Annotated in this window: 109 protein-coding genes, 1 tRNA gene, 2 rRNA genes, 1 other RNA gene, 1 pseudogene, 1 CRISPR repeat array and 1 riboswitch (2 of these 116 running past the window's edge); of the genes and pseudogenes, 27 read left to right on the top strand and 87 right to left on the bottom strand. The window is 43.4% G+C overall.

Going from position 1 to position 115,343, the window contains the following annotated elements:
- Positions 1-527: the 3' portion of an MBL fold metallo-hydrolase gene (locus tag AC5SXE_RS11120; protein WP_323721178.1), read on the top strand. The gene continues 352 nt to the left of window position 1, outside the view; only the last 527 of its 879 coding nucleotides appear in the window; its start codon lies beyond the left edge, outside the window; its stop codon occupies positions 525-527.
- Between the two features lie 165 nt (positions 528-692).
- Here the strand turns inward: AC5SXE_RS11120 and AC5SXE_RS11115 are convergent, their stop codons facing one another.
- The 16 genes and pseudogenes from AC5SXE_RS11115 to cas6 all read right to left on the bottom strand — a co-directional run bounded on the left by AC5SXE_RS11115 (position 693) and on the right by cas6 (position 23,224).
- The gene (locus AC5SXE_RS11115; protein ID WP_323721177.1) at positions 693-1,892 is read right to left on the bottom strand and encodes a DUF3798 domain-containing protein; all 1,200 of its coding nucleotides are present in this window, start codon (positions 1,890-1,892) and stop codon (positions 693-695) included.
- A 122-nt stretch (positions 1,893-2,014) separates the two neighbouring features.
- The gene (locus AC5SXE_RS11110; protein WP_323721176.1) at positions 2,015-3,247 is read right to left on the bottom strand and encodes a cysteine desulfurase-like protein; all 1,233 of its coding nucleotides are present in this window, start codon (positions 3,245-3,247) and stop codon (positions 2,015-2,017) included.
- Positions 3,248-3,273: 26 nt separating this feature from the next.
- On the bottom strand, positions 3,274-4,380 hold the full coding sequence (locus AC5SXE_RS11105; RefSeq protein ID WP_323721175.1) for a M24 family metallopeptidase: 1,107 nt from the start codon (positions 4,378-4,380) through the stop codon (positions 3,274-3,276).
- 308 nt (positions 4,381-4,688) lie between these two features.
- Positions 4,689-5,924: a sodium/glutamate symporter gene (gltS, locus tag AC5SXE_RS11100; protein WP_310846127.1), complete on the bottom strand. Its 1,236-nt coding sequence runs from the start codon at positions 5,922-5,924 to the stop codon at positions 4,689-4,691.
- A gap of 199 nt (positions 5,925-6,123) precedes the next feature.
- Positions 6,124-6,258, bottom strand: a pseudogene (locus AC5SXE_RS11095) (transposase); the annotation flags it as partial.
- Positions 6,259-6,493: 235 nt separating this feature from the next.
- Complete coding sequence (locus AC5SXE_RS11090) at positions 6,494-6,703, bottom strand: transposase (protein ID WP_416358716.1); 210 nt, start codon at positions 6,701-6,703, stop codon at positions 6,494-6,496.
- Positions 6,654-6,914 (bottom strand): transposase, encoded by a 261-nt coding sequence (locus AC5SXE_RS11085; protein WP_416358715.1) that lies wholly within the window; start codon positions 6,912-6,914, stop codon positions 6,654-6,656. The genes AC5SXE_RS11090 and AC5SXE_RS11085 overlap by 50 nt, the downstream gene beginning before the upstream one ends.
- Positions 6,915-7,083: 169 nt before the next feature.
- A CRISPR array of direct repeats spans positions 7,084-14,647; the repeat unit is 30 nt; unit sequence GTTTCCATCCCTTATAGGAAGTTCAATAAC.
- 169 nt (positions 14,648-14,816) lie between these two features.
- Positions 14,817-15,107, bottom strand: coding sequence for a CRISPR-associated endonuclease Cas2 (cas2, locus tag AC5SXE_RS11080; protein WP_310846119.1), 291 nt, complete (start codon positions 15,105-15,107; stop codon positions 14,817-14,819).
- A 4-nt stretch (positions 15,108-15,111) separates the two neighbouring features.
- Positions 15,112-16,110, bottom strand: a complete 999-nt coding sequence (cas1b, locus tag AC5SXE_RS11075) for a type I-B CRISPR-associated endonuclease Cas1b (protein ID WP_310846116.1) — start codon at positions 16,108-16,110, stop codon at positions 15,112-15,114.
- A gap of 7 nt (positions 16,111-16,117) precedes the next feature.
- Positions 16,118-16,639 carry a CRISPR-associated protein Cas4 gene (cas4, locus tag AC5SXE_RS11070; RefSeq protein ID WP_310846114.1) on the bottom strand — a complete coding sequence of 174 codons (522 nt, stop codon included), beginning with the start codon at positions 16,637-16,639 and terminating at the stop codon, positions 16,118-16,120.
- Positions 16,614-18,905: a CRISPR-associated helicase Cas3' gene (gene cas3, locus AC5SXE_RS11065; RefSeq protein WP_310846112.1), complete on the bottom strand. Its 2,292-nt coding sequence runs from the start codon at positions 18,903-18,905 to the stop codon at positions 16,614-16,616. Before cas3 ends, cas4 (AC5SXE_RS11070) begins: the two co-directional genes overlap by 26 nt.
- Positions 18,856-19,566, bottom strand: coding sequence for a type I-B CRISPR-associated protein Cas5b (gene cas5b / locus AC5SXE_RS11060; protein ID WP_310846109.1), 711 nt, complete (start codon positions 19,564-19,566; stop codon positions 18,856-18,858). Before cas5b ends, cas3 begins: the two co-directional genes overlap by 50 nt.
- Before the next feature lie 6 nt (positions 19,567-19,572).
- The gene (gene cas7b / locus AC5SXE_RS11055) at positions 19,573-20,481 is read right to left on the bottom strand and encodes a type I-B CRISPR-associated protein Cas7/Csh2 (protein ID WP_310846106.1); all 909 of its coding nucleotides are present in this window, start codon (positions 20,479-20,481) and stop codon (positions 19,573-19,575) included.
- On the bottom strand, positions 20,471-20,929 hold the full coding sequence (locus tag AC5SXE_RS11050) for a TM1802 family CRISPR-associated protein (protein ID WP_310846103.1): 459 nt from the start codon (positions 20,927-20,929) through the stop codon (positions 20,471-20,473). The genes cas7b and AC5SXE_RS11050 overlap by 11 nt, the downstream gene beginning before the upstream one ends.
- An 8-nt stretch (positions 20,930-20,937) precedes the next feature.
- On the bottom strand, positions 20,938-22,446 hold the full coding sequence (locus tag AC5SXE_RS11045; RefSeq protein ID WP_310846101.1) for a TM1802 family CRISPR-associated protein: 1,509 nt from the start codon (positions 22,444-22,446) through the stop codon (positions 20,938-20,940).
- A gap of 4 nt (positions 22,447-22,450) precedes the next feature.
- Positions 22,451-23,224 carry a CRISPR-associated endoribonuclease Cas6 gene (gene cas6 / locus AC5SXE_RS11040; RefSeq protein WP_310846098.1) on the bottom strand — a complete coding sequence of 258 codons (774 nt, stop codon included), beginning with the start codon at positions 23,222-23,224 and terminating at the stop codon, positions 22,451-22,453.
- 829 nt (positions 23,225-24,053) lie between these two features.
- On the opposite strand from cas6, the gene AC5SXE_RS11035 reads away from it, so the two are divergent.
- Complete coding sequence (locus AC5SXE_RS11035) at positions 24,054-24,245, top strand: rhodanese-like domain-containing protein (protein ID WP_303882857.1); 192 nt, start codon at positions 24,054-24,056, stop codon at positions 24,243-24,245.
- A gap of 151 nt (positions 24,246-24,396) precedes the next feature.
- Positions 24,397-24,540 carry a hypothetical protein gene (locus tag AC5SXE_RS11030; RefSeq protein WP_323721174.1) on the top strand — a complete coding sequence of 48 codons (144 nt, stop codon included), beginning with the start codon at positions 24,397-24,399 and terminating at the stop codon, positions 24,538-24,540.
- A 128-nt stretch (positions 24,541-24,668) separates the two neighbouring features.
- Here the strand turns inward: AC5SXE_RS11030 and guaA are convergent, their stop codons facing one another.
- Together guaA and AC5SXE_RS11020 are read right to left on the bottom strand one after the other, a co-directional pair.
- Entirely contained in the window at positions 24,669-26,213 is a 1,545-nt protein-coding gene (gene guaA / locus AC5SXE_RS11025) for a glutamine-hydrolyzing GMP synthase (protein WP_323721173.1), read from the bottom strand.
- A 30-nt stretch (positions 26,214-26,243) separates the two neighbouring features.
- Complete coding sequence (locus AC5SXE_RS11020) at positions 26,244-27,635, bottom strand: DegQ family serine endoprotease (protein WP_323721172.1); 1,392 nt, start codon at positions 27,633-27,635, stop codon at positions 26,244-26,246.
- Positions 27,636-27,992: 357 nt separating this feature from the next.
- On the opposite strand from AC5SXE_RS11020, the gene AC5SXE_RS11015 reads away from it, so the two are divergent.
- The 3 genes from AC5SXE_RS11015 (at position 27,993) to AC5SXE_RS11005 (ending at position 31,558) form a co-directional block, all read left to right on the top strand.
- Positions 27,993-29,102: a DUF362 domain-containing protein gene (locus AC5SXE_RS11015; RefSeq protein ID WP_310847724.1), complete on the top strand. Its 1,110-nt coding sequence runs from the start codon at positions 27,993-27,995 to the stop codon at positions 29,100-29,102.
- A gap of 13 nt (positions 29,103-29,115) precedes the next feature.
- A complete protein-coding gene (locus AC5SXE_RS11010) occupies positions 29,116-30,483 on the top strand; it encodes a tryptophanase (RefSeq protein WP_493917369.1) in 1,368 nt (455 codons plus the stop codon).
- Between the two features lie 208 nt (positions 30,484-30,691).
- Entirely contained in the window at positions 30,692-31,558 is an 867-nt protein-coding gene (locus tag AC5SXE_RS11005) for a MurR/RpiR family transcriptional regulator (RefSeq protein ID WP_310847728.1), read from the top strand.
- An 82-nt stretch (positions 31,559-31,640) separates the two neighbouring features.
- Here the strand turns inward: AC5SXE_RS11005 and AC5SXE_RS11000 are convergent, their stop codons facing one another.
- The 6 genes from AC5SXE_RS11000 to AC5SXE_RS10975 all read right to left on the bottom strand — a co-directional run bounded on the left by AC5SXE_RS11000 (position 31,641) and on the right by AC5SXE_RS10975 (position 37,161).
- A complete protein-coding gene (locus AC5SXE_RS11000) occupies positions 31,641-32,324 on the bottom strand; it encodes a metal-dependent hydrolase (protein WP_303881576.1) in 684 nt (227 codons plus the stop codon).
- Between the two features lie 101 nt (positions 32,325-32,425).
- Positions 32,426-33,382 carry a glycosyltransferase family 9 protein gene (locus tag AC5SXE_RS10995; protein WP_303881575.1) on the bottom strand — a complete coding sequence of 319 codons (957 nt, stop codon included), beginning with the start codon at positions 33,380-33,382 and terminating at the stop codon, positions 32,426-32,428.
- Positions 33,370-33,654, bottom strand: a complete 285-nt coding sequence (locus tag AC5SXE_RS10990; RefSeq protein ID WP_303881574.1) for a hypothetical protein — start codon at positions 33,652-33,654, stop codon at positions 33,370-33,372. Before AC5SXE_RS10990 ends, AC5SXE_RS10995 begins: the two co-directional genes overlap by 13 nt.
- Positions 33,651-35,453 carry an aspartate--tRNA ligase gene (gene aspS, locus AC5SXE_RS10985; protein WP_323721170.1) on the bottom strand — a complete coding sequence of 601 codons (1,803 nt, stop codon included), beginning with the start codon at positions 35,451-35,453 and terminating at the stop codon, positions 33,651-33,653. The genes AC5SXE_RS10990 and aspS overlap by 4 nt, the downstream gene beginning before the upstream one ends.
- Before the next feature lie 19 nt (positions 35,454-35,472).
- Positions 35,473-36,741, bottom strand: coding sequence for a histidine--tRNA ligase (hisS, locus tag AC5SXE_RS10980; protein WP_303881571.1), 1,269 nt, complete (start codon positions 36,739-36,741; stop codon positions 35,473-35,475).
- A 159-nt stretch (positions 36,742-36,900) separates the two neighbouring features.
- On the bottom strand, positions 36,901-37,161 hold the full coding sequence (locus AC5SXE_RS10975) for a stage V sporulation protein S (protein WP_009200339.1): 261 nt from the start codon (positions 37,159-37,161) through the stop codon (positions 36,901-36,903).
- 503 nt (positions 37,162-37,664) lie between these two features.
- On the opposite strand from AC5SXE_RS10975, the gene AC5SXE_RS10970 reads away from it, so the two are divergent.
- From AC5SXE_RS10970 to AC5SXE_RS10960, 3 genes are all read left to right on the top strand, one after another.
- Complete coding sequence (locus AC5SXE_RS10970) at positions 37,665-38,366, top strand: DUF1538 domain-containing protein (protein WP_303881565.1); 702 nt, start codon at positions 37,665-37,667, stop codon at positions 38,364-38,366.
- Between the two features lie 30 nt (positions 38,367-38,396).
- Positions 38,397-38,720: a P-II family nitrogen regulator gene (locus AC5SXE_RS10965; protein ID WP_303881563.1), complete on the top strand. Its 324-nt coding sequence runs from the start codon at positions 38,397-38,399 to the stop codon at positions 38,718-38,720.
- 521 nt (positions 38,721-39,241) lie between these two features.
- Positions 39,242-39,520: a F0F1 ATP synthase subunit gamma gene (locus tag AC5SXE_RS10960; protein ID WP_303881561.1), complete on the top strand. Its 279-nt coding sequence runs from the start codon at positions 39,242-39,244 to the stop codon at positions 39,518-39,520.
- Between the two features lie 141 nt (positions 39,521-39,661).
- Here the strand turns inward: AC5SXE_RS10960 and AC5SXE_RS10955 are convergent, their stop codons facing one another.
- Complete coding sequence (locus AC5SXE_RS10955; protein ID WP_303881560.1) at positions 39,662-39,865, bottom strand: cold-shock protein; 204 nt, start codon at positions 39,863-39,865, stop codon at positions 39,662-39,664.
- A 184-nt stretch (positions 39,866-40,049) separates the two neighbouring features.
- Positions 40,050-40,388 carry a tRNA-binding protein gene (locus tag AC5SXE_RS10950; protein ID WP_310847743.1) on the bottom strand — a complete coding sequence of 113 codons (339 nt, stop codon included), beginning with the start codon at positions 40,386-40,388 and terminating at the stop codon, positions 40,050-40,052.
- Positions 40,389-40,601: 213 nt separating this feature from the next.
- Here AC5SXE_RS10950 and AC5SXE_RS10945 point away from each other — a divergent pair, with 213 nt between their 5' ends.
- Complete coding sequence (locus AC5SXE_RS10945) at positions 40,602-40,781, top strand: EmrE protein (RefSeq protein WP_303883955.1); 180 nt, start codon at positions 40,602-40,604, stop codon at positions 40,779-40,781.
- Position 40,782: 1 nt separating this feature from the next.
- Here AC5SXE_RS10945 and hisD read toward each other — a convergent pair whose 3' ends face one another.
- Positions 40,783-42,036 carry a histidinol dehydrogenase gene (hisD, locus tag AC5SXE_RS10940; protein ID WP_323721169.1) on the bottom strand — a complete coding sequence of 418 codons (1,254 nt, stop codon included), beginning with the start codon at positions 42,034-42,036 and terminating at the stop codon, positions 40,783-40,785.
- A 38-nt stretch (positions 42,037-42,074) separates the two neighbouring features.
- A complete protein-coding gene (locus tag AC5SXE_RS10935) occupies positions 42,075-42,764 on the bottom strand; it encodes a hypothetical protein (protein WP_303883952.1) in 690 nt (229 codons plus the stop codon).
- Between the two features lie 115 nt (positions 42,765-42,879).
- Between AC5SXE_RS10935 and AC5SXE_RS10930 the strand changes: the two genes are divergently transcribed.
- The 4 genes from AC5SXE_RS10930 (at position 42,880) to AC5SXE_RS10915 (ending at position 47,947) form a co-directional block, all read left to right on the top strand.
- Positions 42,880-44,061 carry a M20 metallopeptidase family protein gene (locus AC5SXE_RS10930; protein WP_323721168.1) on the top strand — a complete coding sequence of 394 codons (1,182 nt, stop codon included), beginning with the start codon at positions 42,880-42,882 and terminating at the stop codon, positions 44,059-44,061.
- A gap of 116 nt (positions 44,062-44,177) precedes the next feature.
- On the top strand, positions 44,178-45,191 hold the full coding sequence (locus tag AC5SXE_RS10925) for an ABC transporter substrate-binding protein (protein WP_303882848.1): 1,014 nt from the start codon (positions 44,178-44,180) through the stop codon (positions 45,189-45,191).
- Entirely contained in the window at positions 45,175-46,857 is a 1,683-nt protein-coding gene (locus tag AC5SXE_RS10920; RefSeq protein WP_323721167.1) for an ABC transporter permease, read from the top strand. The genes AC5SXE_RS10925 and AC5SXE_RS10920 overlap by 17 nt, the downstream gene beginning before the upstream one ends.
- A gap of 7 nt (positions 46,858-46,864) precedes the next feature.
- Positions 46,865-47,947: an ABC transporter ATP-binding protein gene (locus tag AC5SXE_RS10915; RefSeq protein WP_310849259.1), complete on the top strand. Its 1,083-nt coding sequence runs from the start codon at positions 46,865-46,867 to the stop codon at positions 47,945-47,947.
- Positions 47,948-48,104: 157 nt separating this feature from the next.
- Here the strand turns inward: AC5SXE_RS10915 and AC5SXE_RS10910 are convergent, their stop codons facing one another.
- From AC5SXE_RS10910 to AC5SXE_RS10885, 6 genes are read right to left on the bottom strand one after another with little or no spacing between them, the layout of a single operon-like run.
- On the bottom strand, positions 48,105-49,331 hold the full coding sequence (locus tag AC5SXE_RS10910) for a M48 family metallopeptidase (RefSeq protein ID WP_310849261.1): 1,227 nt from the start codon (positions 49,329-49,331) through the stop codon (positions 48,105-48,107).
- A gap of 24 nt (positions 49,332-49,355) precedes the next feature.
- Positions 49,356-49,988, bottom strand: a complete 633-nt coding sequence (gene thiE / locus AC5SXE_RS10905) for a thiamine phosphate synthase (RefSeq protein ID WP_303882269.1) — start codon at positions 49,986-49,988, stop codon at positions 49,356-49,358.
- A 12-nt stretch (positions 49,989-50,000) separates the two neighbouring features.
- Entirely contained in the window at positions 50,001-50,816 is an 816-nt protein-coding gene (thiM, locus tag AC5SXE_RS10900; RefSeq protein WP_303882268.1) for a hydroxyethylthiazole kinase, read from the bottom strand.
- A 40-nt stretch (positions 50,817-50,856) separates the two neighbouring features.
- On the bottom strand, positions 50,857-51,681 hold the full coding sequence (thiD, locus tag AC5SXE_RS10895; RefSeq protein WP_303882267.1) for a bifunctional hydroxymethylpyrimidine kinase/phosphomethylpyrimidine kinase: 825 nt from the start codon (positions 51,679-51,681) through the stop codon (positions 50,857-50,859).
- A 17-nt stretch (positions 51,682-51,698) separates the two neighbouring features.
- Positions 51,699-52,793, bottom strand: coding sequence for a redox-regulated ATPase YchF (gene ychF / locus AC5SXE_RS10890; RefSeq protein ID WP_303882265.1), 1,095 nt, complete (start codon positions 52,791-52,793; stop codon positions 51,699-51,701).
- Between the two features lie 34 nt (positions 52,794-52,827).
- Entirely contained in the window at positions 52,828-53,277 is a 450-nt protein-coding gene (locus AC5SXE_RS10885) for a bis(5'-nucleosyl)-tetraphosphatase (RefSeq protein WP_303882263.1), read from the bottom strand.
- A gap of 226 nt (positions 53,278-53,503) precedes the next feature.
- Between AC5SXE_RS10885 and AC5SXE_RS10880 the strand changes: the two genes are divergently transcribed.
- The 3 genes from AC5SXE_RS10880 (at position 53,504) to AC5SXE_RS10870 (ending at position 57,394) form a co-directional block, all read left to right on the top strand.
- The gene (locus AC5SXE_RS10880) at positions 53,504-55,003 is read left to right on the top strand and encodes a DUF4139 domain-containing protein (RefSeq protein WP_303882262.1); all 1,500 of its coding nucleotides are present in this window, start codon (positions 53,504-53,506) and stop codon (positions 55,001-55,003) included.
- A gap of 151 nt (positions 55,004-55,154) precedes the next feature.
- On the top strand, positions 55,155-55,427 hold the full coding sequence (locus tag AC5SXE_RS10875) for a FeoA family protein (RefSeq protein WP_303882260.1): 273 nt from the start codon (positions 55,155-55,157) through the stop codon (positions 55,425-55,427).
- A gap of 149 nt (positions 55,428-55,576) precedes the next feature.
- Complete coding sequence (locus AC5SXE_RS10870; protein ID WP_332636591.1) at positions 55,577-57,394, top strand: ferrous iron transporter B; 1,818 nt, start codon at positions 55,577-55,579, stop codon at positions 57,392-57,394.
- Positions 57,395-57,478: 84 nt separating this feature from the next.
- On the opposite strand, the gene AC5SXE_RS10865 is transcribed toward AC5SXE_RS10870, so the two are convergent.
- The 13 genes from AC5SXE_RS10865 to AC5SXE_RS10805 all read right to left on the bottom strand — a co-directional run bounded on the left by AC5SXE_RS10865 (position 57,479) and on the right by AC5SXE_RS10805 (position 67,994).
- Entirely contained in the window at positions 57,479-58,261 is a 783-nt protein-coding gene (locus AC5SXE_RS10865) for an ABC transporter ATP-binding protein (protein ID WP_303882258.1), read from the bottom strand.
- Positions 58,262-58,280: 19 nt separating this feature from the next.
- Positions 58,281-59,273, bottom strand: a complete 993-nt coding sequence (locus tag AC5SXE_RS10860; protein WP_303882257.1) for a FecCD family ABC transporter permease — start codon at positions 59,271-59,273, stop codon at positions 58,281-58,283.
- A gap of 36 nt (positions 59,274-59,309) precedes the next feature.
- A complete protein-coding gene (locus AC5SXE_RS10855; RefSeq protein ID WP_303882256.1) occupies positions 59,310-60,158 on the bottom strand; it encodes a LacI family DNA-binding transcriptional regulator in 849 nt (282 codons plus the stop codon).
- A 174-nt stretch (positions 60,159-60,332) separates the two neighbouring features.
- Entirely contained in the window at positions 60,333-60,500 is a 168-nt protein-coding gene (locus AC5SXE_RS10850; protein WP_303882255.1) for a hypothetical protein, read from the bottom strand.
- 53 nt (positions 60,501-60,553) lie between these two features.
- Complete coding sequence (locus tag AC5SXE_RS10845; protein WP_303882253.1) at positions 60,554-61,240, bottom strand: L,D-transpeptidase; 687 nt, start codon at positions 61,238-61,240, stop codon at positions 60,554-60,556.
- Positions 61,241-61,281: 41 nt separating this feature from the next.
- On the bottom strand, positions 61,282-62,928 hold the full coding sequence (locus AC5SXE_RS10840; RefSeq protein WP_303882251.1) for a nucleoside kinase: 1,647 nt from the start codon (positions 62,926-62,928) through the stop codon (positions 61,282-61,284).
- A 36-nt stretch (positions 62,929-62,964) separates the two neighbouring features.
- On the bottom strand, positions 62,965-63,549 hold the full coding sequence (locus tag AC5SXE_RS10835; protein ID WP_493917368.1) for a TOBE domain-containing protein: 585 nt from the start codon (positions 63,547-63,549) through the stop codon (positions 62,965-62,967).
- Complete coding sequence (locus AC5SXE_RS10830; RefSeq protein WP_493917399.1) at positions 63,459-63,977, bottom strand: ATP-binding cassette domain-containing protein; 519 nt, start codon at positions 63,975-63,977, stop codon at positions 63,459-63,461. The genes AC5SXE_RS10835 and AC5SXE_RS10830 overlap by 91 nt, the downstream gene beginning before the upstream one ends.
- A 5-nt stretch (positions 63,978-63,982) precedes the next feature.
- A complete protein-coding gene (locus AC5SXE_RS10825; protein ID WP_303882249.1) occupies positions 63,983-64,681 on the bottom strand; it encodes an ABC transporter permease in 699 nt (232 codons plus the stop codon).
- 147 nt (positions 64,682-64,828) lie between these two features.
- Complete coding sequence (locus AC5SXE_RS10820) at positions 64,829-65,686, bottom strand: ABC transporter substrate-binding protein (RefSeq protein ID WP_323721165.1); 858 nt, start codon at positions 65,684-65,686, stop codon at positions 64,829-64,831.
- 76 nt (positions 65,687-65,762) lie between these two features.
- Positions 65,763-65,882, bottom strand: a riboswitch (molybdenum cofactor riboswitch).
- A 247-nt stretch (positions 65,883-66,129) separates the two neighbouring features.
- Complete coding sequence (locus AC5SXE_RS10815) at positions 66,130-67,284, bottom strand: aminotransferase (RefSeq protein ID WP_303882247.1); 1,155 nt, start codon at positions 67,282-67,284, stop codon at positions 66,130-66,132.
- Positions 67,285-67,305: 21 nt separating this feature from the next.
- Positions 67,306-67,767: a CRISPR-associated protein Cas4 gene (cas4, locus tag AC5SXE_RS10810; protein ID WP_303882246.1), complete on the bottom strand. Its 462-nt coding sequence runs from the start codon at positions 67,765-67,767 to the stop codon at positions 67,306-67,308.
- Positions 67,743-67,994, bottom strand: coding sequence for a PD-(D/E)XK nuclease family protein (locus AC5SXE_RS10805; protein WP_323721164.1), 252 nt, complete (start codon positions 67,992-67,994; stop codon positions 67,743-67,745). Before AC5SXE_RS10805 ends, cas4 (AC5SXE_RS10810) begins: the two co-directional genes overlap by 25 nt.
- 65 nt (positions 67,995-68,059) lie before the next feature.
- Here AC5SXE_RS10805 and AC5SXE_RS10800 point away from each other — a divergent pair, with 65 nt between their 5' ends.
- From AC5SXE_RS10800 to AC5SXE_RS10790, 3 genes are all read left to right on the top strand, one after another.
- On the top strand, positions 68,060-68,476 hold the full coding sequence (locus AC5SXE_RS10800; protein WP_303882245.1) for a PaaI family thioesterase: 417 nt from the start codon (positions 68,060-68,062) through the stop codon (positions 68,474-68,476).
- A 193-nt stretch (positions 68,477-68,669) separates the two neighbouring features.
- A complete protein-coding gene (locus tag AC5SXE_RS10795; protein WP_303882243.1) occupies positions 68,670-69,353 on the top strand; it encodes a GntR family transcriptional regulator in 684 nt (227 codons plus the stop codon).
- 130 nt (positions 69,354-69,483) lie between these two features.
- Positions 69,484-70,140, top strand: coding sequence for a YdcF family protein (locus tag AC5SXE_RS10790; protein WP_323721163.1), 657 nt, complete (start codon positions 69,484-69,486; stop codon positions 70,138-70,140).
- A gap of 39 nt (positions 70,141-70,179) precedes the next feature.
- Here the strand turns inward: AC5SXE_RS10790 and AC5SXE_RS10785 are convergent, their stop codons facing one another.
- From AC5SXE_RS10785 to AC5SXE_RS10710, 16 genes are all read right to left on the bottom strand, one after another.
- Positions 70,180-71,406, bottom strand: coding sequence for a replication-associated recombination protein A (locus AC5SXE_RS10785; protein WP_303882276.1), 1,227 nt, complete (start codon positions 71,404-71,406; stop codon positions 70,180-70,182).
- Positions 71,407-71,537: 131 nt separating this feature from the next.
- The gene (locus tag AC5SXE_RS10780) at positions 71,538-72,509 is read right to left on the bottom strand and encodes an HAD family hydrolase (protein WP_303882239.1); all 972 of its coding nucleotides are present in this window, start codon (positions 72,507-72,509) and stop codon (positions 71,538-71,540) included.
- Between the two features lie 39 nt (positions 72,510-72,548).
- A non-coding RNA gene (gene ssrS / locus AC5SXE_RS10775) (6S RNA) lies at positions 72,549-72,726 on the bottom strand.
- A gap of 26 nt (positions 72,727-72,752) precedes the next feature.
- A complete protein-coding gene (locus tag AC5SXE_RS10770; protein ID WP_303882238.1) occupies positions 72,753-73,208 on the bottom strand; it encodes a hydrogenase maturation protease in 456 nt (151 codons plus the stop codon).
- A gap of 6 nt (positions 73,209-73,214) precedes the next feature.
- Positions 73,215-74,642 (bottom strand): Ni/Fe hydrogenase subunit alpha, encoded by a 1,428-nt coding sequence (locus tag AC5SXE_RS10765; protein ID WP_303882237.1) that lies wholly within the window; start codon positions 74,640-74,642, stop codon positions 73,215-73,217.
- 20 nt (positions 74,643-74,662) lie between these two features.
- Entirely contained in the window at positions 74,663-75,202 is a 540-nt protein-coding gene (locus AC5SXE_RS10760) for an NADH-quinone oxidoreductase subunit B family protein (RefSeq protein ID WP_303882236.1), read from the bottom strand.
- Positions 75,203-75,226: 24 nt separating this feature from the next.
- Positions 75,227-77,305, bottom strand: a complete 2,079-nt coding sequence (locus AC5SXE_RS10755; RefSeq protein WP_303882234.1) for a molybdopterin-dependent oxidoreductase — start codon at positions 77,303-77,305, stop codon at positions 75,227-75,229.
- A 21-nt stretch (positions 77,306-77,326) separates the two neighbouring features.
- Positions 77,327-79,120 carry an NADH-quinone oxidoreductase subunit NuoF gene (gene nuoF / locus AC5SXE_RS10750; protein WP_303882232.1) on the bottom strand — a complete coding sequence of 598 codons (1,794 nt, stop codon included), beginning with the start codon at positions 79,118-79,120 and terminating at the stop codon, positions 77,327-77,329.
- Positions 79,121-79,132: 12 nt separating this feature from the next.
- The gene (locus AC5SXE_RS10745) at positions 79,133-79,504 is read right to left on the bottom strand and encodes a (2Fe-2S) ferredoxin domain-containing protein (RefSeq protein ID WP_303882231.1); all 372 of its coding nucleotides are present in this window, start codon (positions 79,502-79,504) and stop codon (positions 79,133-79,135) included.
- On the bottom strand, positions 79,491-80,069 hold the full coding sequence (locus AC5SXE_RS10740) for an ATP-binding protein (protein WP_303882230.1): 579 nt from the start codon (positions 80,067-80,069) through the stop codon (positions 79,491-79,493). Before AC5SXE_RS10740 ends, AC5SXE_RS10745 begins: the two co-directional genes overlap by 14 nt.
- A 6-nt stretch (positions 80,070-80,075) precedes the next feature.
- Positions 80,076-80,552, bottom strand: coding sequence for an NADH-quinone oxidoreductase subunit NuoE (gene nuoE / locus AC5SXE_RS10735; RefSeq protein ID WP_303882274.1), 477 nt, complete (start codon positions 80,550-80,552; stop codon positions 80,076-80,078).
- 89 nt (positions 80,553-80,641) lie between these two features.
- On the bottom strand, positions 80,642-81,364 hold the full coding sequence (locus AC5SXE_RS10730) for a PHP domain-containing protein (protein ID WP_303882228.1): 723 nt from the start codon (positions 81,362-81,364) through the stop codon (positions 80,642-80,644).
- A 31-nt stretch (positions 81,365-81,395) separates the two neighbouring features.
- Positions 81,396-81,731: a serine kinase gene (locus tag AC5SXE_RS10725; protein WP_303882226.1), complete on the bottom strand. Its 336-nt coding sequence runs from the start codon at positions 81,729-81,731 to the stop codon at positions 81,396-81,398.
- On the bottom strand, positions 81,731-83,002 hold the full coding sequence (locus AC5SXE_RS10720) for a [Fe-Fe] hydrogenase large subunit C-terminal domain-containing protein (protein ID WP_433913053.1): 1,272 nt from the start codon (positions 83,000-83,002) through the stop codon (positions 81,731-81,733). Before AC5SXE_RS10720 ends, AC5SXE_RS10725 begins: the two co-directional genes overlap by 1 nt.
- Before the next feature lie 50 nt (positions 83,003-83,052).
- Entirely contained in the window at positions 83,053-83,487 is a 435-nt protein-coding gene (locus AC5SXE_RS10715) for an ATP-binding protein (RefSeq protein ID WP_303882223.1), read from the bottom strand.
- A gap of 1 nt (position 83,488) precedes the next feature.
- Positions 83,489-83,854: a transcriptional regulator gene (locus AC5SXE_RS10710; RefSeq protein ID WP_303882273.1), complete on the bottom strand. Its 366-nt coding sequence runs from the start codon at positions 83,852-83,854 to the stop codon at positions 83,489-83,491.
- A gap of 197 nt (positions 83,855-84,051) precedes the next feature.
- On the opposite strand from AC5SXE_RS10710, the gene glgP reads away from it, so the two are divergent.
- The 4 genes from glgP (at position 84,052) to AC5SXE_RS10690 (ending at position 89,756) form a co-directional block, all read left to right on the top strand.
- Complete coding sequence (gene glgP / locus AC5SXE_RS10705) at positions 84,052-85,812, top strand: alpha-glucan family phosphorylase (RefSeq protein WP_303882222.1); 1,761 nt, start codon at positions 84,052-84,054, stop codon at positions 85,810-85,812.
- A gap of 44 nt (positions 85,813-85,856) precedes the next feature.
- Positions 85,857-87,353 carry a glycogen synthase GlgA gene (gene glgA / locus AC5SXE_RS10700; protein WP_310847797.1) on the top strand — a complete coding sequence of 499 codons (1,497 nt, stop codon included), beginning with the start codon at positions 85,857-85,859 and terminating at the stop codon, positions 87,351-87,353.
- A 173-nt stretch (positions 87,354-87,526) separates the two neighbouring features.
- Positions 87,527-88,801 carry a glucose-1-phosphate adenylyltransferase gene (gene glgC / locus AC5SXE_RS10695; protein WP_303882220.1) on the top strand — a complete coding sequence of 425 codons (1,275 nt, stop codon included), beginning with the start codon at positions 87,527-87,529 and terminating at the stop codon, positions 88,799-88,801.
- A gap of 49 nt (positions 88,802-88,850) precedes the next feature.
- On the top strand, positions 88,851-89,756 hold the full coding sequence (locus tag AC5SXE_RS10690) for a tetratricopeptide repeat protein (protein ID WP_310847799.1): 906 nt from the start codon (positions 88,851-88,853) through the stop codon (positions 89,754-89,756).
- A 242-nt stretch (positions 89,757-89,998) separates the two neighbouring features.
- Here the strand turns inward: AC5SXE_RS10690 and AC5SXE_RS10685 are convergent, their stop codons facing one another.
- Positions 89,999-90,727 carry a 2-phosphosulfolactate phosphatase gene (locus AC5SXE_RS10685; protein ID WP_310847801.1) on the bottom strand — a complete coding sequence of 243 codons (729 nt, stop codon included), beginning with the start codon at positions 90,725-90,727 and terminating at the stop codon, positions 89,999-90,001.
- 89 nt (positions 90,728-90,816) lie between these two features.
- On the opposite strand from AC5SXE_RS10685, the gene ptsP reads away from it, so the two are divergent.
- Together ptsP and AC5SXE_RS10675 are read left to right on the top strand one after the other, a co-directional pair.
- Complete coding sequence (ptsP, locus tag AC5SXE_RS10680) at positions 90,817-92,535, top strand: phosphoenolpyruvate--protein phosphotransferase (RefSeq protein WP_493917367.1); 1,719 nt, start codon at positions 90,817-90,819, stop codon at positions 92,533-92,535.
- Positions 92,532-93,407, top strand: coding sequence for an alpha/beta hydrolase (locus tag AC5SXE_RS10675; RefSeq protein WP_303882214.1), 876 nt, complete (start codon positions 92,532-92,534; stop codon positions 93,405-93,407). The genes ptsP and AC5SXE_RS10675 overlap by 4 nt, the downstream gene beginning before the upstream one ends.
- On the opposite strand, the gene AC5SXE_RS10670 is transcribed toward AC5SXE_RS10675, so the two are convergent.
- The 17 genes from AC5SXE_RS10670 to ltaE all read right to left on the bottom strand — a co-directional run bounded on the left by AC5SXE_RS10670 (position 93,336) and on the right by ltaE (position 110,483).
- Positions 93,336-94,115 carry a prepilin peptidase gene (locus AC5SXE_RS10670; protein WP_310847806.1) on the bottom strand — a complete coding sequence of 260 codons (780 nt, stop codon included), beginning with the start codon at positions 94,113-94,115 and terminating at the stop codon, positions 93,336-93,338. The two genes, AC5SXE_RS10675 and AC5SXE_RS10670, sit on opposite strands and share 72 nt — an antisense overlap.
- Positions 94,116-94,224: 109 nt before the next feature.
- Positions 94,225-95,322: an outer membrane protein assembly factor BamB family protein gene (locus AC5SXE_RS10665; protein ID WP_303882210.1), complete on the bottom strand. Its 1,098-nt coding sequence runs from the start codon at positions 95,320-95,322 to the stop codon at positions 94,225-94,227.
- Positions 95,323-95,508: 186 nt separating this feature from the next.
- A tRNA-Thr gene (locus AC5SXE_RS10660) sits at positions 95,509-95,584 on the bottom strand.
- 47 nt (positions 95,585-95,631) lie between these two features.
- Positions 95,632-95,928, bottom strand: coding sequence for a PG0541 family transporter-associated protein (locus AC5SXE_RS10655; protein ID WP_303882209.1), 297 nt, complete (start codon positions 95,926-95,928; stop codon positions 95,632-95,634).
- Positions 95,925-99,029, bottom strand: coding sequence for an efflux RND transporter permease subunit (locus AC5SXE_RS10650; RefSeq protein WP_332635515.1), 3,105 nt, complete (start codon positions 99,027-99,029; stop codon positions 95,925-95,927). Before AC5SXE_RS10650 ends, AC5SXE_RS10655 begins: the two co-directional genes overlap by 4 nt.
- Positions 99,026-100,177, bottom strand: a complete 1,152-nt coding sequence (locus tag AC5SXE_RS10645) for an efflux RND transporter periplasmic adaptor subunit (RefSeq protein WP_493917366.1) — start codon at positions 100,175-100,177, stop codon at positions 99,026-99,028. The genes AC5SXE_RS10650 and AC5SXE_RS10645 overlap by 4 nt, the downstream gene beginning before the upstream one ends.
- Positions 100,174-101,541, bottom strand: a complete 1,368-nt coding sequence (locus AC5SXE_RS10640) for a TolC family protein (protein WP_323721150.1) — start codon at positions 101,539-101,541, stop codon at positions 100,174-100,176. The genes AC5SXE_RS10645 and AC5SXE_RS10640 overlap by 4 nt, the downstream gene beginning before the upstream one ends.
- A gap of 5 nt (positions 101,542-101,546) precedes the next feature.
- Positions 101,547-102,107, bottom strand: a complete 561-nt coding sequence (locus AC5SXE_RS10635) for a TetR/AcrR family transcriptional regulator (RefSeq protein ID WP_323721149.1) — start codon at positions 102,105-102,107, stop codon at positions 101,547-101,549.
- A gap of 365 nt (positions 102,108-102,472) precedes the next feature.
- A complete protein-coding gene (gene rpsI, locus AC5SXE_RS10630; RefSeq protein WP_323721148.1) occupies positions 102,473-102,868 on the bottom strand; it encodes a 30S ribosomal protein S9 in 396 nt (131 codons plus the stop codon).
- A 188-nt stretch (positions 102,869-103,056) separates the two neighbouring features.
- The gene (rplM, locus tag AC5SXE_RS10625) at positions 103,057-103,494 is read right to left on the bottom strand and encodes a 50S ribosomal protein L13 (protein ID WP_303882201.1); all 438 of its coding nucleotides are present in this window, start codon (positions 103,492-103,494) and stop codon (positions 103,057-103,059) included.
- A 208-nt stretch (positions 103,495-103,702) separates the two neighbouring features.
- Positions 103,703-104,737, bottom strand: a complete 1,035-nt coding sequence (locus tag AC5SXE_RS10620) for a nicotinate phosphoribosyltransferase (protein WP_323721147.1) — start codon at positions 104,735-104,737, stop codon at positions 103,703-103,705.
- A 6-nt stretch (positions 104,738-104,743) separates the two neighbouring features.
- Positions 104,744-104,977, bottom strand: coding sequence for a preprotein translocase subunit SecG (secG, locus tag AC5SXE_RS10615; RefSeq protein WP_303882199.1), 234 nt, complete (start codon positions 104,975-104,977; stop codon positions 104,744-104,746).
- 191 nt (positions 104,978-105,168) lie between these two features.
- Positions 105,169-105,768: an RdgB/HAM1 family non-canonical purine NTP pyrophosphatase gene (rdgB, locus tag AC5SXE_RS10610; protein WP_323721146.1), complete on the bottom strand. Its 600-nt coding sequence runs from the start codon at positions 105,766-105,768 to the stop codon at positions 105,169-105,171.
- A gap of 83 nt (positions 105,769-105,851) precedes the next feature.
- Positions 105,852-106,487, bottom strand: a complete 636-nt coding sequence (locus tag AC5SXE_RS10605; protein WP_323721145.1) for a GerMN domain-containing protein — start codon at positions 106,485-106,487, stop codon at positions 105,852-105,854.
- 21 nt (positions 106,488-106,508) lie between these two features.
- Positions 106,509-108,080 (bottom strand): N-acetylmuramoyl-L-alanine amidase family protein, encoded by a 1,572-nt coding sequence (locus tag AC5SXE_RS10600; RefSeq protein WP_323721144.1) that lies wholly within the window; start codon positions 108,078-108,080, stop codon positions 106,509-106,511.
- A 13-nt stretch (positions 108,081-108,093) separates the two neighbouring features.
- A complete protein-coding gene (locus AC5SXE_RS10595) occupies positions 108,094-109,470 on the bottom strand; it encodes a TldD/PmbA family protein (protein WP_323721143.1) in 1,377 nt (458 codons plus the stop codon).
- Complete coding sequence (ltaE, locus tag AC5SXE_RS10590; protein ID WP_323721142.1) at positions 109,455-110,483, bottom strand: low-specificity L-threonine aldolase; 1,029 nt, start codon at positions 110,481-110,483, stop codon at positions 109,455-109,457. The genes AC5SXE_RS10595 and ltaE overlap by 16 nt, the downstream gene beginning before the upstream one ends.
- 209 nt (positions 110,484-110,692) lie before the next feature.
- Between ltaE and fdhD the strand changes: the two genes are divergently transcribed.
- A complete protein-coding gene (fdhD, locus tag AC5SXE_RS10585; RefSeq protein ID WP_493917365.1) occupies positions 110,693-111,412 on the top strand; it encodes a formate dehydrogenase accessory sulfurtransferase FdhD in 720 nt (239 codons plus the stop codon).
- Here the strand turns inward: fdhD and AC5SXE_RS10580 are convergent.
- The 6 genes from AC5SXE_RS10580 to AC5SXE_RS10555 form a co-directional block, all read right to left on the bottom strand.
- Positions 111,335-112,225, bottom strand: a complete 891-nt coding sequence (locus tag AC5SXE_RS10580; protein ID WP_310847833.1) for a PHP domain-containing protein — start codon at positions 112,223-112,225, stop codon at positions 111,335-111,337. The two genes, fdhD and AC5SXE_RS10580, sit on opposite strands and share 78 nt — an antisense overlap.
- Before the next feature lie 6 nt (positions 112,226-112,231).
- Entirely contained in the window at positions 112,232-112,732 is a 501-nt protein-coding gene (locus tag AC5SXE_RS10575) for a chemotaxis protein CheW (protein ID WP_310847836.1), read from the bottom strand.
- Between the two features lie 17 nt (positions 112,733-112,749).
- On the bottom strand, positions 112,750-113,304 hold the full coding sequence (gene yfcE / locus AC5SXE_RS10570; protein WP_310847838.1) for a phosphodiesterase: 555 nt from the start codon (positions 113,302-113,304) through the stop codon (positions 112,750-112,752).
- A gap of 8 nt (positions 113,305-113,312) precedes the next feature.
- Positions 113,313-114,329 (bottom strand): homoserine dehydrogenase, encoded by a 1,017-nt coding sequence (locus AC5SXE_RS10565; protein ID WP_493917364.1) that lies wholly within the window; start codon positions 114,327-114,329, stop codon positions 113,313-113,315.
- A 150-nt stretch (positions 114,330-114,479) separates the two neighbouring features.
- Positions 114,480-114,595, bottom strand: a 5S ribosomal RNA gene (gene rrf, locus AC5SXE_RS10560).
- A gap of 53 nt (positions 114,596-114,648) precedes the next feature.
- Positions 114,649-115,343, bottom strand: a 23S ribosomal RNA gene (locus AC5SXE_RS10555); it runs 2,304 nt beyond the window's last position.

Genomic DNA, 115,343 nt, shown 5'->3' with positions numbered 1-115,343 from the left:
ATATTGGAGTCCCGCAAGGAAACGGGCCTTTGGAAATCGAATCGGCGGGAGGAAAGTTACTGCTATCGAAAGATCCTGTCCAATTACGCGAGGGCGTCATCGTTTTAGGCGAAATCCCCAGAAAAACGGATTTCGAAGAGCCCAGCATTAACGCAATTACCATCGAAGAAGGCCGTGTGAAAAAAGACATGCTTTTCGATGACACCGCTCTTGCAGTAAACGTCGAAGGACACGGCATCGTCATTGTGACGGGCTGTTCCCATTCCGGCATAGTAAACATCGCCCTTCGAGCCAAGGACATCTTCCCGGGCATCCCAATAGAAGGCATATTAGGAGGTTTTCACTTAAAAGACGTCGATTCCGAACACATCGAAAAAACCGTATCGCAGCTTGCTTCCTTAAAACCCAGCTGGATAGCGGCAGGACATTGCACGGGGTTTGATGCGATGGTAGCTTTCAAAAACTATTTCGGCGACGATTTTACCCCTCTTCACGTAGGCAAAACAGTGACCATACCAAAATCGTAAAATATGCCGAGTTGCTCGCGACAAAAGCCCTTTTGGGACTTATGACATGCCAGTTATGCCCAGAAATGTAACCCTTTGGGTATTTTTGTAATCTAATAAAAAGAGGGGAAAATTTCCCCTCTTTTTATTACACTTATCGGATTAATTTATCTGTTAGATAATTTTCTATTTTATTGAAAGGTATTTCTGCGGGACCTCAAGTTCGGTCATGCCAAGATATCCTTTTCCAAAGACGTACGTGTCCTGATAAACCATGATGTAATTTGCCCTCTCAATTCCAGTGCCAATGTCTATGTAGCGACTCCCATTGAGTTTTATGCCGGGAGTAATTCCCTTACTGGCAGCAATGAGATCCTCGATGGTTAATTTCGCGTTTCCTTCGACTAGCCTCTTTGCTAACTCACCTAAACTCGCCGTAATAACATAAGCATGGGAGTAAACCCACGTGCCCAGTCGTCCGCTGGCGCCTTTCTCAACGATGACCTCTTCTATCTTTTTAACCATCGCCGGGAAATCGCCCTTCTCAGCCGTCAGGTCCAGGCCCAACGCTCCGGGATATCCCATAAGAGGAGAAGGATAATCGGCCTCCACGAAATATCCCCCATAATTTACTACCTGCCTTATCAAAGGCTCTGTATGTGCATCGTTGGTGCAGAAAAATGCCGTGTCCTTCCCGTACTTTTCAAGCCATGCAGGTACTTTCTCCAGTATGAACTGCTGGGCACCGGCCACTCCCACGTCGCTTACGGGATCAGGAGCCGTCTCAAAATGAAACTTCAAGCCTATATCGTTGCATGTCGCTTCCATGATATTACGCCTTCTGGACAGCAGCTCGTAGCTCATGTGTCTTGGAAAGGAGATGTGAACAAAGTTCTTGGCGCCCATCTTCTGAGCAGCAACGGGAATCAGATAACCTCTATATATATCGTTCGCGTTTACCGTCAAATCGGCTATTGATCCTATAACGCCGGGGTCTTCTTGAGAATTACCGGCCAAGCATATAATGTCCGGCCTTTTTTCCTTAATCCTCCTGTAAGCCTCTGTGGTTCCAGGTACTGCAGTGCTGGCAATGATCGCTTTCATCATTGGGTCGTCAGAAAGACCGACTAGCTGGCTGATCGTGGTCTCCATTTCCTGCATGAAGTTATCGGGGTAGGTGACGTGTTTTATCATACCTCCGTGGGCTTCATCGCCATATATCTCCATTAGCTTCTCGGCTCCGCGCAGCTCGTCTTCTTGTTGGGAAACAGTGCCAGTCATGATACCAATGTGAAAGGGTGCTGCCGCTTCGGCCAAACCACACCCGCATAAAGCAACCAATGCAACTGCTGCAAGTATTGCAGCAAGGCTTCTAAGCTTGCTCATAAGATCTTCCTCCTTTACAAATTATAAAACATTATATTAGCTCCATAGACAATTATCGCACCAGATAAGGTTAGGGTCAATTTTTTAAGTGATTATAAAGGCATATTAGTATGCTTTTAAGATCACCTTGCGCTTAATTTTTGAAGTGCTTTTATTAGTCGATCGATTTCCTCCTTTGTATTGTAAAGAGAAATGCCGATCCTGGTTACGCCGCCCTGCTCGAGCAATCCCAATACTTCTATCGGCCTTATGGCATAAAAATGGCCATCCCAGGCAAGTATTCCCTCTTCGTTCAAGCTTTTGCACACTTCTATTGGATTTAAACCTTCAAACGTAAATGATATGGTGGGAGCGCGATGCCTCTCATCAAAGGAAGGACCGTAAATTGTAACGCCGGGGATATCTCCCAAACATTTATAGGCATAAAGAGCTAATTCGTGCTCATAAGAAGAGATCCTTTCCATGGCGGAAACTATTTTTTCTCTTAAAGTATCGCCTTCTCCATAGGTAGAAATATACTCAACTGTTGCTTTTACTCCAGCTATACCCTCGTGATTTAATGTGCCCGTCTCAATGCGATAAGGAGCACTGTGATCTTGCGTGCAGACCCTTTCGCAATCAAGCTGCTCAAGCAATCCTTCTTTAGCGTACAAAATCCCGACATGCGGCCCGTAAAACTTATAAGCAGAACAAAGCAGAAAATCCACGCCCAAGGACTTGACATCTATGGGAAAGTGGGGAACGAAGTGTACAGCATCGACCAAAAGATATGCTCCAACTTTATAAGTCCAACGCCTTACCGTGGATACGTCATTGACCGTACCTAGGGCATTAGAGGAAAAACCCATTGCAACGAGGCGCGTGTTTTCCGTTATTTTCTTACGAAAATCGTCCATGTCAAGCGTGCCGTTCGGAAGCAGTTTCACTTCACGTACCACAACCCCACGCTCTCTTAGCCTTAACCAGGGGCCACGATTTGCCTCATGATCCAATTGAGTGATAAGAACCTCGTCACCGGGATGCAAGGACTCCTCTAAAGCCCTGCTCAAGGCGTAGTTCAGCGTCGTCATGTTCTGGCCAAAAGAAATTGTATCGCCATTTTCGGTTCCCAAAAAGGCTGCAACGGTTTCTCTGGCTTCTGCAATTAATTCGTCCGATTCAATAGAAGTGACGAAATAGCCTTGTGCGTTAGCGTTGCAATTTGTAAAATAATCCGTGACGGCATCAATTACAGCCTGAGGTACTTGCGTTCCCCCAGGACCGTCAAGATAGGCCAAAGTGTGGCCGTTGTAAGTGCGAGCAAGGGAAGGAAAATCTTTTCTGCGCGATTCAAACAGTTGAGATAGTTTATCCATTAATTTAGCCTCCTATCGTTAATTTCTTAATCCATTACTACAAATAATTCCATAGGGATATCTGCCGTAAGCCTTTGAGCCCCGCTATCCGTCACAAGATAATCGTCTTCAACCCTCATGCCGCCATAACCTTCTATGTAAATTCCAGGCTCGACAGTTACGACATCACCCTCTTCAAGCACATCAGCTGATTTAGATGACAACCTTGGTATTTCGTGCACCTCGAGGCCGATGCCATGCCCCAAGCTGTGGGTAAAATACTTGTCCAGACCTCTATCGGCTAGAACTTGCCTAGCCGTCATATCTACCTCCCTGGCAGCAACTCCAGGTTTTATCTTTGAAGCAGCTTTAATATGAGCCATGCACAATATGCTATGGATTTCTATGGCCTTTCTCGACGGAGCACCCATATAGATATTTCTCGTTATATCGGAAACGTAACCTTCATATCTGGCGCCGAAATCAATTGTTGCCCACTCACCCTTTTGCCATTCCTTAGAAGTAGCCCTGCCATGAGGAAGGGCAGATCTTACACCCGAAGCAACAATGAAATCTGCACTACCCCAGCCACCCTCGGCCCCCAAAATCTTCATCTCATATTCTAGTTTAGCTGCCACTTCCGCCTCCTTAATGCCAGGCTTTAGATCATTTAAAACATTTAAGAAAGCCTTGCTCGCTTGCTCTGAAGCTATCTTAATCAGATCAACCTCTTCTTTTGACTTTTTGCGCCTGCAGGAAGCCAAAATATCCGACACGTCGACCAAGGCAAAACCGAGTCCGGATAATTTCAGATACAGATAACTTGGCAGGGTCTTTGTGTTAATACCTACCGTTTTAGCGCCTAAATCCCTCAACATGGACTCTACGAGAAAAATATCTTCTTTGTCACCTTTATCTATTACAGAAAAAGGGGATTGCCCCCTTGCCTGTAAAATGTACCTACTATCAGTTATCAAGAATTTTTCATTTTGACCGAAGACAAAAATGCCGCTTGTGCCCCTAAAACCAGAAAAATAATAAAGATCTTCCCATCCGATTCCCTCGACGTTAAAAAGCACTACGGCGTCAACTCCGTTTTTCCGCAGGCTCTTTTCCACCCGGTTGTGCCTCTCAAGAATCAACTTGCGATCCATTGCATATCTTTGCTCCTTTTCAAACCAGATTTATTGACATGGTTTCACGTGAAAAATACCATGGTTTCAGCCTATCAAGCGATGTTCACATGGAGACAAAACAAAGAACTAAGCTTAGAGATTGGCTTGTTTTATTTTCCGTCCATTTATGACAATTTGACCAAATTAAAAAGTTCAGCGCCAAATCATAAGATGTTCCAACACTCATAAACGATAACATAAAACTGGGTTAACCTAACCAAAAATTCCTCTGATCATGTGATCAGTACAAGTACATAAGGGTAGGAAAAAGAAGGTAAACATTGTAATTATCGAGCAAAATAATTAATGAACCACACAATGCTAGGGATCCCAACAAGGTCGATCAACACCGCTCCGCATAAAGGTACGATGAGGAAAGCTTTGTAAGACATGACCTTGTAGTGTTCACAAACAGCTCCCATGTTGGCAACGGCGTTAGGTGTTGCACCAAGTCCATGTCCTACTAAACCGGCACACATAACCGCTGCATCGTAGTCCTTGCCCAACAATCGAAAAAGCAGAAAAGCTGCTAACAGCAAAAGCGCTATTGTCTGTAACACAAGGATCACAACTAAAGGAATTGCAAGATCGTAAAGTTCCCATATGCGCAAACTCATCATTGCCATGGTCAGAAATATTCCCAAAGATACGTCGGATATTAGGTCTATCGCCTTGCTGCGAAGTTTTACTATGGGCATGTGATCGTTTATGTTACGAAACACCACGGCGACGAACATCGCTGCCACGTAACCTGGAAGGCTAAAGTCGTACCATTCCTTAATTTTAGTTGTAATTAAACTTCCCAAAGACATCATTACAAGGACTAACGCTAACATTTTTAGGAAGTCATAGCTGGTAAATGTTGTGTCTTCTTCTCGATCTTCCATCAAATGCTCAGTATACATAGCATCTTCGCTGGCTTCAATGGTTATATTATGACGCTCTATCAGCCATCGAGCTACAGGACCACCTAAAAGACCTCCAGCTATTAGCCCATAAGTTGCCGAGGCAATGGCAACTACTTGCGCTCCCGCAACACCAAGTTCTTCCGCAACCGGCCCAAAGGCAGCCGCAGCACCGTGACCTCCCTCCAGCGAAACAGCTCCTGCCATGACACCCAAAACAGGATGTATCCCTAGTAATCTTGCCAAAGTTGCGCCAAAGACATTCTGGAATAGCGCAATACCCCAACAGAAAAATAAGTAAATTATGAGCGCTTTCCCGCCACGCTTCAGCAAGCCGAAGCTGCCTCCGATGCCTACAGTTGTAAAAAAGGCAATCATCAAAGGAGTTTGAAGAGCGGTGTTAAATTTTACGGCGCTCCCCCCTTGGTGATGTAATGTTAAAACTAAAAGAGACATCAAAACTCCACCAATGACGGGAGCTGGTATGCAAAAAGTTTCCAAGAAATCTATGCGCCTGCGCAGCCCATATCCAACCAACAGCAATACCGCCGCTAATGCTGTAGTCCAAATACCGTCGAGATTAATCGTAAAAATACCATCAACTATATCCCAAAACATTCGCACAAACCTCCTCTAAGATAGCTGAAGTACCTCCAGCAATGGTTGGAGTTTACCCTCTGATTAAATTTAGGGTTAAACTCCAGTCATCACTAAAGCTACTTTACCTATCTCACAATGTTGTTTCTGTTTCTGTCCCTGTTCCTGTTTTTTCCATTCCAGATATTCATCCATCTCGAAGTACTTCTTGCCTCATTTACCATGCCTCGTCCTGTTCCATCAACAACGCTCTTACCCGCCTTAGCACCGATTCACGGTTAGGAAATATCCGGATCACTCGCTCCCATCGCCTTATCTCCTGATTTAATCTTTCCTGTCCGTTCGTTGTTCGAAGCCTCTTCCTCCAGGATGTTCATAGCCCTAGGGGCTTTCGTTGAAAACACTTCAAGCGTCAAATTCAGAATATGTCGTGCTGTAGATATGTCAGGTGCTTCAAAGATCGCCCTCAAGGTATGACTTTAGGTCTTTCTGCATGTTCTTGGGATATGAGTTAAACAACCTGGTGAAGTGAGTCTGACACCTCTGCCAAGTCGATCCTTGAAAATGCCTCTCTACGATGTTGACCAACCTTACAAGTTATCCGATACCACCATATTGACCCCTTTAAGCCCTCTTGCCTTTAAGTCCTTGAAAAAGTTGGACCAGCTTTCCTCAGTCTCGCTATTTCCTAACTCCATCTCCAAGATCTCCCTATATCCTTCCTGGTTAACGCCTGTAGCTAAAGGCGCACTAAAGGACCTTACCTTGCTCCCCTTCTTTTGTCTTGATGACAATGCCATCCCTTATCTGAGGTACTCTTAATGTCAAGGTCTTAACTTCGGTGGTTAGATGCCTTTCTTTGTATCCGTTTCGCATTCCCCTCTTTTTTCCGTGCGTTCGTAAGGCTTTGCATCGATCTGTTTTAGTTCGCTGTTGTTCCAGAAGTTGATTTGTAAATTGTTCTACGACTTTCTTCAAGCTTTCGTCGTTGCCGGAAAATAGAGACGTCAATCCTCCTCATTAAAGGTAATATAATATTGGGTCATCGTTGACCCTTTCGATAGTTTAGGTTTGTGACAACTTTATTCTATCAGAGGGCGATGACACCTTTCTAATTACTTTAGAAAGGTGTCATCCTAAATTCTACAGATAATATCATACGTGACTCGAATTTTAAAGTGTTTCCAACCCTTATAGGAAGTTCAATAACTACCAATCCAACACTCTGTTAATGTCCTCAATACTAGTTTCCATCCCTTATAGGAAGTTCAATAACAAGTTTGAAAACGGCAATACTTTGTTATATTCATTCTTGTTTCCATCCCTTATAGGAAGTTCAATAACGTTAACTGGTTCTGGACCTGCATCGTGGAGGCATAAGTTTCCATCCCTTATAGGAAGTTCAATAACGAGTGAAGTTGTATGCTTTCCTATTCACCTTGAGTGGTTTCCATCCCTTATAGGAAGTTCAATAACGATGACACTTGGAGCGGTTGAAGGTTGGCTTTCACGCTAGTTTCCATCCCTTATAGGAAGTTCAATAACTGATCCTGAAAATACACAAAAGAGTACAATTATTGTGTTTCCATCCCTTATAGGAAGTTCAATAACTCGACTGGAATGCTTCTGCCTTGCCCTGCAATTCAAGTTTCCATCCCTTATAGGAAGTTCAATAACAGGCAAATTACTGCAAAAAAGCATTAATCGTTGCATGTTTCCATCCCTTATAGGAAGTTCAATAACTTGCTGAACGTGATTAAACACCAAGAACGCTAGTTGAAGTTTCCATCCCTTATAGGAAGTTCAATAACGAACATAGAGCTTCAATCACAGAAAGCGAAAACATAGTTTCCATCCCTTATAGGAAGTTCAATAACCCTGTATTAACCTTCTTTTAAGTGCATCTATTTTTAGTTTCCATCCCTTATAGGAAGTTCAATAACAAGATATGCAAAAGGAGAAGTTGATCTTGAATACGCGTTTCCATCCCTTATAGGAAGTTCAATAACGAGCAAAGGCGTTTAAGATAGATATTAAGTATGGAATTGGTTTCCATCCCTTATAGGAAGTTCAATAACATTGTCGGAAGAAGTAAAAGAAAAGGTACTTGATGAGTTTCCATCCCTTATAGGAAGTTCAATAACTTGTGCTATGACAGCGCCCATTAACCCCCCTATTAGGTTTCCATCCCTTATAGGAAGTTCAATAACGAACATAGAGCTTCAATCACAGAAAGCGAAAACATAGTTTCCATCCCTTATAGGAAGTTCAATAACTTATATAGCCTCCATTCGGCAAGGTAACTCCAGTATGTTTCCATCCCTTATAGGAAGTTCAATAACAATCCCACTTTTTGGCAGTTTTCTGCCATTCTGACAAGTTTCCATCCCTTATAGGAAGTTCAATAACGAATCTCCACTTTCTCTATCTTACCCCACCCGACAGGTTTCCATCCCTTATAGGAAGTTCAATAACATTATGGCATTCGCTGGTGCGCTGTCGTCGGTTGGCATGTTTCCATCCCTTATAGGAAGTTCAATAACTAGAATAAAGCCAACGTGCAATCTTCGGCTCTCTTGCGTGTTTCCATCCCTTATAGGAAGTTCAATAACGAGCGGTTTGCGGGCCTTCCGCTTGCGCAAAAGGCTAGTTTCCATCCCTTATAGGAAGTTCAATAACTCTATAGACCTATTGACTGCAATTGTTGGGCATGGTTGTTTCCATCCCTTATAGGAAGTTCAATAACTTAGCACCTTCCCGCACACTTTCAGCCTTATCACAAGTTTCCATCCCTTATAGGAAGTTCAATAACCAGGAGCATCATCGAGAAAACTAGCATACTTGGCAAGAGTTTCCATCCCTTATAGGAAGTTCAATAACCCAAAGTGTGATACATTTTCTTCCCCTCCTTATTTTTGTTTCCATCCCTTATAGGAAGTTCAATAACCTATAAACCTTGCTCTATTGTTTTCATCCCAATCTAAGTTTCCATCCCTTATAGGAAGTTCAATAACGGAATACTTTTTGTAGATGGTACGTGGTTAGTAACCGAGTTTCCATCCCTTATAGGAAGTTCAATAACGTTATATTGTCAATCAATACTGCGGCCCTACCTTCAAGTTTCCATCCCTTATAGGAAGTTCAATAACTTTTCTATGAATTCTTTCTTCAGCCAATCGGGGATAGTTTCCATCCCTTATAGGAAGTTCAATAACCAGCCATAGGAGAAGAGGTGCTAGCTCGTTCAATTTGTTTCCATCCCTTATAGGAAGTTCAATAACTAAAAGTAATTACTCTGTTTAGCTTTTGATCGCCAAGTTTCCATCCCTTATAGGAAGTTCAATAACTTAATAACACTCGCCCATCATCGCCTTCGGTGATTGAGTTTCCATCCCTTATAGGAAGTTCAATAACTCGTGATGCTGTCAGCATCAAAACTGACAAGATCAAGTTTCCATCCCTTATAGGAAGTTCAATAACATACCATAAAACACCAATAAAAAACCCTCCCACCACGTTTCCATCCCTTATAGGAAGTTCAATAACGTGCAAGCAATGATAAAGTTTTCAATAGTGGAGGCAAGTTTCCATCCCTTATAGGAAGTTCAATAACTGGGTGCCTTCCATCTTGCTCATATCTAGGGTAATATTGAAGTTTCCATCCCTTATAGGAAGTTCAATAACAATACACAAGATAAAGTTATTGTGATAGGAATACCCAAGTTTCCATCCCTTATAGGAAGTTCAATAACAAGTATATTTAATTGACTTAGAACAAGGAAGGATAGATGTTTCCATCCCTTATAGGAAGTTCAATAACCTTCTTCTTTTTCTCAAGAACAGGTCCAAGAAGTTGAGTTTCCATCCCTTATAGGAAGTTCAATAACAAGAAGTTTAAGTGGCTTAACTGTTGGGTGATTGTTTTGTTTCCATCCCTTATAGGAAGTTCAATAACGGGCATCTGAGAGGGCCTTAAATTTTGCCATTTTGAGCGTTTCCATCCCTTATAGGAAGTTCAATAACTTTAAGGGGCGGGGTAATCCCGCCCAAGTGTCTCTAGTTTCCATCCCTTATAGGAAGTTCAATAACGCTATAATGAATTTAGGGGTGGTATTATGCCACCCCGTTTCCATCCCTTATAGGAAGTTCAATAACTGGAGCTACGCCCAGACCTACAAGAACTTGAAAAAAACCTGTTTCCATCCCTTATAGGAAGTTCAATAACCTTTCATCCCACGCATCCCCAGTTTCGTACCATATGTGTTTCCATCCCTTATAGGAAGTTCAATAACCCAGTTACGCCACCAGCATTTCTGGTGCTGCACCTGCGTTTCCATCCCTTATAGGAAGTTCAATAACAGTCAAGATGCAGTGGTCTTGATATTGTTATTTCGTGTTTCCATCCCTTATAGGAAGTTCAATAACTTCTTTATATAAAACAATCATAGAGACTAACAACGGTTTCCATCCCTTATAGGAAGTTCAATAACGGCGCACATCTTTCAACTGCTTTTCTCCTTTGCCTGGTTTCCATCCCTTATAGGAAGTTCAATAACATTGCGGCTTCACAAGTTTTCTCCCCTTCCACCGGTCGTTTCCATCCCTTATAGGAAGTTCAATAACACGGAAAATCAATGAAATAGGCAAGATGGTAGGCGGTGTTTCCATCCCTTATAGGAAGTTCAATAACCTGTTCAGCAGGATAGTTAAAAGCGTTGCCCCTCCGCCGTTTCCATCCCTTATAGGAAGTTCAATAACAGGACATGGAGAGTATCAGGGAAAGGCTTGAAAGAAGTTTCCATCCCTTATAGGAAGTTCAATAACCCGTCTCCGCCCTTATATTTATTGGCCGTCATATCAGTTTCCATCCCTTATAGGAAGTTCAATAACCACATTATGGGACAGCAACTGGGAAGCTTGGCAGTAGTTTCCATCCCTTATAGGAAGTTCAATAACTTGAATATGCTCGTCCGCGACAATACTACATTAATTAGTTTCCATCCCTTATAGGAAGTTCAATAACCAGAGATTGATTGATGAATTTGGAAGCTATTGGTATGTTTCCATCCCTTATAGGAAGTTCAATAACGTGTGTTGTCTTCGCTGCCAAGATCATCAATTACTAAGTTTCCATCCCTTATAGGAAGTTCAATAACCTGGGCCTTATGCCGGTAAGCAGGCATGGTTTATCAAGTTTCCATCCCTTATAGGAAGTTCAATAACTCTACTTTTGTTTTCGGTTTTTGACTTATTTTGTCCTGTTTCCATCCCTTATAGGAAGTTCAATAACCATAGAAAACAGAAGCGGTGTGCTCTGGATATGGAAGTTTCCATCCCTTATAGGAAGTTCAATAACGAGTATTGGTGATTATAGGTTTCTTCAGTTTTATTTAGTTTCCATCCCTTATAGGAAGTTCAATAACGCTTGCTGAATAGCTGGCCGTGAAGTTCTTAATCAGGTTTCCATCCCTTATAGGAAGTTCAATAACAGGATCGCCGATGATTATAATATCCACTACGACATATGTTTCCATCCCTTATAGGAAGTTCAATAACCCAATATGCGCCGTTCGAGCTCTTTACAAGCTGGCGAGTTTCCATCCCTTATAGGAAGTTCAATAACCTTTATTCTTTGTACTATTCCCAACGCTACACCCCCTGTTTCCATCCCTTATAGGAAGTTCAATAACGATCTTCGCCTATCGGGTGGCGCAGATAGGCATCGCCGGTTTCCATCCCTTATAGGAAGTTCAATAACAGGAATTAACATGAGAACAATAAGTTTTCCGGCACAAAAGTTTCCATCCCTTATAGGAAGTTCAATAACGAGACTTATTTAAAACAATCCGTCCATCTCAGATTCGTTTCCATCCCTTATAGGAAGTTCAATAACTTGTCACCGAAAAAGACGTTAATATTGAAGGCAGTCGTTTCCATCCCTTATAGGAAGTTCAATAACTCAACAAACGCAAGGTACTGGATTGCAGCTAGCTGGGTTTCCATCCCTTATAGGAAGTTCAATAACTATATCTACGTCAAGCTCATTGATACCAGTTTGAAAGTTTCCATCCCTTATAGGAAGTTCAATAACCGACCAGTCCTCCTTTTCCTTCTCGATGGAGGGCGGGTTTCCATCCCTTATAGGAAGTTCAATAACGACTGGTTGTTAATCCATTCATGCAACCACTTCTCTCGTTTCCATCCCTTATAGGAAGTTCAATAACCAATATGCGCCGTTCGAGCTCTTTACAAGCTGGCGAGTTTCCATCCCTTATAGGAAGTTCAATAACGATATTCCGCTTTAATATCGTTTATCTTCTTACGAAGTTTCCATCCCTTATAGGAAGTTCAATAACCTGTATAGCTTCGATATCTTCTTCCATTGCTTCGAAGTTTCCATCCCTTATAGGAAGTTCAATAACATTTTTCGGTAATGGTCGTTTAGATGGGTTGCCTTCGTTTCCATCCCTTATAGGAAGTTCAATAACCTGGAGCTATTGTTTATGATGAACGCATATTATCCTTGTTTCCATCCCTTATAGGAAGTTCAATAACATGTGGTCACTCGTAATTTTTGTGCCACTTCTTCTGGTTTCCATCCCTTATAGGAAGTTCAATAACCTTCGCCGAAAGGCGGAACTTCTATTCAAGAAGGAGGGTTTCCATCCCTTATAGGAAGTTCAATAACCGGTGTTTATACGGCGACTAGCCACCGTTATCCCAGGTTTCCATCCCTTATAGGAAGTTCAATAACCCTTTCCTTTACTGCTTAACATTTGCTTTTCATTTGCGTTTCCATCCCTTATAGGAAGTTCAATAACTATCAATGACACTGAAGAATACCGCATCGCTAGAGCGTTTCCATCCCTTATAGGAAGTTCAATAACAGGCATCGGAGAAATCCATTTTTGCCGAGCGTGCCACGTTTCCATCCCTTATAGGAAGTTCAATAACCAAGCATCGCTCGTGTTCAATGCGGCGGCCTCGATGGGTTTCCATCCCTTATAGGAAGTTCAATAACGCGACCGACATTTTGAATATAATGATCTACTGCATGGTTTCCATCCCTTATAGGAAGTTCAATAACAAGCAATAGGATCACGCTCCAGTAAAGATCCTTTCTTGTTTCCATCCCTTATAGGAAGTTCAATAACTCAATAGACTCTACATTGTTACCAAAGCTGTCGGATGGTTTCCATCCCTTATAGGAAGTTCAATAACCGACAGCTCCGTCGCTTGGCCTGTGATGCGGAAACTTGTTTCCATCCCTTATAGGAAGTTCAATAACTTCCAATTGCTTGACTCGCTCGACCATGACGGTCGAAGTTTCCATCCCTTATAGGAAGTTCAATAACGAAGAGCGTGGGGTAGACCCAGGCGACGTGTCAGAGTTTCCATCCCTTATAGGAAGTTCAATAACGAGTGGAAGGAATATCAGATAACAGGTCACATCGACGGGTTTCCATCCCTTATAGGAAGTTCAATAACTACCATCCCGTTGTACTCTCCCGAACAGCTCCCGGAGTTTCCATCCCTTATAGGAAGTTCAATAACAGAAGAGCTTGACGCCGCTGTGCATCCACTCCGCTGGTTTCCATCCCTTATAGGAAGTTCAATAACCGTGATAGTGGCATCGGCAGATATGGAATGTTATTTAGTTTCCATCCCTTATAGGAAGTTCAATAACTTGTCACCGAAAAAGACGTTAATATTGAAGGCAGTCGTTTCCATCCCTTATAGGAAGTTCAATAACTGACCTAGAACCGATGGCTTCGATTTCTGCTCCTGCGTTTCCATCCCTTATAGGAAGTTCAATAACAAGAAGATGGCACTAAACAAAATAACTGCAATCAAAAGTTTCCATCCCTTATAGGAAGTTCAATAACAGGAGCTCCCGCCGTCCGAAATCGACCCTGGCGATGGTTTCCATCCCTTATAGGAAGTTCAATAACAATCCTAGAATAAAGCCGAGAACTCCTCCTCGAGCAGTTTCCATCCCTTATAGGAAGTTCAATAACTATAACATTTCGTCGTTCATTCTACTAATTTCCCACGTTTCCATCCCTTATAGGAAGTTCAATAACTGGAGAAGAAACTTTGCAACGTGCAGAAGCGATCAAGTTTCCATCCCTTATAGGAAGTTCAATAACTCGAGCTATCAACTACTTCTGCGTCCATGACTTCGGTTTCCATCCCTTATAGGAAGTTCAATAACAATAACATGCGAGAGAGATGGAAAAGAATATTGCTAGTTTCCATCCCTTATAGGAAGTTCAATAACCACACGACGAGAACAAAGGAAGTTACGTCGCAATCCGTTTCCATCCCTTATAGGAAGTTCAATAACATGGAGAAATTGGCGAAAGAAGCTTAAATCAACTTAGTTTCCATCCCTTATAGGAAGTTCAATAACGCACTTAGAAATCATCGACGACACTGAAACAATCGAGTTTCCATCCCTTATAGGAAGTTCAATAACTTGGCCTACTCATCACCTATGGCTTGCTACCAATCAGTTTCCATCCCTTATAGGAAGTTCAATAACCTGCCACTGGTGTGGTTACTTGGTGGTGCAACGATAGTTTCCATCCCTTATAGGAAGTTCAATAACAAGCCGGCATATCTCACGCAACGCTCCATAAGTGGCTGTTTCCATCCCTTATAGGAAGTTCAATAACCTGTTTTATTGAGCCCGGCACTGCTGCTTGATGCTAGTTTCCATCCCTTATAGGAAGTTCAATAACCAATTCTAGGCCTCAATTTTACTGCATTTTTATCATATCGTCATGTGTTCCTTATGTAGTTTTCAAGGTCCTGTGAAACGATACAATTCCATGCAAGCGCTGGAAAATTGATCTTTTATTTAGTTATATCGATCCTCCAGGTTTTTTGCTTTATTGGAGGTCGACACGCCTAAATAAAAATTTCTCTTGATCCTTTTTCCAAGCCCATGATTTCCCTGGAAGTGTAATGTTCTGTTCTCCAAATATAAAATATCACGCTGTCATGGTCGTCTTTTATTACCTTCCTAACCTCATGCTTAAGGGATTCAAACGTAGCGGGAGTAAGTTCTCCCTCTAATACGGAATTCTGAATCCAATTTAGATATTTACGCCCAATTTTTAATATCTTGTTAACGCGTTCCTCCCCAACATCATAAATCATTAAGACAAAGATCTTAGTCGCCCTTCCTTTCTTGTGCAATGGCTTACCATCTCATGGCAAAAGGCTGATATTCTTCATCTTCAAGTATATGTTTTTGCAATTTGTAAGCTTCCATTCGAATTAAACTGCGATAACTAACATTTCTTTTTAACTTTGGATGCTCTATTGTGGACATTAGCCTTTCTTCCCAGGCCTGCAATACAATTTGTATTCCCTTTTCAGATAAAAATATACCTCCGCCCACTCTGCCTTTAAAATGTTTAGCTTGAATTTGTTTTTTGTTTATCAAAGAGAAGATTAGCCGGTCTACTAGAATTGGCTTAAAAATTTCTGCGATGTCCAGATTCAGAGTAAAACGCCTAAAATTCGTCTCGTGGAGGAATCCTATTCGAGGATCCAAATGAGTTTTATATATTTGAGCTAGAATCGTAACATAGCATAAAGAGTTCAAAAAACTTATAAGTGCATTTAACTTGTTCTGGGGCGGCCTTCTGGTTCTGCTTTCCATAGAAAAAGGACCTCCGCCAGTTATAATATCAAATGCTGAGTAATATTTATCTCGCGCATTTCCCTCTATGGCCATTAGCTCGGCGATCCCTTTTTGTCTTTGGCTTAGTGCGTCAAAGTTATCCAAGTCCTTGATTATTTCATCGATCATTGGATTACCTCGCCTCAGATAATATAACAACACTGTTTTCATATTTCTAATGGCACCAGCTATAAATTTTTGTGCCAATATCAACCTCTTTTCAATGTCAAGGCAATGTTTAGCTTGTGCTAAGATGACAGCCCCGGAGTTCATGTGCTCTCTTGGATAATATGTTCCTTGGTAATAATGATGATGGTTAAAAAAATGCAATATAATCTTATTCGTGGTACAAAATTCCAGAAAACGCTTATTAAGATCTACTTCACCAAAAATAAATATCTCATCGGTTACTTCCACTGGTATAAATTTTCTTTTGCCTTCGCTTTCAATGACAATGGTATTGTCCTTCCGTTTGAGAGTCCCCGATGAGAGAATATATAGACACTTACCCATTCTTCAATCAACTCCAACAAAGCTCTTGATAAGCGCAATTTCCGCAATACTTGCACTTATACACTTTGGGCGGGGAAGAAGATGTTGTAACTTCTAAAATCCCTTTATAAATCTGATCAAGTTTTAATTTCAAATCTTCGGTTAAAACGACATCTTCACGTTTTTTTTCTTTGGGAAAAAGCAGTTCTCCTCTTGCTTCAGTACCAAATTTTGCTAGCTCATACAAATAATGGGCCAGTTGCAATCTTGCAGCCTTAATCGAACGACTACTCTTTTTTATCTCGCCTATAACCAAAACTCCACTTTCTTCTTTGAGTAGGTCAAATTTGCTATCCCCAAAACTTACGCTGTGGCGGATCCTTTTATAAGACGATTCGTCAATCAATCTTCCTAACGCTAAAGATTCATCGTCTTTATCAGCTTCAACACCACGTGCCATCAGCCATACTTGACGCTTGCATATCAAGTAGTACCATACCAAAGTTCCACCCACTCGCGGAGCTTCAGAAAAAACAAGTTTCTCCTTCATTATCGCTATCCTCCGCGGGATTAAATCCGCTAATACGATCGTAAACATATTTACTGCCTTCTTTTGTAAGGAACCAACACTGAAAACTTGCGTTAAAATCAAGGGGAGGCAAATCATCTTTAAATGCTACGTTGGCTAGTTTTTTTCGCCATGATTCAAGCTCTTTTTGTGGCACTTCAATGGAATATTGAAGGAGCTTCCTATTGAGACGTCTTTTATCGCTCAAGTTTTCTAACGTCCATTTTGTATTGGCAAGAGTTCCCAACATTGGACGTACCCGATGGCTTTGTTCTACATAAACTTCTGACAAAAATGGATCAAAACGTTTTTCTATTAGACTAGGCTTGTCTTGAAGGCCCCATCTGCCGTTGCATATATTTCTCCATATTCCGCTATCCTGCAATCTTTCAGTGATATCCTGGTAATAATTATCCACCAACACAGGCGCTTCGCTTTCTTCAAAGACATTGATTTTATCTCCTACTCGAAGAGTCGATCGAGAGCTATCTAAAAGAATGTCGTCGTAAATCATGTCGGAAAAAGATTTCCCTTGCTCATTGAAAAGTTCCGCAACCAGCACTAATCCACTCGTTTCGTTTTTCCCATGCCTGTTGCATCTTCCTGCCACCTGAACAACACTATCTAAAGGTCCCATATCGCGGAATACCCAATCAAAATCCAGATCAACTCCAGCTTCAACAACTTGAGTCGAAACCAGATAATGTTTTATTTTTTTTCTTTCAAGATACTTCAAAAATCTCATCACTACGCGCCTATGATGCGGAGTCATCCATGTCGATAAAAAATAGACAGGTGCATCCATGCGAGTTTTAATTAACTTGTAAATTTTCAGGGCGGATTTTCTTGTGTTGAGGACAATTAATCCCGATCTCTCATACAAATGCTCAATATGCTCTTCAAGAAGATCGGGAAGCTCTTCTAATTGATATCTGCAGGGGAGTATTTTATACGTGTGTCTATTATACGGAAATGTCAACCCCTTGGGCGATAATTCTTTTCCCTTTATAATATGAGGCTGCGTTGCTGTCATAAGCATGAAGCTCGTATTTAATCTACCACTTAGATATTTTAACGTCTCGCCGAAGCCACGCCAATATCTCGGATTTATCGTTTGCGGTTCATCCATTATTACGATCGCGTTACCCAAACGATGGAAGTCTATCGTATCGTTGGCCTTTGGATTGTAGATGCTTTCCCATAGTTGTACCATAGTCGTTAAGATTATTGGAGCCTCCCAATATCTAAAAAGAGCTTTCATGCGAGATATAGGTTCTTGAAGTTTTTCATCTGTCTCCTTTAGACTCGATAAACTATGATCTTCCTGTACATCTTCCTCTCCAAAAATCGTTTTCGCAACCGAGGAGTTTTGTTCAACTATGCTGATAAAGGGCAAGGCGTAAATGATAGTCTTGCTGCCAAATTTTTGTGCCATTTTACGGGCAATATCTAGGCCAGTGATCGTTTTGCCGGCACCTGTAGGAAGGGTTAAAGTATAAAGACCTGGACGTACAATGTCATCGACAGATTTGGTACAAGATTCGCGCGTTTGTTGTCTCCATGCATCTAGGGGACTGCTTTCTTGCCGCGAAAAATCCGGGTTCCTGAAAGAAGGCAATTGACGTGCCTCGATTTTTCTGACGCCTATTGCGTCCATTCTATCTGCAGTTACAAGAAGAGAATAAAGTAATCTGTAGAATAACCAAGATTCTTCATTCATTATTTTCTTGCGTTTGAACATTAAATTGCACGTATAATCATCCCACTGGTCCTCGCTTAAGAATACATTCCATGATGGAATCAACTCCTTAATTTCCTTCTTTTGCTTTTCGAAATCTTGTCCGTTATACTGTAGCCAAAATGTTATAGCCTCATCTCCGTTGACCATATGTGTATGGTGCCGCCTTACCGCTTCGGCTAACCAAACGACAGGAATGTTGTTTTCGTTGATGTAATCTTTAGCAAAGTTGAAGGTAAACCAAGCTGATGGTAGCGCGTGGTCTATGCCGTCACCTCTCCCATTAAGGTAATCCTGGAACAACAGGTGAGCTTTTCCAAGATCGTGCGTTACACCCACTATTTTCATGACAAAGTCAGGAACTACCGCTTCTAATCCATGAACTTGGGCCATACTACTCATGAGACGATACGTTCCTTCTAGATGATCTCTAAGAAGCCTGTCTGGATGGCTTTTCAACTCACCATCGAGGAAACCAGGCGACCACATCGTTTCCACACTTTGTGACATCTCTTGCTCCTTTGTCTATCAGTAACTTCTTTTCTGGAGAAGGAGAATAAAGGACTTCGATACTCTCTACTAATTTTCTAGTTTCGTCCATTCTGAAAGGCATCTCTTCTTTAAAAGCTCCGCCAATGTCAAGTATGTTCAAAATCTTTATATCTTTATCCCACGGAATTACGGTATCAACCGATATTTCTCCTTTTTCCAAGGGTTCGGTTTCAAAGTGACCAATGTATTGGATATCAGCTATTGCGTAGGCCGTGCCGAGATATGGCGTAAACTTAAAACTTTCCCTCTTTAACATATATAACAATTTACCCTCAATCCCACCATCCACATATATGCAATATCTAGGTTTAATTACAAATTGATGTTTCACCTGAATATGCGGGTTTTTTTGAGGTTCCTTAACATTCCAAAAATTTATGGCATGCCACATCCAAGATATATTGCTACGTAGGGCCACCGATACCTTAGTGCCGATAAGGGCCTCCCAGTATCTAGCGTTACAGCTATCTTCGTCGCTACCATTAGATATCCCGACTATCCCCGAAATTAAGCCGGCAATTGCAGTAGGCGGTGGAAAAGCAAACGATATGGACGATGTTGTAGTATAGGGTTTGCGAAACATCGCCATTTGCCCCGAAACCTCGAACACTACTGCCATGCTTTCTCACCTAACCTCTATGTTTAAATTGCCTCCAAAAAGATTCTCTAATCTTTCTAGGGGATCACACTTAATACTGGCATCTTGAATGACCCTGATTGACTCTATTTTTTCTTTTATTAGGGAAGCTTTCTCTGCTATTTCGCTAATATCTAATTTAACTTCATCAACTGATCTCAAAGCCAGTTGTTCATCGTCGGATAAAGGCTCTCCCTTAAACGACTTGAGTGTAATTTTTTCGTCTAAAGAGCCTAAAACTCCATCGAAACCTTTAATATATTTAAATTCAACCAAGAGCCGAGGGGTGTGCCCAATTTTACTCCTTGTTATGAGATTAGCCGTACCCTTCCAAAGAGCTTCAAACAAGGAATCCAAGTCATCGTCAGTCGCGTTAGTTTGTTTAGAGGCATATTGATTGGCAATTCCATAAGCAGCTATTAGGGCAAATGGAACTATGTACTCATTACGGAAAGACCGCTGTTCACTAGCCTCTGTGGTAGCAAATGCGGCTGTCCCCTGGATAAACTTCGCCTCTGCTTTATGGAGAGAACGGCCCCACTTAAATTGTACAGGCCCTGTCCAAGAAAATGCTTCTCTGCCAAGTGCATAAGTTACCCCAAACAATCGTGTATCTATACAATTTGAAAGTATTTCTCTGCCTGAATCGCGTTCAAATTTTTCTTTTAGTTCTTTCACGCGATTTGCAAGGGTTTTGGCTTCCCCATCCACGAAAACATCTTTTCCTTCCCTAAGCCATTGGTCCCGTATGGTACGCTTAATCCTCACGTCGGAAACCATAATTTGACCGGATTCTTCGTCATACCTCGGATGGTTTGCATCAAGGGGATCGCCATTCGGATTGGCATCCTTAACCGAATAAACAAACAGGTACTCCCGTCTATTTTCAAACGACATCTTGCGATTCCTCCTCTATCGGTTCTGTCTCCTCAATATTTTTCTTCCCAAAAATTGTCCAAAAGTATTTGCGGGCGTTTAAAAAAGCAACCGAAAACACGAAGTTACCATCTACACCTAAGTCGTGTTCCTTATCGCTTTTTTGTAAAATCAGTTCTCCCGCCTTCGCGCAAAGAGATTCGATCATGTCGGCATAGTCAAGACGATAAGCCCTCACAAGCTCTGGAACTCTTGCTAGGTGTTTAAACAGGTCTCTTTTCTTCATGCGACCAAAGTTTAGTTGTTTAAAAAGCGGAGATGAACTTATGTCCCCGGATGAACCTTGTAAATCACTTTTCGCTTGGGCTCTCGCTATAACTCCCAAAGTAACTCCCGCCAGAAAAACACCTTTACCTCTGTTGGTCTTTAGATAGGGATCCGTAAACTCATCGAAAAAATCTAATTTCATAAATCTACTCACCTCCCATTGTTTGCCCTATTCAAAAACTCCAATATAGCCATCATTTTTCTAAGTTCGCTGAATCCAAACCTGTTGACCCACTGAGAGTTGGAAAATAACCCCGGAAACCTTGAAACCATCAGTTGCTTTATGAAGGCTACATCCACGTCTTTACCACCCAGTAACCTACCGATGATGTTTATAATGCGATTGCGCATGATATTTTTGTCTGCATCGTCTTTTCCGGACAATACAATTAAAGTAGAATAAATCGTCCTGAACGCTTGATCCAGATCGACACCCATATCCTTAGGATTGAATACCGGATTTTTAGCTTTATTCCACAATAATACTCTGAATGTTGCATGCCATAGTTCTTCTAGATGCTTTAACCTTGATGGTGGGACGTCTTCTATCATAATATGCAATTCTTCCTTCTCGCTGTTCATACTTACGCCTATAAAGAGGAAATGATACACTAAAGCTTCGCTTTGGGCCGCAAGATAGCTAAATAACTTTTCTGTTGTTCTAAGTCCATTCTTTATGAAATTTGTTGTATTGTCAGAGATACTTTTTAAATCCTCCTTTCCAAAAATAAGTTCAGGAACCACGTATATGTTTATACTTTTGTTATCTATTACCGGAAACATGCGAGCATCGAGAAAACGACTATTTAAAACCTCCCTTCCCATGGAAAGAACAGAAATGCAGTCATCACATAGCGGAAATACCTTCTCACGGACGCCTTTTTTATCCTTAATCCCAGGAAGAAAGCTCGGTTTATCAAATGTGGAAAATTTAAAGACTTTATCTAAATTTGCACCTGATTTGGCTTTATTGTGACACAAGCTACAGATTGTGGACATTTTCCCTCCGATGTTCTGTTCTAACCTAGACCTAAAATGATCGCGAAAGATCTCCAGTTCACCGGGATATAAAAACCTGCCATTATCATTAACCCCGAAGACTAAAATGTAAGACCTTTTCTTGTCTCTCCACAACTCAGTGATCCTGTCAACATTTTCAACGAGCTTTGACATTATTAAGTCAGCACTCTCTTTTGAAAAGACCCCGACATCCTCTAGAGGTTTTAAGACTTTCTTATAGAGTTTAAAATACCGCGAATCGCTGTCCTCCTTCCACATTCCATTTTGCCCGAGTAAAGCGCTAGTTGGGTTTGAGGTTGCCTTGCCTAATTTGTAAACCAGGGAGTAACTCCATTGAGTATTGGTGCCAGGTGGTTTTTTATAAAGGAATTTACGCTTTGTTTCATTGACTTTGTCTGGATCATTGCTGTTTATGTAATCTTTTGAATCTATCTTCTCTATGCCAGTAACTTCTAGGCATTTGGTATCCTTATCCCTTACGTTCAGCCATATCCTTATCTCCCTGCCCTGTCTTTGTTCATCTTCTACTATCGGCATAGGAAGTTGCAAGAAATTATCAATATCAGAAAAGTAAGATTGATCGTCTTTCGACCCCGACTCCATTTTGCCAAGCTCGTACAGAGCGTTCAGAAATCCCATGCTTTCACCTCCCCTCTTGTTTGTTTGACACAAGCTCTATACATCCAAATCCGGCGCTGTTTTTAGCACCAAGTCCAGCATCTAGGGCAATCTGAAGCAAAGACTTAGGACCACAAAGCTTAAACCTACCGCTCCACCCCTTTATAGGGCGATTATCGTCAGGACTGAAAAACCTGATATCTTCTTTTGGTCTGCCGATACTTTCAACTTTTACTGCACCTTCCGGAACCTCTTTCTGGGGAGCTATTAGTTGAAACTTCTTTACCAAATTAGCGTAAATTTGCCCGCCAAATTCTTTCTCCTTAGGAGAATAATAGTAGGTAAAATCACTGTTATCGTATTTTTTCAATGTAGAATAACAGACAATGGGGGAAAGCGTACGAAATTCGATCTCTTCTCCTTCTGCACGAGGATGCTCTGCCTTTACCTCCTTACACGAAAGCAAGTTATTGCCTAACCTGATTTCACCCATTGATAAGGCGTTAGTGGCGAGTTGTTCCAAGATCGCATTAACCGGAGACGTAATCACTAACCTTACAGGCGGTTGAAATAATACGAAGTCATCTCTTAACTCAATAGGGCCATTACCATAAAGCTTTGAAAAGCTGAATAATCTAAAATGACGCTTTCCTTCATAAACAAATCCTTCCGTATGAAGAAAACGAGCATATTCTGAATCAAGGAGATTATAAACCAAGGCCTGAAGTAAATGTTGATTCTTTCTTCCCAAGACTAATTTATTGCTTGAATTAACCTTAAAAACGAAATTTAACTTCATATAATACATCACATCCTACTTACTTAACTTTAGATGTTATATTATTATGAATTATATTATCACTAGCATAATTAAAAGGCGTCTTATATATACAGAATAACCTTTAAATTTACTGAAAACCACCTCCTATTAATCCCTTTGGAAAATACACACAAGAAGAAAACATGATTACGATTTATATTTCCTCTTTGTCATTTCAGGTTCTTATACTATAGAGCATAATCTGTGGGTTTTTAGCGCTTACTACTATGCTTATTGATGGGGAGGCAGAGGCAAATTTTTCGACGAATAAATCTGAAGATTTTTATAAGCTATGACAATTTATTAAACTATACTAAATTGCTATTGTAAGGTCAAGCAAAAATGGCTATTTTTTAATTAGGATTAATGATTACTAAAGTCCATTTACTAATTTGTCATTCTTCCACAATTAGTAGTTTAATGAAGAGTATCTCCAGCTTTCATGTTTGGAATAGCCAGGCACATCGAACGCTCCGCAGTTTCTGCAAGGGTCTTTTCTTTCGCCAACTTTAAACCAAAATTAACCATAAGGTTATTTGGCATGACAGGATCAAACGAGCGATCCAAAGTATGACACTGATATTTTCGTTTTTGAGCTTTTTAAGCAAACTCTACCGATTTCCCAATCATGCCACCAGTGTACCTAGGCACTTAAAATAAAGATGCAAGATCATACTCAATATTCCGTGAGTCTTAGATCTTCCGTGCCCGCCGAAACCATGCCAAGAAGGTGTAGCTAACATAGTTTCAACTTGATATAATTTAGATGCGTCAAACATGTAGACCAAAAGGAGGGTTAGCTTAAACAATGGCAGAAAAGATCAGCCCGCAAGAGGCAAGGCAAGAAGTGCAATCGGGAAAGGCGTTGTTAGTTTGCGCATACGAGGATGAAGAGCGTTACAAAAAGGTACGCCTTGAGGGTGCTATATCCTTGAAGGAATTCCGCAATAAGGAGCAAGATTTAAGCAAAGATCAAGAGATCATATTTTACTGCGCCTGACATAACGATGCTACGTCTGCCCGTGCGGCAGAATCTTTCGAAGCTCAAGGCTTTTCGAACATAAAAGTTTTGGCAGGTGGTGTAAACGCCTGGATCAATGCCGGTTATCCGCTCCATGAAATGTAAAATTGAGCGGAAGGAGGGGATATTAATGTCCGAAGAAAAAAGGCCGGATATTACCAATAACAAGGACAAAAAGAAAAAACTTACTGACGAAGAAAAAGAAAAACTTATGAAAGAGATGTTCGAGCAGGTAGATAGATGTGAAGGCTGTCCCAGCTGCTGTCATGAATAACATACAAGCTATAAATTAAAGAGGGAGGAAATCCATCCTCCCTCTTTAATTCTTATTTTTCAGATTATTGCGCCTCGCCACAAGTTTACCGCAGCTGCTGGATCGGACAAAGAACAGTAAAGCTGCTTTTACTCCCACTCTATCGTCGCGGGTGGCTTGCTAGTCACGTCCAAAACCACCCTGCTGATGTCTGTAACTTCATTGCATATGCGATGCGCAATTTTGTCAAGCAATTCACGGCTCAGGTAAACCCAATCGGCCGTCATACCGTCTGAAGACTCGACTGCGCGAAGCGCTATGGTATACCCATAAGTGCGCTCATCTTCTATCACGCCAACACTTCTAACGGGGAGAAGGACACAGAAAGCCTGCCATACTTTGTCGTAAAACCCGGATGAATCCAATTCATCCATAAATATAGCATCAGCTTGTCTGAGCAATTCCAGTTTTTCCGGCGTCACCTCGCCTAAGCATCTAACAGAAAGTCCCGGACCGGGAAAGGGGTGCCGACGCAATATCGAATGTGGGATCCCCAAAATAGCACCTATAGCCCGGACTTCGTCTTTAAAAAGATCTTTTAACGGTTCCAGCAGCTGTAATTTCATTTCTTCGGGCAATCCACCCACGTTATGATGGGTCTTTATAATAGATGCCCCCCTGCTTTCTTGTCCGCTTTCAATTACATCTGGATAAAGTGTGCCTTGGAGCAACCATTTTGCGTCGCCCACCTTTTCGGCCTCCCGCTCAAAGACGTCTATGAACGTTTTGCCCACCGCTTTCCGCTTCTCTTCGGGATCTGTAATCCCCTTTAAAGCCTGGAGAAATTCATTTGAAGCATCGACGTAGCGAACGTCTAGGTTCAATTTTTGGCGATAGACGGAAAGAACGTTTTCAGCTTCGTTAAGGCGCAAAAGGCCATTATCCACGAAGACACAATGAAGTTTATCCCCTATCGCCTTTCTAGTGAGCACAGCAGCCACAGTAGAATCGACTCCACCGGATAATGCGCAAATTACCTTGTCGTTTCCGACTATTTGTGCAACTTCTTTTATCTTCTCCTCCACCCAGTCCTCCAGATTCCAAGAAGGTTCGCAGCTGCATATGTCAAATAAGAAGTTCCTTAAAATTTCAAGACCATGTTCGGTGTGAGCTACCTCGGGATGAAATTGAAGGCCCCAAATCCGATCATCAAGAGTGGCCATCGCGGCTATGGACCCATCTTCACTTTTCGCTAAGGATCGCACGTTAGGTGGAAGCTGGGCGACAGAATACCCACGGCTCATCCAGGCGCAAAAACGCTTAGGTAGCCCCTTAAAAAGCTTGGCATTCTCGTCCTCGATCTCCACTTGAATACGTCTATATTCGGCTGACCCAGTTTTGGCTATTTTGCCACCCAAGATATGGCACAACAATTGCATCCCATAGCATATACCAAGAATGGGAATGCCAATTTCTAAGATCTCGCTTGATACCGTAGGGGCTTCTGAAAGTGGCACATTTCTTGAACTTCCCGAAATAACAATTCCCTTCGGGCTTTTTGAGCGTATCTCTTCTACAGAAGCATCCCAAGGAAGAATCTCGCTATATACGCGAAGTTCCCTAATTCTTCTTGCTATGAGCTGTGTATACTGAGAGCCGCAATCTAAGATAATTATGACGTCCTTGGCTTTCAAAGATTACACCTCCAAGTCATGCTCAAAAACTTATATCCGCAGGGAGACAAAAAAGGTCCGCCCATCGCGCCAGACCAGAAGGACAACCACTTCCGCACTTTGGCTTAAAGCGCGTTTTAAATCTTCTGCACTATTAACGGGCACACCATTCACTTCAAGGATTAAATCGCCCTCCCGAAGACCCACTTTATGAGCAGCAGAACCCACCTTTACCTCGGTAACCACAAGGCCTTGATCTTTTTGGATTCCAAATCTTTCTTTTAATGTAGGAGTAATAGGGGAAACTTCAATGCCCAGAGTATCTAAATCCGACGACTTTACATTGGAGGTCTCTGTTTGTCCGGGGATTTCTTCTAAAGTAACAGTGACGGTTTTGCTGCCACTCCGATTTACAACTTCTATTTTTAACTTGTCTCCAACCATATGTTTTCGCACTTGAAATACCAAATCTTGCGGATCTTTAATCTGAATGCCATCGATTTTAGTTATGACGTCTCCTCGTTTTATGCCAGCCTTTTCTGCGGGAGAATTGGGCATCACATCTGCAACTACCGCTCCTTCTTTGATCTTCAAATTGTAAGCTTGTATGAAATCCCTTGTAAGCGGTTGAACATAAACGCCAAGCCACCCTCTGCGCACTTTGCCATATGTCAACAGATCATCTATAACATTTTTAGCCATGTTAACTGGTATGGCGAAACCTATTCCTTGTGCGTAAGGTATGATAGCCGTATTAATTCCCACCACCTTGCCATCCAAGTCCAATAGCGGGCCGCCGCTGTTGCCCGGGTTTATGGCCGCATCGGTTTGCAAAAAACCGTCAAAGCTGAGATTCCCGGCGCGAACGGAACGATTCTTAGCCGAGATGACGCCAACAGTTACCGTATGTTCTAGGCCGAATGGATTTCCTATAGCAACGACCCATTCGCCAACTTGGACTGCATCAGAATCACCCATAGAAAGCACAGGCAGGTTGGTTGCAGTAACCTTTATCACCGCTAGATCGAAGGTCGGATCTTTCCCTACAATCTTCGCGTCAAGCTGTCTGCCATCGGCCAAGGTGACGATAATTTTATCAGCACTCTCTACAACGTGATTGTTAGTTAATATATAACCATCCTTGGAAACGATAAACCCCGAACCCTTGCCCCTCATTGGAATAACTTGAGTAAATCGTCGCCACTCTTCTCCGAAAAATTGCCTAAAAAGGGGGTCATCGATAAAGGGAATTAGAGGTTGTTGCACTAACGTTTCAGTGTCAATGTTAACCACCGCAGGAGACGCGTCCTGGGCTATTTTGGCTATGGGATTCCCAGTAACGGGATCGCTAGGTTTTGCCAGCGTTTCAAGCGGCATACTGATAATAACTATCCCTGCTAAAAGCAACATTAACACTTTGGAATATCTTTTAAACAACTTCACCACCTCCGAAATCTTCGACACCTAAGAAAGCATATATATCCTCAAGGGATACACACATCGTGAATTATACCTAAGACATTCATCGGTACTGCGCAGACGCCTTCTTCCAAAATTCTACCATGACGAGGACATGGCTACATCCAAAAAAAGAAAAAATCTACGACTACGGATTTAAATTGTATGATAAAAGCCATAACTTGATATAATTTAATTGTCTAACGATTGCGGCTGGTGTTATAAATTTTTAACTTTGTCAACCCATCTCAGATATAACAGTAGCTCAAGGAGTGAAATAATGACCAACAATAGCGAATATACTTGGTGTTGGCTCTAAAAGCCTAACTCTAGGGTGAAATCATGAACAAACTTGTAATAAACTACGGTATAAATCCTAAAGAAATGACAAAAGAAGCCTTAGAAGCTTTGTTGGATCCACGTCAAGTTAGGGGCAAAACCAAAATTGGGATAAAACCGAACTTGATAAAGGATGTCCCTTCAGAATCCGGAGCAACTACCTCGCCTGAAATAGTTGCTGGCATAATAGAATACCTCCTAGATTATGGTTGTAAAAATATAGTGGTGCTAGAAAGCAGTTCCATTGGGCACGATACCGATCGCGCTTTTTACGCCTGTGGATATAAGGACTTGGAATCAAAATATGCTGTTAAGTTATTAAATCTTAAAGACGATAAAGTTACTGAAGTAAGGGCTGCCGGCATAAAATTGACGATATGCAAAAGCGTTCTCGATCTGGATTATCTTATAAACGTACCTGTGCTTAAGGCTCATTGCCAGACCAAATTAACCTGTGCCCTTAAAAACTTAAAGGGCTGCATCCCCGACAGCGAGAAAAGACGTTTTCACTCCCAAGGGCTTCACCGCCCTATAGCTGCTTTAAACGTAGCTATAAAGACGGACTTAGTGGTAGTTGACGGCATGTGCGGCGATCTTACTTTTGAAGAAGGCGGCAACCCAGTGCCAATGAACCGCATTATGGTAGGCTATGATCCTGTGCTCATCGATGCCTATGGCGCTGAACTTATCGGTTTAAATCCTCACTCAATCAAATACATAACTTTGGCTGAGGAATATGGAGTCGGGTCAACGGATGTGGATAAGGCAGAAATAATAGAACTGGGACACCGCCAGGCAGGACAACCAATTTTAGCCTCCCCTTTGGCCCACCGGCTATCTAGTTACATTGACGCGCGATCCGCTTGCTCTGTTTGTTATGGCAGCCTCATTCACGCCCTTGCCAGGTTGCAGGATGAAGGTCTTTTAAAAGCCCTCTCCAAGAAAAATCTAAAAATTAAGATTGGCCAAGGATTTCGAAACAAAAAAGAAGAAGGGATTGGCGTCGGAAATTGCACTGCCGGCATAAGGCATAACTTGCCTGGGTGCCCGCCAAAAGCAAAAGATATCGTCGAGTACATTAGAAATGAACTTTGCAAAATAAATATAAATTGAGGAGGTAAACAAAATGCGCTTGCCAGAGCCATACAGAATTAAGGTTGTGGAACCCATTCGTTTGCTACCCAGAGAGGAAAGGGAAAAAAGACTCGAAGCAGCTGGATTAAATGTGTTTGCCCTGAAAGCAGAAGACGTGTTCATCGATCTTCTCACTGACAGCGGTACAAATGCCATGAGCGACAATCAATGGTCTGGAATCATGATTGGTGATGAGTCCTACGCCGGTTCCAGAAGCTTTTATCACCTTGAAGCAGCAGTCAAGGAAGTATTCGAATATAACTACGTCGTGCCAACTCATCAGGGTCGCGGCGCGGAAAACACACTTTTTAGCATACTGATAAAACCGGGCCAATACGTAATGGGCAACATGCATTTCGATACCACTGAAGCTCATATCCGTTTAAAGAAAGGAATACCAGTAAATCTCGTTGTGGACGATGCCTTCGATACCTCAAAATATCATCCCTTCAAGGGAAATGTTGACCTTGGCAAACTTGAGCGTTTCATTGCAGAAAAGAAACCGGAAAATATAGCATTCATGCTCATCACGATCACTTGTAATAGTGCTGGTGGGCAACCTGTATCCATGGAAAACACCCGAGAGGTTTCAAGGATATGCAGAAAGAACAATATCCCGGTTTACATCGACGCGGCCCGTTTTGCTGAAAACGCATATTTTATCAAAGCTCGCGAGAAGGACTACGCCGACAAGACAATTGCAGAAATCGTTAAAGAGATGTTCAGCTACGCCGATGGGTTCACAATGAGCGCAAAAAAAGACGCCTTAGTAAACATCGGAGGCATGATAGGAATTAAAGATGACGAAAGCCTTTATAACCGTGCAAGGGAAGTGAACATTACTTACGAAGGCTTCCCAACATATGGCGGACTGGCAGGACGAGATCTGGAAGCTGTAGCCAGAGGGTTAAAAGAAGTTTTAGATGTGGATTATTTAAGGGCTAGGATCGGTCAAGTGGAATACTTAGGTAAGCTACTCTCAGACGCAGGTATACCAATTCAAACCCCGGTGGGAGGACATGCTGTTTTCGTCGACGCAGGCAAATTTCTCCCCCACATAGAGGCCGAGGAATTTCCGGGAGAAGCTTTGGCAGTAGAGCTTTACCTCGAATCCGGCGTACGAGCTGTAGAGGTAGGCACTTGCATGATGGGAAGGGACGCTGAGGGGAAAAACATAATAGCACCCATGGAACTCTTGAGGCTAACCATCCCCAGAAGGGTCTATACGGATAACCATATGGGCTATGTAGCAAAGTCACTGATAGACATCTATGGCAAGCGTGAAACTGTTCGGGGGTTAAAATTTACCTATGAACCTCCAATACTCAGGCACTTTTTAGCCAGATTCGAGCGGGTTTAGACTATTTAAGCAATGCTCAATTAATGACGCCGATGAACGAGATGACACTACATGCTGTTTCTTAGCGAAAAGTCCATCGCGGAAAGATAGTACGCGATGGACTTTTAACTTTGCCAAAAGGATCGTTGACATATATTCAATTAACTTGTAAACTTTTTTTGTTAATTTTAAACAAAAATATCTTATTTATCAGGAAAGGTGACAAGGGATGACTAAAGAAGAGCTTGAATCGCTTTTACGAGACAAGATACCTGCATTACCCAAAAAAGCTAGAAAAGTAGCTGAATATTTATTGTCTAACATGAGAGAAGCAGCCTTTCGCTCCATTGGGGAAGTAGCCAACGAATTAAACGTATCGAAAGCTCAGCTAGTTCGAGTTTCCAGGATACTAGGTTTTAAAGGATATGCCGATTTAAAATCAGCTCTTCAAAAGGTCATTTTAGAACAGATAGATCCCGTTACAATGCTGGTCAAGGCAAAGGAGCGCGGTGAAGGCCTGGCACCAAGTATTTTAGAGGCGGAACACGCAAATTTGGATAGTACGTGGAGAATGGCTGACAAAGAAAAAATTGACGCCTTTGTCGAACTGGTCAAAGAAGCAAATAACATCTACTGCATGGGCTGGGGAATTTCTTCTCTCGTTGCGGAAACTTTTTACATGCGCTTCAGGGTAATGGGCCTTCCGGGACATATGATTAAACGAGGATCATTAGCCATGATGGAGCAAGTGCGGGGCGTAAAACAGGGCGATATGGTCATAGTTTGCGAACTGCCGAGTTATGTTGTAGAGGTTACAGAAGCAGTTACAAAATGCGCCTCACAGAAAGCAAAGATCATGACAATTACTGACACCGCAGCCGCTCCTGTTTGCTCCGTGGCAACACTTCAGTTTTACGTCAGCGCTCTAAGTCCAACTTTCGGAAGCAGCATCATAGGGCCCTTATTTTTGGCACATCTTTTAACTTCCATACTTTCCGTGGAGCTTGGAGAGGCTGCTCGAAGCGCTCTCGAAGAACAACTAAAGTTCCTGCACGACGAAAGGATCTTTCACCCTGTATTTGGCCTTAGATATTAAAACTGGGATGCAACTATTAAAAGCCATTCAACTTCAAGAGTTACTGATTGCAAGCCTCTCCTCCCTACTTAGCCTTAAAACATTAAATCTCGTAGCTTTGTCCGATCTCTAAAATTATTACCTCGGCCAGGGAGCCTACTTTCGATTGAAACTCATGGGGGTCTGCCTTTATTACAGGGAAGGTATCGTAGTGCATTGGAATTACCTTCTTTGGCTTTATGAATTCTACCGCTCTTACGGCGTCGTCAATGTCCATTACGTAGTTTCCGCCTATGGGCAACATGGCAAGATCTACTTGTTCTTGCTCGAGCAGCTTCATTTCCATGGTAAGACCCGTGTCGCCAGCATGATACAACTTTTTGCCTTCCACCTCAATTAAAAACCCGCATGGCGTTCCGCCGCACAACGTCTGATCTCCTTCGGTAATGCCAGAGCCATGCCATGCCGGAGTAAGCTTAACTCTCCCAAAGGGGAAAGCGTATCTGCCGCCCACATGCATGCTATGACATTTAAGGCCCTTTGACGTCAAATAGGCGGAGATCTCGGCATTAGCTATTACCGTTGCGTTAGTATTTTTAGCTATTTGAAGGGTGTCACCCAAGTGATCGTCATGCCCATGGGTAATAAAGATATAATCTAGTTCTTTCACATCCGATGGTTTCCATGCACTAGAAGGATTGCCTGACAAAAAAGGATCAATCAGGGCTTTAATTCCTTTTCCCTCAATGTAAAAGGCCGCATGCCCAAGATATGTCACCTTAGCCATCTATCATCGCCTCCCTCTCGTAAAAAATCTTATAAATCTTTGGAAAACCTAAAAAAGCCCAGGTAAGGCCACATTTATATTATACTCAACTCAACAAACACCTACACTAGCCGATTGAACCTTGTCCAACTGCTGGGATACTTGTTTATCTTTTTAAACATATCATTTAACAGTGAAGTCCCGGGATGACCTTTTATATGGCCGCTTCTAATAGCCCTAAGATATCTTCGTGTGGCGTCAAATACGCGATCCACAGAGTGCGTCATCTTGCCACCACGCTCCCACAACCAAAACCCCACGCCCCATTTTGGGATCTCTTCTGGTGAAGTGGGGCCGAAAAGGCCAATTACAGGTACTCCTCCACCAAGCGCTATATGCAACCCAAGCGTATCTACGCTTATAAGCAAATCGAGGTTGTATATCCAATCAACATAACTTTGCATGTCTCCGCCTGGCTGCCATGTCACCTTGCAGCCCAATGCATTCAACTTCTTGGACAAGCCCCACCAGCGCTCCATAGGCCAACCTTTTTGTGGCCATTTAATACCCACTCTTGGATTCAATCCAACTAAGGGCGTCTTGCGAGTTTCACCCACTTGTACGCGGAGATAAGACCAATAAGGCTCACCCCTCCAAGTCATGCCGCACAACTTATAAAGCCAATGCGGATGCGAATACCTGCTACTGCCTTGGCCAGAGGAAATGACATCTTCCAATTCCGGAAATCTAGGCACGGTTCGCCAACAATGACCATCTAAATAAAAACCCCTAGTCTTTGTCTCCCATTTTTTCGGAATGGCAACTTCCGTTCTTTCAAGATAAAATACCTCATCCGGCTCTTCAACCTCGTCGAACGAGTCCACAAAGCGCAAGTTTTGCCTCGGTGGAAAAAGTGCTCGTAATTTTTTAGGAACACCATACCAATATACTTCATTATCACGAGGCAATAAACGAGATAGCAACACGCCACTTCTAAACACCTCACCATCAGAGATGCCCTCCAAGTGAGAGTCCCGCAGCAATTCCGTATCGCCAGTCTTGACAATTAGGTAGCGCATTTTGCTTTCACCTTTATCCGCGACGAACTATAATGTCCCGATTCATCGTACTCAATTCCCAAAAGTTGCATTGTAAGATCGTAATTTGATATATTTGCTTGTATTAAATTATCCTTGTTTTTTTCGTACCAAGCTTGCATGAATTTCGACTCCTTCCATCCTTCGACGAATAAAAAACCATTCAGCGCAACGTCCCCTTCGAGATCATATAACCAATCCTCACGCGTCTGTTCAACAACCAGGCCACGTCCCTTCAGATGCTTTAATGTCAACTTTGCTCCTCCTCGTCCTCTGTTGCTATTACCTTAATGTGTAGTTCCTCCAACTGACTTTCGTCGACGTATGAAGGAGCACCTGAAAGCAAACACTGCGCCTTTTGGGTCTTGGGAAAAGCTATGACATCACGAATTGATTTAACTCCGGCTAGCAGCATCACCAGCCTGTCGAACCCAAGAGCTATCCCCCCATGGGGAGGCGTCCCGTAAGAAAGCGCTGTAAGCAAAAACCCGAAACGATCCAAAGCTTCCTCTTTGTTTAAACCCAGGACTTTAAACACACTTTCCTGCACTTTGGGATCGTGAATTCTAATGGAGCCTCCTCCTATCTCGTTCCCATTTAATACTATATCATAAGCGCGGGCCCTCACATTCCAGGGGTCGCTTTCAAGTAAATGCAAGTCTTCGTTTTTGGGCGAAGTAAAGGGATGATGAACAGAAACATAACGGTTTTCCGCTTCGCTCCACTCAAATAAAGGAAAATCCACTACCCACAAAAAGGCCAGCTTATCTTTATCGACAAGATCATGTTTTCTTGCAACTTCCAATCTGAGTTGACCCATGACCTCGCACACTTTGCTTTTGTCCTCGTCAGCCATGACAAAAAGGGCTTCTCCTTGAGATAATTTTGATCGATCTATTAATAACCTTGTGCCCTCTTCATCTAAAAACTTGACTATAGAACCTTTTAACTTATCACCCCACTGAAAACAGGCCAAACCTTTAGCTCCAAGCTCTTTGGCCATAGCTTCAACAGTACTCACTTCCTGCCTGGATAAAGATGCACCATCGGGTAATACAAATCCCTTAATAGCTCCATTTTTTCCTACTTCAAAGGCTCTAATTCCCCTGCCATCGAAGACGTCTTTTAAGTCAACAAGCTCAAAGGGTATCCTTAAATCTGGCTTATCGGAACCGAAGCGTTCCATTGCATCGGCGTAAGATAAACGCATAAAGGGCGTCTGAATCTGCACTCCTAACGTCTCGCTAAAGAGCCCTTTCATGTAAGCTTCAATGAGGCTAAAGATGTCTTCTTCGGTTGCAAAGCTCATCTCCACGTCAATCTGAGTAAACTCCGGCTGTCTATCGGCCCTCAAGTCTTCATCCCTAAAACATTTGACTATCTGAAAATATTTATCCAAGCCTGATATCATCAAAATTTGCTTAAAAATTTGCGGCGACTGAGGAAGGGCATAAAACTTGCCGGGGTTCACCCTGCTTGGAACCAAGTAGTCCCTTGCACCTTCGGGTGTTGACTTTGTCAACATAGGAGTCTCTACCTCAACAAAACCCTCCCCATCAAAAAATACTCTTGTGTATTGTGCCGCCTTGCTCCTTAGGCGTAAATTTCCTTGCATGGCCTTACGCCTTAAATCCAAATATCTATATTTAAGCCTGATATTTTCATCAACCGCATCAGCCTCATTTGGATCGAAAGGAGGAAGCGCCGAAGGAGACAGTACTAATAAATCTTTAGCGATGACCTCGAAGTTTCCAGTCGCCAAGGAAGGATTTTCAGTACCGGCTGGTCTTCTTTTAACCGTACCTTTTATCGCCACTACATATTCGCTTCTAAGCTGTTTTGCCCTTTCGTGTAGAGACACATCGGTTTCAGGATTGATAACCACCTGAACTAAACCTGTATGATCCCAGATTTCAAGGAATATAATGCCCCCTAGGTCCCTCCTTTTTCGTACCCATCCGTTAATTACAATCGTCTTATCCTCATCGTCTTGGTTCACCCTACCGCAATAAACCGTTCTTTTCCAATTTTCGTCAAAAAAAGCGCCAGACAATTCGTTTCGCCTCCAAAGTTTAACGTACAATATACTGCTTTATATGATTCATTAAAGAATTTTGATGAACTTCCTCTTGAAGCCCGCTGGCGAGATCTTTTACGGTAACCACGCCTTTTTGTATCTCGGCACTACCTAATATGCATGCTAGCTTTGCCTTTTTGTTTGAAGCCATTTTAAGTTGTGAGCTAAGTGATTTGCCAGAATAATCCATATCGGCGCTTACTTTATCGCGCCTGATGTCGTAAAGCAATTTCAAGCCCGCTTTTCTTGCTGAGTCATCTGCTATTGCGACAAATACATCAATGCCTGGTTTTCGGCCAAAATCGCACCCTTGGCCCTCCATCGTCAAAACAATCCGCTCAATACCAGCAGCGAAACCCACTCCCGGCACATGATGACCACCTATAGCCTCAGCCAAATTATCGTACCTTCCACCGCCACATACTGCATTTTGAGCCCCAAGTTCGCCCGAAAGAACCTCAAAGGCAGTCTTTGTATAGTAATCTAAACCACGCACAAGATTTTTGTCCTCTTTATAAGAAATGCCAAGCAGTGACATGCCTTCTTTCACTTTTTGAAAGTGTTCACTACATTCGTCGCACAAATAACCGACCATGCCTGGAGATTCCTTCATTATCTCACGGCAGTGTTCATTTTTGCAGTCCAGTATCCGCAAGGGATTTCTCTCAAACCTGTTTTGACATGTTTTACATAATTCGTCATAGTTGGATCCGACATATTCTTTTAAAGCTTCTCGATAAACAGGCCTGCAGGCTGGGCAGCCTACAGAATTCACCACTACCTCGAGATTAGAAAGCCCGAGAGTGTCGAACAAATAAACCGCAAAAGTTACTATTTCCAAATCCACCTCAGGAGCCCCAGAACCAAGGGCCTCAACATCAAGCTGCCAAAACTGGCGATATCTGCCCTTCTGTGGACGCTCATACCGAAACATAGGCCCAACGCTCCATAGCTTCACAGGTTGCACTCTTTTTGACATTCCATGCTCCAGATAACACCTTACCATGGAAGCTGTAAGTTCCGGTCGTAGCGTCAAGCTCCTGCCCGAACGATCCTTGAAAGTATACATTTCTTTTTCTACGACGTCTGTTGAATCTCCTATACCTCTTGAAAATAATTCTGTATGCTCAAAAATGGGTAAATGCACTTCATCATATCCGAAAGCATCGGCCACTTTTCTCGCAGTTTCAACTACATAAGCCCATTTCCACGATTCATCGGGAAGTACGTCCCTTACTCCTCTAGGTGCTTTGATGATGTCCATGATTTATCGACGCCTCCTATTTCTTTGCAATCAGTAATTTATAATGATAGCAAAAATTATGATATCAAAAGATTCGCATAGTAAAAAGCGCGGCTCCTCCTATTGCCGCGCTTTCAGTACTTCTACGTCGGGGATTTGCCTATCAACATCTACGAAGGATTATCTTGATTCCAGCTGAAACTTAATTGCCGTCCTTTCCTCACCATCTATACTAATTTTAGCGAAAGCAGGAATGCAAATTAGATCAATGCCATTAGGAGCCACGTAGCCCCGTGCAATCGCTATCGCCTTAACGGCCTGATTTACCGCCCCTGCACCTACTGCTTGCACCTCCACTGCACCCTTCTCTCGCATAACTGCAGCTATAGCTCCTGCGACAGATTTTGGCTGAGAGTTTGCCGAGACCTTGAGAACTTCCATTGCATTCGACCTCCCTGTAAATTAGGCTCTTCATTCATCGTGTATATATCCCCGACTTTACATCGCATTGCCTATCATAGTATACCTATATCTCCCGAAAATTTGCAAGCTAAACTATCCTGAAAAATCAATAAATTGCAAGAATTGTTAGTCTTTTTTCTTACGCTTTCAGCTTACCTTTCTCGACTGAAGAACCTTCAGGCCTTCCTTTTTACTTTAAAACCCTTTAGAAAATAAATCTCACCACAAATGTATGAGCAATGGTAAGATAACAATGAGGGCGACCGAATGGTGGCGATTTGTGTATATGTAAAAATGGACAAACGATAAGTCTCAAACCAGAATAGGGCTTTTCATGCCGTTTTTAAAGAAACTTACATTACTCGTATAATTATCAAGCTTAAACCTATAAACATCGCTTTAGGAACGCATTGAAGGCAAGTTTTTGTTCGGTTCCACCTCTTTCGCAAATGCTATTTGAGATACAGGGAGGTTGCCACATCATGAGAGCGTTAACAATTCTAAAAGACCTATGGGAAACTATTGGAAGCGTACTTCCTTTGGCAATTATACTTGTACTTTTTCAACTAATTATACTAAAAAAACCAATTAAAAATATCAAAGAATTTATATTAGGGATTCTTCTCTGTATATTCGGTCTACATTTCTTCTTAAAGGGCGTTTTCTTGAGTCTCCATCCCTTAGCTAATTCGGTAGGAGAAAGCATTGTTGTATTAAATAATAAGTGGTTAATAGTTGTAGCAGCATTTGCCATCGGATATTTGGGAACTCTCGTCGAACCAGCTTTAAAGGCATTAGCCTTAGAGGTTGAAGAGGTATCTGTTGGAGCCATACCTCGCAAAACCTTGATTCATGCCGTTGCCATTGGGTTTGGCAGCGGAATGGGCATTGGCGTGTATAAAATCTTAAACAATATACCTTTTTCGAAAATCGCGACATTTTTACTCTTATTGATTGTCATACTGATTCTCTTCACTCCAGAGGAATTCGTATCTATAGCTATGGACTCCGCTAGCGCAACTACCGGCCCCGTTAACATCCCCATCAACATGGCCATAGCAATTGGCTTAGCAAAGGTGCTTGAAAATGTTGATCCATTGACATATGGTTTTGGCATTATTGGACTCACTTCAATCGGTGCTGTAATATCAGTACTTGCGCTAGGAATACTAACGAAAATATAAATCCATAAGCAAGCAAGGAGAGATAATGCCATGGAAGTTAAATGTATCGTCGCCATAGTTGAAAGAGGAAAAGCTGACAAAATAGTTGAAAAGGCAAAAGAAGCGGGTGCGAAAGGAGCCACCATCATCTACGGGAGAGGTACAGGACAATCAGAAGCGTTGAAATTTTTTAATTTACGCATAGAGGCATCCAAAGAAATAATTTTGATTCTTAGTGACATAAACGAATACAAGTCTATATACGAAGCTGTTGTGAAAGAAGGCAGACTTCACGAGCCCGGTACGGGCATCATATTCACTTTCTTAGTATCTGAATTAACTGGATTACATCATAGGGAACGTATAAAAAATTGAAGCAGATAGCCTAAACCATAGCCACTTAAAAAGATGGTGGCTAGTGCTATTTTTTATGCATTTTAAGACCGAATTCGATATTTTAAGGATTTTATAAGCGTTTCTCAAAGACCTTACATCTTAAAACAGTTCTTAAAAGCAGCAAACAAGAAAGCTAATGGAGATTTCTGAAGCGGGTTTTCAGTCACAGGGTCACGCATGAGAAATGCACTATAAGTAACCTCGAATTGAAAATGATCTTCCTAAAGTTGCTATAACCCACGATCACCTGACGATTAATCAAATAAATCTTATAAGATTAGACCCTGGTAAATATGGCACAATTAAACGCTTCTATATTTATAAGTATTTCCCTCCAAACCTTGCCTTTAGACTTAACCCAATGCAATATCTCGGCTTAAACATATAAATCTAACCGAGATATTAAAAATCAAGCATGTATGACAAAAACAATTATGGATTTTAGTAATCATTGATAGTATAATGAATCCTAAGTCTAGAATAAAAGGAGGGAAATTAAATTGTCGGAAAACAAGGCTAAACGGAGGAGAAGGAGAAGTACCATAGAAGAAATGATTATCAAAACACAAGAAAAACTGGAAAGAACCAAGAAAAGATTTATCAATAAGCATACCGATGAGATCGTTAATATGTTTACTCAAATTGTGGAAACTGCCCGATTGGATACCTTCGATGTCTTGAACGATTATATAAAGATAACCAACGAGGATGATCGCAGAAAGTTCGTTAACGATCTAATTGCCAACGCAGCCCGTAATATAGACGTGAATACCCAATAGCAAAGAACATGCTACAAAATAAAATATAGAAGGGTATAATCAACGCTAATTTCTTGTTTATAAATACAATGCACAAAATTTTAAGGGGCGCTTCTTGCGAAACGCCCCTTCGATAGGCTATTGAAGTGTCACTCTTAAAAGTTATAGAGCCGTTACTTCAGATGCCTGTGGCCCTTTGTTTCCCTGAACTATCTCGAAAGAAACTCTTTGACCTTCAGCCAACGTCTTAAAACCATCTTGCTGTATAGCGCTGTAATGAACAAAGACGTCGTTGCCGCTGTCTGCAGTGATGAAACCATATCCCTTAGACTCGTTAAACCATTTGACTGTTCCTTCTGTTCTCACTAATGTTGCCTCCTAAATACTTGTTCTAAAAATTTTTAACTCGTCGATGGCGCCTACCGACACAACCATCTTACATCCTTTTATTCAAAAGTCAAGTGTTTTTTAATTTTAGATATCGAAAAATTTACTCGGTGTGAATCACAAATTACCATAATTCGCGCGTTTCGTCTTCTCCAATAAAGCACTAAAATACCCGCGCTCCTAAAGGTGGGTCATCGTCAACAGATAGCAATAATACGCCTCCTCCCTCACCTGGTACCCCTAACACTAAAACTTCGCTTTTAAATCCAGCAATGATCTTGGGAGGGAAATTTATTACGGCCACGACTAATTTCCCCTCAAGAGAATTGGGAGAATAAAGCTCCCTAAGCTGAGCACTGGACTGTTTTGTGCCAATCCCAGATCCAAAGTCGATCCACAACTTATAGGCTGGTTTTTTGGCCTTTTCATTGGGTTCTGCCTTCAAAATTTTCCCCACTCTCATATCCACAGCTTGGAATTGTTCGTAATCTATCGTAACCATGATAACCTTCCCTCCTTCATACTTAATGCTATGTTATATACTATACTGGAAATCAATATTTCGATCCGTCATTTCGGCGATAAAAACTGCGGTTATGACTGTCTCTCACGCTGACACACGAGTAAAATGACAGTAGCAAATTGTTGGCAAACACATATTTTATACTGTTTTTGCCCGTTTCTTATTACAGATCACCTAATGGAGGTCTTTTTGGTGGGAAAAACTTTAAGGATCTTTGGAATTTTAGGCATCATCATCGGATTTCTTATAATGATCCCCTTAGTTACAATTCCATCGGGAATTGCCATCGTCATAAACGGAATCGTGCTTTACGCAATTGGAAGAATTTACGACGACGTACGAATCATCAAGGACAAGCTAAATCTTCCCTAGCTCAAAAATCTCTGCGTAGCCGCATAGCTGTGTCGTGAGCGGACAACCCTTCGGCGCCAGCGATTGTCGCTCCATGTAGGGCAAGATCTGACGCTGCCTTTTGCGACAAATACAAATGTTGCATGGGACGAAGGAACGTGCCTACCCACAGTCCGCCCTGAAACTTTGCAGATCCGCCTGTCGGTAAGACATGGTTTGTGCCTGCGATGTAATCGCCGAAGGGCACTGCGGAGTGTTGTCCCAAAAAGGCAGCCCCGTAGGACGAAAAAAGTTCAAGTCCAGAGGTAGGCTCTTTAATTACCAGTTCCAGATGTTCCGGGGCTATGCCATTTGCAAAATCAGCAATTTCCTCCAGGCTACCAACCGCTACGGTTGCCCCTTTTTCCCAGGAAAGAGAAGCTACAGAAGCGGTCTTTAAATCAGAAAGTAAATGACGGACCTCTTCAATCGCTTTTATGGCAAGCATCTCTTCCGTGACGAGAAGCATCGCCTTGGCGCTCGGGTCATGCTCAAGTTGTGCGAGCATATCGGCCGCTAAGAACTTTGGGTTTGCACTTTCATCCGCGACGATTAAGACTTCACTGGGGCCAGCTAAGCCGTCGATGCCAACGACACCAAAGACTTGTCTCTTTGCCTCCGTAACAAAGGCGTTACCGGGACCCACGATGAAATCCACGCGTTTTATATCGCCTGCCCCAAAAGCAGCTGCTGCAATGGCTTGGGCTCCTCCAACGACCCAAGCTTCATTCACATCGAGCAATCCCATGGCAGCAAGCGTCACAGGGCTAGGGCTGCCTTCTTTTCCTGGTGGCGTTACGATTACTATTCTTTCAACGCCGGCTTCTTGCGCAGGAATTACGCCCATTAATACGCTGCTGGGCAAGGGATATCTTCCCCCGGGAACGTAAACGGCGGTGCTTTTTACGGGAACAAATCGCATTCCGGCTATTTGGCCCTCGGCTATATCACATTCGAAGTTTTTAAATATATTTCTTTGTGCCCTGTGAAAGGCCCTTATATTTTTTCCAGCGACCTTTAAAGCTTCCTTTAAGTTTGATGGTAAATCATCCCAGGCTTTTGCCATATCATCCGGATCTATCCTAAAGGGCGTTATGCCATCCAAAGACTTGCTTATCTTCGACAAGGCTTCCCAACCGTTTTCTTTTATTTGAGTTAAAATGTCGTTGACCTTACTTTGCACTTCGCGTGTCAAATCCTCGGCTTTAGTATCATCGGGTCGTTTTAGAAAACGCATAACTTCTCGCTCCTTCGCTAAATTCTCAAACAACTAAATTACTTACTTCTCCAGGCACATGTATCCATTCGAGAGCAACCCGAACATTTGGGAAACAGCTCGTCATTAGCATAATTTGGCCCCATGCCCACCATGAAGGTAACGGAGTAAAAAGGTTTTAACATGTGACGCTCATTTGCATCAACACCATGGTTTTCCCCACCTAAAAGCTCCAATATAAGGGGCTGCACTGACAAGGGCAATCCGGGGGTGGAACCCGGTATGTGAACCGAACTTAAGCCAAAATATCTTTGACGCGCCACACTCAAGATAATGTTTTTTATTTTCTTAATGACTTGTCCCATCATGGCAACACTGATTTCGCTTAAAATATAGGAGGCAAGCACTTCATTCATAGAATTATACCTTTGAATCTCTTCTTCAATAGCCCTTCCGAGGGTGACTAACCCAACAAAGACCTCGCTCGCAGTAGCAAAGTCTGATAACCCATCGTGTCTTCTAAAGGCAATAGTTCTATCATCAACAGAAAGAGTCAATGCCCCTTCTTTAAAATAAGGGGTACAAATCTCATATAACAATACCGGCCGGACTACCCTTTCTGCCACGGCTAGCAATTCTTTCGCCTTTCTTTTTATAACGTCCTGTCCGCTTTTACCCTTCCTTGTTGGGTCAAATAAAATACTCAAATCCAACTCGGATAAGGCAATTTTTATTTCTACGACTGCCATAAGGTGCCTCCTCTAAAAACTAATCTAAAACAACCTTGACTGCTTTTTAAAAGATTCATTATATTGTATCTTAACACCAACAAAAAAGTTCAACACAAAAAGGGGCGTTCAACTCATGTTGGCACAGACCATGATCGAAAGGGCGAAGGCAATACAGGATTGGATGGTAAAAATCAGGAGGGATTTTCACAAATATCCCGAACTTTCGTCACAGGAAAAGCGCACGCGCGATATGATAACAAGTTACCTCAAGAGCTTGGAAATACCTTATAAAACGTTTAACTACCATTATGGCGTCATTGGCCTGATAAGAGGAAAGGGCGGCTCGACCGTAGCCTTGCGCGCCGACATGGACGCCCTCCCCATCGAAGACAGGAAACACGTAGAATACGCCTCACAAAACAGGGGCGTTATGCATGCCTGTGGGCACGATGCCCACATGACGATATTGCTGGGAGCAGCGAGATTGCTAGCGGAAGACAAAAACTTGCTTCAAGGCAACGTTCTGCTTGTCTTTCAACCGGCTGAAGAAACAACAGGTGGGGCAAAACAGATGATAGAAGATGGTATTTTCGATGATAGCGTAAAGGCCATCTTTGGCCTTCACGTATCGAACGAGATACCGACCGGCAAAATCGGCATCAGATATGGCCAGATGAACGCTGCATCCGATATGCTAACGCTTAAAATCTTAGGCAAAAGTACTCACGGAGCATATCCCCATGAAGGTGTTGATGCCATAGTGATCGCGGGGCAAATGATTTGCGCCCTGCAAACGATAATAAGCAGGGCAACGGACCCCAGGGATTCGGCCGTGTTGACCTTTGGCACCATAAGGGGCGGCAGTCAAAACAACATCGTAGCCGATGAAGTAACGCTGACAGGAACCTTAAGGACTTTGTCACCAAGCACTCGTGAGGCTTTAAATGATAAGATAAGACAATATGTAGAATATATCCCCAAAGGCATGGGAGGCCGAGGAATTTTGGAAAGGATAAAAGGATACCCTGCGCTGACAAACCATCCTCAATGGGTGAAATTGATAATAAAAACGGCAACTTCTCTTCTCGGAAAGGATGCAATCCTTCGACTGGAAAAACCGAGCCTTGGAGTAGAAGATTTTGCTTATTTCCTCGAAAAAATACCGGGAGCTTTTTACCAACTGGGATGCCGCAACGAGGCAAAGGGAACAATCCATCCGGGCCATAACGATTTATTCGACATAGACGAAGATTGTCTTCCCATTGGAGCGTCTTTGCAAGCTGCTTGCGCTTTGGAAGCGCTTTCTTCATTTTAATGATCGACAAAATATGGCCAGAATTGCCCCATTTCAAAGGACATCTGGATATGGGCGCTTAGCCCCCTTTCATTTACATTAAAGTAGCGACAATAAAACATAAGGGGGATTACTGAATGAAAAGATGTGGATGGTGGAGCACAGTTGTCATCTTTGCCCTTTTAAGCTTATTTTTCGTGGCCGATTTTGCTCATGCGGAAAAAGAGCAGCTTAATGCCTATACCATATGGTCGGAGCGTTATGCCAATGCGATATTCACCGCCTTCACAAAAGATACGGGCATCAAGGTCAACTGGATGAGGTTTTCTTCAGGAGAAGTACAGGCAAGACTTGAGGCTGAAAAAAATAACCCTCAAGTTGACGTCGTGTTCGGCAATATGGCCGAGGCCTTTGTGGACGGCGTCCAAAAGGGACTTTTCGATCCTTACAAACCAAAGGGCGCGGAAAACATTCCCGATGCCTTCAAGGATCCTAAGGGGTATTGGACCGGCGTCGCCATAGACCCGATTTGCTTCATGTTCAACACTAAATTCTTAAAAGATCACGACTTAAACCCGCCGACGTCCTGGCAGGATCTGCTAAATCCCACATATAAGGGACAACTTCAAATGGCCGATCCGAGGACTTCAGGCACAGGGATGTACAGGCTTCTAAGCGTCATACAGGCCATGGGAGAAGACGAAGCCTACAAATACGAAAAGGCCTTGAGCCAAAACGTTCAGGTTTACACTAAAAGCGGCGCGGGCGGAGCGCTCCCCATAGCCAGGGGACAGGCAGCGGGCGGCATATTCTTTCTGGTTGACGCCCTGGAGATGCAAAAAAAAGGCTACAACGTAACAATAAGCTATCCCAAAGAAGGCGTCGTCGCCGGCATCGAGGCAATGGGCTTGGTCAAAGGAGCTAAACATCCCGATCTTGCCAAGAAGTTTTTGGACTGGGCTTCCACCGAGAGGATGCAAAAATTATATGAGGAAAACGATATCAACTTGATACCGAGCAACCCCAACGTACCAGTTTTCGATCCGGCTTTGGATATATCAAAAATAAAAGTTTTACCTTTAGATGTCGAATGGGCGGGCAAAAATCGCGATCGCCTGGTCGAGCGATGGATAAATGAGGTCCTTCAGTAAAAATAAACGACGTCAAAAGCCCGATACCGCGCTAGTGGCCTTGTGGCTTGGGATATGGATATTTTTAAGCGTGTTTGTCCTATACCCCTTAGCGCGGTTAATTTACGTGGTATTTTTTTCCGACGGCGGAGTGAGCTTAGCCGTTTTAAACAAGGTGTTCAGCAGTTGGTACAACAGAAAGGCCTTCATAAACAGCCTGATTTTGGCTTCGGCAGTAGGAATTAGCGGAACCGCATTCGGTTTTTTATTCGCCTTCTCGGTCACGAGAATCAACTTGCCCAAAATCGTTAAGTGGTTTATAAGCGCCATCATCGTGCTTCCCTTCGTGTCTCCGCCTTTTACAAGCAGCATAGCTTTAACGATGGTACTGGGGCCAAACGGATTGCTGCTTAAACTACTTCACATACCGGATTTCAACATTTACGGATTCCTTGGGACCTGGATAGCAGAAACCTTGACCTATTTCCCCGTTGCGTTTCTAACGCTTACGGCGGTGCTTCAAGCGATAGACCCGAACCTAGAAGACGCGGCAATGAGCATGGGAAGCACCGCGTGGCATACTTTCTGTACGGTGACGTTGCCCTTGAGCATCCCGGGGCTTGCTAACGCGTTTTTGCTGCTTTTCGGGAGTTCCCTGGCGGATTTCGCCACTCCACTGGTCATGGCAGGTCACACCTTTCCCGTCTTGCCAACGCAAGCTTACATGCAGATAACGGGTATGTACGACATTCAAGGAGGGGCAGCCATTTCCTTTGTGTTGCTCGTTCCCGCCCTTATTGTGTACTTGCTGCAGCACTACTGGGTAGAAGGCCGTTATTACGTTACCGTATCAGGAAAAGCCGGCGCTCGCTCCAAGCCCAAGGGTGCCGGTACTATTGCCGAAGCTGTGATGTTGGCCGTCATTTCCTTCATTTCTTTGTTCATCATTTTCCTTTATTCCATAATATTTTTGGGATCCTTGGTCAAGGTCTGGGGAGTGGACAACAGCTTTACCCTGGAAAATTACATGTACGTCTTCACTGTAGGATGGAAGGCCGTAAAGGACACCGTTATGATAGCCCTTGTGTCAACCGGAATCGGCAGCGTGCTGGGCGTTGCAATAGGTTATCTCGTAAACAGAAAGGAATTGCCCGGGAGGAAGGCCTTGGAGTTTATGTCTTTACTTAATTACGTACTGCCCGGAACGGTCATAGGCATCGCGTACGCCATAGCATTTAGCTCAGGCCCGATAGTATTGACTGGGACCATGACGATCATCGTAGCGCTTTGCGTATCGAGATATGACGCAACGGGAATCAGGGCTACGACAGCTACGTTAAAGCAAATAGATCCTTCATTAGAAGAGGCGTCGCTTAACTTGGGCGCTTCAAAACTGACTACATTCAGAAAGGTAACGGTGCCTTTGATTGCACCGGCGATAGCCACCGGGACGCGTTATTTATTCGTGGTCTCCATGACCGCGATAAGTGCTACGATATTTCTGGTCTCGGTGCGATGGAGCTTGCTGACCGTGCGGATACTTGAGTGCATCACGGAGCTGTTATTCGCACAGGCGGCGGCCTTTTCTGTGGTCCTGGTACTCATAGTCGCGCTAGCTATGTGGGCCATAAGGTTGCTTTTTAGCATGCTCTACCCTAATTATTTCAGGGAGCAAAGGGGGATATAAATTGACCGTGCCCATTTATCTAAAACATTTGACCAAAGTCTTTTACAGCAACGGAACTGCTCTTAAGGCGGTAGACGACGTCAACCTTCAAATCGAAGCAGGAGAATTGGTGACATTGCTTGGACCCTCGGGATGCGGAAAGACCACTATCCTGCGCATGATAGCCGGGTTTGAAACGCCGACGGAAGGACAAGTCTTCATTGGCAAACGTGACGTGACGGATATAGTAGCAAACAAACGTAACATAGGATATGTATTTCAAAACTACGCCTTATTTCCTCACATGACAGTATTTGACAACATCGCCTACGGGCTTAAGGTGAGAAAGTTACCAGCCTATGAAATCAAAAGACGCGTCACTGAAGCCCTTCAAATGGTGAGCTTAGAGGGTGTAGAAAACCGCTTCCCAAATCAACTGTCGGGCGGAGAACAACAAAGAGTTGCATTGGCACGGGTTTTGGTGATCAAACCTCAAGTGCTGCTCATGGACGAACCGTTGTCCAACCTCGATGCAAAACTTAGGATATACATGCGCGCCGAGATTCGTCAATTGCAAAAGAAGCTTGGCATCACTTGCATTTATGTGACCCACGATCAAAAAGAAGCCTTGGCGATGGCGGACAGGATCGCCGTCTTAAACGAGGGCAAAGTTGAACAAGTAGCAACGCCTTTCGAGCTTTACGTCAACCCGGCTTCCCTTTTTGTCGCCGACTTTATCGGCCAAGCCAATATCCTTAAAGGGAAAGCTTCTTCTATCAAAGGCGAACTCATGGATGTGCTTTTTCACGGAGTTACCTTTACCGTTCAAATTGACGCTCAAAGGCGTTTTAAATTTAACGTTGGAGACGAAGTCGCGTTGGTCGTCAGGCCTGAATCGATCAAGCTTGGCAATGTAGACAACAGGTCGCTAAAAGGCAAGGTAGTTAGCGCGGTATTCCTCGGAGACGAAATCGAATATGCCGTAGAAATAACGTCAGGCGATCTGATCCGCGTAACCGAACCTTACCGCAAAGATGCCCACCTTTACAGTGAAGGAGAAACCGTCGGACTCTACCTAGACCCCTTAGACATTAAGGCCTTGCCAGTGTAAAAAAGAAGGATGCATTGAAACCACAGGTATAACTACAATTACATCGGATTTTACACCAGTTGCCCCATGCGAATGTTCATCCCGTCAAAGGCGTTAGCTCTCTTTATGGAGTGCCATCTTTTTTTATATATGATGCTACCTACATAGCACAAAACATTCACGGTATGTCTTTTAGGGCCTTTAAGCGCTCATAGATGGGAGGATGAGTTAAGTACCACATCTCGTATAAAGGATGCGAAGTAAGCCATCCAAGGTTGCTGGTAGAAATCTTTGAAAGCGCTTGGGCCATCTGATGGCCGCCTAAACGACTGGCAGCAAAAAAATCTGCTTCCAGTTCCTGCCTCCTTGAAACGCTCAATATCAGGGGTTGAAAAAATAGGGTTACAAGCATATTCAAAAACAAAAAAGCATAGACCGCGAAAGTTTGCGGACTTTGTGCATGAAAGCTTTGGCCAAAACCGGCGTTGAACATGATGTAGGCAAGAAGGATCAAAATAATCTGCGCTGTCCAAAGAAGCCCCATGCGCTTTATGGCGTGCCGAGATATCCAATGGCCAAGCTCATGCCCAAAAACGGCACATACTTCGTCCGGGGTTAAGCTTGAAAGCAACGTGTCGAAGAGGACTATCTTCTTCGCCTTCCCTAGGCCGGACACGAAAGCATTGCTGTGTAACGTCCTTTTGGAAGCATCCGCTACATATATGCCACTATTTTTTAAGCCCATCTCTGCCAGGAAGCTTTCCAGCTTCTCCGCTACTTCTCCTTGAGCAAGGGGCGTTAGTTTAAAAAACATCGGAATTATTACAAAGGGGAGGATGAACATAGCCACTATCTCAAACAAAATTAAAGCTATGGCCAAATAAAGAGGCCATAAAGGACTTTTAAAAAGCAGGGCGAAACAGCCAAGCCCGCCAAAAGACACAAGGGACATCAAGATGAGTTTTATAGCTTGATCTCTGAAGAATGTTTTTTTGGTCACACGGCTGAAGCCAAAGGTACGTTCAACGTCAAAAACCTTTATCCAGCTCCAGGGTAAAGAACATATCCAAAAAAGCAGGGCCATTGAAGCACCTAACAGCCCGGATGCGAGCAAGGGGGCCCTAATTTTTAACATCAGATACTCATCGATCAGGGTAGGTACACCCCACATTACAATAAGGGCATATAAGGCATAATTTGTCAGAGTTTCGCCCAAAGAAACTTTGAGTCGCTCCTTAGCATAGGCAACACTTCTATCCCACTTGAAAGAAGGCAAGTAAGTTGTCTCCTTATAATCTAAAGGAAGGCCTGTTTTCCCTTTCAGGTAACGCCATTCGAGCAAATGCAACAAAGCCTCCCACAGTGCTGCACTTCCCCAAAGGAGCCAAAATAAGACTCTCCACATATTCACGCTAATCTTCGCTCCACGTCATGGGATGAGGGATCTTAGCGTACTTGCTGCGCCGCAGATGTCCTTTTGCGATACTACGGCCGATATTACGGCAACGCCCACTGCTCCGGCTTGCAAAGCCCTTTTAACGTTATGCGCTCCGATCCCGCCAATTGCCACGCAGGGAAGCGAAGTGCTTTTGCAAACTTCTTCTAGCCCTTCGATGCCTATTGTCTTTGCATCGGACTTGCTCGACGTGCCAAAAACGTCCCCCACACCAAGGTAGGCAGCTCCCCCTCTTTCAGCTGCTGCTGCTTGAGCGGGAGTCCTGACGGAAATTCCGATTATAAAACCGGGGGGCGTTATCTTCTTCGCGGCCTGTAGGGGTAAATCTTCTTGCCCCAAATGCACTCCGTCCGCATCGGCAGCAAGAGCTACATCCAGTCTGTCGTTGACTATAAACAGTGCGCCCCTTTCGCTGCAGACTTCTTTAACGATCAGGGCTGCTCTATAAAAATCGCGTCCTTTCATCACCTTGTCGCGAAGTTGAATGGCCGTAGCCCCACCGGCTATGGCCAAACGAGCTTGCTCACGCAAGGGAACGCCTTTCCCCAGTATTCTGTCCAAGATAACGTAAAGTTTCAACTTATCCTTCAAATCCAACAACTTCACCCTCTTGTTAGTTTAGAAGTCAATCTTTTCCCATTGGGAGATCTTAAAAGACCTCGGGTTTCTCGTATAAGCATAAAGAGCGTCAAAAAGGTGTGGGCGAAAGGTGCCGGGGCCTTCGGATTCCCTTACCGCCCTTTCAGCAGCAGCGCCCATGAGCGCGAGGGCAGTCATAGATGCTATAAGCGGTTCTGCAACGGTCATGCAGGCTGCTATCATAGTGCCAACATAACATCCAGAGCCGGAGACAAGGGAAAGCCACTCATGGCCGCTTTTTAACGAGTAAACCGCCTTTCCGTCGGATACGTAATCCGTCGGACCTGTTGCAACGGCTATGCAGTCGTGTTTCCTGGCCGTGAATTTTGTGGCTAGGGCTGCACGGGGAGAACCTACCGAATCAACACCACGTACCTGAGCTTCTTCCCCACCGAGAAGCGAGATCTCGGCCCCATTACCCTTAACGACGCTAAAGGCCTTTGTATCGAGCAATCTTTCCACCAGGCCCATCCTCATTTTAGTGGCCCCGTAACCCACAGGATCTAAAAGAGCAGGCTTGCCAAGCTCGCGGGCTTCTCTAGCGGCGGCAAACATCGCTTCAATCCCTTCTTTAGATGGAGTTCCTATATTAATCACTAAAGAGTCGGCAGCTATGACCAGCTCAACCGCTTCTCCCGGATACAAAGACATGACCGGCGAGGCTCCGATTGCCAAAGCCAAATTGGCTTGCTCCCCGATGGCCACCATATTGGTCATGTGATATACCAACGGCCGCCGCGATACCATCTCCTCTATGACCTTAGCAAAGTCAAATTCATCGTTATGATCTGACATTTTTCATCCTCCCGCCGAATAGCGCAATTAAAACGAAAGCCTAATTATCTGGTTCCAACCAATCTATCTTAAATATGTGGCCCACGCATCCATATCCCTTTCCGCCTTTAAATCTATGTTCAATGGCGAGCCTGGTATAATCGCGTGCCCTTTTTATAGCTTCAAGGACGTCAGTTCCGGCTGCAAGTTCCGCAGCAATAGCGGCCGATAGGGTACACCCCGTGCCGTGGTGATCTTGAGTATCTATTCGCTTTTGCTCAAAAATATGAAAATTTCCCTCGTAATAGAATAAATCGACCACTTTTGCCCCCTCAAGATGACCTCCTTTTATCAGCACGCCTTTCGGACCTAAATCGGCAATCACTTCAGCTGCCTCCTGCATTTCAGCCACAGAGGTAATTGTCATGCCGCTCAACTTTTCTGCCTCGGGTATGTTTGGGGTCACAATGAAAGCAAGAGGCAAAAGCTCTCCTTTTAAGGCATCGACAGCAGCGCCAAACATCAAGGGATCGCCGCTTTGAGCTACCATAACGGGATCAACGACTAATTTGGCCACCCTGTGAACCTTCATGTTTTCAGCTACTTCAGAAATTGTCTCTTTTCTCGAGAGCATTCCAGTCTTTACCGCACCGACGGAGAAATCCGTCAATACAGCATGAATCTGTGCCCTGATAATGTCGGTGGGAATGTCAAAAACCCCGTGTACTCCCAAGCTATTCTGAGCAGTAACAGCTGTCAACGCTGCGGTGCCAAAAACACGCAAGTGCAGAAAAGTAGCAAGATCTGCCTCTATCCCTGCTCCTCCGCCGGAATCGCTTCCAGCAATCGTCATCGCTATGCCTCTATAAGTATGAGTCAACTTCATCCCTCCAAACCTTTGTGTTATACATTAAATCGTATTTCGATAATATCTCCATCTTTGACGACGTAATCTTTGCCTTCTAAGCGCAGTAAGCCCTTCTCCCTCACTGCAGCCATTGAAAATCTATGCTCCTTAAAATCGTCAAAATGCACTACCTGGGCTCGTATGAAACCTCTTGCCATATCGGTATGAACAGTACCTGCCGCATCCAATGCAGTGGAGCCCTGAGGGATCGTCCAGGCGCGAACCTCATCATCCCCAATGGTGAAAAAGGAAATCAGCCCGAGCATCTTATAGGCTTCCCGTATGAGCCTTTCCCTGCCAACTTCCTTTATTCCTAACTCCTCCATGAATTCCTTTTGGTCCTCTAAAGAAAGATCCGCCATCTCCATTTCCATTCTACCGTACATTTTGATAAGAGAAAGGCCACGATCCGAAACGAGTTTCACCATCTCCTTGTAGCCTGGGATTCTTTCATCGGTCATCTGTGTTTCATCTAGGTTTAGGACGATCAATTCTGGTTTAAGCGTCAAAAAAGAGAAACCTTTGGCTTTTTTAAGTTCCTCAGCGGTGAGTTCAAGCTCTCGCAAAGGCCGCTCCGAAAAAAGATGGGAGTGGCATTTCTCAAGCAATTTCTTTTCTTCGTTTTCCTCTTTTTGTAAAACCTTCTTTTTTGCAAGTCTATCCAATCGATTTTCAATGACCAACAGATCTCTAAATATCAACTCGGTCTCTACTATATCGAAATCCCTGACAGGGTTTATATCTCCTTCCGGATGAGGAACTTCAGGGTTATCAAAACACCTTATAACGTGAATTAACGCATCTGATTCGGCAACGAAAGATAAAAAGGCATTGCCCAAGCCGGCGCCTTTGCTCGCATCTTTTGAAAGTCCCGCAAGGTCAACGAATTCTATCTGGGCGGGAACCACCTTTTTGGGCTTATAAACTTGAGCAAGCTCTTCCAGTCTGGAGTCAGGCACATCTACTACAGCACGGTTCGGTTCCATGCGTCCACCTGCATAGGATTTCACCTCAGCACCAGCGGAAGTCACTACATTAAAAATCGTCGTCTTTCCGGATAAAGGTAGTCCAATAATTCCGCAATTTAACACGATCATCACCCCTTTCTTGAGTGCACATTACATTTTAATTCCTAAAATCTGTTCCAAATGACCTAAAGATTATATAAGCACAAATTTTGCTATGAGCCCAATCCAATACAGCTTTCAGCCTGTCGCTTAAAATAGCCCTGGCTCCGCTATAGGAAAGCCATCTATATTCATGATGCTCCGGGCGTCCAAGCTCTGATGAAATAGGTAAAAAGACATCTTTAGACTTAGACTCGGCAATGTAAAATCTGGCAACCTTGCCCTTACCGTATGGGGGCGTCTCGATGTAATCATCGAAAAACTGTAGGTCTTTTAATCCCGTTTCCTCAGCAATCTCACGTTTAGCTGCATCTAAGGGATCTTCCGATGGCTCAATCTCACCCTTTGGAAAATCCCAATTATTGTAAGCTCTGAGCAACAAGTATAAAGGCCTACCCTCTTCAAGCAAAAAAACTACCGCACCAGAACTTTTGCTTTTTACTCTCATCTTTTTAATCCACTCCTATTTAACTTTGCCGCGCCATACCTTCTAAATTTATGCTACCATTATGTCCTAGCTAGTTAATATTAGCACGATCTTTTAATCGTAAATATAACCTACCGCATTTTCCTCCTTTATTTTAATATAATCACGTCAAAGCGGTGGTTCCGATGAGAGGTTCCCTTCTCTTTGATAGGTTTAAAGCAAAAATTGATCAAAGGAGTTGACATTAATGAAGAAACGAAGCTTTTTAACATGTTTACTCGTAATGGTCTTTACGGCACTGATGGGCATATATACTCTTAGTGCCCAGGGGAATGCTTTAACCCCGCTTGCTCCGTCTAAGATTGATGTCTTTCCTGAAGGCGCCTTTCTTTACTTTGAAGTACCCCCTGGAGAGACAAATGTTATCCTTCCTCCATCAATAGATCCTAACAGCATATCCGTACATCCCGATAACGGCGTCAATATAATTAAGCTAGAGCGGGATATGATCTTTCTCGATCAATGGTTTCCCCCGGAGCTAGAGGCTTTAAGGGATCAAATTAGCTTAAAGTTGACGCAGATTTCAGAAACCGAGTCCCAACTATATGCTTTAAGGCAATCCGCGAAAATACTTGAAAACACTGTCCTCCCACTTGATACTTCTAAGGGAATGAAAATCATTGAGGAATTGCAAAAAGAAAGATATGACATCGAACAAAAAGTTTGCAATTTAGAGATAAAACTAGAAGAACAAAAAGCGGGTTTAAAAATTTTGCAGAATCGCTGGAATGAACTTCGCCCAAAAAATGACTTTGCCGCGAACATAAAGCTGTCTTCGTCCGGAAAAGGAAAAATAACCATCAGGGCCTTTAGCAGCGAGGCTGGCTGGCAACCCCTTTATTACGCAAATTACGACTCTCAAAAGGGAGCATTGACGCTTGACCTCAAGGCTGAAATTATGCAAAAAACCGGAATTCCTTGGAAAGGAGAGATAAAACTTTATACCAACCCCGCACAAAATGAGGTTGAACTTCCGGAGCTTCCGCCCTTAATCGTTGAGTTTCGAGAACCTATCAGTATAAAAAGTCTTTCCACCAAAGCAGAAGACTTTGCTCAAGAAGCTATCGCAAGGAAGGAATCCCTTCCTGGTCTCGTATACACTATAAAGGATCAAGTTTCAGGAACTGGGACTCCTACGATATTGCCGCTTGAAAGATACAACGGAAAAGTAGATGCAGAAATAATCTGCTTGCCACAAATTGATTCGCAGGCCTGGATCATTGCTCAAACGAGCCCCCTAGATAAGTCCCTTTTAGAAGGGAAAGTTTATCTTTCGATAGACCATACACCCACAGGAATTACAACTATTCAAACCACGAGCATGGGTGAAAGTCTTCGTTTGTCTATGGGTAGAGTGCCATTGGTAATGGCAAAAAAGGAGGCTTTGATACCAAAATCCGGAGAGAAGTGGACCAAGGGAACCCTCGTAGACGGATATGATATTCACGTAGTAAACGGACTTTCAAGCGAAATAACGGTTAGTGTAATAGACAGAATTCCCGTTAGCACTCATCAAGACATAAAGGTAGACGTAATAAACATTGACCCCAAACCAACAGAAATGACGCAAAAGGGACTTTATACATGGAACTTAAAGCTAAAGCAGGGAGAAGAAAAAACGATAACCGTGAAATACGAGATAACCTATCCGGAGAACAGGGAAATCATCATACATCCAACCTTTTAAGTCGCCATAGTTCTTGGCATCCGTCTTGTTTTCCTTGACAAGTTATTGTTGAGGGTATAAATTTGGTTAGGCTAACTTCTTCTAACTAACTTTTGTATCCTAAAAGGGACGATAAATGCGCATCACATTATGAAAGGAAGTATTCATGTACATGACAGAACGAGCTGAAGAACGAGAAAAAAACATACCCCTTGTTCTATTGGCCAGCGGTCGAGTTGCAGAGATTGTTTCTCTACCGCTGGGTCAATGTGGAAGGAGGCTTGAGGCGTTGGGGCTCAGGCCGGGCAAAAAAATAAAAAAACTTCACGGCATGCCTTTTTGTGGTCCTGTTGCGTTAGATATAGACGGAAGACAAGTTGCTATTGGATATGGGGCAGCATCAAGCATCATCGTAAAGCCAGTGGAAAATGATCTTTCGGAGTGAATGAAGTGTCTTGTCGCGGTATATTCAACAAATTATTGAAAAAAAACAAAGGAGCAAAAGAAGACCACTTTACGAACGAGAAAAGCAGCAATCGAGTTGACACCTTTGACCATGATGTTTTCCAAAAAATAACGTTTCCTTCATGTGTCATGGGGACACAATGTAGCGAATGTCCTTTGGCTTTGCAATGCAAGAGAAAGGACGGTAAAAATCCACCAGTCTCGGCAAAGGTAGGTCGCGAACTCAAGAAAGTGCTGTTGATGGGCAATCCAAACGTGGGTAAAAGCGCCATATTTTCCCGCTTAACAGGGCTACACGCCATCTCTTCCAATTATCCCGGCACTACTGTCAGTTTCTTGGAGGGCTCAGTTGTAGTAGAGGGAGAAACATATAAACTCATTGATGTCCCCGGAGCTTACACATTAGACCCCACAAACGAGGCAGAAGAAGTAGCCCTTCGCATCTTAAACGAAGGGGCAGACATAGTTGTCATTGTTTTAGACGCAACGGCATTGGAAAGAAACCTCTATTTGGCTCTTCAGATTTTAGAAAAAGGTTACCCTTCCATATTGGTTTTAAATATGATAGATGAAGCCAGGCACAAGGGCATACATATCGATTCAAAGGTGCTGGAAGAAGAGCTTGGCGTGCCAGTGGTACCCACCGTTGCAGTTACGGGAGAAGGAATTTCAGCACTAAAAGCAGCACTTCACGAAGCACGTCCATCTTTAATACTGCCAATGAGCAAGGACGAGCGTTGGCGCTTAATTGGTGATATAGTAATGCGCGCCCAAATCGTAACGCACAGACATCATACCCTTCGTGACCGGCTAGAAGACTTAAGCGTCCACCCCCTCTCAGGAATGCTTTTAAGTATCTTGGTTATGACCTTAAGCTTTTATGCGGTTAGAGCTATTGGTGAAGGTTTAATAAGCTACCTATTCGAACCTTTTTTTAATTCAGTATGGGGACCGTGTTTGAGTGCCATATCAAGCGCACTTGGTGGATCAGGTTTTCTCCACGATATTTTGATCGGGCATCTAATAGACGGAAGTCTGGATTGGGAACAAAGTTTTGGAATTCTATCTACAGGACTTTATGTTGAATTCGCCATGGTCTTTCCTTACATCGTCTCCTTTTACTTAGTTCTTTCGCTGTTGGAAGATATAGGATATCTACCCCGATTAGCCGTCCTGTTCGACGCATTGCTCCACAGAATAGGCCTTCATGGTTTTGCCATAGTTCCTACTCTTCTGGGATTGGGATGTAATGTCCCCGGAATTTTAGCAACGAGAGTTCTGGAATCAGAGCGTGAACGATTCATCGCAGCAACATTAATTTCTGTCGCGATTCCTTGCGCCGGACTTCAAGCCATGATATTTGGCGCAATAGGTTCATTTGGCATGGGATATGTTGTTATGGTATATGTCTCCCTTTCCTTGGCGTGGTTGATATTGGGATTTATACTCAATAAAACCTTATCCGGACATAGCCCGGAGCTCATTGTGGAAATCCCGCCTTACAGGTTGCCATCCCTTCGTGATCTGGGTTTTAAACTTTGGTTTCGCATATCAGGGTTTTTGCTTGAGGCGACACCATTGGTGTTAATAGGAATTTTCATCGCCAATTTACTATACTCCAGCCCAGCTTTGCCCTTTATATCAAACATCTTAAGCCCCTTTGCCCACCTGCTCGGTCTTCCGCCAGAAGCGATGGGTGCCATACTTCTCGGGCTTTTGAGGAAGGATGTAGCAGTAGGATTACTACTGCCTTTGCACCTAACTCCACAACAACTAATCGTCGCTACCGTAGTATTGGCCATGACATTTCCGTGTATTGCCACCTTCGTAGTACTTTTCAAAGAGTTAGGCGCAAAAAGATTAATTCAAAGCGTGCTTATCATGGTGTCCATAGCCATGATCACTGGCGTTGCTTTGAACCTTCTTTTCTCGCTTATGACTATTTAGGATTCAGGCTGCGTGATTGGGTGGAAAGAGAAGCTGAAACTTACTCTAAATCGCTAAATTTCACCTTAAAACACCTTAAAGCCGCTATAACGGCACTGCCAAACGTCCACCTTGCCATTCTTCAATGTGCCAAGGCACGTCAAATACATAACTTAAAATGTTGGCATCAATCTCTTTAGAACTGCAAAAGCAGTGAATAACGCCTTCCTTCATTAGCGCAATTTTGTCAGCAAAACGAAGCGCTAAGTTTATATCGTGCATCACGCAAAGCGCCGCCTTTTTACCTTTAATGTATCTTTGCAGTACCTTCATTATCGCAACGGAATGCTTCGGATCAAGCGCACTAGTCGGTTCATCCAAAAGCAAAAAAGACGTGTCTTGTGCAAGACACTGAGCGAGGAACACCCTTTGCACTTCTCCCCCCGATAACGTGGTGATTAAACGTTCATCGAAGCCTTCCATTCCAACTTCACTAAGACAACGTTGGGCTATTTCTACATCTTTTACGCCATAGTTGCCAAGAAAGGGAAGCCATGGATATCGTCCCAGCAAAACTATGTCCATAACCCTAAAGGGCGTTGTTACTTGCAGTTTTTGAGGCATATATGCAATTGACCTTGCCAGCATTTTGCGGGCCAAGCTTTCTATTGGTTGTCCTAAAACCTTTACTTCACCTTTCTTGTCAGCCAACCTAGCAAAGGCCTTAAGCATGGTGCTCTTGCCACTGCCATTGGGGCCAATTACTGCCACTAATTCTCCGCTTTGTACTTCGATCGAGACATTATGAACAATTTCCTTCTCGCCATAATAAACGGAGACATCGGTTGCATCAAGTATTATCGGTCTTGCAGGTCCAGACTTGCTCAATGCCAAAACACCGTCCAATTCATGAAGACTTAAAAAGAAGCACGCAAAAAATTGGTCCGCCGATGAGGATGGTCAATACTCCCACTGGCAAAGATCCCAGAGCCCTAGCAGCGATATCTGCCCATAGCAAAATGAGACCTCCGCCAATCCAAGAGGCAAAAAGAAGTCGCTTGTGGGAATGTCCTACTATCATTCTAAATAGATGTGGCACTATTAGGCCGACAAACCCTATGACTCCACAATAAGAAACAGCTAATGAAGTGATGAAGGAAGCCACACAGAGTAGGATCCATCTCACGCGCACGATATCGACCCCTAAAGTTTCGGCCTTTCCCTCCCCAAGCGATACCAAATCCAGCTCCCTATGCAACAATAAAAACAATAGTGCCACACATGACCCGAGAAGACAACCGGGCAGCCATTTCCAACTTGCCGAATTAAAACTCCCCATTACCCAAAAAAAGAAAGCCCCAAGTTTCTCAGGGAACAAAGTTTGAAGCAACATCATTAGAGCTTGAAGAATGCTGCTTACAACTACTCCCGATAAGATGAGCCTCGTGGGATCCACAGAGCGAGACCTATGGCTTAAAGCCCATACACCAAAAAGGGTTAGGATGCCCCCCAAGAACGCAAATAACCTGATAAGGCTAAAATTAAAGGCAATGGCTAAAGTTGCTCCCAATGCTGCCCCTGAAGCGACACCCAGAGTATAGCTTTCTGCTAACGGGTTTAGAAGAAGCCCCTGATAGACTGCGCCAGATGCCCCCAAGATAGAGCCAACTAGAAAAGCTATAAGTGTCCTTGGAAGTCTTACAAAAAGAAGAATTGCGCTGTAAACTTCACTGGAGGTTTCATAGTCTGTAGAAAAAAGAATAGTTGCTTTTGAAAAAACTGCACTTACCACTTCCTTTATTGGTATGCGAACTTCTCCCACTGAAAGAGAAATGCAAATGCTCACTAACGTCACAAGCAAACTTGCCATTACAAAGAAAAGATAACTTTTCTTGCTCACCAAATTCTCCTTTCTTCGCTAAGAGTGCACCTTATCTTACTCGATCGTGACACGGACCAAATTTTTAAACGGAACCTCTCGATGCCGTAACACGTTGATTAAAAGTCTTGCAGCCAAAATCCCCATCTCGAAAGATGGAAAATAAAGGGAATATCCGCCTAGGGCTTTTGCGTAATTTCTTTCGTTAAATAGCAATAATAAATCACCCTTTGAAAATTCTTCGCCTTGACCTTCATTGCTTAAACTAGTTTCGCACTCATCGTAGATTAGCCGCGATATTCCACCTGGCAAAGACCCATCGCAGATCCAAAGGACATTATCGCAATTGCCTCTATACTCTTTTAGTTCACGCCTTAAAATTAAATTAACCTTGGTTTCTCCCACGAAGGCTATCTGCCTTCCAGCAGCTAACTTCTTTATCCCCTCTGCAGTATCGGACCAAAAGGGTGACACACAGACATAATTATCCACCGTCTCACCGATAATTACCATTGGCACACTTACATCCGATGGAGGGTTTCCGATCCAAATCATGCCTTCCGCCTTATGAACCATCGAACGGGACTTTACGAAATTGGCATCAAAATCATCTGCCACATATACTATTGGCTCTTTGCCTACAGTAGCCAATATACGGCCGACGCCTTTAAGGAATTTATTCATCTGGGGAACTTCCTGTTCTTCGAAGACAATGGATACAAAACCAGACTTCTTTTCAGATAAGCCACGTGCTAGGGCATTTGGCTTGTAGTCTAAGCGTCTTATGACTTCCCATACTCTTTCCCTGGTCTTTAAAGATATTCTAGGGTCTCCTCGCAAAACGCGGCTAACGGTAGCCTTATCAACACCTGCCTCCTTTGCCACGTCTACCATTGTAACGGACATACATTTCACCTCTAGCCAATATTTCTTGCCTTTGTGCCTTTGATTGATGTCTCAATCGATTTAAACCGAGCGCCTCCTGAGTACTACTTTATCATCTCTGAGATAAAAGATCTCTCGCCAATATAATATACAACAAGGCAGGAACTAGATAGTCCCTGCCTTGTTTGGGGGGCGTTAGGCTAGCAAATTAATATTTTGCCCTATACCTATACTCTCAAACATCTTCTGCAGCATAACTTGCTGTAACTCAAGGCTCTTCTTTAGCATTGTCATCGCAATAACGCCCTCTACGTCTCTAAGAGCTTCGCCATGTACAATGCTGCTAACTTGACCGATCTCCATGGGCACCACCTCCAACCGTAGCCCCATTAACATTATCGGAGGCATTCATTCATTTATTGAGAAAGCTTAGGCAGGATAACGATCTTTTGACCGATTTTGGCCATTTTAACGACCTCTAAAAGATTGTCGTTCGCCATGCGGATACATCCGTGGCTTGCATTTTTTCCTATTTCATGTAGGTGATCTTCGTCGGTTCCGTGAATACCAATGCCCTTCCAACCTGTCTTAAGCCGTATGAAATAGGGACCATAACCGATTCGTTCTTTTGTTACACTATCTTCGTAAAATCCCCAATGACGAGCATCTTCGATAGATTCTATTTGAAATATGCCCTCGGGGGTGCGCATGTCTCCCACTCGCTGTTTTTGTCCCGGATTTCTTCCCGTAGCAACTACCCATCCGCCGTGTACTATCTTATCGATTTCCGAGAGTGCAAGTAAAAGATGCTCCTCCTTGAGACATACCCAAGTTATATCCGCTACTTCATGGGATTTTACATGAGTTGCTAGCTTAACATCTTGCAATTCTTCAGGAGATAATCCTAGCTCGATCGAAAAATATCTCTGCGCTGTTAGAATTAGCGTTTCTGCATCGAGCTTAAAATGTGTCTGAGCTTGAACATGTGAAGGACTGAGCACCACGAAAAGACAAATTAAAAAAATCAAGATTAATTTTTCACTATTTTTTCTAAAAGTTGAAATTTTTAGGTTAAGTCTTTCTTTCATGTCATTTCTTTTCATTTACGCAATAACCTCGCATTGACACGAACTATTGCAATACTTCAGATCGATTCAAAACAACTTCCACCGATGAACTCACGGATTATCGAGTTATTTGGAACCTCATCGGCAGGCATAAATGGCACATAGTGCAAAAAAGTTAAAAGCCTTTGAGCCTCTCCAAACATCGGCGAATCTTCGTGCACATTTCTAAGCAAAGGCTCAACATAACCCTTAAGTACGGCAAGTTCATAAACTGTAGCAGAGTTAAACATTGCATGAGCCCTTTCTTGATAAGGAAAGATATGTCGTTGAGCACCCCTTATTACTGAAGGCCATTGAAGCAAAGTAGCCTCAGGCGATTTTCCTCTGGTTCGATTGTCTCTTACTAAACGCCTAATTAAACGATTGTCAGTAGTACTTGTCCTATTATGGCGATCCAGATTTATGCCAGTCAGAGGAGATACATAGAGTCGCCACTTCTGCTCCTCAGGGACACTTTGAGTAACTAGTTCGTTTAAACCATGTATCCCCTCTACTATCAAAATATCCTCTTTTCCCAATCTCAATGCTGGGCCTCTTTCTCTTTTGCCGGTGAAAAAATTAAAGCGAGGCATCTCGACCTCTTCGCCTCTGAGAAGTCTAACGAGATCATCATTTATAAGATCCAGGTCTAGAGCTTCAAGTGCTTCAAAGTCATAATTTCCCTTCTCATCCCTGGGAGTTTTATCTCTTTCGACGAAATAATCATCCAGCGAAACTATGAAGGAGCGCTTACCAAAGACCTGAAGCTGAATGCGCAATCTCTGAGCTGTCGTTGTTTTACCCGATGCCGAAGGACCTGCTATGCAGATTAGCCTAATACTTTGTTTGCTTGCAACGATTTCAACCAAACGGGATAACCACTGGGAATGCAACGCTTCCGATATTTGTATAATATCGTTCGATTTCCCCTTGGAGACTAAGGCGTGTAGGCCTTCCATAGTGTTGATCCCAAGGATATCAAGCCACTTAGCATACACTGCAAAGACTTCTGCCAGGCGCTTTGATGGCATAAATGGAGGAAGTCCTTGCGGGTAGGCAACTGTAGGAAAACGCAAAACCATCCCTCGGTCGTAAGGGATGAGGTCGTATATCTTCATATATCCAGTTGATGGAGCCAGTGGAGCGTAATAGTATCCATAGGTTCCGTCGCATTTGTAAACTTCTATCGGATCGACCGCTGTCCATCGCAGCAAGTTCGCTTTATCTAAATTTCCCTGACGCGTGAAAATTCTCCTAGCCTTGTCACCTGATAGCACTTCTCGCTTAATAGGTATATTAGCGCTGACCAATCGATCTAGCTCAGTTTTAATAGTTTGAACTTTTTCCTCTGAAACTTCTCCTGATTCAAGCTCACAGTAATACCCATCACTTATAGAATGCCTGATAAATACATCCTCAGACAGCGCATATTTAGAAGCAAGCACCAGCAAGAAGCTCAAGCTCCTTCTGTAAACTTCCATTCCCTCAAAACTGGATGTGTCTACAAACTCTACGAAACAATCATCGTCTACAATCCAGTCCAAGGGTCGCAAGTAGTTGTTCACCCTCCATGCTACGATGTTGGATTCCCCTTTTTTACCACAGACTGCAAGGACATCTTGCCCTCTCAAAGGCTCTTCGGCCGATAATTTGCAATTATCCTTAACGTCAACTATAAACCCCATGTTCGCTACCTCTTGCCCCCATATATTTATGTAGACTCATAACCATTTTGCTGCGCTTGCCTTAAAAATGACGTATATATCCATGCCCGGATGGAGATTTAGGTCCATAACGGCATCTTTAGTAAGAAAGGCAACCAAAGTTATATCGCCAACGGATACGTGCACCCGAACCTGATCGCCATTATGGTAAGTCATCTGCGTAACAAATCCGCGCAACACATTACGAGCAGAACTTTTTTCCCCATGGCTCGCAAGCAGTATTTCTGAAGGGCTAATTGAGATGACTTTTGACTCGGAAGGCTCTCCCGATACAAAGATTTTTTGCCCATCCCTCAAGGTTTTACAATATAACCCGGTTTCCAACTTTTTCCACGGGCCAGGGATGATGTTTTCGGGGCCCTGTTGTATGATTCTACCTCCCCACAAAGTTAGGACTTCGTCAGCTACACTATAAAGCCAAAGCAAATTGTGACTCACTACTATTATGGTGGTCTTCCATTCCTCTTTTGCTCTGACTACAGCATCGTTTATCAAGGACTCGGAAACTGCATCGACATTAGCAGTGGGTTCGTCGAGTAAAAGAACTTTGGGTCTAAGAACCAGCCTGGAAGCCAATGCCACGCGCTGTGCTTCCCCCCTGACAATTCATACCATTTTCGATTGGCAAACTCCTTCGGCGACAATCCGACCATTTCAAGTGCTTCATTGACCCTGTGCTTCATCGAAAGGGGGTCCATGCCCCTCAGTTTCAAACCATAAGCCACGTTATCCTTTACTTTACGCGTTAATAACCTTGAATCCTGCAACAGCATCGTAACCTCACGACGAAGGAAGGGCATCATTTTTGGAGCCACCAAGGAGCCATTGTAAAAGACCTCCCCCATAGTAGGCTCGTCAAGAAATGCCAAAATTCTAAGCAACGTGGTCTTTCCACTACCATTCGGTCCAACAAGAGCGTATATTTGACCACCTTCGATTGCCAAGTGATTAATGGAGAGGGCACATCTTCCATTATAATATCGTTTTATATTTTTTAATTCATAAAGCATATTGCTCACCTTGACTGTCTCCTTCTTTTTGCAAAGGATAAAGTACCATTAACTATAAAAGCGATTAATAATAATATAAAGCCTAAAGCCATGCCCATTGCAAACTGTCCCTTATTTGTTTCAAAGGCCATGGCAGTTGTAATGGTCCTAGTTCTCCACTTAATGTTGCCACCGAGCATTGTAGCCACGCCAACTTCGGATATAATGCGGCCATATGCAGTAACAGCGGCCATTAGCATTCCATATCGTCCTTCCCACAAAATATCAAGCGCTAGTTTTCTGCCAGCAGCTCCAAGCGTGAGTAAGGTATCCTTAACCGACAGATCGAGCTCTTCGATTGCCTGCGCTGACAAGGCTATGACAATAGGAAGGGCTAAAACAACCTCACCAATTGCAACCCCTGGGAGGGTGAAAAGAAGGTTTAAGTTGCCCAAAGGCCCGCGACTGGATATGAAAGCGTAAACCCACAATCCAACTACAACTGTGGGAAGCGCAAGCAGAGCATCCACGACAGATCTAACAAAGTTTTTACCTGGGAAATTTGTGTAGCCAAGCAAAAAACCCGTAGGGAGACCTATTACCAGAGTAAAGAAAATCGACATTGAGGAAACCTTTAAAGTTGCAAATACGGCCGTATAAACTTCCTCGTCACCGCTTAAGAGCAAAACAAAGGCTTCTTGAATTCCCGCAAGGATATAGTCCACGGAATCCGCCTCCCTTAAAAATTAAAAAAAATGATCACCGTGAGTTAAATATGATAACATATAAACCAGCAAGCCGTCGCAGGGGGATGCGACGGCTTGAATGGGGGATTGGAGCATTTCTATAAGCTCAAAACACGTAGGATGTCACTATTTAGACTGAGAGGCTACGTCGGCATTTGGGAAGAAAAGCTGCTTGCCCATCAGTCGAAAATCTTCTATTGCCTGCTGTGCCCTCGGGCTGGCCATCCATTCTATAAATTTCTTTGCCAAGTCGTACTTCGCCTTGGGACAACGCTCCGGATTTACGGCAATTACGCTGTATTGATTGAGCAAATAAGGATCGCCCTCAGAAAGTATTACGAGCGGTGGTTTTCCCTCATAATTTGCTTCATACTTTATATATGTGCCTCTGTCGGTAAGGGTGTATCCTTTCTTTTCAGCAGCGACGTTTATCGTGATCAACATGCCTTGACCTGTCTGAACATACCATTCTTCCTTATCGGGAACATCCAACCCAGCTTGTTGCCAAACGAACTTTTCTTTCATGTGAGTTCCAGATTCATCTGCCCTGCTGACAAAGATGGCTTTCTTTTCAGCGATCTTTTTAAATGCCTCCGTCGATGTCAAGCCTTTTATGCCAGCCGGATCATCCGCGGGACCGATTATAATGAAGTCGTTGTACATCACTTGAGTCCTATCGACACCATATCCCGCTTCAACAAACTTTTTCTCCGAATCGGGATCATGAACCAGCAGCACATCCACATCACAATTTTCTCCTAATTTCAAAGCTTTACCCGTACCAGTAGCTGTCCACTGGAGAGTTATACCTGTGTCTTCCTTAAAAAGCGGCGCTAGATAATCAAGTAATCCCGTATCGTCAGTACTCGTGGTGGTAGCCATCAAAAGGACTTTTTCATCCGCACAGGCAACTCCTTGGACAAAAGAAAGGCACAAAAGTATGACAGCCCCTAATGCTAGAACTTTTGTACTTAATCTCCTCATGTACATCCCTCCTTAACTAAAAGTACATTAGAGATGCTTTGCTATTAAAACGAAAAACCCCTTCCCGCCGGGAAGGGGTACAATTCGCTATCCTCCTTTCCGAGCGGGAGGCCTTTTCGTTTCCGAAGAGACCCTAACGGCCAATGCTCATAGGCTAAACGCCCGTAGATACATTGACTCGGAGGAACTTAACTTACGAATATAGATTTTAACTAATATTGCCACATGGGAAATGCCCCATTGTTAAATTCGATAATACCAAGCAAAGGGTTGAATGTCAATAAGGGCAAGGTATTTCGTGATAAATACACCTATTTAAAGGAAGCAAGCAAATGCGAGCAAATTTACAAGCCAATATAAGACTTACCTCTAAATATAATTGCCGAGACATTCAAGCCCACAACTGTCATGACTGTGCCAGAAACGATTTCTCTTGATAATAACTACCTCTTTTGAATTTCTCCTTCTAGTTTTCTTAAAAATTTTGACACACAGTTCAATCCTTTCTTCAACACTTCCGAGGTGCAAGCAAAACCCATCCTTACCCAACCTTCAAACTCAGGTCCAAAGGCGCTACCCGGCACCAAAAATGCCCCGGTTTCATCTAATAAACGCTTACAAAAGTCTCGAGAAGGCATGTTATACCTACTGAAATCAAGAAAAGCAGTCGTGCCTGCACTCGGAGGAACCCAACGGACATGTTTTTCTTCATCGATCCACGATGACAATGTGGCAAAGTTTTCTCGTACTATTTGTAAATTCCTGCCTAAAAGGCGATTTCTGCATTTCATAGCTACGAGGGCAAGGTGCTCATCTATGCAACCGCAACTTATTGTCATGTAGTTGCGATGAGAAAAGCACTCTCTTACGACTTCTGGCGGCCCTGCAATCCAGCCTAACCTCAAACCTGCAAGAGAAAACACCTTGGACATACTTCCCGTGCTTATTCCTCTCTCATAAAGATCCGCTATAGAAGGAGTCTTGAAACTTGCGTCGTGTTCTAAGCCTCTGTAAACCTCGTCGCACAGAACGTAAGCACCATGAGATTTTGCAATATCGATTATCTTTTTTAAAAAATCCTCATCCATCAAGGCACCTGTGGGGTTATTTGGGTTATTAAGACAGATCATTTTAAGATGTTTAGTCGATTCTGATATAGCCTTAAGCTCTTTTATGTCAGGCAAAAAATGTTTTTCAGGCCGCAAAGGCCACAGATTTACAGATACACCAAAAGCCTTCGGAACACTGTAAAGTTGCTGATAAGTAGGATACACGGAGATGACGCTGTCGCCAGGATCGATGAGAGAAAATTGTGCCAAGAAATTTGCACCAATTCCTCCTTGTGTTATCAATATATTATCTTCAGTCATGCTTTCGTAGAGTGAAGCGATGGCCCTTCGTAGTTCAACAGAGCCGGGAATTTCGCCATAAGTAAGTTTGATATTACAAATCTCCCGATAAGCACTTTCAGGATCTCCCGATAAGTTTAGGAGCTCTTCAACAGTAAGGGATTCCACACATGTTTCGGCTATGTTATACTCTGCCTTCATTTCGTAGGTGTTCATCCACTCTTCCACGCCAAAGGGTTCTATGCGCATTTTATTATCATCCCTTTCTCATTATGGTTTACAGATAGAACGATAAGGACATTTATAACACCTTCCGCCACTTTCCGCTAGGGGAAGCGGAGGTTCATCTTGAGAGAGTATCTCGATTGCCTCTTTGGCAATTTTTGTCAGATATCTTTTCGTTCTTTTGTTCCAGCGTATTTTGAACTTTTTTTCTCGATACCTCAAGATGCCATAGGGAACCTTATAGCCCTTTTCCTCCAACAAAAGGCAGTAACACAAAAGCTGCAACCTATGGCTTTCCATTGGTTCGCCATGGTTCGCACTCTTAAACTCCACCGGTATGACCCAAGGACCTTTCTTTATAACCGCGTCTGGTCTGCCTGTTAAAAAACTCCCTGTCCATACCTTTGAATCAATGCTCAAAGGAACCTCTCTCATCCACCAAAGGTACATTCCAAACACACATACTGTCAGAAAGACGAACATTATTTTGACATTTGGTATAACCAAAATATTACCCCTCCAAATATGAGCGAAAGGAGAGCAGCCCTCCAGGTTCGACTCCAAAGACCACGAATTTTTTCAAAAAATCCAAAAATTTTATGAGCTCGCCTGCCCCTCTTAAAAGATTTGCCATTGCCATTACCTTGAGGCACAATACCATGCGCCCGGTACCAGGCAGCTCTGGGACAATAAGCATATTGGGCAAGCAAAGAAGCGCTTATCTTGTCCTTCATATATATTTCAAAACCCCCTAAAATACAAATACTAACTCACTTTAATTATAAAGGAGGATTGAACGATGACACTTAAGGCTTTGCCTGGTACGGCCTCATGCTTTGTGTGCGGAGACAAAAAGGTAAACGCACGCACCTTAGAGCTTAACATCTATTGGGATGAAGAAGCAAAATGTTCCTTAATTTCCTTTGTACCGAATGACACTTGGTGCGGTTACGAAGGCGTGGTTCACGGAGGGATTCTAGCAGCCATCCTAGACGACGCCATGGCTTGGGCTATAAAAAACTTTGACGAAGAAACATATTTAACTGCAAAGCTTACTATCGCATTTAAAAGGGCCGTTATGTTGAGAAAAAGATACAACGCTAGAGGTTTTTTATTAAGAAAGGAAACTAGAAGAGCCTATACTTCCGCTGTTATTGAAGACCAGGAGGGAAATGTTTGCGCAGAAGGCAACGCAATTTTCGTGAGAGCAAAATAAGAACAAAGATGCGAATTTACCATTTATCTTTTCTATATTGAAGATTGAAGAAAAAATACTTACGTCATTATAAATAGATACTGTGGTATCTTTTTCGCCTTAGCGTTGTGGCATACAGCAATTTACAAAAGAAGTATTATTAATTATACTTTATAAGAAGTACGAGAAGTGCGATGAGGAGGAAAAAGACTCAATGGCGAGCAATCCTTTAACACCAGCGGAAAGCACAGATTTAAGGCAGATAGTGTATAAAAAAATAAGAGATGCGATATTAAAGGGCATCATCAAACCGGGAGAAAAACTTTCCGAAGCGGAGCTAGCGCAAACGCTTGCTGTATCTCGAACTCCTATAAGGGAAGCGATAAGGCAGCTTGCACAGACTGGTATCGTTCAACTCGTTCCAAGAAAAGGCGCTTATGTGGCGCTCCCAACGGAAAAGGACGTTTACGACCTTTATGAAGTGAGGATTGCCCTGGAAACGATAGCCGTTAAAATTATGTGCAAAAATCCACCAAAGGAAGAAGAACTTATTCACTTTAAAGAATACTTCCTTTCCGTTGATCGAGACACAGATTCAAATGCCTTTTTAGAACAAGACACTGCCTTTCATTCTTTTTTGCACGAGTCTTGCGACAACCGTTTCTTAAACCAATTTTTGATGGAGGCCTTTGATCTGATCCAACTTTGTAGACATTACTCGATAGTAGGGGTTAATTTGAAGGAGTCCGCTATGGAACATGTAAAAATAATCGATGCCATCTTGGTGGGAAGGGAAGAGGAAGCGGCTCAGTTATTGCGAGTGCATTTACAGGGAGCACGAGACGTACTCTTGCTTTTTTTGAAAAGCAGTTCACAGATTTCCAATAAACTACCTTGACGAACATTTCATGACAACCATGTTTTTCGCCATTTATAAAATTATAGGGACTTTTGTAGTACCACCTGGAATATTCGTGATCCTTATCCTTGTTGCAGCATTATGGGCACTTAAGAGACCAAAAAAGCCTATGCTTTCTTTTTTTCTTTGCATGTTAGCATTAGGGCTTTATTTTATAAGCTTGCCTATCGCCGCAAGGATCACACTTAAACCATTGGAAATGTCAATTCAGCCATCATTACCTCAGGAGAAGACAATCATCGTCGTGCTTGGCGGAGGGCAACGTCGAACAAAAGATCTCCTTGAAGCCGATGTTTCACCTCATACCCTGGTGCGTTTAATCGGCGGACTAGAACTCGCAATCCAGTTTGATTGGCCAGTGATATTTTGTGGTGGATCATACTCAAAAGAGGTCCCAGAGGCTTTAACGATGGCAAAAAGAGCCAGAAGGCTCTTTCCTAATTTAACAATCTATGAGGAATCACAGTCGAGAACAACGTGGGAAAACTTAAAAAACGTATCTCCTCTTTTAAAATCCTTAAAACTCAATGACGCTGTCATTGTGACCCACGGCTATCACATGCCCAGAGCACTTATGACGGCCAAAAAAATGGTCCCCGAAATCAATTGGCATCCCTATCCGGTAGGGAAAATGACAGACGTCGCACCATTGTCTTTAATAGATTTCCTGCCCAATGCTTCCGATCTCCATGTCAACAGCTTAGCACTTAGAGAATACCTAGGGATCGTAGCATATAAAATCAAACTGTTGCTCAGCTGGACATAAAGAGAAATGATAAACGGGGGGAAATTAGTACAGCTTTCGTCACTTCTTTTGCGAGTATCCTTTCCAAAGCTGCTGTAATTTCTTGGAAATAACTCGTTCACGTCCTTGATCTCCAGGAAAGTAAAAACGCTTGAAGGTTGTCATATACTTTTGAAAAACCCAATGCCTGGGGTCATCATGAGGGTAAATATATCCTTCTCCATGAGATTTAAGATGCAAAGGAACTTCCTGAAGATCTCCTTTTTCTATTTCGTTCAAAGCTAGGTCAATGGCTTTATAAGCGCTGTTGCTTTTTTCGGCACAAGCGAGGTAAATAGCGCATTGTGACAATATTATTCGCGCTTCCGGCAACCCAACGTGGTCAACCGCGCTTGCCGTTGCATTTGCTAAGACAAGGGCGAAGGGGTCTGCTAATCCCACATCTTCAGAAGCAAAGATGAGCATCCTTCTCGCTATAAATCGCACATCTTCTCCACCGGCCAACATTCTTGCAAGCCAGTAAACAGCAGCGTCGGGATCAGAGCCTCGCATGCTCTTTATAAAAGCTGACACAATGTCATAATGCTGGTCTGAGGATTTATCGTACCGTTGTATAGACTTCGGAGATAACTCAACTATATCTTGAAGCGTTACAGTTATTTTACCTGATGCAACTATGGCAAGAACAATTGACTCGAAACGCAAAAGGGCTTGTCTCGCATCCCCGCCGGATGTTTGTGCTATAAACGATATAACCTCATCTTCTACTTTAAGATCAAACATGCCCATGCCTCTCTTTTTATCTTGCGCGGCCCTTTTTAAGAGACGTTCAAGATCCTCGGGCATGAGCGGTTTTAGTTCAAATACGAGAGCTCGCGAAAGGAGAGTCTTGTTTATTTCAAAATAGGGATTTTCCGTCGTCGTACCGACTAATATTAAATCTCCTCTTTCAACGGCAGGAAGCAAGGCATTTTGTTGTTGCTTATTGAAATGGTATATTTCATCGACGAACACTATGGCTGATTTTCCGACGTTTTTTTTCAAGTTTCTCGCTAAATCCACGACTTCCCTAAGCTGTGCCACTTTTGTGGTAACAGCATTCACTTCGAGAAGTTTTCTCCCCGTAACATTAGCCATGACCCTCACTAATGTAGTCTTTCCACTACCTGGTGGACCGTACAAAATGCAGTTTGGAACTTGACCTGCTTCGAGCAAGCGTCTTAAGGGTCTACCTTCGCCCAAAAGGTGGTTTTGCCCTACAAATTCCTCAAGATTCATGGGACGCATTCTCTCGGGTAAAGGCACTTCGAGGCATTCCTGAGCAGTGCGGGCTCGAACTTCGAATTCCCCTCCCTTTTTCTCCACAGGTTCTCGAACGAGGCCAAAGGAATCTCCGAAAAGTTCCTGTTGATTTTGACTCACTGGGGAACCAGCTCCTCGATAAGAGCCAGGTTTTCTTGTAAATTATCATTTAAAACCACAGCACTCTCGTCTTTAACTACTCTCGCCAATGGAAAACGCGACTTTAAAAAGTCCTCAACTACCCTTTCTAAGGGCTCCCATAAGTATCTAGGATCGACGTAGGGATATCTTCTCCAAACGTCTGCTTCAAGCCTTCCTTCACAAACACAGAACTTACCTACTCCCAAACCCGCCAGATGAGCTAAGATCTCAAAGTAGTTTTCTTTAGGGAGCCTAACAGCTAGGCCAAAAACACTTTCAAGCCATCTCCTACCCCTTTTTTCTATAACAGGCTGATACTCCCATGGAACCAAAGGGCACGGATTCTTTAATATGTCAACTAATTCAATGACATTAATACATGCTAAATCAGACCAAACGCTCCACGGTTCATCGGCTCTCATTACCAAAACAGCTCTCATGCTTGCTCTTCTTGCACCTACAATATCATATAAGTAATCCCCAATCACGACACATTGAGAAGCTTTTTTGCCCAGTAGCTCGGAGGCTTTCAAAAACACGCGAGGATCGGGTTTCAGCAAGCCGTCATCTCGCGTTATGACTATCGGGGGTAGCTTTATGGAGGCGACTTCGGCAGCAACTTCCACGCACTTCCTCGTATTGCGGCTGACCACAGCCCACGAAACGTTATGTTTTTCAAGCCAGGAAACCAACTCTAAAGCTCCATCGACTGGTTCCGCTCTTTTTGCTCCTTCCATCTCTATTGCTTCCACAGCCTCATAAAGCATCTTTCGCTTCATTTCAGGAAGCTTTGCGGCTTCCTCTAATATCATCACTTTCTTGTCGTCGAAAAAGCGTTCATAAATAGGAGAAAAGTCTAACCCCGTTTCGGCCAAAACTCCATCCCAATCGAGAATAAAACCTCTTTGATTAACGGGATGCCAATAGGGACTGTTAATGGGCTGCAAAATAACTCACCCCTACTTCATATCGTGCAAAACATATTGCAAAACCCCGCGATGCCGTGCTAAGAAGGCCTTGACCCGATCCTCACCAACTGGTGAGGCCTCCCCATCCTTAGCCTTGGTGACTCAAGGAGTCTCCTTAACCGGACAGGAGTCAGCCTCGATCGGATATTGTGTTGGCTCAAGGCTCTTCGCCATAACACGAACACCGCAGGGTTCCTGTAAGGATATTATAACACAAAAAACTTAGCATAGGTTGTCAACAAAATATTTTTTAAAGCTCTCTATTGCCTTATTCAATCTTTCCAAGCACAACTCACTCAACGAGTCGCCAAAATCAAAATTTGCGCCTGAAATTGTCACCATGATCATCTTGGGCATAGCGATGCTCATCTGCATCGCTATGTGTTTAACCCACCCTGGAGTACACGTATGAAGGTTGAGCCCATCGGTAGCAACGGAGGGTAAGACCTCGTATATTGCAAAGCCGTCAGGGTGCTCCTCGATGGTAGCATCTACAAAAACAGCAAGATCTCTCCCTTCTAGCTCCAGCACCACTTCTGGAAGCAACTGATGTCCAATCCAAGTAGTTACTTCATGCCCACTTTTCTCAAACCACTCAGCTATCGCACATGCCCCAACTGGTCCAACTCCATCGTCCATCCTAAAGGGGTTGCCGTAGCCCAATACGATCACATTCATAGAACGTCAATTCCTCGTAATCTCTTTAATTACCTCTCCAGATGATGCCACTAACTCCAATTTTAATGGCATCTTTCCGAGGGCATGAGTCGAACAAGACAAGCAAGGATCGTAGGCGCGGATAACATGCTCTAGTCTGTTGAATACACCCTCAGGTACATCCGTTCCCTTTATATGTTTTTTGGCAACCAACTCAACACCCTTGTTCATGGCATAATTATTATGACCGGTAGCCACAATCAGGTTGACCTTCTTGATAACGCCACTCTCATTAACCCAGTAATGATGAATTAACGTTCCTCTCGGAGCTTCAATGATACCAATCCCCTCTGGATTTATATTCTTGGACGTTATGCGAAGATCGCTTGAGATTATATCTGGGTCTGCCAACAATTGCTCAATGCGTTCCAAGCCATAAAGCACTTCGATCAACCTTGCATAGTGATAATATAAAGTATAAGGAACTACGCCATCTTCGCCCACTTCCTTAAATAGGGCGAACTCTTTAGATGCCTCTGGGGTATCGATTTCATCGGCAGCATTAAGTCTGGCAAGCGGTCCAACTCTATATGAACCATGAGGAAATCCCAAGGCCTTATAAAATGGGAACTTCAAATAGCTCCAAGGTTCCACATGTTCACCGATGTACTCCAAATAATCTTTGGGATGGAACTCATCTAAAATTCTACCTCTCGGAGCTTTGATGCGAATATCACCATCGTAGAGCTCGAGTTTACCATCTCGCACCAATCCCATATAAGCCGTATCAAGGGTTGCAAACTCCTTGACCTCGTCCTTCCCTTCTTCCAGATAGTCTTTGATAAGCTTAATAGCTTCTAAGGAAATTGGTTTCATTTCGAGAACCTGCGCAGCTATGCTATCGCGTTCTTGCGGAGTCAGGCTTCTATTCACACCGCCGGGAATACTGTGCCAGGGATGCACTTTTTTGCCGCCCAGAGTTTGAATTATCTCTTGGCCAAACTTGCGAAGCAGTATGCCTTTCTTTGCAAGTTCGGGATAGCGATCAACTAACCCCGCGACATTTCTTATTTTCACAGGAGCATCAAAACCCAATAAGATATCAGGGCTAGAGAGATGAAAAAAGCTCAAGGCGTGAGACTGAACGATTTGTGCCATATGCATGAGCTCTCGAAGTTTGTGAGCGGCAGGCGTTATAGTAACGCCCAAAATATCATCACATGCTTTCGCAGAAGCTAAGTGGTGAGATACTGGACAAATCCCGCATATTCTTGGGGTGATCACCGGCATCTCTCTAAAATCTCTTCCCTGTGTAAAAACCTCAAAACCCCTATATTGGGTCACATGGAAACGTGTTTCTTGAACTTCACCCGACTCATCTAACATTACGGTTATTTTTCCATGTCCTTCTATCCGAGTCACAGGATTTATTTCTAACTTAAAGACCTCAGTCATGTCCATTTCCTCCCCTTCCTCTAATCGTAACGCATCATTTCCGAGGGAACCTTAGGAATACGCCCAGCCAACAACTCTTTAAAGACGTAATATATGGTGTCTGCATCAGGAGGACAACCGGGCACATAAACATCAACTTTTACCTCATAGTCAATGGGCAAAGCCCTTTCAAGTAATTCCGGGACATCTTCATTTGGTATTACCCCTTCCGGGTTAACAGTGCTAGCCGTTTCGATATATCCTTCTCTTAATACCTCGTCCTTAGGTATAAAATTGCGCATGCAATTTATACCGCCAAAGACGGCACAATCACCCCAGGCAACTAAATATTTGCATCGCTCCCTCATCTTCTTAGCAAGCTCTACTTCCTCAACGTTGCCTAATCCGCCAGATAGCACTCCCACATCTATATCCGGAATATCTTTGGCATCTACGATGGGAGAAAAAACTATTTCGACTTTTTTAAATAAATCTATCAACCTCTCGTCTAAGTCGAGAAACGACATATGACATCCCGCACAAGCTTCCAGCCAAAAAGTAGCAACCTTCGTTTTAGCCATGGATTTCACCTCCAATGACACTAATTATAAAGAGACTATGCGAGCTTCATTGGCTCGTAGCTGTGATTTAAAGGCCTCTTCGTAAGCCGATATTTCGGGCCTTTCCAGCTTTACACCTAACTTCTTTGCGAACTCCTCCATTGCGTAATGCAGTGTTTTAACATCTTCCTTTGGAGGAACAATAGTATTGAGCTTTCTGCGTTCGCCTTCAATAGTACAATAGTGACCACTTCGCTCGTACCATGCTGGCGCCGGCAAAATAATATCAGCCAGATTAACCAAGGGTCTCACCTTGAAAGGTGTCTGCACGACTACAAACTTCGTAGCGGAAATGGCTGCTAATATCTCCTCTTCTTCCGGTACCATAGCGGTTGAAAAGACATACATGAAATCCCTTTTTTCGCGACCTACCCAAGGCTCTTCGCTTACAACCGTATTGCGGGCTCCCAGGCTATTTGCACTAACCAATAATGGCACGACTCCGAGTCCATCTTCGTAGAAAGCCCTTGATGCTACGGCAAGGTTGCAGGCAGCCGTGATTAATTCGTGGGATTTAGTTGCACGGCTTCCAAGGACAAAAATAGGCTTTCTTGCTGACAAGAGCATCATTGCCGTTTCTTCAACTATCTTCAGATCAAGACCCATGGCTTTAGCGCTTTCCTCAATGGAATCCCTATAGGAGGATAAAACGTTCTCTGCTCCGATCTCATACTCGCCAAAACCAGCCATCTCGGATGGTCCCGCATTTATCTTACTTATTGTTTCAGCTAAGTTTGAGAGAGCTTTAGGCATGGCTTGACCTTGTGGGAATTGGACATCTAGGTCCGTTAACCCAGGAAATGGAGAAGTTCCATGGGATAGATTTATTAGTTTTGCGTTTTTGTGAAGACAAGCCACGCGAATATAGCTTGCAACAACTGGGGCCTCCTTCTGTGGATCTGCGAACATCGTCACTATGAGATCGCTATCCAAGATATTGTGCGCTGCCGTGAAGGGACGCACTCCTTGTTCCCTAAAGGGCATGAACCCCTTAAAGAAACCGCGAATGACATCACCGTCAAAGGTATCTGTGTGCTTCATTTTTAAGGCATTTCTAAAAAGGGAAGAAAAGAGTGTGAGCTCTTCATCGGTACATAGACTTGATAAAATGGCACCTGCCTTTTCCCGATCGTAAGCTTTCTTGAACTCAGTTGAAGCTAAAGTCAAGGCTTCTTCCCATGTGGCTTCGCGGTAACTAGCGCCTTCACGAATCAAAGGAACGGTGACTCGCTCCCTCTCGGTCGACTCAGGCAACCACCATCGACCCATATAGCACAGCTGGCCTCCATCGGGCTCCTCGAGACCTGTTCCTTCGACTCTTACAATGCTACCCGTACGTACGTAAGCTTTTATCTTGCAACCTACGGCACATAAAGGACAAACGCTATCTACAATGGCATCACACTCGCTACGCCTTCCTCTGTAGGCAAACTCCCTGATGGTGATTGTGCCCGTGGGGCAAGATTGAGCGCAAGCGCCACAATTTACACAAGTATCGCTTTCCCGTAATTTTCTGCCCAAATCGGGTACGACCTTTGCTTGCCAACCCCTGTGTTCAAGGTCTAATGTGTGTGCTCCCACTATTTCCGAACAAGTCCTGATGCACCTTTGACACAAAATGCATCGATTATGGTCCATCATCAACTCGGGGTTTGTGGCATCTACTTCAAAATCGTAGTAAAGATAAGGAAATCTTACCGAATCCATTTCATGTTCTATGGCTAGAGCTTGCAACTCGCAATCTCCGCTTTGAGAGCAATACATGCAAAAATGATTTCTCCCAGCGAATAAAAGCTCTAGCACCTGACGCCTGTAATCCTTGAGCACGTCGTTTTGGGTAATCACCACCATGCCATCTTGAGCAGGTGTGGTGCATGAAGGTAGCATCTTGGGATTGCCTTCGAGTTGAACTACGCACATCCTACAAGCTCCTATGGGAGTCAACCCTTTTTGATAGCAAAGGGTCGGAATGTAAACATCGTTTTTGTTGGCAATATCCAATATGGTGTCTCCTTGAACTCCCTTGCATTCCTTGCCATCTATAATTAAAGTTATCTCTTTCATGCCAATATCCTCCTCCGCCGGCTATACTTTTCCGATAGCGCCAAATGGGCAAACTTGTATGCAAGTTCCGCATTTGATGCACTTTTCTTGATCGATGAAATAAGGAGTCTGTCGATCACCGCTAATGCAATTAACTGGACAATTTCTGGCACATAAGCCACACTTTCGGCATTTTTCCGGATCTACAACATATTTAATCAGCTTCGGACAGACTTTTGCAGGGCAACGTTTTTCTTCTATGTGCGCGAGATACTCGTCACGGAAATAGCGAATTGTGGTAATGACAGGATTTGGCGCGGTTTGTCCTAAACCACAAAGTGAAGTTTCTTTAACCACATAAGCTAGTTTTTCGAGCTTGTCTAAATCTTCCAGCGTCCCCTCACCATCGCATATCTTTTGCAACATGAGCAACATTTGCTTGGTACCCTCACGACAGGGAACGCATTTTCCACAAGACTCCCGCTGAGTGAACTCAAGGAAAAATTTAGAAACGTCAACCATACAGGTATCCTCATCCATAACGACCAAACCGCCAGATCCCATTATTGCTCCTGCGCCAGTAAGCGACTCATAGTCTATCGGCAAATCTAAGTGCTCTTTAGTTAAGCAACCGCCAGAAGGGCCACCTATTTGAACTGCTTTAAATTCTTTTCCGTTTAACAAGCCGCCCCCAAGCTCATATATGATTTCGCGAATTGTTATGCCCATCGGAACTTCTATGAGACCAGTGTTAGTTATCTTACCGGTAAGGGCAAAAATCTTGGTTCCCTTGGATTTTTCTGTTCCCATTGAGGAAAACCAATCCGCGCCATTTAGTATGATCCTGGGCACGTTAGCCCATGTCTCAACGTTATTGATGTTGGTGGGTTTGCCCCACAGACCCTGCTGCGCAGGAAATGGCGGCCTTGGACGAGGCATACCGCGTCGACCCTCGATCGAAGCCATTAGTCCCGTTTCTTCGCCACAAACGAAAGCTCCTGCCCCTTCTTTTAAGTGGAGGTGAAAGGAGAAGTTTGTGCCCATGATATTATCCCCGAGCAACCCCATCTCCTCAGCTTGAGCCATTGCGATCCTAAGCCTCTTAATAGCAAGTGGGTATTCTGCTCTACAGTAAATATATCCTTCGTCAGCTCCTATTGCATAGGCACCGATGGCCATCCCCTCGATGACGGAGTGAGGATCCCCTTCAAGCGTAGATCTATCCATAAAAGCACCAGGGTCTCCTTCGTCAGCATTACACACTATATATTTTTTGTCCCCTGTGGCTTTACGGGCAAACTCCCACTTTAGCCCCGTTGGAAACCCTGCTCCACCCCTTCCTCGCAAGCCGGACTTTTTGACTTCTTCTAAAACCTGCTCAGGAGTCATTTCGTACAATGCTTTACCCAATGCCATATAACCATCGCGCGCTATATATTCCTCAATTTTTTCGGGATCTATGTAGCCACAATTACTTAACACAACACGATGCTGTTTGCTATAAAAAGGTATGTCTCTGTAATAAGGAACCTTTTCCATATCTTCGGGAACAGTGTAAAGAAGTCGTGTCACTATTCGCCCCTTATACAGATGCTCTTCCACTATCTCAGCTACGTCTTCAGGAGTCACTCTACAGTAAAAAGCCCCTTCTGGATAAATGACGACAACCGGTCCCATTTCGCACATGCCATGACAACCGGTTTCTACAACCATGATCTCTCTATCTAAGCCTTTTTTGGCTAATTCATCCCTAAAGGCCTTCATCACGCTTGGGGATCCACCTGCGGTACACCCCGTTCCCCTACAAACCAATACGTGAGCACGATATATAGCCATAATCAATTCCCCCTAATCCGTTCTACCAACAACTTTATCCCAAACGACCTTACCATTAATCAAATGCTCTACGATAAGGCGTGGTACATCTTTCGGTTCAACGTTTCCGTAGGTTACTCTGGGCTCTCCAGGCCTTATAAAGTCAACCAATGGTTCGTATTGACACATCCCTATACAGCCAGTTGTCTCTACGGCAACATCTTTAATTTCCCGCCTAGCAAGTTCATTTAAAATAGCGCTCAAGACTTCTCTGGCACCTGCCGCTATACCACACGTACCCATTCCAACTATTATTTTCGTTTTACCGCCTGACCGTGCTGATGTTAGGTCCTTAGACTCTTCCCTAAGCTTTCTTAAATCCTCGAGACTCTTAATCTTGGGCAATACCATCGCCTCCTTTTTTTTCATGGAGCAAACTCATATTTTCCTGAATATATTCTTTAAGCCACAAAATAAATTTTGGTGACTTTAAAAGCTCTCTATCGCCTAAGTATTTTAGCAATTCTTCAAGGTCAAGCAAGAAAGCATTGCCATCAACCTCGTAACGAAAAATCCAGCAACACTCAGGCCATCCCATAATTAGCGTAGCGATCGTCGCCGCAACATCTCCAAGAGGTGGACAATCTATATGATCCTTCCTAAACCCAGCCTTAACAATAGTGCCTTTTCCCTTTTCAGAAGCAATTTCGAAAAAACCGTCACATGAGAGGGCTGCCTGTTTTAGAAAGGGGATTCCCAATCCAACCCTGCGCTCCTTTCTAGTGGTGGTAAAGGGATCCTCTACCTGCTTTAACAGGTCTTCGTCCATGCCACAGCCGTCATCACAGACGCATAAGCTTATCAGTTTCTTTTTACTGTCAATCTTAAGTTCTATTAAAACCCTGCTAGCCTTTGCTTTGACTGAGTTCTCTGCAATATCTAAAATATATTGAGAAAGATCTTCTAGCATTAAAACCTACTTGTATTTCTCCAAAATAGTCTTGATTTTGTCGGGAGTCAAGCGTCCATGGGTGTCTTCGTCTACCATCATTACCGGCGCAAGACCACAAGCACCCAGACAGGCCACCGGCTCAAGAGTAAAGCGCAAATCGTCGGTAGTTTCGTTTTCTTCAATGCCAAGCATTTGTTTAACTTTCTCTAAAATCTGTAAACTTCCTCTCACGTGACATGCTGTCCCTCGACATACGCGTATAACATGACGTCCCCTGGGCTTCAAATGAAACTGGGCATAAAAAGTTGCTACTCCATATACCTCAGCTTTCGGAATTTTCAACTCCTTAGAGACAGTAAGCAGGGCCTCTTCCGGCAAATAACCAAACTCTTTTTGCATTTCCTGCAATATCGGAATCAAACCCCCGCGTTGACCCTTCCAAGGGGTAACTATCTCCTTGGCCTTTTCTACGACATCAACAGTACTCAATGCCACTATCATCACCACCATTAGTATATATTTAATATAAATTGTCTCTTCCACCTTGTGACTGATATCATATTCTCAAAAAAGAGTCAAGGGCGCCCCAGTTATGACCAGGGCCACAAAACCTTCCTACCGCCGCTTTTATGTAATGCTAAAAGAATCTCATCAAAAGCAGGATGCTCCAAAATGACAGGGGTAGTATGTGCTTTTTTTATATCACTTAAGCGATGAGCATCGGAGGACTTTATAACGGTATAATTTGAAACGCTCTCCTTCCAGGAGATGGCTTCACGCGATGACAATCTAGCAGAAAATTCTACCGCATCGATCGCTAAGTTTGAAGGTATCATTCCAAGTATCGCTAAATACGAATAGGCAGGCCTGTCTACATGAGCAAGTATGGCCATTCCGCCCCTTCGCTTTACCTCTCCTATGACATCATCCGCAGAGGCATCCACGCCTTGTAACAAAAGAGTCTCAACTTCCTTCAATATGTTGTTTTCACCATCAATTACTATCTGAAAGCCAAATAACTCCGGGTCATTTTTTATAGGTGCTAGTCGTTCCCATACCCATTTTTGAAAGAGCAATGCTTCTTCGAAAGTAGAAAATACACACAAAGTGTGCACATCCTCGCGAGATTGCACCTCCAGGGCGGGTAAGACTATCAAAGGCTTATCTTTGGCGGCATCGATTACGGCTTTTGAGTTAGTTGTGGCGTTATGATCAGCGATAGCTATAATATCTATTTCCTCTTCTACGCATCTTTGAACTATTTCTTTGGCTCCCATTTCAAGTTCAGCACATGGAGATAGTACTGTATGCACATGCAGATCCATCCGATAAAGGCGCATATTTTTAATCTTTTACGCCAAGCTCATATAGTTTACCGCAAAGATTGAAAGCACCCAAATTTGAAGAAGCCAGAGCAATGTTTTCTTTTGCACAATTTTCGATTAGCTCTTGAAGTGGCTCACGTTCCGATGCCAATATTATAAACGGAATATCTTTTAAAACTGCAACGGCTGCAACGTTAACATGATTTTGAATGGTTACCCACACTGCCCCTTCTGGGGCAGTTCTCATAATAAAGCTTAAAAGATCACCCGCTACTCCTTGATACACCTCTTGGTCTCCATTGCCTTCGACATATACTTTCAAACCCAACTTTTCGCATATTTCTTTGATCCTCATCATTTTCCCTCCGGAGTCATCGTGTGTACCAACCTCTTTGAAAGCTCGTAAATTTCTCTAGATAGATCAGCAATCCGTGATTTTAACCTGAAAATACAATCATCCAACGAACCTTCGCCTCTGACTATGTCTTCTGCCATCACCCTGCAAGAAGGTCTTCCGCAGGTTCCACAATCAAGGTGGGGAAGCTCGGCGTAAACAGCATGCAACTGTTTAAGCTTTTCCATAGCCTTAACCAGATCTTCTCCCAGAGGCATCTGTTCTATGGGTACTATTTCATCTCGTAACATCCATACCTTGGCATGATAAAGAGCTTCTAGTTCTTTCTTGTATTGTTCAGTTATATTGAAAGACATTTTTACGTTATCAATTTTTATGCGGCTTAGAAATCGAGATTCAGCGTTTCCTATTCCGCCGATGCAACCGAGATCGCAAGCTCGTGCTTCAACGTAATCTATACCCCTTAGTTTTCCCAATTCCATCTCTTGGAAGAGACTAATCACGTTGCGTAGCCCGTCTACTTCGAGGGTTCTGACCGGTTGATTGGAGAATGCGCGAACATGCATCGATTCTCCGCCCGTTTTAGCCCATGCTATCCATCGCGGAGTTTCCGTAGAAGAATCAATCGTCACCTTTTTTGAGGGATCACCAGAACCAATTAATACCTCTCTAGCTAATTTTGAAGTTGAAATTACATATTCCGCGGAGCTAACGTCCCTTCCAACAGGGGAACGAACCATGGCGATGCGTGCTGGGCAAGGTGATACCAAAGTAACAGGCTCACGCTTTTTTGTCCTAGCCCTCCACAAGTCTATGCTCGTCTCAAGGGGATTTTCAACCGGGGCCAAATGAGGTATAAGTTCATGAAATTTAATCTGGATCAACCTCACTACAGCAGGACAGTAAGTAGAAATCAACGGTTTAGCCGTTTCTGGAGAGTTTTTAATCGCTCTGGCCGCCGCAACTGCTGCCACATCATAGGCTGCCTCGTATTCCTCGAATATGGGTTCAAGGCCCAATTCAAACAATGCGTGAGCTGTTAGACTAGGAATAGGAGGCCAGGAAAATTGAGCACAGAAACAAGGATCTGTTACCACCGCCATAGGACGTTTGCTTAAGATATAATCCCAATCATCATCCTCCGGCAGCAATGCTCGATGTGGACATCGCCTAAGGCATTCGCCGCAGGAAATGCAAATTTCACTCAATATGCGTATCTTTCCTTCTATGACCCTCATAGCCTCCGTAGGGCATGACTTGATGCAATTCACACAACCCCTACAAGAAGACTCCGCAATCTTTACCCCGTGAGCCAAGAAACTCACCGCCTTTTGTCAAGGTATATTACCGCACGCAACTTAGTGCCCTTCCCTGGAGCAGTGTCTATGTATAACTCATCTGAATTTTTCTTAATGTTCGGAAGGCCCATACCCGCTCCAAACCCCAATTCCCTTATGAAATCTGGTGCAGAGGAATATCCTTCCTTCATCGCCAACTCAAGGTCTTCAATTCCAGGGCCCTTGTCTTTAGCAATTATAGTCACCTTATCTTCCTCAACTTGAAGGCACATTACGCCTCCGCCTCCATGGATGACTATGTTCATTTCGGCTTCGTAGACCACTATTGCCGCCTTGCGACATATATCCGGGGGCAATCCTAAGGATTTCAGGGTTTCCTTGAAGTGTGTAGCTGTCTCGCCCGCAGCCAAGAAATCCAAAGGTTTAACTTGCAACTCTAACACTAAAGGTTCACTCAATCTAGTCCGACTCCTCGTCCAGGATAGTACACGATTTTAATCCAGCCTGATAAAGCAACCCGCAGGTTTCAAACATGCTTTTTTTACACAACAAGACAGGGATATCTAACTTCCTTGCAAGCGCTACTGCTTCTTCTAGCGGGCGTTTATTTCTTACGAAAATAATCCCTGTCATATCCAACATTGTCGCCGTCCTTATTATCTGTATGTTAGTCAAACCGGTTATCAAAAGCGAAGCGGCCAAGGCAAAAGCAAGCACATCGCTCATAAGATCGGATGCAAGGGCGTATTCCACTTCTTTTTCTAGGGCAGCAGTATCAAACAATCTACGTGCTCCCAACAAAGCCTCTATTTCAGATATTTTCATCATGTCTAACCCCCTGAAGGACGATTACAAAGTTACGATAATAACTATATCATATTATGGGATCTACATGTATTTCTTCAGAATAAAAATAGCATAAAAAATTTTTGTAGGATAATCGCGTGATATAATTTACTTTTAGTTGACGCATATAACTTCCTCGCATATCTCAAGCAGAGTGAAGGAGCGTGAAAAAACGGATGAGCGAGCTTTATGACAAAAGACCACTTACGTATCTAAATAAGGGCGTTGGTCCGTCCTTTGTTCAACTTATGGAAATGGAACCTGCATTTAGGACCATAGCGTATTTCTCGATGGAGATAGGAGTTAAGAAAGATATCCCCACCTATGCGGGAGGATTAGGAATTTTAGCAGGAGATGTGCTAAAAAGCGCTGCCGATCTGGGTGTTCCTATGGTAGGTATTACTCTTTTATACAAACATGGATATTTCAAACAACACATTAATGAAGAAGGCAGGCAAATCGAAGAACCCCATCCTCCATGGGATCCTGAGGACAAATTGTTTTTGCTTCCAAACGAAGTAAACGTCGAAATAGAAGGCAGGCCCGTATATGTCCGCGTTTGGGCCTACGGAGTTACGGGTCAAACGGGATATATTGTGCCCATTTTCTTTTTAGATACAGACCATGATAGAAATGCTCCAGAGGATAGAAGTTTGTCCTGGCACCTTTATGGAGGAGACTTGCGCTATAGGTTATGCCAGGAAATGATCTTGGGCATTGGAGGATTAAGAATTCTTCGAAGCCTTGGCTTTTACAACCTCAAAACTTTCCATCTGAACGAGGGACATGCCGGATTTCTTGCTCTTGAGTTGCTCCGAGAACAGGGATATGTGGACTTAAGAAAAATCAAAGAACAAGTGGTTTTTACTTCACACACACCCGTGGCAGCCGGTCATGATTATTTCCCCTTTGAGCTGGTAGAAAAGACGATGTCACCCGTGTTTGTCGATTATTTAAAGCAAATGATGCCAGATGGCGGAGTCTCCATGGTGGACTTTGGCCTTCGCTATAGCCGATATATAAATGCAGTGTCAAAAAAACACAGAGACGTCAGTAGAAAACTTTATAACACAGAAAACATCGATTACATAACCAATGGGGTACATTCGAACAGCTGGACATCTCCGAATATAAAAAAGCTTTTCGACAAACACATACCGAGTTGGAGAAACGACCCCTCCAGGTTGGTTTTGGCCGTAAAACTTCCTGGTAATGAGCTATGGGAAGCTCACCAGTCAAATAAAATGTTACTCCTCTCGAAAGTTTTAGAGAAAACAGGAATAAAGTTGGATCCTGAAATCCTTACAATTGGTTTTGCCCGTAGGGCGGTAGCTTACAAACGGGCGGATCTCATCTTTAAAGATATTAATCGATTAATTGACATTTGTTCGGGCAAGGTTCAACTAATATTTGCGGGCAAAGCTCACGCTTTAGATGAAGAGGGCAAATCTATGATCCAGCGCGTAATAAAGACCTCCAAGGAGCTATCTGATAAAATCCCCGTAGTATTCCTTGAAGATTACGACATGGAATTAGCAGCGTTACTCACGGCAGGAGTTGACGTCTGGTTAAATACGCCCCTAAGGCCTCGCGAAGCATCGGGAACCAGTGGAATGAAGTGCGCACATAACGGTGTGTTAAACCTATCCATATTGGACGGATGGTGGATAGAAGGATGGGTAGAGGACGTCACTGGATGGGCAATAGGGCCAGAACCCCGGGAGGTAGATCTGGTGTATTACGATGATACTAAGGACGCTGAGGTTTTATACGAGGTACTTGAACGAAAGGTAATTCCGCTGTACTATCAACATCATGATCGTTGGCTTTCGATGATGAAAAATTGCATTGCTTTAAATGCTAGCTATTTTAACACACATCGCGTAGTAAGGGAATACTGTGAAAAGGCTTACAATATACACCCGAGGTATTATTAAGTCATATTCAAAGGACTATTTAAGGGAGGTGGTGACTTTAAGGAATGAGTTTGTCATTCAGTAAAATAAAAGTTCTACATGTGGCTTCCGAGATGCATCCAATTGTGAAAAAAGGTGGCCTTGGTGATGTGATAGGCTCTCTGCCTAAAGCACAAAGGGAGCTGGGCGTAGACAGCAGAGTTTTGTTGCCTCTCTATCCAAACGTTAGTAACAACATCAAAGAAAAGTTAAAGAAGATATCACGTAAATTATACATACCACTGGAGTGGAGGGTATTTCCTGCATCTTTGTGGCGAACTGATATTCAAGGAGTGCCAGTCTACCTCCTGGATATCGAGGATGTTCCTTTTCCAGCCGAGATATATCCAAATCTCTTAAACATGGACTTGATAAAGCCTTTTTTTCTACTCTCCTTGGCCGCCATCGAATTCGAGAAGGCATCTCGATGGCGGCCTCAAATTCTTCATCTCCACGACTGGCCAACATCTTCAGTTGCAATAGCATTAAAATGGCATATGTATTACTCCTCCCTTTCTGGTCTATATGACACCGTTTTGACTATTCATAACTTAGCCCATCAGGGGATCATGCAGGAAACTGATTTGATATCTTGGGGAATTCCGAAAGAGGTCCACAACATTGAGGGGCTAGAGTATTACGGCATGACTAATCTTTTAAAAGGTGGAATTATAGCTTCGGATGCAGTGACCACGGTTTCTCCCAGATACTCATGGGAGATTCAAACCAAAGAGTACGGAATGGGTTTAGATGGCGTCTTAAAGCAGTATAGTAATAAGCTTAGAGGTATTCTAAACGGCATCGATTATTCCTATTGGAACCCTAAAACCGACCCCTTCATCCCCGCTCATTACGATGTAGAGGATATAGCTCCCAAAAGAAAATGTAGGGAGGAATTGCTATCGAGATGCGGATGGAGTGAAGATGGTTCACCAATTTTAATATATGTAGGCAGGTTGGCAGAACAGAAAGGCATTGACTTGATATTGCTCTCAATAGAGCCGATTGTTGGTCATGGATGTAAAATGATAATCCTCGGAGAAGGTAGCGAAATTTACGAGCGCACTCTAAAGAAAGCCTCTTTACAATTTCCAACAAATTTGTTCGTAAAAATAGGATATGACGAAGAGTTGGCCCATCTTATGTATGCGGGCGGTGACATGCTAATTATGCCGTCTTACTTCGAGCCCTGTGGACTAGCCCAACTAATAGCCATGAGATATGGAACAGTACCGATATGCAGGGCCACAGGTGGACTCGCTGACACAGTCATCGATGCCGATACTGCGTGTGACGGGACTGGTTTCCTATTTAGTTCCTATAGCAGCGAGGCTTTTCTGCACGCCATAGGAAGAGCACTTGGAGCATGGAATTCCACCAAACTTTGGAATCAAATTGTACAAAACTGTATGAGAGCCGATTTCTCTTGGTCCAGATCCTCACGAGAGTATGTAAACTTGTACCTCGAATTATTAGGAGTTCCAGAACACGAAGATAATGTAAAGCCAAATTTTAACGCTTAATAAAAAGCTAAATATACGGCCCTTAATGTTTTTGTTCCCTGTAAAGGAGATATGGTTTTTACCGAAATTTTAGTGTCTTTTATGTTTAATATTAAATAATGAAGTTGCTTTTAGTTTAATGTAATACTATAATTTAATCGATGCGGAAAGAACTATAAGCGGGGGTGACCTTTTTGATTTACGGAAAGTACGGAAGGGTGCTGGGCATAGTCCTTGCCGGAGGCCGAGGACAACGACTCTCCCCGTTGACCAGACATCGAGCAAAACCTGCAGTGCATTTCGCTGCTAAATACCGAATCATAGACTTTGCTCTTTCCAATTTAGTTAATAGTGGAGTGTTTTCCATCTACGTCCTCGTCCAGTTTCGCAGCCAATCGTTAAATGAGCACATCGAGAGGGGGTGGCAGTTCGGAGGAGCTCTAAGAGGGAGGGACTTTTTCATAACTGTCGTACCTGCACAAATGTGGACCGGGGAACACTGGTATAAGGGAACTGCCGATGCAGTTTTTCAAAATTTACATCTCATCACAATTTATAATGCTGATCGAATATGCGTATTTGCCGCTGACCACGTCTACAAGATGGACATCGAACAAATGATGGAAAAACACATTGAGAAAAAAGCGGATTGCACGGTAGCAGCTTATGAAGTCCCTGTGACAGAAGCGCATGCTTTTGGATGTCTTAAGACCGACGAAAGAGGCTTTGTCGCTGAATTCCTTGAAAAGCCGAAATGCCCGCCGGAAATAGCGGACAAACCTGGATTTAGCTTTATTTCAATGGGAAACTACATTTTTGAAAGAGAAATTTTAGAAGAAGTTTTGGTCGAAGATGCAAGTAACCCTGATAGCAGTCACGATTTTGGCAGAGATATACTTCCAGAACTTTGCAAAAAATATAAGGTTTTAGCTTACGATTTCCAGAGCAATGTTATTCCTGGAAACGATAAACCCTACTGGAGAGACGTGGGAACGATAAGAACATACTGGCAAGCACATATGGATATGCTAAACGAAAATGCAGATCTAAACTTATTCAACACTCAATGGCCAATAAGGACGGTTTCTTACGCTGACCCTCCAGGTCTTACTTTTTCGGTTAACAATTACTCAAGCCATATAGAGAACACTCTCAGGGCAGAGGGAAGCCAGATTTTGGGAGCGACTGTGAAAAGATCTATACTATCTAGAAACTGCATAATAAAACCAGGAGCAGTAATAGAGGAATGCATAATTGAGCGAAGCGTAGTCATCGGTGAGCGATGTAAGTTAAGAAGGGTTATCGTAGATGCTCAAAACATCATCCCCCCAGATACCAAAATAGGCTTCGATGAATCAGAGGATCGCGCCAGATATCACGTAGATCCTTCAGGGATAGTAGTGGTGCCGATGCCAGCGATACAACTTAGAGCAAAAGTTAAATTCCCCTATCCAGATTCTGGAATTTAGTATAAACTATGTAGGTCAAAAATATTTTTAGTTTTTAGGAGGAAGTTTCATGTCGAAAGGGAAAATTAATGATGAAGTAAAACTACTTTTGGATAGGGCTAACTCTGCAGATAGTGATGAAGAAGCAGAAAGCTTGGCACTCAAGGTTTTAGAGATGGATCCATCCAACGGAGAAGCCAAGCTCGTACTGGCAGACATCGCTATAACTAACGGAGATATGGAAACGAACCGCTATTATCTGGATCAAATAATCAAAAGTTGTGAAGAAAAATCCACGGGGTACCAAAGAGACGATCAAAGCGAAGATCTTTACATTTCCGCACTCGAAAGGATGGCCTTTTCCCTTTCCTTCGATGATCATTACGAAGAGGCCTTGTCGGTTGCACAAAAGTTACTCGAGATTGATGTCGATGAAAAGACTACTGCGAAGGACATGATTTACCGTTCTTTGCTCATGTTAAACCGTCACAGAGATGTGTTGGAACTGATATGCAGTGAAAGGACACATTCGCCCGTTGCACTACACGCCAAGGCAATTGCCTTGTACGTCTTGGACGGAATCAGCTGGAATTCCTATGAAGCGTTAATTGACGCAATAGAGTCAGATCCTGATGCTCCCTTTTACGCTTTAGGCATTTGGGAAGAACCGGAGGAACCTGATGAAAGTGAAACGGACTCGCTTTTAACGGCTCTTTATATCGTAGAACCTTGGCTCCAGTCAGATGATTTAATGAATTGGCTTAGCCATGTAGTAATTATCTTTGGCTTTCTCACCGAACGTCTTTCAGAGGAATTCATGGATGTCTTAACCTCAGGTGAGGACGGCGATTTAATAAGGGAAAAACTGGAAACGACTAGGGCGCGTATCGATAAAATGATGAGTATGGGCATTATAGAGGACCAAGACGCATTGAATATGGATCGCATAGTATTTGATGCCTTGCGTTTCAGATAAACTTTAATAAGCAAGGCCAATTGGATAAAACCTCGCAAGGCATGATAATTACATGAGGGTCAAAATCGCCCCTTATCAAGCTCAATTAAGGCTTTAACAGATAATTACTATGACCTTTGTAAATTACGTGCAATTGTTGCTAGGTTTGATATTTATGCGATGACTCCGAGTGGAGCGCTTTTTTTGGCAAATCTTGTTGGGACAAGCTCGCTGAGGAAGCGCTCCTTTGTTATCGATGACAACTACGTAACCACTGCTTTAAGGCCTTGCCAAATCGCAAGTTTTGGCACTATTTTGCTTTCATCTTGTAGTGCCGCATACTCCACATCGCTCCACAGGCCCAACGCGCGCAGGCTTTGCGCATGTTCGGCATCTTTAAAGGCTTCAAGCATGTTTTTGTCGTAATATTCCCAAACTGCTAGCGCTATTTTCCCCCCATCGTTTAGTTCCACGTTTTCAACCCTGTCTCTCACAATATCGACCATTAAACCAGCACAAGCAGTATCATCAATCATAGCCCTGTTAAATCTTCCCGCACACAAGATTCCTATCTTATTCCCATACTTAAGTGCAACCTCTAACACCGCAGTTGCATTTCTAACGCATCCTACACAGACGGTGTTTGCGAATGTTGACGCTAACAATAAAGCCTTAGTGCCATTAGTGGTGGTCATTATCGCTCCCTCGTAAGTCCCAAGAAAGCAATCAAGCAGCTCGACGGGCGAATTGCCACAATCGAAATTTGGTGGAGGTAGGCTATTCCGCTCACTCATTAAAAGCCAATCACTGCCAAGTTTTCTCTTCAAATCATACGCCTCTTCAACACTTTTAACCGGCAAAATGACCTTTCCGCCTCTTTCAAAAAAAGTGGTCATCATAGTCGTCGCACGAAGCACGTCCACTACAATCCACGCGTCAGCATATTCAAGCTCGCAAGCCGGATTAAGCATGACCTCTAACCGAATTGACATTGTTTCTCCCCTACCGTTTCGTGTTTATTTTTACTGCTATTTGATACATAATACAACTAATACAAACCTTACAAAATAGGGGGAAAATCATGCCAGAGCAAAAGATAAAGGGTACACCTCTTTCTCAAGGCATTTCCTACGGTCGTTCTTTCTTATACGAAGCAATTCCTTTTACGAAAAGGAGTGTCGAAATTCGCAAAGAAGACGTCGAGAAGGAGCTAGTTCGTTTCAAGAAGGCACTCAAGAAAACCAAAGAATCACTCGAGAAACTAAAAGAAAGTGTAAAACGACGCCTGGGTGACGAAAAAGCTGGCATCATAGAGGCACATATATTGATGTTAGAAGATCCCATGTTTGTTGACAACATTGAAACAATTATTAAAGAAGGCAACTCCGCCGAGGACGCTGTCTTTTTAACAACGATGAAAATAAAAAGCATGTTCGAAGAAATTCCAGACCCCTACTTGCGGGAAAGGGCAGCAGATGTAGAAGACGTGGGAAGCAGGTTATACAGAAATTTAATTGGAGCAAAAGATCTGCTCTTGCTAGATATGGGGGAGCCATTAATAGTTGTGGCGAAAGACTTGGCTCCATCTGAGTTAATCGCTATTTCCGAAAACAATGTTGTGGGGTTGGTGCTATCCCAAGGCGGTCCTACATCTCACACAGCCATAATAGCAAAATCATTGAATTTGCCAACTGTATCAGGAATTGAGATGAGCTTAATCCCCGAGAACTGTTTCTTAATAGTCGACGGTACAAAAGGGGAAGTTGTAGTAAATCCTTCCCAAAGTACGCTAGCATGCGCAAGAGCAAAGATCGAAAAACTTAGGCGTGAACAAAGAGAGGCATTAAGTTTAAAAGACTTACCAGCCGTAACGCTAGATGGACTGAAAGTTGAACTGTGGGGCAACATAGCTCATCCCAACGAGGCAGGCGACGTTTTATCTTTTGGCGGAAGCGGCATCGGCCTCTTCAGGACCGAGTTTCTTTTTATGAACAGAAATGACCCGCCAAACGAGGACGAACAATTCGAGGCTTATCGCAAAACTTTAAGCGATATGAGCCCTTATCCAGTCGTTATCAGGACTATGGATGCAGGGGGCGATAAAGAAATACCCTATCTCAACATACCAAAAGAAGACAACCCCTTTTTAGGATATCGTGCATTGCGCATAGGTTTAACCGAAGAACATTTACTACTCACCCAAATTAGGGCTTTATTAAGAAGTTCTAGCTTCGGAAATCTTTACATAATGTTTCCCATGGTTTCCTCCATCTGGGAAGTGAGAAAGGCCAAAGATCTGATTCAAAAAGCAACATGCCAATTAGAAAAAGAGGGCATTAATTATGGAACTTTCAAAGTTGGCATAATGATCGAAATACCTTCTGCAGCCATTATGGCAGAGGAGCTTGCAAAAGAGGTGGATTTCTTTTCCCTTGGGACCAATGATTTAACGCAATATGCATTAGCGGTCGATAGGGGGAATGCGAAAGTATCCCGATGGTACGATCACTTGCACCCCGCTGTCTTAAGACTCGTGGCCATGACGTCTCAAGCTACAAAAAAGCAAGGCATTGAGCTTGGAATCTGCGGAGAAATGGCGAGCGATCCCCTCGCCTTGCCATTTCTTCTGGGGCTTGGATTAGACGAGCTCTCCATGTCGCCCTCCGCGATTCCCAAAATAAAAAGGTTAGTTAGAAAATTTCGCGCAGACACAGCAAGGCGAATAGCACAAAAGGTCCTTTCTATGAGAGAGGCGAACGAAATTCGAAAATATCTTGAGGAGGCGATATCGCAATTATGAATGGAAAAGTACAAATTGTATCAAAAGTTGCGCCAGGAAGTTTCGGCGACAGAAAAGTTTTAATACAAGGGTATATGATTTCAAATACAAAACCCTTAATGGTGCTGCTTCACGGGGTACACGGTTGCGCTAATTTAAAAGAAGGAAACAAGTACGCCGCTTTGGCACAAATGCTTGTCCAAAATTCGATCAACGTAATGATCATAGAAACGAGCAGAAAGACGAGAGACCGAGAGCGCTACGGAGAAGATAGAAGCAGTTGGGTAAAGGAGGCTTTTGAAGGCAAAACATATGCTATGGATTTATTTGATGTTGCAAGCGCTCTTTCGTTTATAAATAGAAATGTAAGATGTGCCTCTCTGTGGTTATGGGGTTTTTCGCTAGGAGGGTTACACTTTCTAATGATAACCGGTAGCATGCACGATAAGATTCTAAGGGAGGCAAATTTGGAAAACCCTTTACCCATAGATCTGAATGTTCACGGATTAATTCTGTCAGGAAGCGGAGATGAAGCACGCCCAGAAAACAAATTAAACGTCAATGAACCTATACTTGACTCGCTACCAGAAAAACGTTTACTCCTCCATGCAGCAAAAAACACCAAAGCGGGAAACGTATTTGCCTTTTACGGAAGCATGGACGAGACTTTTAGCAAAGAGGCATGTAGGCGTTTATTCGATCTTACACCTACCAAAAGAAGTTTTGTTATCTTAAGCGGAGTCGATCACTCTTTCAGAACAGTAAAAGGCACGCCATCAATAGCTCCATTAGCTGACATGATTAATTATTTAAAATCCTATCTATTCAAGCATCCAGGGCCATCCAGCAATAATTCCCAAAAAACTCAATATCTCTCTTCCAAACATCAATGACAAAAACGAACCAATGGCAAAAAATGGAATCATTGGGACATGATCTTTTCTTTTGACCTTTTTGGTAAGCAATAAAACTATAGCTACTAATCCCCCACTCATGAACCCAAGATACAAAGCAAGACAACCCATCCATAGCCCCATTATGCCTCCAATACTCGCAGCTATCGTAACATCACCTGTACCCATGCCACCTTGACTTAAAAACATAATAATCCATATCAAAAGACCGCACAGACAAGCCCCCAGCACGCCACTTATAAAAGCTTGCAGACCTCCGAGAAGCCTTAAAGCTAAACCCGTCACTAAAAAGGGGAAAACTAAGCGATCGTAAACGTAGCCGGAGTATATATCAGTTAAAGAAGACAGAAAAAGACAACTGAGTAATACTAAGGACAATAAAAAAGGTAAAGTTGGTCCGTAAATCAATGCTACTGCCCACAAAGATAGGCCCATTATAACCTCGACCAAAAAGCAACTTATTCCAATAGGCGCTTTACAGGTCCTACACTTACCTCTAAGAAAAACATAAGAAAAAACGGGAATGAGATCGATAATAGAGAGCGTTCTGCCACAAGCGTCGCAGGCAGAACGCTCTCTACCCCACCATTGCCTTCCCTCTATAGTCCTCTTAGCCACGACGTTTAAAAAGGAACCAAGTGCCATGCCAAAAAACAAATTCACTAAAGAAAACATTTTCGAAGTCATTTGTGTCACCGCTTTAATTCTTACAAATTTCGAAGAGTTGACATTTTGTCAATTACAAGTAAAAAAGAAGGCAAAATAAGTGTCTTTAATGGATGCAAGATGAAACAACTTACCTAATAGCATACAAGGTGCCGCGTATCGTGGCAAAAACAACCGCACCTTCGCTTAATACTGGATCAGCTACAATATCCCCGTCCGATTCATATTTCCACAGCAAATTGCCACTTTTGAGATCTACCGCATAAAAATACCCATCATTGCTACCGAAATAGAGCACGCCTCCGGCATGAATGGGTGACGAATTTATAGGGCCACCAGTCTCAAAGCTCCACGCTACGTTTCCGTCATTGGAAGTTATTGCATATAATTTCCCATCCTGACCTCCAATGTAAAGCACTCCATTTACATAGGCGGGCGAAGATCCCAAAGGAGCTCCCACATATTTGTGCCATATAGGAACCACCCCTCTTAATTTCACTGAATGGACGTACCCATTATCCGTGATGTAATAAACCTTCCCATCAACATACAAGGGTGCTCCCCTCATAGGACCCTCCGTATTGCCTCCCCAACGTTCACTGCCATTCTTAGGATCCAAAGCGTGGAAACGGCCACCAAAACTTCCAACGAAAACAAATCCTTCTGCAAAGGCTGGAATACTTTGAAACCCCCTATGAGCTTTCATCTGCCATTTGTGTTGGCCATTCTTGCTGTTAATTGCGTAAAAACTGCCTTCATTGCACCCAGCATACACAGTATCGCCAGTTACTGTAACCCCAGCCATGACCGGACCGTCAACTTTAGTGCTCCATGCGACAAGACCAGAGCTTCTATTTAGGGCATATACCCTTCCGGCAAAAGTTCCAACGTAAACTTTATCTTTATCGACCGCGACCGAACCAAGGATGGATCCATCGCATTGAAATTTCCATCTTGCACTGCCATTATTAATATCGAGTGCATATACCTCCCCTTTATGATTGCCCACGTACACCGTATTGCCATCCACAATGGGAGCTCCAGTGATATTTGAGCCAGTCTCAAGCTTCCAAGCGAACACGCCTTGGGGTAAAGTTTTTATTTGAAAGTTACCCGTATTCTGCAAGTCACCCCTTACTGGAAGGGCAAAGGCACTGGTCGTATAGCTTAAAGCGCAAAACGAAAGGACCACTAACACCATCACGGCCGGAAAAAGCGATCTTTTCATGATGCCACCCCCTTTTCTCATGGTTTTAATACACCAATCAGCTTAACATACAGCTATCTTAAATTATACTCCAAGGCAGACTTGGGTCAATCAAAGCGCATCTTGAAAGTAGCGAGTTTAAAGAGATGGTAGTTTTAGAAAAAAACTAAAGGAGCAACAAGATATGTTGCCCCTTTGTATGTTAATTGGAGCCGGCGGGCGGACTCGAACCGCCAACCTGCTGATTACAAGTCAGCTGCTCTGCCAATTGAGCTACACCGGCAACCTCGCCAGCAAGATTGATTATACAAAGCTTTTAAACTTTGTCAATTAAACCATAATCTCTCCATCCTGCACGAAGGCACGCAAGCCTGCGCGGTGTATTTCACGACGACGCTTCATCTTCTTGAGTTCCTCTGTTACATACCACGCCTTGCCAGCTTCTTCTACGACCAATATAGCCCAATTTTCTCCCGGCCATACAGCATCAGCCCAGTGCCTGCGGCAACCGCGATGATGGCCCAAGACGTGTCTCCAAACGGTGTACCCATCAACCTCTAAGGAATCCAACAATTCTATCACTTCGGGAGCTATGCTTTGGTTGCAGAATATCCAAACAAACTTCATTGAGACGTACCTCCCTCTGCCTCGACAAATCTGGGCTTACGACGTATTTTCTCTTCAACAATACTATATACCACAGGAATTAACACCAAAGTCACTAAGGTAGAAAAAGATAAACCACCTATGACTGAAACTGCTAGTGGTCTCCATATCTCCGCTCCTTCACCCCGGCTTAATGCCATCGGCAGCATGCCCAATATTGTTGTTAAAGTAGTCATCAAGATTGGGCGCAAACGACGTTCTCCGCCTTCTATAAGAGCATCGCGCATGGTGTAACCTCTAGCGCGAAGAAGGTTCACGTAATCCACAAGCACTATAGCGTTATTGACCACGGTTCCAACCAACATAACTATACCCAACAACCCTTGAAGGGAAAGATACATGCCGGTCACTAAAAGAGCCGCAATCGCTCCAGTTAAGGCAAAAGGAACGCTAAACATGATGACGAAAGGATCTAGAAAGGCTTCATACTGCCCCGTCATGATCATATAGACCAAAACTACTCCGAGCAATATCAAAAATGTCATTTGCATAAATGTTTCTTCCAAATCTTCAACGTCACCAGTCACGTCTGTCCTCATCCCTGCGGGCAGATCTATATCTTTAAGAACACCTTTAATATCTGCAGCTACCTCTCCCAAAGAACGGCCTTCTGTGTCTAACTCTATGGTAATGAGTCGTTGTCTATTTTTTCTATGAATTTCAGGGGGACCTAGTTCTTCTCTTATTTTGGCTACGTTTGTAAGCCGCACCATCTCGCCAGTTGTAGAAGGGACTAGCAGTTTATTCAACGTATCCCAAGAATGTCTTTGCTCAGGTTCAAGCCTCAACCATATTTCGTAGTTGTCCTCGCCCTCCCAATAATCCTCATCAAATTCAACGCCATAATAATAAGCCCTCAAAGCTTGAGCTACATCGTTCGTCCTTACACCCAAGAGGGCGGATCTTTCTTTGTCCACATCGACCCAAACCTCCGGCCTGCTTGCCTTTTGAGTTATTTCTACATCAACGGCTCCAGGAATTTGTTCGATCTTATTTTTAATTTTATCTCCAACTTCGAGCAGTTCATTTATATTTTCACCATATAACTCAATAACTATAGGCTTAGAAGTGCTTCCTACCATAATAGGAGAGCTAACGCTGGAACTTACTGCCTCAAATCCAGCCTTAGACTCTAAATATTGTCTTAACTGTGAGGCGACCTGAAAGCTTGACCGTTTCCTTTCTCCTTTTGGGATCAGCTCAATGCCAGCACTTCCTGTATTAGACGACTCACCTCTTAGCGCGCCCATGCCTCCACCAGAGCTACCTCCATGTATGTATACATTTTCGAGCTCTGGAATGTTATCCATAGCATAGAACATAATTTCTTTAGCCACTCTTTCAGTTTCTTCCACCCTGGTTCCCTCTGGCAACCTGAAGTTGACTCGCACGCTCCCCGTATCCGACCTGGGGATTAATTCGGTTCCGATTCGCATGAAACCGAAGACGGTAAAAAGCGCACACAATAATGCGAGGGCAATGATCTTTTTTCTGTTGTGCAATGCCCAGTCAATCGATAGGGCATAATGGCGCTCTAGCCAAATCAGGAAGCGCTTAGAGTATCGATGTATGAATAGCCTATCTTCTTGCGTCCTGAAGGTCTTGCTCCCCATCATAGGAACGAAACTTAAAGAAACAAACAGTGAAGAAGCAATGGCAAGAGACATAACAACTGATAAGGAGGAGAAAAATATCCCAATCAAACCAGTGATAAATATAAGGGGCAGCAGCACAGCCAAAGTTGTAAGGGTGGAGGCAAGCAATGCGCTTCCAACTTCGCCGGCACCCAAGGCTGAAGCAATCTGACGTTTTTCTCCATTTTCAATGTGGTAAATTATTTGATCTGTCGTAACAATGGCGTTATCAACGACCATGCCACAGGCAACAGTAAGCGCAGACAATGTCATCAAATTGACCGTGTATCCAAGTAAGCGCATGGCTATAAAAGTGGTAATTAATGAAAAAGGTATCGCACAACATATGGCAATCGTCCCGGGCAACCTGCGCAAAAACACATACGTGATCAAGAAGACTAATACCATTCCATATAAAAGTGTGGTAGCTAACTGCTTAAGGGAATCTAATATAAACTCTGACTGATCGAAGCCTATGATGTAATTTACATCAGGGGAAAATATGGATCCCTTTAACTCTTCCAAACGAGTCTTAATGCCGCTGCACACTTGAACGGTATTAGCATCGGTGTTCTTGGTCACCACCATTACCACGGAACGAGTCCCATCAGACCACCCAAACGTTGTTGGGTCTCTATAGCCATCTACCACTCTCGCCACATCTTTAAGGTAGACTGGTTTGCTGTTTAATGCTCCAACAATGGTGTAGCCCATATCCTCTATAGCTTTAAACCTGCCAGGCACGCGTAATTGATATTCCGTCAAACCTTCCTTAAAAGTACCAGCAGGCAAGTTAAAGTGCTCTCTTTGCAATACGGAAGCAATATGTTGAGCAGATAAATTGTATGCTCGTAGCTTATCTACGTCCAACAAAATCTTAATTTCCCTCTGTTCTCCACCAAATACCGACACGTCACCGACCCCCGGAATTTGTTGGATCATCTTGCTTACGTCATTGTCTACAAAGTGATACAACCCTGGAAAAGTTGGTCCGGCCTTAAAAATGACCAGCATAACGGGCAAAGCACCTGAGGTCACTTTTATAAGTATGGGGTCATCGGCATCGTCAGGAAGCCTTCTACGGATTATGTTCACCTGATCCCGTGCGTCACCCATCCTCGCATCCAAATCCTCTCCCCATTCGAATCGAAGGACAACTGCTGAGGCGTCATCACTCGAGGTAGAATTTATTTCTTTAATGCCCTGCAATGTAGCCATCCTGTCTTCCACTTCTTCTGTGACTTCCTGTTCGATATCGCTAGCTGCTGCACCTTTCCAGGTGGTAATAGCAAGTATTATAGGCGGTTCAAATTCGGGCAAAAGGTCAACCTTAATGCCAATAAAGGCCACAACCCCCAACAACAATATGGCAACAAAGGCCATTAATGTGGCAATTGGTCTTTTTACCGCAATATCCCAAAGGTTCATTCACTAACCACCTCCACGGGCACGCCATCACCTAAAGCCCGTACTATCGGCGAAATAACACCGTAGCCTTCGCTTACTCCCTCGACAATCTCGACAAGATTGCCACTTTCTATTCCGCGCTTGATAAAAGTTTGCTTCGCCTTGTTATCATCAGTCACAACGAAGCAATACCATTCTCCCGTGCCGGGCAATTGCTTAATGGCCTCACGAGGAAGGGAAAGCCCTTGGTGCCTTCCCACAACGACTTCAGCCCTAGCAAACATGCCAGGCTTCAGCGTGTCATTAGCTGGAACCCATACCTCAACTTCACCCGTTCTAGTAACGGGATCCAGCGTGGGACTGATTCTCATGACTTGAGCTTCAAACACCATATTTGGAAAGGCATCAACTTTCACGTGGGCAGGCTGTCCTAGCTTGACTTTCGGATAATCTTTCTCCGTAATCGTTCCTTTAATCTTTACGGTCTCTTGTTTTGAAATTACAAAACAAGTGTTTCCTACTCTAACGGTATCACCAGGGTCTATATTTCGTTGAGCAATCACGCCATCGACAGGAGAAACGACATCATGGTAGCCCTTCATGATTTGAAGTTGCATTAATTGAGCTTCAGCTTGATCAAGCTGTCTTTGAGCCTGCTCAAGTTTTGCTTTTTCCACTTCATATCGTCCCTCTATTTGGTCCAATTGCTGGCGACTTATAACTTGTTCTTCAAACAAATTTTTGTAGCGTATATAATCCTTTTCGGTGGTTTGTAGCTGACTTCGCGCCTGCGACATAGCAGCTTTTGCTGCTGCAACAGCGGCCCTTGCTTCTTCAATTTGCCTACTAACTATGTTGTCATCAAATCTCGCTAGCCGTTGACCTCTTTTTACCATATCACCAACATCAACTAAAACCTCTAACACCGTTACATCGTTTGTCACCTTGGAGGCAAGAACTGCCTTTTCCTTGGGCTCTGCTGTACCCACAAAGGTAACCAGGTCTTCAAATTCTATAACAGTAGGCTTCACGACAGAAACCTTTATGACCTCCTGGAGATCTGCAACATTATTTTGGTCTTTAGGTTTATTTCCATCTAATACTCTTACGCCCACTATTGCCGCAAATACCAATGCAATCACTACTATAACGATAGTCTTGATCTTCATTCAGTTCCCTCCTTGCTCTCCTCATTACCATTACTAAGGTCTCCTATCGTAAAATCCTCTTCCATTACGCCTATCGCATAAATCAGATCACTATGAGCCGAATAGGCGTCATATATCGCGTTTACAAAACTTGTGTTTGCGTCGGTCAAAGCCGTCCTTGAATCCAAAACATCTATGTTGGTCCCTACTTGTTCGACGTAACGCCTGAGTGCCATGCGATAGTCTTCCTCAGCCGTCCTAACCTGATCATCTGCTACGCGCACCCTCTGCAAAGCCGACTCCATATTTTGCCACGCTGTGGAAACTTCCAGTCGAATTTGATTTCTAAGGTCATCAATCATGGCAAGCAGTTCTCTAGCCATTGCTCTATTTTCCTCAATTTTATTTTTAACTTCTCCTCTATCGTACAATCTCCAAGAGGCTATGATCGATACGTTCCAATCATCCTCGTTTGGGAAAAACTCGTCTTCATAATAAAAAACCTCTCCCTGAAGATATACGTTAGGTCTCGCTTGCCCAGCCGCAGCTTTAGCCAGCTCTTCTGCTGCTTTTCTCGAATCGTCCAAAGAGACAAGTTCGGGACGATACTGCAAAGCCATAGCGTAAGGATCTATCTGAGGTAGTGGCGGGCAGGCCTCTTCTTCAGGAGTTATTTCTGGCACTTGGGGGAAAGAAAGAGTAATACCTACTGCCTTTTCTAAGGCACTCAAAGCCACTCGTGTTCCATTTTGGGCCTGTATCAAATTTAATTCCGCCGTTGAAACGTCAACCTTTGTTCTCAAAACTTCATTTAACGCTACAATGCCCTGTTTGTAAAGAGATTCTGCCTGCTTTAAATGCTCTAAAGCCAAATCGTAGCTTTCCTGAGCAACCCTAAGCTGGGCCCTAGCTCTTTGCAAATCATAATAGGATTTCCTCACATCGTTTCTGACCATTTGCCTGGTACGAAGTAAATCTGCTTCAACAGCCTGACGATTCAGAGTAGCAGCTCTTAAAGAGGCCTCAAGACCATCTCCGCTATATAAGGTGTGCGTCAAAGTCAAAGCAGCTTTATAGGTGTCACGAAATTTGGTCTCCCTTAATCCTCCGCCATATTCATGTAAGTAGGATAAACTTGAATCAAGTTTAGGCGACAATTGGGAAGCACTCTGAAGCTCTAACGCCCGAGCTTGATTTGCTTGTTCTTGTGCAGCCCTTAGTAAGGGATTATGTTCCTCAGCTGCAACTATCAAGTCAACGAGATCATATTTGGTCTCGGTTTGAACTTCTCCTCCCCACGCACTTTTGTCCATGACAAGCACTAGAAACACCAAACAACAAAAAGCCAACATGAATAAAAGATGCCTCTTAATGATATTTGACACTTTCGTTATTCATCTCCCCTCAATACTAAATCTACTACAACTTTCCAGGACACTACAGCTTCCTGTGCATCCATCACGCTGCCTAGACATGATAAAAGACCTAATATTACTAAACGCAACAGCAAAAATACTGATTCCTTTTTCGCATCTGCAAAACTAGCGAGCACACTTTCATCAATTGACTTCTTTATATAGGAAGTCAGATCCCTTGCAATTTTTTTAAACTCTTCTCTTCCGCGCTTAGCCTGGACGAGCAAATCCATCCAAATAAGCACACTTTCTGGGTCTTCGCCGAAAGCCTCAAGGATAAGTCTTCCTCTTCTGTAAATGAATTCTGCCATATCCGTAACGTCGCAAACGTTAGATCTAAAGATCCGTTTCATCTTCTCGACTTCCAAAATTAAAACGGTACGATAAAGCTCAAACTTATCGCTGAAATGCCAGTATAAAGTCCCCTTGCTTACACCTGCCTTCTTGGCAATGGAATCGACGCTCGTTCCATGATATCCTTGTTGCGCGAATAAATGGCGTGCTGCACTGATAATATTATTCTTGGTATCCGTCATTTATCACCCTCCTGACCATTCAGTCTAGATAATAAGGATAAACTGTTTTACTCTATTTGTAAAGATAGAAATCCCTAGTCTTAATATTGAAAAAACTTCAATGAAGGAATGATAACAAAACCGCAAGAAAACTTTTATTTTTTCCACCACAAGCGATCTGAGGGATTATAACAAGTACTTGCGACCTCAATATCATGTAGGAACCTTTCTATATTAACGTGAAACTTCTCGTCACAGGTAATGCCACAAAATCCTTAAAAATCGAGACCGAGCAGATTAACATACGTTGCCAGCAAGATAAAAGACGGGGGCTTAAAATCCCCCGTCTCAAACTATAAACCCTTGCACCAAGAAACCTTAAAAACTTATCGCTTGGAGTATTGATAAAGGGCTCTTGCCTTTCTTCTACCGAATTTCTTTCTTTCTACCATCCTTGGGTCTCGCGCAAGCAAATCTGCTTTCTTTAAAACCGGTCTCATTTCAGGATCCAAAGCAAGTAAAGCTCTTGCTATTCCGAGCCTTACTGCCCCCGCTTGACCGCTTAGACCTCCTCCATGCGCCTTTACGATGACATCGAGCTTGCCTTCCATCCCAGAGACCTTGAGCGCTTCTAAAGCATGAAGTTGCCATAGCCGCCTGGGAAAATATTCTTCAGCACTTCGCCCGTTTATCGTAATATGACCCTTGCCTGGACGGATTCGCACCCTAGCGATAGATTCTTTTCTCCTGCCAGTGCCCCAATAATATGTCGGTGACGGCAAAGACTTTTCCCTCCTTTTTACAAAATTTTACGAACTAACAGTCGTCAATTCTCTATATTTAATTATATGTGCACGATTAATGATAAATTCGTTACTGGTATTTTTGAATTAAAATGCAATCGCCTTATGGTTGTGAACCATTCTCTTCGTGCACTTAGCCATATAACAGCTCACGTCACAGCGGCAAGTTAAATATCTAAAACCTCTGGCTTTTGAGCTTCGTGAGGATGATCAGGACCAGCATAAACTTTTAATTTCCTTTCATATCTTAGTCTATTGCGCGGCAACATTCCCTTGACCACAACCTCAACGAGTCGCTCCGGCTTTTTCTCCAGCAATACATTATAAGGTACTGCCTTTAAGCCTCCTTTATAGCCGCTGTATCTGTATATCACTGATTGGGTAGCCTTTCTGCCTGTCAATTTTACATTAGATGCGTTAACCACAATTACAAAATCTCCCGTATCTACATGGGGAGTGTAATTAGGCTTGTGCTTTCCCATTAATATTTGGGATATGCGTGCTGCAAGACGACCTAAAGGCACATCTGTTGCATCGACTAAATACCATTTGCGCTCTCTCTCTATGTCTTTAGGCTTTGCCATAAAAGTCTTATACCCCTGCATTTAAAGTTCCTCCTTCAATTGCCTGCATAATAAAATCATCTAAACACAAACGAGTGGGCTTCGACCCGCCTGAGTAATATCTTCTATCTTTTCATGACTTGAAAACAGAGCAAAACTCCTAGTGCGGAGTTATTCTATACAACCTCATCCGTCCATGTCAAGGAAAGATTCCTCGAAGGTCTGTTCAAGTAAATATCTAGAATAATGTTTACAGGAACCTCTTAAGTCTAGAATTATGCTCTATGCCGGGAAACCTGCCCCTTTTAGCAATGGGTTTTCCATTAATTACTTTCAGATCCATGGTCATATCCCTGGGAGTAGCATGGGCGATATAACTCCCAACACCAAATATATCAGCTCCTGCTTGCGAAAGCAGTTGTATACGTTCGGGATTTAAACCACCTGAAGCAACTATCCGAACATGAGAAAACCCCTCTAAATTCAACCTCCACCGTACTTCCTCCACCAAGGCCGGAGAAACCCCGCCCCTTTCGCCCGGGGTGTCCAAACGCACTCCATCAAGCTTCTTCTTTAAGGCCCGCGCTACCAAAAGTGATTCTTCTGCCTCATCTTTAAAAGTATCTACTAATATTATTCTGGCTTCGCTTTCAGGCAGAATGTTGTCATATAAAATGGCAGTTGTAACAGTATCGCCCACAATTAATACTGCAGCATGGGGAATGGTTCCCTGGGGTTCCGCTCCAGCCAATTTAGCTCCCAATATACAACTTGCACCCGTGCAACCACCAGCAACCAGAGCAACCCTTTCCATGACTGGCGCAACAGCGGGATGAACATGACGTGCACCGAAACATAATACCGGTTTACCATTCGCAGCCCTTACGCACTCCCTGGAGGCCGTTGCCCATCCGCTCGAACTTGCGAGGAAACCTAAAATGACGGTCTCATACATTCCAAAAGCACCATAGGGACCATGAATTCTACATACGACCTCTTTTGGAGAAAAGGGCATACCTTCCTCCAAGGCATATACCTTTACCCCTTTGTCTTTCAACAAAGCTAAAACTTCTTGTAGTCCTGCAAAAATCCCGGCTTCCTTAGAAAAGATCTCAGCCACGACGGGAGTATCTAAACTACCATTTTCCCGAAGCAAATCCCTCGTCTTCACAAAATAGACATCAGTGGTACATCCGGCCATAATTTCATCGTGATTAGCACTGAAAAATGCCCTTGGAGCGATTTGCAGGGAGGTAACATCTTCAAAATATTCAATGTCTTTCATGATTTTTCACCTCGCGCTCATGAGGACTAATACAAGCGAGGTCAACATAAACAGTGCAAGCAAAAGCACTGTTATCTTGCTTAGCCCAGAAAGACGCTGCCACTGACCGGAAGACATATCTGCTTGCGTCCCACCTCCAAAGACGCCAGCAAAACCACTTTGCTTTCGTTGTTGTAGAATAATAACTCCCATCAGGGCAAAAGCAATTAAAATATGCAAAATAGCTATGACCAAAAACATCCCACGTGCCTCCTAATATTGCTATTATTTAAACAATCACTCCAAAGATCTTTTATATGTTTCCTTTGCAAGTTTTCATTAAATTTAGACCAAAACTTGAGCTTTCCCGCTAACAACCATCTCTGCCATCTGCATGGCCAGGATGGACAACTTGGTTCGAGCAACAAGCCGTAGAGTACGTATTCGACCTGTTATTCTAACACATTTTGGCCTTTAAACATATCACAAAGGGCTTTTACCGCTATAAATCTATGCGATATGCTATTTTTTACTTTAACCTCCAGTTCTGCAAAGGTTTTATCACACCCCTTTGGCACAAAAATAGGATCGTAACCAAAACCGCTGTTTCCCCTTTTGGCTTGAGACACCTTTCCGTAACAAATGCCCATAGTCAACCATACCTGAGACATCTTTGGCAAAACGAGGGCTATAGAAGCTACGAAGAGCGCCTCTCGATTTTCAATTCCTTTTAATTTGTTTAACAACCAAAGAATTCTTGATTCGTCATCCTCAGCTATCCTTGCAGAATGTACTCCAGGCTCATTGCATAGGGCCGTTACTTCAAGTCCGCTATCATCAGCCAAAGCAGGCACATTCAATGCCTCGCTCCACGCCAACGCTTTAAGTAGCGCATTTTCCGAGTAGGAACTGTCAGTTTCTTGAACTTGAACGTCAACTTTGGTCACTTCTGGACCATATATCAGTTCAATGGGGGTTTCTTTTAGTAAAAAGACCATTTCGCGATATTTATCCCTGTTTTTACTGGCAAAGACAATCCTGCTTTTAGACAACCAGCAGTCCTCCTTCTTTACTATACGAAAAAGCGATATAAAAACAAAAAATTTAGCGATATTACCGGCTTTACGGGTTTTGTTTATGACCTTGGTGCTAATCGCCAGGAAACGGACAAATCAACAGGAGCAGTTATTATCACATCCTTACCTTCAACTAAAAACTTAACTTCCTTAATGGGGTCAAAATTTTCTACAATGGTACGAAGTAGGGCCGTCATGAAGAGTAAAGCTTCGTCTTTATTTAATTTTTGTAAAGAAGAATAAAATGGCGCACTCATGTTTAGATACATAATTTCACCGTTCCGAAAAACATGAAGTATTCGACTATTTCCTTCCATTAAGCCCTTAGATCTCATCAGCGATATCCACTGTTCCAGACTGGCTACAATATCCTCTTCTGGAATACTTGGCACTAATCTATAGGTCGTTACGCCTAAAGTGCCATTTTCGGGCAGGAACAGTTTAATTTCAGCTACGTGCCTTTCGGTTTTAAAAGTCTCTCCGGAGCCCTCTTCATTTTTTTCAACAATAATTTCTCCAGGAATATACAATTTTTTGCCAAATATCTTCAGCATTAGTCCTGAGCCGTAATACCCCAAACCAAATAAAATCATAATTAGACATGCCCAAGCAATGATACGATATGGCAAAGGAGCCTTCTTTGAGATTTTTTTCTGCTCTTTATCTCGCCTTCGTGGCAATTCTTTATTTCTCATGAAAACCAATCCCCCCAAAATCTACATACTGCGCAAGTAAGACTCTATACCATCGGCTAAGCTGTCAGCAAGCCTTTTTTGATAATTTGGGTTCGCTAATAAAGCTGCTTCCGATTTATCTGTCAGAAATCCCATTTCGACCAAGACCGCGGGCATTGTCGCTCCCCTAAGCACGAAAAAGGGTGCTTGGGCTACCCGTCGCATGTTCAATCCAGAGTGATTGCCTACTTTATACAAAACCTCCGCAAAGGACGAACTTTGTTCAATCTTAACGTTCTGCTCCATGTCTCCTAAAATCTGCAATAAAAGTTTTGTTCTTTTATCAGCAATTTTATTCACGTCGTCTGATCCCTCACCCAGCTCCCTATTTTCTATCAACGCTAGCTTCATAGCGTCCTCATCGGTTGGTAGTGCCATTATATAGATCTCAATGCCCCTGGCACTTCGGCCTGCTGGCAAAGCGTTACAATGAAGACTCACAAATAAATCTCCATCCCAATCATTAGCGAGCTTTGTTCTCTCATCAAGTCGTAAATATATATCCTGTGAACGCGTCAGCCTGGCTTTTATCCCACGCTTCTCGAGAACCTTTACTAAAATTTGGCCAACCTTTAAATTAATGTCCTTTTCTCTGATGCCATTTGCTACTGCCCCTGGATCTTTGCCTCCATGACCCGGATCAATTACGACTAACCGTGGTTTGGCGCCCTTTGGCACTGACCTTTTTGGGTCATCACGAACTTGAGAAGGCACGAAAACATCATCTGTGCTTTTTTGAGATGTAACGTCGCTACTTATGCCCTCATCCATAAAAAAGTCAACCACATATCGAGGCGGTGAAGACAAATTAAAATAAGATATCCTATCAAATGTATGCTCAATTTCTATAATCGCGGTTCCGTTTCTTTGATTTACCGAAACTTCAGGAAAGGGTCCCTGATGTTTTATGTCTTTGACCAGATCATCCACAAGCACTCCGTTAAATTTAAGCACCAACTTAGACGGTTTTTTTTCTACAAAAGGAGATACATCAGAAGATAGATCTAAAACCAGTCTGACTCTATCTTCCCATTGTCCCCACCGTAGTCCAACGATCTTAGTCGCATAAGACGCTGAGCTGCTTTGTTCTATTTTTTTGACGTCTCCCCGAACAACTACATCGCTGACGACAAAATCATCTGTGGTTGCCTCAGTCTTGCCGGCCCATTTTAAGGTCTTGCCGTCGCCTACGAGAGGTGTTAGCAACTTTAAAGTAGTATTTGCCTCAAGCCACCAATGTCCATCTTTGTACATTGGGATAGAGGTGAGGGGAATTATATTATGCCCATCCCTTTTAGCCACCGCAGCACCAGGCACCAGTTCAAGGGTATTTTCCCCCTTTTTAGCCAAAAAAGATTTTTCGTTGGATTTTACCTCTAACTTAAGCTTCGCCGCAACAACGTCTATGGGTGCTAAGTTGTGCTCATTCACTTTAAGGACCAAGACGTAGCCGAGATTTTCAACGCCATGCCATAAAATCCACTTTTCAGCAGCATAGACAACATCCTTGCCTGCCAATGCTGGTAACAATAAAAGAAGCATAAAAACAAACAAATACTTAATCTTCTTAATTTCCTGCCGACGCCACATCTTCAATCACCAAAGAAGGAGACCCCGCACTCCCATAAAATTTTAAATCGCTTCCTACCTCCACTACGCGGGACAAAATATCATAAATATTGCCCGCTATTGTCATTCCAGAAACGGGCTCTTCAATCATGCCCTTCTTAATACAAGCACCTTTAACACCTAGCGATAGATCGCCAGTTGTTGGGTCAAAGGTATGTAGGCCAAGTAAATCCACCACATAAATTCCAAAGTTTATACCGCTTAGAAGGCTTCGCAAATTTCTGGTGCCAGGCGTTATAAAAAGGTTTGAGGCTCCTACTTCAGGCAAGGAACCTGTCCCCCGAACGCAGTTGCCCGTCGAAGGAACCCCGTCCATCCTTGCGTGTTCTAGATTGTATAAAAAGTTGGTCAATATTCCACTTTCAAGCAAAACCGTTCTTTGAGCAGGGACACCCTCTCCGTCAAAAGTGTAACTTCCTATGCCCCTTTTTACGGTTGCATCGTCGACTAAATTAACATTACAGGAGACAATCTGATGGCCCAACTTGTCTGCGAGCCACGATTTGCCCTTATGAACGCTATCCGCTAAAAAAGAATCTTCTAGCAAAGACACGATCGAAGCCGCGGCCAAACTATCCAATACCACAATATATCTGCCGCTTTTAAGAGGGTTGCCGCCTAAGGTCAAACCCGTCCTCTGTACTGCATGCCTAGCTATACTTAGATAATCCAGGTCATTTGCGTAACGACGCTCTTCTCCAAAACCACCTATTTCTACCTTGTTGTCGTCGCTCATTATTAGTGTAACATCACACCTAGCAACCGTCTCCCTTTGCCATCCATAAAACCCTGCGCTAGACAAATAAAGTGTCTGTTCATAACCCTCTCCATAAAAAGCTTCTCGTATCGATGTAACTCGCTTATCGATACAGCGTACTTCATCAGAAATTGAGGAACATATCTTCTCTCCACGTTCAAAACCCAGACCTTCAGCTATAAGGGGATCGAAAATATCTTGGTCCTGAAAGGCTTCTTTATACTCATGATTTAATCCAACAAAAGGATTAGGATCGTTGTTCTGGCAATTGTAAGTTGCCCATTCGACAACTTGCATCAAGGCATTTTTGGTCAATATGTTAGTATAGGCAATACCTTGCCTGCCCTCTGCATCGATGACTCGCAAGCCTAAAGAAACCGACTGACCTTCATGTTTTTCATCTAGATCGCCATTCATAAACGAAAGAGCAAATGAAACGTTGGCCTTATATAATACATCCCCTTCTTTGATGTTTTTCCTGCTCTGCAGTCGATCCAACATCCAATAGGCCACAGACTCCACGAGCTCTTTCTTCGGCAAATCTAACGTAATTGACATAACTCTTCCCCGATGACCTTTGCAGCCTTCTCAACGTCTTCGAAACTTACGTCACGGTGCGTAACCAACCTTATCCTCTCAGGAGTGGGGTTGAATAAAACGCCCCTTTGCCTGCATTTTTCTGCCAAAAGGGCCTCATCTATAGAACTCTCTACGTCAAAATATACCATATTTGTGGGTTTTGACACCTCTACCACGTTGATTCCCTCGCTCATCAAACGATCTTTTAGAATTTTTGCCTTTTCATGATCATATCTTAGGTCAGGATAATTTCTTAAAGCTATTATGCCAGCAGCAGCAATAACTCCCGCTTGGCGCAAACCGCCACCAACTCGCTTCCGCCAATGCCTAGCCCTTTTTATATAGTCCTTACTGCCACAAATAAGCGACCCTATCGGGGCTCCTAAGCCTTTCGAGAGGCAAAATTGCACTGAATCCACCAACTCAGTATAAACTATCGGTTCCACTCCCCAAGCAATGGCAGCATTAAATATCCTGGCTCCGTCAAGATGTACGGAAAGTCCTCTATTTCTAGCCAAGCTAACCATTGATGAAAAATCTTCGGGGGATATAGCAATACCTCCACAAGCATTATGGGTGTTTTCTAGACACAGCAATTTAGCCGGAGCATAGTGAACATTTTCAGGCCTACAAAAAGACAATACTTCTTCAGGCTTTGGAATGCCATCGTCATCGTTCACGCAAAGAGGTACAAGACCACCTAAGGCTGACAATCCTCCTCCTTCGTTAACGTAAATGTGACTTTTATAACCCAATATGACTCCATCTCCACGATTGCAATGAGTAAGCAAAGAAACTAGATTTCCCATTGTTCCCGAGCAAACGAATAAGGCTGCATCTTTGCCTGTTATTTCTGCGGCGAGTTGCTCCAATTTTATTACCGTTGGATCTTCTTGATAAACGTCATCTCCAACTTCTGCTTCGGCCATAGCCCTCCTCATTTCAAGAGAGGGTTTAGTCACGGTATCGCTCCTTAGATCGATAATTGACATTGTTTATTCTCCTTCCTTAAATTACGAAAATTTACAAAACCTAATTTAGAGTAAGCGCAATTTTGACCAACTAGGGCAAAATCTGGCTAATCTAAATTATAATACAAAGTACGAATCTAATTGACCTGGCGCCATATTTGGCTCTAAAAAGTCCCTCCAATTTACTCCAGAAGTCAGCTATAAGAAATTGCCTTTACGGAGGTTGGACAATGTTTAGCAAAAGAGAATTTTTTAAATTCACACAAAGTAAATCGTATGTCTCAGGCATAGACTTGGTTGCCCATGAAGAAAATATTTTAATAACGGTAAACAAATCACCCTTTGTGACCCTAAGAGCTTCACGAAGCGATCTAAGAGAACTAGCAATAGGACATTTATTAACCTGTGGTGTTATAAAACGTTACGACGACATAAAACATATAGAAATAGCAGATGATTACGTTGTGAACGTCGAGTTGAAGACAAAGCCATCACTACAAGAAAAAAGCGACTTCAAATATATCGATGTAAACTGGGCAATTAATGCAAAAATAATTTTTGATGGCATGAGATTGCTTGAAGATGCTCCGTTTTACAGGAAAACTGGTGCCTTTCATGGGGCTATTCTAATGCATAATAGTGGGCACAAATACTTTTTGTTAGAAGACATATCTAGGCATAATGTCGTAGAAAAAGCTATAGGCAAGGCCTTAGAGAAAAGGGTCAAAATGGAAGAATGCCTAATGTTGATTTCAGGAAGATTAATGTGCGAATTAGTAAGTAAAATCTTAATCGCAAAGATCCCGATATTAGGCAGCGTTTCAGCGACTACTTGCGAAGCAATAGAGATGGCCCAAAAGTACGGAGTTACTTTAATCGGGTTCATACGAGAAGGAAGAATGAATGTTTATACACACCCCGCTAGAATTACCGATTTTTTTCTTGGCTAAAGAGATTAACTCCTCTGGCACCATGTGATTTGGGACATCAATACCCATCTCAAAGCCAGGCCTGATTGACCCGTGAAAATCACTTCCAGCGGTTGGCTGTAAATCAAATTTATCCGCTAACTTTAGGAAACTAAAAATATCCTCAGCTCTGTGGTGACTTGAGTAACACTCCAATCCCCATAAACCGAAACTCTTAAGTTTTTCGAGCAACTTCTCCAATTCATCGAAGGTCAAACGCATTTCGCCCGGATGAGCTAAAACAGATAACCCTTTCGCGTTATTTATCAGTGCAATACACCTTTCAGGTGAAAGAGTTTTCCTGGCAACGTAAGCCGGCGCACCTCTACCAAGATATTTAACAAATGCTTCTTTAATATCAGAAACATAACCTTTTCTAAGCAACACCTTTGCAATATGGGGTCTTGCTATCACCTCGCCTTTTGACTCTCTTGCAACCTCTTCAAGCGTAATCTCCATACCCAAGGACCTGAGCTTTTCACATATGGCGACGTTTCTTTCATGCCTGTGCATTCTAATAGTCGCTAAAGCTTTTTGCAGTAAAGGATCATCGTAGTCAAAACCATAACCCAAGATATGAACAATACAACGATGTTCAGCGGAAAGCTCAATGCCGCTCAAACCAGCTAGTTTATGAACGATACAGGCTCGTTCAAACTCCTCCAGACCACCTGTCGTATCGTGATCAGTAAGAGATAGCAAAGATATTCCCTTTTCTTTTGCCTTTGATACTAAATCCGAGGGAGATAAAGTCCCATCAGATGCAGTGGAGTGAACATGTAAATCTATTAACAAGAGATATCACTCCAGGTAATTTTTAATTTCAAAGATGGAGGCTACATCAAGCAGAACTATAAGATCTCCTTCTTTAGTTCTAACTATGCCTTGAAGGTATTCCCTCTCTATTGCAGAATCGATGGATTCCGCAGTTTCGACTTGGCTTGATTGCACCGCCCTGACTTCGTGAACCGAATCAACTAATATGCCAAACATTATGTGTTCCTCTTCAACAACCACTATCCTTGATTCGTTGCGACGCTCAATCTCTCCTCGGCTCATTTTTACGGCAATATCCATTACGGGAATTACTGTCCCCCTCAGATTGATTACTCCGCATACGTATGGCGGTGCGTTTGGAACCCTGGTTATATTTTCCGGTATCCGCACGATCTCTCTTACTTGTGATACTTCAATAGCATAATGTTCTTCAAACAGATTAAAAACCAACAACGTAGCTTCTTTGCTTCCTTTTGCCTCCTGGGACATATCTCTACTCGTTGATATGCTCTCAATAACTTCCATCTTTGAATATCTCCCCTTTAAATAAGATTCCAAGGCTCAAAGCAAATTATATCTCCCATTAAAGTTAAAATTCGAATTCCATCAACATCTAATAGAGCGAACGAAGCGGGATTTTTGCCCTTTGGCAGACTAGCCGAACCGGGATTTAAAAAAATCGTTTTTCCTTCACAGGTAATAGAGCTAACGTGCGTGTGTCCCGTAAGCACTAAATCGGCATTGAACGTCGACGCTAGATTCCCTGGCTCTCCAAGATCCGTACCATGCAAGGCAAGTATTAACCTACCATCCCACCATAAGACGGAATAAGGATCTGATATAGGCCACTTCAGTATAGCAGCATCTATATCGGCATCGCAATTGCCTCGAATAATTATGACAGGGATTTTAGAGAGATTGATTTCTTCTGCCAATTCCCTTGGCGCATATTCCTCGGGAAGAGGATTACGAGGGCCATGGTACAAGACATCACCAAGATGAATAATAAGGTTTGATCCTCGCCAAAGGCGCTCTGCTTCCCTCCAAGCCTTTAAGCTTCCATGTGTATCTGAAATAACTGCTATCTTTATAGACATATAAAACCTCATCCTTCCCTCAAGGATAACACGTCCTTTAAAAGTGAATACGAAGTCTCCTTGGGTCCGGAGCCGGAACCACTAATACATATTTCGCCTATGACATCGGTCAAAAGCAGCGCACCTATGGAAAAACCTTCTAAGTGAGCCAAAGGATGGTTTAAGGAAAGAATTTCTGGACTCACACTAATATGTATCTCGTTAGAATTTGCTTCAATCCTGGAAAGGAGCTTTAATTTACCTCCCCTTCTTTTGGCTTCTTCGATATTTTGCGCCGTTATATTTCTAATCCCCTTTATGGAAGCTTGTTTGAGATCGACATTCGCCGACATTAAACTCCTTGCAACTATTGCGGTTTTAGCCGCAGCCTCCAGTCCATCTATGTCAACCCATGGATTTTGCTCCGAAAGGCCACGCCTTTGGGCTTCCAGCAAGGCTTCATCAAAAGTACTTCCCATTCCCATTACAGTAAGTACAAAATTACAGGTACCATTGAGTATCCCCTCAAACCTTCTAATGCAACATCCCGGCAAACCATGACGTACCAAGGAAAAAAGTGGAGTACCCGATAAAACGGTAGCCTCATAAAGTAATTTTACGCCTATCTCCAATGACTCTCGTGTTAATTCATCAAAATGCAAGCTCATAGCGCCTGTATTAGCGGTAACTACATGCTTGCCTCTTTTAATAGCCTTTTTCATGATAGATCTGGCAGGTTCCCCGATTTCAAAATCAGATGGAGTACATTCAACTAAAATATCATAATCCAGGTCTTCCAACATCTCATTTGCGTCACTTATAACCAAAGTGCCCTCGCTCTCCAGAGCATCAATCCTTCCCGTTAAAGCTTCCCATTGAAGCAGCCTATCTACATCGATACCATGGGAGTTAAAAACACATCCTCGACTTCGAGTGACAACTCCCACAAGGGAAATTGAGGCACTTTCTACAACATCTCGCTTCCTACCCAGTAATTCGCAAAAAGCCCTTCCAACTCTACCACACCCAAAAAGCAAAACCTTCACCGCAACGTGCCCCCCTTCCCTACATCCCCTTACAGGGATGATCGGACAAAAAGTCATTACAAATTTTACATAAAGAGTGTATCATAATACCTTGAAATTTATAACATTTCTTTGAGGGGCATAAATGTCGCAAATAACAACAAAGCAGGCACATGGCAACGACCTACTCTCCCACGGGTCCCCCCCGCAGTACCATCGGCGCTTGAGGGCTTAACTGCCGGGTTCGGTATGGATCCGGGTGTTTCCCCTCCGCCATGGTCACCATATGCCTGCTTTAAACTCGACTCAAAAACCACAAGGAAAAGAGGAAAAAACTTTTAAGGACAAGGCCTCGGTGTATTAGTACCGGTCAGCTACACCCTTTACAGGGCTTCCACCTCCGGCCTATCTACCCTGTCATCTCCAGGACACCTTACCTGGCTTTCCCAGTGGGGGGTCTCATCTTGAGGTAGGCTTCCCGCTTAGATGCCTTCAGCGGTTATCCTTTCCGAACGTGGCTACCCGGCTCCTGCAGCTGGCGCCACAACCGGTACACCAGAGGTTCGTCCACTCCGGTCCTCTCGTACTAGGAGCAGCTCCTCTCAAACCCCCTACGCCCGTGGTGGATAGGGACCGAACTGTCTCACGACGTTCTAAACCCAGCTCACGTACCGCTTTAATGGGCGAACAGACCAACCCTTGGGACCTGCTACAGCCCCAGGATGCGATGAGCCGACATCGAGGTGCCAATCCCCGCCGTCGATAGGAACTCTCGGGCGGGATCAGCCTGTTATCCCCGGGGTAGCTTTTATCCGTTGAGCGACGGCCCTTCCACTCGGAACCGCCGGATCACTAGGACCCACTTTCGTGCCTGCTCGAGCTGTCGCTCTCGCAGTCAGGCCACCTTATGCCCTTACGCTCTTCAGGCGATTTCCATACGCCTTGAGGTGACCTTCGCGCGCCTCCGTTACTCTTTAGGAGGCGACCGCCCCAGTCAAACTGCCCACCTGACACTGTTCCGCTTTCGCGGTTAGA

The organism is Acetomicrobium sp., from assembly GCF_059026225.1.
Note: the sequence above shows the minus strand (reverse complement) of the source record. Positions and strands in the feature narration are given on the sequence as shown.

What these genes read in the sequence shown, in the direction of transcription:
- AC5SXE_RS11115 (WP_323721177.1), bottom strand. Translation starts at nt 1,892, where the DNA reads ATGAGCAAGCTTAGAAGCCTTGCTGCAATACTTGCAGCAGTTGCATTG.
- AC5SXE_RS11110 (WP_323721176.1), bottom strand. Translation starts at nt 3,247, where the DNA reads ATGGATAAACTATCTCAACTGTTTGAATCGCGCAGAAAAGATTTTCCT.
- AC5SXE_RS11105 (WP_323721175.1), bottom strand. Translation starts at nt 4,380, where the DNA reads ATGGATCGCAAGTTGATTCTTGAGAGGCACAACCGGGTGGAAAAGAGC.
- gltS (WP_310846127.1), bottom strand. Translation starts at nt 5,924, where the DNA reads ATGTTTTGGGATATAGTTGATGGTATTTTTACGATTAATCTCGACGGT.
- AC5SXE_RS11090 (WP_416358716.1), bottom strand. Translation starts at nt 6,703, where the DNA reads ATGGCATTGTCATCAAGACAAAAGAAGGGGAGCAAGGTAAGGTCCTTT.
- cas1b (WP_310846116.1), bottom strand. Translation starts at nt 16,110, where the DNA reads ATGGGTAAGTGTCTATATATTCTCTCATCGGGGACTCTCAAACGGAAG.
- cas4 (WP_310846114.1), bottom strand. Translation starts at nt 16,639, where the DNA reads ATGAAGGAGAAACTTGTTTTTTCTGAAGCTCCGCGAGTGGGTGGAACT.
- cas3 (WP_310846112.1), bottom strand. Translation starts at nt 18,905, where the DNA reads ATGTCACAAAGTGTGGAAACGATGTGGTCGCCTGGTTTCCTCGATGGT.
- cas5b (WP_310846109.1), bottom strand. Translation starts at nt 19,566, where the DNA reads ATGGCAGTAGTGTTCGAGGTTTCGGGGCAAATGGCGATGTTTCGCAAA.
- cas7b (WP_310846106.1), bottom strand. Translation starts at nt 20,481, where the DNA reads ATGTCGTTTGAAAATAGACGGGAGTACCTGTTTGTTTATTCGGTTAAG.
- AC5SXE_RS11050 (WP_310846103.1), bottom strand. Translation starts at nt 20,929, where the DNA reads ATGAAATTAGATTTTTTCGATGAGTTTACGGATCCCTATCTAAAGACC.
- AC5SXE_RS11045 (WP_310846101.1), bottom strand. Translation starts at nt 22,446, where the DNA reads ATGGGATTTCTGAACGCTCTGTACGAGCTTGGCAAAATGGAGTCGGGG.
- cas6 (WP_310846098.1), bottom strand. Translation starts at nt 23,224, where the DNA reads ATGAAGTTAAATTTCGTTTTTAAGGTTAATTCAAGCAATAAATTAGTC.
- AC5SXE_RS11035 (WP_303882857.1), top strand. Translation starts at nt 24,054, where the DNA reads ATGGCAGAAAAGATCAGCCCGCAAGAGGCAAGGCAAGAAGTGCAATCG.
- AC5SXE_RS11030 (WP_323721174.1), top strand. Translation starts at nt 24,397, where the DNA reads ATGTCCGAAGAAAAAAGGCCGGATATTACCAATAACAAGGACAAAAAG.
- AC5SXE_RS11015 (WP_310847724.1), top strand. Translation starts at nt 27,993, where the DNA reads ATGAACAAACTTGTAATAAACTACGGTATAAATCCTAAAGAAATGACA.
- AC5SXE_RS11010 (WP_493917369.1), top strand. Translation starts at nt 29,116, where the DNA reads ATGCGCTTGCCAGAGCCATACAGAATTAAGGTTGTGGAACCCATTCGT.
- AC5SXE_RS11005 (WP_310847728.1), top strand. Translation starts at nt 30,692, where the DNA reads ATGACTAAAGAAGAGCTTGAATCGCTTTTACGAGACAAGATACCTGCA.
- AC5SXE_RS11000 (WP_303881576.1), bottom strand. Translation starts at nt 32,324, where the DNA reads ATGGCTAAGGTGACATATCTTGGGCATGCGGCCTTTTACATTGAGGGA.
- AC5SXE_RS10995 (WP_303881575.1), bottom strand. Translation starts at nt 33,382, where the DNA reads ATGCGCTACCTAATTGTCAAGACTGGCGATACGGAATTGCTGCGGGAC.
- hisS (WP_303881571.1), bottom strand. Translation starts at nt 36,741, where the DNA reads ATGGACATCATCAAAGCACCTAGAGGAGTAAGGGACGTACTTCCCGAT.
- AC5SXE_RS10975 (WP_009200339.1), bottom strand. Translation starts at nt 37,161, where the DNA reads ATGGAAGTTCTCAAGGTCTCGGCAAACTCTCAGCCAAAATCTGTCGCA.
- AC5SXE_RS10970 (WP_303881565.1), top strand. Translation starts at nt 37,665, where the DNA reads ATGAGAGCGTTAACAATTCTAAAAGACCTATGGGAAACTATTGGAAGC.
- AC5SXE_RS10965 (WP_303881563.1), top strand. Translation starts at nt 38,397, where the DNA reads ATGGAAGTTAAATGTATCGTCGCCATAGTTGAAAGAGGAAAAGCTGAC.
- AC5SXE_RS10950 (WP_310847743.1), bottom strand. Translation starts at nt 40,388, where the DNA reads ATGGTTACGATAGATTACGAACAATTCCAAGCTGTGGATATGAGAGTG.
- hisD (WP_323721169.1), bottom strand. Translation starts at nt 42,036, where the DNA reads ATGCGTTTTCTAAAACGACCCGATGATACTAAAGCCGAGGATTTGACA.
- AC5SXE_RS10935 (WP_303883952.1), bottom strand. Translation starts at nt 42,764, where the DNA reads ATGGCAGTCGTAGAAATAAAAATTGCCTTATCCGAGTTGGATTTGAGT.
- AC5SXE_RS10930 (WP_323721168.1), top strand. Translation starts at nt 42,880, where the DNA reads ATGTTGGCACAGACCATGATCGAAAGGGCGAAGGCAATACAGGATTGG.
- AC5SXE_RS10925 (WP_303882848.1), top strand. Translation starts at nt 44,178, where the DNA reads ATGAAAAGATGTGGATGGTGGAGCACAGTTGTCATCTTTGCCCTTTTA.
- AC5SXE_RS10920 (WP_323721167.1), top strand. Translation starts at nt 45,175, where the DNA reads ATGAGGTCCTTCAGTAAAAATAAACGACGTCAAAAGCCCGATACCGCG.
- AC5SXE_RS10910 (WP_310849261.1), bottom strand. Translation starts at nt 49,331, where the DNA reads ATGTGGAGAGTCTTATTTTGGCTCCTTTGGGGAAGTGCAGCACTGTGG.
- thiM (WP_303882268.1), bottom strand. Translation starts at nt 50,816, where the DNA reads ATGTCAGATCATAACGATGAATTTGACTTTGCTAAGGTCATAGAGGAG.
- thiD (WP_303882267.1), bottom strand. Translation starts at nt 51,681, where the DNA reads ATGAAGTTGACTCATACTTATAGAGGCATAGCGATGACGATTGCTGGA.
- AC5SXE_RS10885 (WP_303882263.1), bottom strand. Translation starts at nt 53,277, where the DNA reads ATGAGAGTAAAAAGCAAAAGTTCTGGTGCGGTAGTTTTTTTGCTTGAA.
- AC5SXE_RS10880 (WP_303882262.1), top strand. Translation starts at nt 53,504, where the DNA reads ATGAAGAAACGAAGCTTTTTAACATGTTTACTCGTAATGGTCTTTACG.
- AC5SXE_RS10875 (WP_303882260.1), top strand. Translation starts at nt 55,155, where the DNA reads ATGACAGAACGAGCTGAAGAACGAGAAAAAAACATACCCCTTGTTCTA.
- AC5SXE_RS10870 (WP_332636591.1), top strand. Translation starts at nt 55,577, where the DNA reads ATGGGGACACAATGTAGCGAATGTCCTTTGGCTTTGCAATGCAAGAGA.
- AC5SXE_RS10855 (WP_303882256.1), bottom strand. Translation starts at nt 60,158, where the DNA reads ATGTCCGTTACAATGGTAGACGTGGCAAAGGAGGCAGGTGTTGATAAG.
- AC5SXE_RS10850 (WP_303882255.1), bottom strand. Translation starts at nt 60,500, where the DNA reads ATGGAGATCGGTCAAGTTAGCAGCATTGTACATGGCGAAGCTCTTAGA.
- AC5SXE_RS10845 (WP_303882253.1), bottom strand. Translation starts at nt 61,240, where the DNA reads ATGAAAAGAAATGACATGAAAGAAAGACTTAACCTAAAAATTTCAACT.
- AC5SXE_RS10840 (WP_303882251.1), bottom strand. Translation starts at nt 62,928, where the DNA reads ATGGGGTTTATAGTTGACGTTAAGGATAATTGCAAATTATCGGCCGAA.
- AC5SXE_RS10830 (WP_493917399.1), bottom strand. Translation starts at nt 63,977, where the DNA reads ATGCTTTATGAATTAAAAAATATAAAACGATATTATAATGGAAGATGT.
- AC5SXE_RS10820 (WP_323721165.1), bottom strand. Translation starts at nt 65,686, where the DNA reads ATGAGGAGATTAAGTACAAAAGTTCTAGCATTAGGGGCTGTCATACTT.
- AC5SXE_RS10815 (WP_303882247.1), bottom strand. Translation starts at nt 67,284, where the DNA reads ATGCGCATAGAACCCTTTGGCGTGGAAGAGTGGATGAACACCTACGAA.
- AC5SXE_RS10805 (WP_323721164.1), bottom strand. Translation starts at nt 67,994, where the DNA reads ATGAAGGACAAGATAAGCGCTTCTTTGCTTGCCCAATATGCTTATTGT.
- AC5SXE_RS10800 (WP_303882245.1), top strand. Translation starts at nt 68,060, where the DNA reads ATGACACTTAAGGCTTTGCCTGGTACGGCCTCATGCTTTGTGTGCGGA.
- AC5SXE_RS10795 (WP_303882243.1), top strand. Translation starts at nt 68,670, where the DNA reads ATGGCGAGCAATCCTTTAACACCAGCGGAAAGCACAGATTTAAGGCAG.
- AC5SXE_RS10790 (WP_323721163.1), top strand. Translation starts at nt 69,484, where the DNA reads ATGCTTTCTTTTTTTCTTTGCATGTTAGCATTAGGGCTTTATTTTATA.
- AC5SXE_RS10785 (WP_303882276.1), bottom strand. Translation starts at nt 71,406, where the DNA reads ATGCGTCCCATGAATCTTGAGGAATTTGTAGGGCAAAACCACCTTTTG.
- AC5SXE_RS10770 (WP_303882238.1), bottom strand. Translation starts at nt 73,208, where the DNA reads ATGAATGTGATCGTATTGGGCTACGGCAACCCCTTTAGGATGGACGAT.
- AC5SXE_RS10765 (WP_303882237.1), bottom strand. Translation starts at nt 74,642, where the DNA reads ATGACTGAGGTCTTTAAGTTAGAAATAAATCCTGTGACTCGGATAGAA.
- AC5SXE_RS10760 (WP_303882236.1), bottom strand. Translation starts at nt 75,202, where the DNA reads ATGGCTAAAACGAAGGTTGCTACTTTTTGGCTGGAAGCTTGTGCGGGA.
- AC5SXE_RS10755 (WP_303882234.1), bottom strand. Translation starts at nt 77,305, where the DNA reads ATGAAAGAGATAACTTTAATTATAGATGGCAAGGAATGCAAGGGAGTT.
- nuoF (WP_303882232.1), bottom strand. Translation starts at nt 79,120, where the DNA reads ATGGCTATATATCGTGCTCACGTATTGGTTTGTAGGGGAACGGGGTGT.
- AC5SXE_RS10740 (WP_303882230.1), bottom strand. Translation starts at nt 80,069, where the DNA reads ATGCTAGAAGATCTTTCTCAATATATTTTAGATATTGCAGAGAACTCA.
- nuoE (WP_303882274.1), bottom strand. Translation starts at nt 80,552, where the DNA reads ATGATAGTGGCATTGAGTACTGTTGATGTCGTAGAAAAGGCCAAGGAG.
- AC5SXE_RS10725 (WP_303882226.1), bottom strand. Translation starts at nt 81,731, where the DNA reads ATGAGGATCAAAGAAATATGCGAAAAGTTGGGTTTGAAAGTATATGTC.
- AC5SXE_RS10710 (WP_303882273.1), bottom strand. Translation starts at nt 83,854, where the DNA reads ATGAAAATATCTGAAATAGAGGCTTTGTTGGGAGCACGTAGATTGTTT.
- glgP (WP_303882222.1), top strand. Translation starts at nt 84,052, where the DNA reads ATGAGCGAGCTTTATGACAAAAGACCACTTACGTATCTAAATAAGGGC.
- glgA (WP_310847797.1), top strand. Translation starts at nt 85,857, where the DNA reads ATGAGTTTGTCATTCAGTAAAATAAAAGTTCTACATGTGGCTTCCGAG.
- AC5SXE_RS10690 (WP_310847799.1), top strand. Translation starts at nt 88,851, where the DNA reads ATGTCGAAAGGGAAAATTAATGATGAAGTAAAACTACTTTTGGATAGG.
- AC5SXE_RS10685 (WP_310847801.1), bottom strand. Translation starts at nt 90,727, where the DNA reads ATGTCAATTCGGTTAGAGGTCATGCTTAATCCGGCTTGCGAGCTTGAA.
- ptsP (WP_493917367.1), top strand. Translation starts at nt 90,817, where the DNA reads ATGCCAGAGCAAAAGATAAAGGGTACACCTCTTTCTCAAGGCATTTCC.
- AC5SXE_RS10675 (WP_303882214.1), top strand. Translation starts at nt 92,532, where the DNA reads ATGAATGGAAAAGTACAAATTGTATCAAAAGTTGCGCCAGGAAGTTTC.
- AC5SXE_RS10670 (WP_310847806.1), bottom strand. Translation starts at nt 94,115, where the DNA reads ATGACTTCGAAAATGTTTTCTTTAGTGAATTTGTTTTTTGGCATGGCA.
- AC5SXE_RS10665 (WP_303882210.1), bottom strand. Translation starts at nt 95,322, where the DNA reads ATGAAAAGATCGCTTTTTCCGGCCGTGATGGTGTTAGTGGTCCTTTCG.
- AC5SXE_RS10655 (WP_303882209.1), bottom strand. Translation starts at nt 95,928, where the DNA reads ATGAAGTTTGTTTGGATATTCTGCAACCAAAGCATAGCTCCCGAAGTG.
- AC5SXE_RS10650 (WP_332635515.1), bottom strand. Translation starts at nt 99,029, where the DNA reads ATGAACCTTTGGGATATTGCGGTAAAAAGACCAATTGCCACATTAATG.
- AC5SXE_RS10645 (WP_493917366.1), bottom strand. Translation starts at nt 100,177, where the DNA reads ATGAAGATCAAGACTATCGTTATAGTAGTGATTGCATTGGTATTTGCG.
- AC5SXE_RS10635 (WP_323721149.1), bottom strand. Translation starts at nt 102,107, where the DNA reads ATGACGGATACCAAGAATAATATTATCAGTGCAGCACGCCATTTATTC.
- rplM (WP_303882201.1), bottom strand. Translation starts at nt 103,494, where the DNA reads ATGCAGGGGTATAAGACTTTTATGGCAAAGCCTAAAGACATAGAGAGA.
- AC5SXE_RS10620 (WP_323721147.1), bottom strand. Translation starts at nt 104,737, where the DNA reads ATGAAAGACATTGAATATTTTGAAGATGTTACCTCCCTGCAAATCGCT.
- secG (WP_303882199.1), bottom strand. Translation starts at nt 104,977, where the DNA reads ATGTTTTTGGTCATAGCTATTTTGCATATTTTAATTGCTTTTGCCCTG.
- AC5SXE_RS10605 (WP_323721145.1), bottom strand. Translation starts at nt 106,487, where the DNA reads ATGAGAAATAAAGAATTGCCACGAAGGCGAGATAAAGAGCAGAAAAAA.
- AC5SXE_RS10595 (WP_323721143.1), bottom strand. Translation starts at nt 109,470, where the DNA reads ATGTCAATTACGTTAGATTTGCCGAAGAAAGAGCTCGTGGAGTCTGTG.
- ltaE (WP_323721142.1), bottom strand. Translation starts at nt 110,483, where the DNA reads ATGTCAATTATCGATCTAAGGAGCGATACCGTGACTAAACCCTCTCTT.
- fdhD (WP_493917365.1), top strand. Translation starts at nt 110,693, where the DNA reads ATGTTTAGCAAAAGAGAATTTTTTAAATTCACACAAAGTAAATCGTAT.
- AC5SXE_RS10575 (WP_310847836.1), bottom strand. Translation starts at nt 112,732, where the DNA reads ATGGAAGTTATTGAGAGCATATCAACGAGTAGAGATATGTCCCAGGAG.
- yfcE (WP_310847838.1), bottom strand. Translation starts at nt 113,304, where the DNA reads ATGTCTATAAAGATAGCAGTTATTTCAGATACACATGGAAGCTTAAAG.